This window comes from Dysosmobacter sp. Marseille-Q4140, from assembly GCA_018228705.1.
Lineage (GTDB): Bacteria > Bacillota > Clostridia > Oscillospirales > Oscillospiraceae > Oscillibacter.
The window spans coordinates 1,415,325-1,529,001 of sequence record CP073694.1 but is presented as its reverse complement, the minus strand read 5'-3'; the positions used below and the strand labels follow the sequence as shown (position 1 = coordinate 1,529,001).

The following is a 113,677-nucleotide window of genomic DNA, read 5'->3' as shown; positions in this document are numbered from 1 at the left end:
TTGCTCCTACCATACTCCAACCCGGCGCCGCCGTCAAGGAAAACGCTTGCGCCATTGCGGCGGCGGACAAAATGTGGTATGCTGGCGGCAGAAATCAGACTGGAGGCGATGGGACATGAAATTGGGCATGGTGACGGACTCCCTGGCGGAGCTGACGCTGGCGGAGGCGGCAAAGGTGTGCCGCGATCTGGGGCTGGAGCAGGTGGAGCTGGGCTGCGGCAACTGGTCTCCGGCGCCCCATGTAAAGCTGGACACCCTGACTGCGGACGCCGGGGAGCGGCGGCGATTGACGGACACCCTGGCGGAAAACGGCCTGGAGATCTCCGCCCTCAACTGTTCCGGCAACCCCCTCTTTCCCGGGGAGAAGGGAGCGCGGGACCGGGCTGTGGCGGAAAAGACCTTTACCCTGGCGGAGCAGCTGGGATTGAAGACCGTGGTGATGATGAGCGGCCTGCCCGGGGGCTGTCCCGAGGACCGGACCCCCACCTGGATCGTCACCTCCTGGCCGCCGGAGACGGAGGAGATCCTGCGCTATCAGTGGCAGGTGGCCGTCCCCGCCTGGCGGGAGCTGGCCCGGCGGGCGGCGGACCACGGCGTGGAGCGGATCGCCCTGGAATTCCACGGCTGGCAGCTGGTGTACAGTGCCGAGACCTTGCGGCGCCTGCGGGGCGAAGTGGGGGACATCCTGGGTGTGAACCTGGACCCCAGCCACCTGTTCTGGATGGGCGCGGACCCTCTGGCGGTGGCAGAGGCCCTGAGCGGGTGCATCTACCACGTCCATATCAAGGACGTGCGGCTGGAGCGCGCCGCCGGGCCCAACACCCTGCTGGACACCAAGGGCGTGCTGGAATTCGCCACTCGCTCCTGGAACTTCGTCACCCCGGGCAGCGGACACGGGGAGGACTGGTGGCGGGGGTTCCTCGCAAAGCTGAAATCGTGCGGCTACGACGGCCCCCTGAGCATCGAGCAGGAGGACTACACCATTCCCACCCGGCAGGCTTTGGAGCAGGCGGCAGCACTGCTGCAGCGGGTGCTGCCGGCATAAGACATCAAAAGCAGCAAAAGCGGCGCTTGGGACCGATCGTCCCAGGCGCCGCCTTGTGTCTCAATGGGCCAGTACCCGCCAGGCAATCCAGGTGGCAAGCGCCAGCTGGAGCACCAAAATGGCTGGCAGGCCGTACCGGAACCGCCTGTGGAGGGTCTTGTGGTGAAAGACCCGCATCCCCAGGATGGCCCCCACGCTGCCGCCCAGAATGGCCAGCAGAAACAGCGTTTTTTCCGGCACCCGGCGGACGGCCTCGTTTTTTGCCTTGCGCTTGGCCTTCCACTTGTCCAGGCCGAACACCAGGAAGGCCGCGGCGTTCACGGCGATCAGCCAGATCCACAGCAGGGGCCAGAAATCGCCCAGTACCACAAAGCCGGTGACCGTGGTGCCCTCCGGCAGAAACAGACTCTTTTCCATGGGAGTTCTCCTTCAAAAAAACGGACTGGCCGGGTTTCCGGCCAGTCCAGTGTAGCAGAGGATTCAGTTTTTGGCAAGTTTGCTGAGCTCCCCGGCGGTCTTGGCCGCCAGGGCGGCGTTGTTGTACACCAGCTGGATGTTGCTGGCCAGGGAGTCGCCGCCGGTCAGGTCCTTGATCTTGGCCAGCAGGAAGGGCGTGGTCTCCTTGCCGTGGATGCCCAGGGCCCGGGACTCCGCGATGGCCTCGTCGATGGCCTTGTTGATGACCTCGTGGTCCATGGAGTATTCCTCCGGGATGGGGTTGGTCACCAGCATGCCGCCGCCCAGACCCATGTCCTGCTTGACGAAGAAGGTCCGGGCCAGCTCCTCCGGGGTGTCCAGCCGGTAGTCCACCTTGAAGCCGGACTTGCGGGTGTAGAAAGCGGGCAGCTCCTCCGTTCCGTAGCCGATGACGGGCACGCCGTGGGTCTCCAGATACTCCAGAGTCAGCCCCAGGTCCAGGATGGACTTGGCACCGGCGCAGATCACCATGACGGGGGTGTGGGCCAGCTCCTCCAGGTCGGCGGAGATGTCCATGGTGGTCTCTGCGCCCCGGTGGACGCCGCCGATGCCGCCGGTGGCGAACACGCTGATGCCCGCCAGGTGGGCGATGATCATGGTGGTGGTGACGGTGGTGGCGCCGTCCATCCCCTTGGCCACCAGCACCGGCAGATCCCGGCGGCTGGCCTTGGTGACAGCGGTGCCGGTCTTGCCCAGGTAGTCGATCTCCTCAGGGCTGAGACCAGCCTTTAGGCGGCCGCCCAGCACGGCGATGGTGGCGGGCACGGCGCCGTTTTCCCGGATGATCTTCTCCACGTTCAGCGCCGTCTCCACGTTCTGGGGATAGGGCATGCCGTGGGAGATGATGGTGGACTCCAGCGCCACCACGGGACGGCCCTCCGCCAGGGCCTGCTGCACTTCGGGGGCGATGTCCAGATACTTGTTGAGATCCATGGTAGATTCCTCCAAATTCAAATGGTTGTATCAGATCGTGTTTCGAAGGCCGGCCCGCTGTTCCAGGGCGCCGGCGCTGAGGGCGGGGTTGATGGTCTCCCGGCTCTCCATGGCGATGGCGGAGGCGGCAAGGCCCGCCCGGGCGGCGTGCTCCAGGTCCGCCTGGCGCAGGTGGGACCACACCAGGGCCGCCATGAAGGCGTCGCCGCAGCCGGTGGTGTTGACCATATCGGCGGCGGGAGCGGGCAGCAGGACCCGTCTCTCATGGTCGGCGGCGTAGACGCCCTCTGCCCCCAGGGAGATGAACACCTGCTTTAGGCCCGTATCCAGCAGGGCCCCGGCGGCCTGTTCCAGGCTGGCCCGGTCCGTGATGGTCACGCCAGAGAGAAGCTCTGCCTCGATCCGGTTGGGCTTGAGGGTGTGGAGCTTTCCCAGCACCGGCCGGAGCTTGACCGCCTTGGCGGTGGACACCGGATCGGCGAAGATGGGCGCCGTGCAGGTCTCTGCCAGGAAGCGGATGCTCTCCTCCGGAAGATTGGTGTCGATGACCACCGCCTCGCTGCCGGAGAGCAGCTTCATCCGGCCGGAGAGGACCTGAGGCGTCAGGTAGCGGTAGATGTCCATGTCGCTGACCGCCAGGGCCATGTCCCCCTCGGGGCCGTTGATGAAGAGGTAGGTGGAGGTCCGCCCGCCGGGGATCACCGGGGACTGGGAGATGTCGATGCCCAGCTCCGCGCAGCTGCCGGCGATCTTCTGGGCGTTGGCGTCGTCGCCGAAGGCGGTCACCAGCCGCACGTCCAGGCCCAGCAGGCTCATGTTGTGGGCGATGTTGCGGCCCACGCCGCCCAGGCTCATCCGCACCTCGCCGGGGTTGGAGTCCCGGGGCACCAGTTCCCGGAAGGGTCTGCCGCCGATATCCACGTTGACCCCGCCCACCACGGTGACATAGGAGGGAGTGCGCAGGATGTAGCCCTTGCCGGTGATGTAGCCCTTTTTCATCAGGTTGGAGATGTGGACTGCCGCGGAGGACCGGGTGATGCCGGCCTTGTCCGCCAGCTCCTGCTGGGAGATCATGGGGTTTTCCGCGATCCAGTTCAGGATCTGCCGTTCCCGCTGGGTCATGGCACCACCTCCGTAAACAAAAATTTATAAAAATAATCTTATGCTTATTTTACCTGACTTTTTGGGTTTGTCAATCCCTGTTTTTCCGCCGCCGGTCCCGCCGGCCGAGCCGATGGTCCGCCGACACTGGACGGCGGCTGGAAAATCCCCTATACTGAGAGCGAGAAAGGGGGGAGGACTGTGGAGATCAAGGTGGTGGTGGATCCGGCGGAGACCGGCATCCGGGTGGAGGTCCGCGCCCCCGCCATGACACCGGAGGTGGAGGCCCTGCTGGAGCGGCTGTCCCGGGAGGGACCGGAGACCCTGCCGGGATTCCGGGACGGGACGGCGGTGCTCCTGGCGCCGCCGGACATCCTCCGGTTTTACGGGGAGGACAAGGCGGTGCTGGCCCAGACGGCGGACGGCGTCTACACGGTCCGCCAGCGGCTCTACGAGCTGGAGCAGCGGTTCGCCCCCCTCCGGTTCGCCCGGATCTCCCACTCGGAGATCGTGAATCTGAACAAGGTGACGGCGCTGGACCTGACCCTCACCGGCACCATCCGGGTGACGCTCTCGGACGGGACCGTGTGCTGGGCCTCCCGCCGGTATGTGCGCAGGATCAAGGAGGTGCTGGGCCTGTGAGAGAGTGGTTGAAGATGCCCCTGAACCGTCAGCGGGCGGCCTGGGGTGTGGGCATGGGCCTGGGAGCCATGGCCCTGGTGCCCCTGGCGGTGGTCTGGCTCAACAGCCTCAGCGTGCTGCCGGGGGATCCGCTGCTGGTGCGCCCGGCAGTGCTGGCGGCCCTGGGCTGGCCCTGGGGCGCTCTGCTGGCGCTGGAGCTGGCTCTGGGCTTTGGCTTCGGCGCGTCCGTGGGTCTGGCGGTGCCGCCTATGGAGGGCTCTGGCCGCGCCGTGGCGGGGCGGACGGCGGTCCATCTGCTGGCCTCCTCGGCGCTGTTTGCCGGGATCTGCTGGGTGTGCGGCCTGCCGCCCCGGAACTGGCAGGGATTGACGCTGCTGCTGGGCCTCTACTGGCTGATGTATCTCACCGTGTGGCTGCTGCGCTGGCTGCGCTGGCGGACGGAGTTGGAGGGCATCCGCCGGGAGCTGGGCCTTGCGGCCCCGGAACCGGCGGGCGGGCCTCTCCAGGTGCGGCCCCTGGCGCCCTACCTGCTGCTGGCGGGGGCCCTGGAGCTGGCGGTGCCGCCGCTTTTCCGGCTGGTGGAGGGGGGCAGCGATGTTCCGGTGCTGACGGGACTGTTCTACCCCTACCTGCTGCTGCCCTTCGCGTGCCTGGCCGTGGGCTGGGCGGCGGGACGGCGGCGGGGCCTGGGCCTGGTACTGCCGGTGATCTGCGCGGCGCTGACGGTGCCCCACGTGTTCCTGCTGTACAATGAGAGCGCGCTGTTCCAGGCGGGCGTGGCCGCGGGGTTTGCCCTGGCGGGCAATCTGGCCGGTGCGCTCCGGCGGCGGGTAAAAAGAGGCCGTGCCCACGAGGCGCCGTGAGGCGGCGCTGTACGGCGGCACGGGAAAGACGCTGACTGCCGCCCTGGGTGCCGGCACCGAGCCCCGGACTTTTTGCTCCGAAATGAATATTCCCGGAACCAAATCGCCGCCCTCTGCGTCTGAATAGACAAAGAGGGCGGCGGCCGCGCTGTCCGGAACGGGGCCGGGCCTGAGAGAATCGGCCGGTCCCGTGGAGCAAAGGAGGATCTTGCCATGAAAAAATGGTGCTTGTTTTTATGCGTATACGCCTGCCCGTGCCTGCTGGCGGCCTGCGCCGCCGACGGCGCTCCCACTTTGGAGGAAACACCTGCGGAGGAGACAGCGGAGAGCACCGTGGTGTGCCGCGTGATTTCAGAGCTGGAGGGCGGCTCCCTGATCTTGGCAGAGCAGGGCCGGGACGCCGGGCTCTACACCCTCTCCTTGGCGGACAAGGCCGTCACGCTGGACGGGGCGGATTTTGACCCGGCGGCGCCGGGGGCGTATCAGGCCCTGCCCGGGGAGTCCCTGGCGGGGACCACGGTGACCGTGACCTTTTCCAGCGGCATCCAGGAGTCCTGGCCCATGGGCTTTTCCGGTGTCACCGCCCTGGACTTCTCCACGGAGGACTTCGACGACACCTGCCGGCTGTACCTGGACGTGCTGGAGGATCTGTGGAACGCGGACGGCGCCCTCAATGAGAACCTCACGGAGCTGGCACTGGACCTGACCACCACCGGCCTTACCGGCAGCGAGCGGGAGGCGGTGGCCTACGCCTTCGGCGCAGCCCACGGGCTCATGGCCATGGAGGCGACGTTTGAAGAGCTGGTGGACCAGGGCTATGTCGGTGCCACGCCGCTTCCTGCCTCCGGGTCGGGGGAGGAGGCCGAAGCCCCGGAGCACTTTTTCTATGAATGGGAGGACGGGTGCCTGTTCTCCATCACGGAGGGGGATGAGCCGGTGATCTTCAACGAGGCGGCCATGGGTCCCCAGACCGGCGACGAAGTCCACTATGAGGGCATCCGCTTCAACGCCGGAAAGTGGCGGACCTCCCTGGCGGCCTATATCTTCTCCAACTGCACCGCCGTCCGGACGGCGGGCGGCGCCTGGGGCGATTACACGGTAGAGGCGGAAATGGTGGCCTGAAATGACGGAAAAATCCGCTTTCCTCTTGTAAAAGATTCCCGGATGGAGTATAATACTCTATTATTGTCCAGCAAAAACGAGAAAACGGGTGAATTTCAAATGAGCTACACGAAAATCGCGGCGATTTACGCCGACAGCCAGGCCCTTTCCGGAAAGACCCTCACCGTGGGCGGCTGGGTCCGTACCATCCGGGACATGAAGACGTTCGGCTTCATCGAGCTCAACGACGGCTCCTGCTTCCGCAATCTCCAGGTGGTCATGGACGCCAACTCCCTGGAAAATTATAAAGATATCGCCGCCCAGAACGTGGGCGCGGCGCTGATCATCACCGGCACCGTGGTGCTGACCCCGGAGGCCAAGCAGCCCCTGGAGCTCAAAGCCAGCGCCATCGAAGTGGAGGGCACCTCCACCCCGGACTATCCCCTCCAGAAGAAGCGCCACAGCGTGGAGTTCCTGCGGACCATCCAGCACCTGCGGCCCCGGACGAACCTGTTCTCCGCCGCCTTCCGGGTGCGCTCCGCCACGGCCCACGCCATCCACTGCTTCTTCCAGGACCAGGGCTTCGTCTACGTCCACACGCCCATCATCACCGCCAGCGACTGCGAGGGCGCCGGTGAGATGTTCCAGGTGACCACCCTGGACCTGGAGAATGTGCCCAAGAACGCCGACGGCACCGTGGACTACACCCAGGACTTCTTCGGCAAGAAGGCCAACCTGACCGTCTCCGGCCAGCTCAACTGCGAGAACTTCGCCATGGCCTTCGGCAATGTCTATACCTTCGGCCCCACCTTCCGGGCGGAGAACTCCAACACCCAGCGCCACGCCGCCGAGTTCTGGATGATCGAGCCGGAGATGGCCTTCTGCGACCTCAAGGGCGACATGGACGTGGCCGAGGCCATGATCAAGTACGTCATCCGCTACGTGCTGGAAAAGTGCCCCGATGAGATCAACTTCTTCAACTCCTTCGTGGACAAGGGCCTGAAGGAGCGGCTGGAGCACGTGGCCTCCTCTGATTTCGCCCGGGTCAGCTACACTGAGGCGGTGGAGATCCTGGAGAAGAACAACGACAAGTTCGACTTCAAGGTCTACTGGGGCTGCGACCTGCAGACCGAGCACGAGCGGTATCTCACCGAGCAGGTGTACAAGCGCCCGGTGTTCGTCACCGACTATCCCAAGGAGATCAAGGCCTTCTATATGCGCCTTAACGACGACGGCAAGACCGTGGCCGCGGCGGACTGCCTGGTGCCCGGCATCGGCGAGCTGATCGGCGGCAGCCAGCGCGAGGAGCGGCTGGATCTGCTGGAGGCCCGTATCCAGGAACTGGGCATGGATCCCAAGGACTACTGGTGGTACTGCGACCTGCGCCGCTACGGCTCCTGCCGCCACGCGGGCTTCGGCCTGGGCTTCGAGCGGATGGTCATGTACCTCACGGGCATCAACAACATCCGGGACGTGGAACTGCATCCCCGGACCGTGGGCAACGCGGATTTCTGAGAAAAGCGAACAGACAGGGGGAGCGGCCGCCGGGCCGCTCTCCTTTTTTGCGCGTTGGCCTGCTAACATCGGCGCTCTTGCTGAAAGCCCTCCCCCTTGGGGAAGGCGGCTGGCCGCGGGCCGGACAGGGGAGGGGGCAGGGTTGCTTGAGTTTTTCACAGAATGCGTTTTCCCGGCAGGCCGGGTGGGGAGTGCAGGCTCCCTGCGAGGGATCCGCCCCCATTTTCTTTTGTCTTGACAAAAGAAAACGGCCGCGGCCGGTCAAAAGAAAACCGCCGGGACGAAAGGGCGGCCCTTATGGGCTGCCCTTTCGTAAGCGCGAAGGTCGTGCGGATCGGCCCGGTGGCGATCGTCGGCCCCGTCGACCCTGCGCCGGACCTGTCCCGCGAAGGACTGCGCCTCCGCATCCGATGGTGCGGCAGAAGATCGTGGGTGCAAGACCGGATGGGCGTATTTCTGCTCCCGCGCGTTACGCGCTGCTCCGGCGGTCGTTGAAGGGCATTCCGCAGGAACGGGTCCTGCGTCCGGCTGAGGGCGGCGGGCGGATATGGAATCCACCCCTACATCCCGCCGGGGCCGGGACCCCTCGACGGCCGCCCCGGCAGCGCGCAGCGAAGCGGACCGGGCGGAAAGAGGAGCAGACCAAATCCGACCGCGGCCCCGTCCATCTGCCCGGGGCGTTATGCGGAGAGCAGCCCCTTCACCCGCCGGGGCCGGGCACCCTCAACGGCCGCCCCGGCAGCGCGTAGCGAAGCGGAACGCGCGGGAGCAGAAATACGCCGATTCAGGTTTCCACCCCGTCCGCGCTCCGCCCCATCGAATGCGGAGGTGCAGTTCTTCGCGGGACAGGTCCGGCGCAGGGTCGACGGGGCCATCGATCTCCGCCGGACCGATTCGCGCGACCCCCGCATACACAAACAGGAGGACCGTCCGGTCCTCCTGTTTGTCAAAACGCTTTTCTCTTCCACCGGGCGCGGCGCATTCTCTTTTGCCAAGACAAAGGAGAATGGGGGGCGCATCCCCGCAGGGACCCTGTGCCTTCCGGAGGCTCCGGCCCATAACCCCGCCCCGCTCAGCGGTCCCTCTTTCCGTACTTTTTCAAAAGGTCCTCCACCGCCTCATCCAGCAGGCGGCTCTTGGGGATGCGGGTCTGATCCGCCAGGGTATTGAACCCCTCCATCAGTTCGTTTTTCAGCGATGAGGTGAACCGCGTCCGGTTGACCAGCACAGGCTCAGCCATTTTGAACGCCTCCTTTACCACAACATGGGTACTATATAGTCACCATGTTACACTATGGTAATTCTCTGAACAAGTGGTTGCACATAGTGCTATATAGTGCTATAATGCGGACGAGGTGATGAATATGAACGACGCGCTGGAACTGCTCTGCACCTGGCTGGAGACCAACCGGCGGCAGATCCAAAAAGACGACCCCCAGTGGCGGGAGTTCTCCGCCGAGGCCAACGAGCGGATGGAAGCCTTTTACCGCACCCACCGCCGCAACAAGCCCCTGGTCCACGCCGTCAACGACCTGCTGGACGCCCTCTGGTTTCAGGCGGAGCGGGAGGCCCGGCTGTCGCTGCTGCTGGGACTCCAGATGGGGGCGGCCCTGGACGGTGCGGGCCCGCTGCGGCGGGAGCCGTGAGAGAAGAGCGGGCCGCGATTGACAGGATCCCCCCAAAAAGGGTATGATACAATTAAGAACCAGTTAAAAAGGAGGCTTTCATGCTGCAGCGGGAACTGCTCTACGCCGCCATCGGCACCGGATGCACCTGCCTTGCCACGGTGCTGGGCGCCGCCATGGTGTTTTTCTTCAAAAAAGAGATGTCCGCCCTCACCCAGAGGGTCTTTCTGGGGTTCGCGGCGGGCGTGATGATCGCGGCCTCCGTGTGGTCGCTGTTGATCCCCGCCATGGAGATGGCGGAGAAGGCCGGAGGCAGCGTGTTTCTGCCGGCGGGCGGCGGATTTGTGCTGGGCGGCGTGTTTTTGATGCTGCTGGACCGCCTGCTGCCCCACCTGCACCTGGACAGTGACCGGCCGGAGGGTCTGCCTGCCCGGTGGAAGCGCACCACCATGATCGTCCTGGCGGTGACCCTCCACAACATCCCCGAGGGCATGGCCGTGGCATTGAACTTTACCGTGGCCGCGCAGGACGGCGGCGCCCTGGCGGGGGCCGTGGCCCTGGCCATCGGCATGGGGCTCCAGAACTTCCCGGAGGGCGCGGCGGTGTCCCTGCCCATGCGGTCCCAGGGCGTCCCCGTGTGGAAGGCCTTCTGGTGCGGCGCGGCCTCCGGCGTGGTGGAGCCGGTGTTTGGCTTGCTGACCGTTTTGGCGGCGGGCAGCGTCACGGGGCTCATGCCCTGGATACTGTCCTTTGCCGCCGGCGCCATGATCTACGTGGTGGTGGAGGAGCTGATCCCGGAGGCCCACCTGGGCGAGCACTCCCATGCGGGCACCGCCAGCGTCATGGCGGGCTTCCTGGTAATGATGCTGCTGGACGTGGCCCTGGGCTGAGCCCAAGGCGGAAATAGATGCTGGAACGAGCCCTCCGGGGCCCGAAAGACGGAGGAAAAGGAGGAGACAGCCATGGAACGCACACCCCATTACGACAGTTATGTGAAGATCCTGAAAGAGGAGCTGATCCCCGCCATGGGCTGCACGGAGCCCATCGCCATCGCCCTGGCGGCGGCCAGGGCCCGTCAGGCCCTGGGCGTGGAGCCGGAGGCCTGCCGGGCGGAGGTCAGCGGCAATATCGTGAAAAACGTCAAGGCTGTCACCGTGCCCAACACCGGCGGGCTCAAGGGCATCGAGGCCTCCGTGGCCGCCGGCGTGGTGGGCGGACGGCCGGAACTGGAGCTGGAGGTCCTCTCCCGGGTGACGCCGGAGGAGATCGCCGCCATGCGGGACTTTCTGGACCGGTGCCCCATTAAGGTGGCTCTGGGCGGCGAGGGCCGGATTTTCTACATCAACGTGACCGTCATCGGCGGCGGACACTCCGCCTGCTGCGAGATCATGGACTTTCACACCAACGTCACCCGGATCATGCGGGATGAGAACGTGCTGTTCCAGGGCGGCGCCGCCGGCGGAGAGGCGGAGGAGACGGACCGGTCCGTCCTCAGCGTGGAGGAGATCATCCGGTTTGCCGACTGCCTGGATGTGGAGGACGTGGCGGAGGTGCTGGAGCGGCAGATCGCCTACAACAGCGCCATCTCCGCCGAGGGCCTCAAGGGCGGCTGGGGCGCCGAGGTGGGCAAAACGCTGCGGACCGTGTACGGGGACAGCCTGCCGGTCCGGGCCCGGGCAGCGGCTGCCGCCGGGTCCGACGCCCGGATGAGCGGCTGTGAGCTGCCGGTGGTCATCACCTCCGGCAGCGGCAACCAGGGCATGACCGCCTCTCTGCCGGTGATCGAGTACGCCCGGGACAAAGGCGCCAGCCGGGAGGAGACCCTGCGGGCCCTGGCCGTGGCAGACCTCATCACCATCCACCAGAAGACCAGCATCGGGCGGCTGTCCGCCTTCTGCGGGGCGGTCAGCGCCGGCAGCGGCGCCGCCGCGGGCATCGCCTATCTGGAGGGCGGCCGGTACGAGGTCGTTGCCCACACCATTGCCAACGCCCTGGCCATCTGCTCCGGCATGGTCTGCGACGGGGCCAAGCCCTCCTGCGCCGCCAAGATCGCCTCCGCCGTGGACGCGGGGCTGACGGGATACTATATGTATCTCCACGGCGGCCACCAGTTCGTGGGCGGCGAGGGCATCATCCGCAAGGGCGTGGAGAACACCATCGGCAGCGTGGGCCGCCTGGCCCGGCAGGGGATGCGCCAGACCGACGAGGAGATCCTGGACATCATGGTGGGCCAGCAGTGAGAATCATGAATCAGAAAAAGGGTACGGCCGGAGGGCCGTACCCTTTTTATATGAAAAACACTTCAGCTCTGGTTGGGGGCATGGCGCCGCAGAACCGGCTCCATCACCAGCAGCTTCAGCAGCGCCAGCAGCGCAAAACCCAGCAGGATCCAGAAGCCGGACAGCAGCATGAAGGTCTTGGCGTACAGGAAAAACAGCGCCAGAGGTACCAGCTCGATGACCAGCATCACCATGGACCGCCACAGCTCCCCCAGTCCCAGCAAAAAGGCCTTGCGCAGCAGCGCGCCGGGCCGGCCGCCGCCAATGGCCAGCAGCGGGAACAGCCACAGCACCACAAAGGCCCACACTGCTCCGGATACCAGCAGCGGCAGAAGGGCGAAGGCGTTGTTCAGAAGGTTCTGAACGGCTGTCAGCCACGCAGCCCACAGCCACACCACGCCCAGGACCAGCGCGGGCAGCCACAGCGCCGTAGCTGTGCGCCAGCAGCGGCGGAAGGCGCGGAAAAAAGCAGTGAATGCTGTGTCAAAGCTCAGCTCCCGGCGCTCCAGCAGCACTGCGTACAGAGCGGTGGTGGCGGCGCCCGTGGTCACCACCGGCAGGCTGCACACCAGCCAGCACAAATTGCACACTGCCAGCAGGGCTACCTGGCCCACCCGGGTCATCAGGGGAGAGCTGTCGGAGACCAGGTTGGAAAACCTCTGCCACAGTCCCGGCTTTTTCATAACGACCTCCCTCTCCGGCAGACGGCCGGTTTTGCAGTTTTCCAGGATTTTCTGGAGCCAGTATAGGGGAAAACAGACAGCTTGTCAACGAAAAGGGAGGATTTGAAGGAATCAGGCAAAAGTGTAAGCGGTTACAAATAATCGGCAAAATCAATAAAGCGGATAAAAATAATTTATTCAATTTGGATAAATTTCCAATTACGCCTTGCTTTTCAATAGAAACAATGTTAAATTGGCACTAGAAGGGCAGGGGCAAGAGCCGCCGCCCGTATGTTTGCAAAGATAATTGTAACCGCTTACATTACTGGGACGGAGGACACCGTGAATCCAACCATCTATGATGTTTCCAAACTCTCCGGCGTCTCCACCGCCACCATTTCCAGGGCCTTCTCCAATCCGGAACAGGTGCGGGAATCCACCCGGCGGAAGGTGTTCGAGGCGGCCAAGGTGCTGCATTATTCCCCCAATGCCATCGCCCGGGCCATGGCCCGGCAGCGGACCGACAAGCTGGCCTTTCTGATCTGTAAGAAGGATGCCACCATTCTCGACGAGTTCTACGCCGCCATCTGCGAGGGCATCATGCGGGAGACCAACAAGTCCGACCACCAGCTGCTGATCTCCACGGCGGCCGACTGGCGCCAGACGCCCAGTACCGCCCAGCGCAAGCAGGTGGAGGGGGTTATACTGGGCGGAAATGCCCAGCCGGATCTGGTTTCAGAGTTCCAGAGCCAGCACATTGCCGTGGTTCTGGTCAACAACCGCATGACCGGCTTCGATCTGCCCTGCGTCCTCTCCGACGAGTACGGCGGAGTCCGTCAGGCCATTGAGCATCTGGTGGACCGGGGCCACCGGCACATCGGCATGATCGCCGGCCGGTTTTCTCCCTTCATCGTGGGGGCCCGGTACAACGCCTTTTTGAGCGTCACTCAGGCCCACGGCATCCGTACCGGCACCCAGGACATCCAGATGTGCGACGCCAATGTGGACGATGCCGCCCGGGCGGCGCAGGAGCTGCTGGACCGGCCGGACCGGCCCACCGCCGTGTTCGGCGTCAACGATGTGGTGGCGGCCGGGATTCTGAAGGCCGCCAGCCGTTTGAAGCTCCGGGTACCGGAGGATGTGGCCGTGGTGGGATTCGACGACTCCGCCATCTGCGGGATGCTGGAGCCGGAACTGACCTCCGTGCGGATCAACTGCCGCCGGATGGGCGAGCTGTGTGTGGAGCGGCTGCGGGCGCTGCTGGCCGGGGAGGAGTGTCCCCCCGTCACCACGGTTCCTGCGGAGCTGCATGTCCGGGGTTCTAGCTGAGAGGCAAATTTACCTGGATTTGACATAGGCTTCACAAAGCCGGGATAGCAACAGCCGGGGCGGCCCGGTATACTTGGGAGCCGGGGTTTGACGGCTCCCCGGTAAACGCAAGGAGGAAGATAGCATGAAAGCGAAGAGAAGAGCGGGATCGGTCGGGAAATTCCTGGGGTGTGCGGCACTGCTGCTGGTTGCGCTGTTCCCCATCTACTGGCTCCTGGCCATGGCCATCCGGCCCACGGATGAGATGCGGGGGCATATCTCCCTGATCCCCCAGACTCTGACGGGAGAGCACTTTGCCCAGCTGTTTTCCAGCGAAGGCTTCGGCCAGGCCATCGTCAACAGCCTGCAGACTACCTTCGGCTCCCTGGTGATCTCTCTGCTGGTGGGTATCTGCGCGGCGTACATCATTGCCCGCCGCCGGTTCCGGTTCGGCCTGAAGAAGCCGCTGACCTACTGGGTGCTGCTGGTCCGTGTGCTGCCGCCCGTGGCGTTTACCATTCCTCTGTACATCATGTTCAACAAGTTCGGCATCCTCAACACCAAGCTGCCGGTGATGCTGGCCTGCGTGCTGATCAATGTGCCGCTGATCATCTGGTTTCTCATCAGCTTCTTCCAGGACCTGCCGGAGGAGGTGGAGGAGAGCGCCAAGGTGGACGGCGCCACGGAGTGGCAGCTGTTCTGCCGGATCGTGCTGCCTCTGGTGGCTCCCGGTATCGCGGCGGTGGCCATGCTGTCGTTTATGTACGCCTGGAACGAGTACACCTATACCGTCATCTTCACCCGCAGCCCCGCAAACAACACCGTCCCCCTGGCGCTGTCCCTGCTGAATACCGAGGATAACCTCACCAACTTCGGCCTGGTGGCCGCCGGCGGCGTGGTGTCCGTGATTCCCATTACCCTGTTTGTGATCTTTGCGCAGAACTACTTGATCTCGGGTCTGTCGAGCGGTGCTGTCAAAGAGTAACAAAAATACATGCAATCTGCTTCAAAACAAAGGAACAACTGAGATTAGGAGGAAAAGAAATGAAGAAATTGTTTGCCTTGCTCCTGGCCCTGGTCATGTCCCTGTCCCTGGTCGCCTGCGGCGGCGGTGGCGACACGTCCACGGATGCCAGTGAGGACAGCGGCGACGCTGCTTCCGGCTCTCCCACCAAGATGACCCTGGTCCTGCGGTCCGGCGTTTATGCCGACGTCATCAAGGAGTGCCTGCCTGCCTTTGAGGCTGAGAACAACGTCACCTGCGAGGTGCAGGAGCTGTCTGAGGCCGACCTGTACTCCAACATCGCGCTGGATGCCATCAACGCCCAGGGCACCTATGACCTGTGCATGGTGGACGGCTCCTGGATGGCCGAGTACACCGCCAACGGTGTTCTGGCCAACCTCAGCGAGCTGGGCTATGAGCTGGACGATGACATCATTGAGGCCACCACTTCCATCTGCTATGTGGACGGCGACGTGTATCTGGCTCCCTACTACGGCAACGTGACCGTTCTGATGTTCAACAAGGCCAACGTGGAGGCCGCCGGTTACAGCGCCGATACCATTGCCTCTCTGGACGATGTGCTGAAGATCTGCCAGCAGGCCAAGGCCGACGGCAAGAAGGGCTTCATCTATCGCGGCGACGGCCAGAACAACCTGGTGGTCGACTTCCTGCCTATCCTGCTGTCCTTCGGCGGCTGGGTCATCGATGAGAACAACCAGCCCACCGTCAACACCGACGAGTTCAAGGCTGCCATGAACTACTATCTGGAGCTGATCGCCACCGGCGACGCCGAGGTGAAGGATGACCTGATCGCCTCCATCGACACCGGCGCCGGCACCATGGGCATCGGCTGGCCCGGCTGGTACACCCCCACTGCTGACTCCACCGGCGACTATATCGCTCTGTCCGGCGCCGCTTCTGAGGGCGCTGAGGCCTATAACTCCAACGTCTACGGCATCTGGACCATCGGCGTGCCTGCCAACAGCCAGAACAAGGAGCTGGCTGTGAAGCTGCTGAGCTACCTGATGGATCCCGAGGTTCAGAAGTCCACCGTGCCCTCCGGCGGCGTGCCCTGCCGGTATTCCAGCCTGCAGGACGAGGAAGTCCTGGCCACCTATCCTCAGTATGAGGTTGTCTGCCAGGCTCTGGAGAGCGGCGTGTACCGCCCCGTCATCGCTGAGTGGACCCAGTTCTATACCATCCTGGGCACCGAGATGGACAACATCATCAACGGCATGAAGACCGTGGACCAGGGCCTGGCCGACGCGCAGGCCAACCTGGAGGAGCTGATGGCCGGCTGAGCGCCGCATCTTTGCTCCTGACCTGATCGAAACAGCGGCCGGGGCGCTCTGCGCCCCGGCCGGACCCCAGCCGGTGCCGTCCCGGTACCGCAACCTCCCGGAATGTGAGGTCATCGCAGTATGAAAAAACAACAGATCGAAAAAATCCATAGCGCACAGTCCCTGACCAAGCGGTTCGGCATCGGGATGCTGACGCCCACGCTGGTGGTGCTGCTGATCATGACGGCCTACCCCCTGGTGTTCACGCTGGTATATAGCTTTACTGACTATAACCTGCTGCGGGCGCTGAAGAATCCGGCGACGTTCATTGCCTTGAAGAACTACACGGACCTGCTCAAGGACGAGTACTTCCAGCAGGCTATCTGGAACACCGTGAAGTTCACCATTCTGGCGGTGATCTTCGAGATGCTCATCGGCTTTCTCATGGCGCTGCTGGTCAACAGCCTGCGCCGGGGCCAGAAGGCCATGCGGACGCTGCTGCTGCTGCCCTACCTGCTGCCCACCGTCACCGTGGCCATGAGCTGGCGGATGATGCTCTCTCCCAACTACGGCATCGTCAATCAGGTGCTCACGGCTCTGAACCTGCCGGTGTACAACTGGTTCTCCGACGTCAAGACCGCTTTCGGCATGCTGGTGGTGATCGACGTGTGGCAGAGCGCCCCCTTCGTCTTTTTGCTGCTGTACGCCGCTTTGCAGTCCGTGCCCGCCAGCCAGTATGAGGCGGCCCGGATCGACGGCGCCAGCTCCATCAAGACGCTGTTCTACGTCACCATCCCCAATATCAAGAACTCCCTGGCCCTGTGCGCCCTGCTGCGCACCATCGACAGCTTCCGTCTGTTTGACAAGGTGAACCTGCTGACCGGCGGCGGCCCCGCCAACAGCACGGCCACCATCACCCAGTACCTGTACAACTACGGGATCAAGTCGCTGGACTTCGGCTTCGGCAGCGCCGGCGCCATCGTCATGACGGTCCTGGTGCTGATCCTGTCCAGTTTCTACATCAAGCGGGCCCTTGGGTGAGCCTATGGAACAGATGAGACTGACGTTCGTCAACGTGGGCTACGGCGAGGCTATGGTGCTGGAGTGCCCGGACCCTTCCCGGCAGAACGGCGTGTTTGTCATGGTGATCGACGGAGGCGGCAACGACCCCGCGGAATTTGCGGACTGCGCCTCCGGCCGCGTGCCCATGGCGGAGTATCTCAGCGGCCGGGGCCTGGACCACATTGATGTAATGGTCTGCACCCACATCCACGAGGATCATCTCAGCGGCCTTTTGCCCCTGCTGGAGCATTGGACGCCCGGTGAACTGTGGCAGACGCTGCCGGCGGACTTTTTCCGGCGGATGCGCCCCCTGGAGATCCCGGACGACGCCAATCTCTCCCGGCGGAAGTTCCTCCAGGCCCTGAACGATTACCAGACCCTGTGCGCCCTGGTGGAAACGCGGGGCGGCGTGATCCGCGCGGTGACCGCGCCCCTTGACGGGGTCCTGTGCAGCGGTTTGTCGGGCCAGGTGCTGGCGCCTTCCGCCTCTCAGGCAGAGGAGCTGGCGGTGCTGCTGGACGGAGTCTATGCTGCGGAGGATGCGGAGTTCTGGTCCCGTCTGGACCGCCTGGACGCCCGCATGAACAACTTCAGCCTGGTGCTGCGGCTGGACTTTCGCGGCACCTGTGTGCTGCTGCCGGGCGACACCAACTGCCTGGGTTACGGCGATATCCCGGCAGAGGCCCTGCAGGCGGACCTTTTCAAGGTGGGGCATCACGGCCAGCGGGACGGTGTCAGCGCCCAGCAGCTGCGCGCCATCGCCCCCAGGGCGGTGGTGTGCTGCGCCTCCAGCGACCGGCGGTACAACAGCGCCGATCCCGGCGTGCTGACCATGGCGGCGGAGGGCGGCGCCCGGCTGTACTTCTCCGACTGCCCCCCGGTCCCCGGCGCGGCGGAGCCTCTGCCTCCCCATCATGCTCTGGAGTTTACCATCGGCCCCGGCGGCGTGGTGGAAGGACGGTATCTTCCCCTTTGACCGATCCTGCAAGCCCCGGCCCCTTCTGGGGCCGGAGCTTGTTGCTTTCCCCTGGGGGATACAGAGGTTTGGTAAACGTTTTCAAAAAATGGAAAAAGATGGATTATACTTCAAAAACCGCTTGAAAAAAGCGGATTTTTTGGAAAACTTGCCTGTTAAAGACCGGAAAGCCATTGACTTCTCTCCCCTGGCATGATACAAAATAGGAAACGATCAGGAGACGGCAAAGAAAGTTTTTTTGCGAAATCAAGTGGAAATTTTCCGAAAGGAACCATCTTTTTTGCTTCGCAAGCGTTTTCAAAGACCGCCTCCAAAAATTCTCGGAAAAGGGAAGGAGGGGGCGGGATGATCGCCCAACTGGATTGGCTGCGGGAAATGAGTACCGTTTCCGTCCTGCTGCGGCTGCTGCTGGCGATGCTGTTCGGCGGACTGATTGGCTTGGAGCGGGTGCGCAAGCGCCGGCCTGCCGGCTTCCGCACCTATATGCTGGTATGCATGGGCGCGGCGCTGACGGTGATCCTCAGTCAGTATGAATTTTATATGGTGACTCACGAGTGGACGGAGCTGGCGGCAGAGATCGGCCTGCGGACCGACGTCAGCCGTTTCGGCGCCCAGGTCATCAACGGCATCGGCTTCCTGGGCGCGGGCACGATTATTGTCACCGGCAAGCAGGAGGTCAAGGGCCTGACCACGGCGGCGGGCCTGTGGGCGTCGGCCTGCATGGGCCTTGCCATCGGCGCGGGCTTCTACGAGTGCGTGGCGCTGTGCTTCGCTCTGATCTTCCTGGTCATTCGCCTGCTGCCCTTCATTGAGACCGCCATCATCGAAAATGCCCGGAACATGAACATCTACGTGGAGTTTCAATCCCTGGACGATGTGGGCGAGATCATCAACCGCATCAAGTCCCAGGACGTCCAGATCTACGAGGTGGAGATCGAGCGGGGCCGCGAGGAGCGGTCCCGGAACCCCAGCGCCATCTTCTTCATCCGAATGAACCAGAAACAGGCCCATACGCGCGTGCTGGCGGCCATTTCGGAGCTGGAGAGCGTCTACGCCATCGACGAGATCTGAGAGGGGAGGAAACGAGATGTTATCCATTTTTGACGGCTTGCGGGATGTGACGATGGCCTCCATCTGCCTGCGGATGGTCCTGGCGGTCGTCTGCGGCGGCATCATCGGCCTGGAGCGGGAGTACAAGCGCCGGCCCGCCGGTTTCCGCACCCACATTCTGATCTGTCTGGGTGCGGCCATGACCACGCTGACCAGCCAGTACCTGTATCTGTACATGCACTACTACACCGATATGGCCCGGCTGGGCGCCCAGGTGGTGGCCGGCATCGGCTTCATCGGCGCAGGCTGCATCATCGTCACCCGGCGCCGCCGGGTGAAGGGCCTGACCACGGCGGCGGGCCTCTGGGCCGCGGCGGTGATCGGTCTGTGCCTGGGCGGCGGCTTTTTCGAGGGCGGCATCTTCGCCACGCTGCTGATCCTGGCCGCGGAGATGTTTTTCTCCAAGCTGGAATACCGGGTGCTGGACAACGCCCCGGAGGTCAATCTGTACATGGAGTACACCAATAAGGACTGTCTGGAAAACGTGCTGAAGCTGTTCCGGGAGCTGAATCTGAAGGTTTTGAACATGGAGATCACCCGCTCCACCGAGACGGAAAAGCACAACGCCTGTGCCCTGTTCACGCTGCAGCTGAACAAGAAGTGCGGTGTGGAGCGGGTGCTGGCGGGGGTACACGCCACCCAGGGCGTGATCTCCGTGGAAGAGCTTTGATACAACGAAAGGAGAATACATATGGCAAAGGCCTATGACGTGCTGGTCATCGGACCGGTATCCCTGGACCACAACATCGACTATCAGGGCAACGAGCGCAAGGAGGTGGGCGGCGCCGTGGTGGCCTCCGGCTTCGCGGCGGCCAAGTCCGGCAACCGTACCGCCGTGTTCACCAAGCTGAACCCCGCCGACGCCAATGTGGAGGAGCGCTTTGCCGGCTCCGGCGCCGACGTGTACTGGAAGCCCTCTGCCGCCACCTGCTCCATCCGCAACCAGTACTTCACCGCCGACAAGGAGAAGCGGGCGTGCACCTCCATGGGCGTGTGCGATCCCTTCCGGTTCGACGAGCTGCCGGAGGTGGAGACCAAGATCTACCACTTCGCTGGTCTGGTCTACGGAGACTTTGACGGCGCCCTCTTCGCCGAGGCTGCCAAGCACGGCAAGGTGGCCGTGGACGTCCAGTGCCTGCTGCGCCATGTGGAGGCCGACAAGACCATGGCCTTCCACGACTGGGCGGAGAAGAAGGAGTACCTCCCCTGCATCGACTATCTCAAGACCGACGCCGCCGAGGCGGAGATCCTGACGGGCCTGACCGACCGGGCCGAGGCCGCGAAGCTGCTGTACAGCTGGGGCGCCAAGGAGGTCCTCATCACCCACAACACCGAGGTCCTGGCCTACGACGGCAAGGAGATCTACACCTGCCCCATCAAGGCCCGGAACCTCTCCGGCCGCACCGGCCGGGGTGACACCACCTTCGCCGGCTACATCACCGAGCGCCAGCGCGCGGACATCAAGGACGCCCTTCAGTACTGCACCGCCCTGGTTTCTTTGAAGATGGAGACCCCGGGCCCCTTCCAGGGCACCCGGGAGGATGTGCTGGCCTACATCAAGGAGTTCTATTGACCGGACATAGTCCCCGCCCGGCGGATGCCGGACGGGGACTGCGCAAAAGCCCTGTTGACTTCTGCGTTGTAAAGTGCTATATATTACTACATAATTTCATAACGGCAAGGGAAGTTTTTAGGAAAACGGCGCACAGCCTGCCGAAGGAGTAACACTCTCAGGCGCCCGGGACCGGGCGGGGACTAAAAACGGATGTCGCTCTGGAGAAGCTCAGCAACGAGTACCGAAGGTGCAAGGCGGAGAAATCCGCTGAATCTCTCAGGTAAAAGGACAGAGTGGGAACGCACGGCACCGTCCGCGGTGCCGCGGCTGTTCGTCGCTGTTGGGCTGGATACCGCCGCTGGCGGTCTCCGGCTCTTTTTTGCGTCGTCTTGCCGGGAAAAGAGAGGGAGAAACATGCTGCTCAACATCGTAAACACCGTCAATACGTACCTGTCGGACTACATCTTGGTGATTTTGCTGATCGCCGTGGGACTGTGGTTCTCCGTCAAGACCCGCTTCGTCCAGGTCCGCTGCTTCGGCGAGGGCATGCGGAAGGTCTTTGGAAACCTGTCCCTGCGGGGCGGCCGGCAGGAGAGCGGTATGAGCTCCTTCCAGGCTCTGGCCACCGCTATCGCCGCTCAGGTGGGCACCGGCAATATCGTGGGCGCCTCCGGCGCCATTCTGGCCGGCGGCCCCGGCGCCATCTTCTGGATGTGGATCATCGCCTTCTTCGGCATGGCCACCATCTACTCTGAGGCCGTGCTGGCCCAGCAGACCCGGAAGAAGGACGCCGACGGCAACATCCAGGGCGGTCCCGTTTACTACATCACCACCGCCTTCACCGGCGGCTTCGGCAAGTTCCTGGCGGGCTTCTTCGCCATCGCCATCATCCTGGCCCTGGGCTTCTTCGGCTGCATGGTCCAGTCCAACTCCATCGGCTCCACCTTCAACACCGCCTTTGGTGTCCCCACCTGGCTGGTGGGCGTGATCCTGGTGATCATCTGCGCCGTGATCTTCCTGGGCGGCGTGCAGCGCCTGGCCTCCGTCACGGAGAAGCTGGTGCCCATCATGGCGGCCATCTTCCTGCTGGGCGGCCTGGTGGTGCTGGTCATGCGGATCACCTATATCCCCGCCACCTTCGCCATGATCTTTAAATACGCTTTCGCCCCCAACGCCATCATCGGCGGCGGTATCGGATCCGCGTTGAAAATCGCCATCAGCCAGGGTGCCAAGCGCGGCCTGTTCTCCAATGAGGCCGGCATGGGCTCCACGCCTCACGCCCATGCCCAGGCCAACGTGGCCAAGCCCCACGATCAGGGCGTGGTGGCCATGGTGGGCGTGTTCATCGACACCTTCGTGGTGCTGACCCTCAACGCCCTGGTCATCATCTCCACCATGTACACCGCCGACGGTCCCCTCAGCGCCGGGTATACCGACGCCGTGGCCGCCACCATCAACAACACCAACCTGGCCCAGAATGCCTTCGGCTCCGTATTCGGCTCCAACGCCGGCGCCATGTTCGTGGCCGTGTGCCTGTTCTTCTTCGCCTTCTCCACCATCCTGGGCTGGAACCTCTTCGGCAAGATCAACATGATCTACCTCTTCGGCCGCAAGTCCGTGGTGGTCTATATGCTGGTGGCCCTGGTGTTCATCTTCCTGGGCACCGTCACCTCCAGCGACCTGGTGTGGGGCCTGACCGATATGTTCAACCAGCTGATGGTCATTCCCAACGCCATCGCCCTGTTTGCCCTGACCTCCATGGTGGTCAAGGCCGTGAAGCAGGGAGACGAGGCAAAGAAATAACTGCCGCTTCGCAGGCGCCGCCGGCCTATCTGACCGGCGGCGCTGCTGTTTCCTCCGGTGTCTCCCGGACCGGGAGCGCAGGCCCTCCGGCCCCGTAGGGCAGCGTGAACACCGGGATGCCGGAGGCGGCAGGAGCCAGGGCGTACATGGGGTAGAAAAAGGCCAGACCGTCGCCGGTCAGATAGAAGTTCTCCGGGTTGAACCGCCGCCGCAGAGACCGCCGCCAGTCCTCGTTCCACCGGGCGGCTCCGGCGGCTTCCCGGCGGCGGATCTCCGCCTCCGCGGCGGCCAGCAGCGCCTTTTTCCAGCCGCAGCGCCTGGGGAAAAAGGCCGCCAGCGGCACCGGATAGCCGCTGGCCAGATCCCAGGTGTCGCCCCGGCGGGTCAGCAGGGTCCGGCCGTCGGCCCCCCGCTCCCGGGACTGGGTGTAAAGGCTCCAGAGCCCGCCTTCGTTGTAGGTGACCTGGTACGACAGCTCCGCCCGAAGCTGCGGCAGAGGCGCGCTGGCGGTCAGGGCGGCGCGGTATTCCGCCTCCGCCTCCGGCAGAAGCCACCGTTGGCAATACCGCAGGAAAGCACGGCTCTGCAGCTGGTAGTACCGTCGGATGCGGCGGGCGGCGGCGCCGGACGCGCCCTCCGCCGGAGTGGGCAGGGAGACGGAGGCGGTCAGGACCGGGATCTCCTCCACGGTCCAGGTCCGCTCCGCCGCCAGTGGCTCCGTGGACAGTTGGGTCAAAATTGTGGGCATGGGCCGCCGCTCCTTCCTGACGTGAAACTTTGCTCCAGCCTATGCCGGCGGTGCCAAAGGGGTGACGGCCCGCGCTTTAAAGTGTGAAAAATTTCCCTGTCAGCCCCCTTTACTTTCACGCAGTAGAATGTTAAAATACTTGAAGGCGGACAGCCGCCCAGATTGCTGGAACGATCCCAGAAAGGGTGTGCCATATGGTTAAGATCGGCAAAAAGGAAAAAAGCGATCAGCTGTACAAAGCCATCCTGCAGCTGAAGGACGAACAGGAGTGCTACGAGTTCTTCCAGGATTTGTGTACAGTGTCGGAACTGCGGGCCATGGAGCAGCGGTTCGAGGTGGCTTCACTGCTGTACGACGGCATGATCTATAACGATATCCTGGAGCGCACCGGCGCCTCCAGCGCCACCATCAGCCGGGTGAACCGGTCCCTCAGTTACGGCACCGGCGCCTATGCCAAGCTGTTTGAGCGATGCAAGAAGAAGTGAGCCGGTATCAGGCCCTGGCCGCCAGCTACGATGAGCTGACAGTGGATGTGGGGTATCTGCGCCGGGCAGACTATCTGGAGCGGCAGTTCCGAAAGAGCCCCATTCCGGTGCGGACGGTGCTGGATCTGGCCTGCGGCACCGGCACCATGGCCTGCCTTCTGGCCCAGAGGGGCTATGAGGTGACAGCCACCGACGCCTCGGAGGAGATGCTGACCCAGGCTATGACTAAGGCGGCGGCTCTGACGGAGCGGCCGCCGTTGTTCCTGCACCAGACCATGCCCCGTCTGCGGCTTCTGGAGCCGGTGGACGCGGCAATCTGCACCCTGGATGCGGTCAACTACCTGACCCGGCCCGCGGATCTCCAGGAGACCTTCCGGCGGGTGTTCCGGTGGCTCAGGCCCGGCGGATGGTTTCTCTTCGACGTGAACACCCCCTGGAAGCTCCGGCGGATGGACCGGCAGATCTACATGGACGAGACGGAGGAGAGCTTGTGCGTCTGGCGCACCTTCTTCTCCGAGAAGCGGCAGACCTGCACCTATCAGGTGGACTTGTTCCGCCAGCGGGCCGACGGCGCCTGGGACCGCTCCTTTGAGGAGCACCGGGAGCGGGCCTGGACGGAGGAGGAGCTGCGGCAGGCCCTGGCGGAGGCAGGCTTCACGAACGTGAAGCTGACGGGCGACCTGACCAGCCGCCCGCCCAAGCCCACGGAGGACCGCTGGATCATCACGGCCCAGCGGCCGGCAGAATGAAATTGAGAAAGGCGAGAATATGAGCGATCAACTGGTACGCGCCATCTCCAGAGACGGCGCGGTAAAAGCGGTGGCGGTGTCCACCCGGGGATTGACGGAGCGGGCCCGGCAGATCCACAAGACGCTGCCGGTGGCCACGGCGGCCCTGGGACGGACCCTGGCGGCGGCGTCCATGATGGGCAACGCCCTGAAGGGGGACGGCGCCAGCGTCACCCTTCAGATCAAGGGCGGCGGCCCCCTGGGCACGCTGCTGGCGGTGTCCGACAACGAGGGCAACGTCCGGGGCACTGTGGACAACCCGGCGGTGGACCTGCCCCTGCGGCCCGACGGAAAGCTGGACGTGGGCGCCGCCGTGGGCTGCGACGGCACTCTGACGGTGATCCGGGACCTGAACATGAAGGAGCCCTATGTGGGCAGCGTGGGCCTGCTGGGCGGCGAGATCGCCGAGGATCTGGCGGCCTACTTCGTGGAGTCCGAGCAGATTCCCACGGCCTGCGGCCTGGGGGTCCTGGTGGACCGGGACCAGAGCGTGCTGGCGGCGGGCGGCTATCTCATCCAGCTGCTGCCCGGGGCCAGCGAGGACACCATCTCCAAGGTGGAGGGCGGCATCCTGGCGGCCGGGTCCGTGACGGGCCTCCTGCAGGAGAATGACGACCCCGAGGCCCTTTTGTACCGGGTGCTGTCGGACTTCGACCTGGAGATTCTGGAGCGCAGCGACGTCGAGTACCGCTGCTACTGCAGCCGGGAGCGGATGGAGCGGGCCCTGCTCAGCATCGGCCGGGAGGAGCTGCGGGCCCTGATCGACGAGAAGGGCGAGGCGGAGCTGACCTGCCGCTTCTGCGACAACGTCCAGCACTTCAATCGGCAGGACCTGGAGGCCATGCTGGCGTCTCTGGAGAAAAAAGAAGAAAAAATTTGATTTTATAGTTGACAGACGCGGGTCCTTTGAGTATAATAACTTTTGCCGTCTGACGAGTGCGGCGATCTGGGAGCATAGCTCAGCTGGTTAGAGCATCTGCCTTACAAGCAGGGGGTCACTGGTTCGAGTCCAGTTGTTCCCACCATTTTGAAGAAATTCAAAATGGAAGAGTTGTTATATATGGCCCGGTAGTTCAGTTGGTTAGAACGCTAGCCTGTCACGCTAGAGGTCGACGGTTCGAGCCCGTTCCGGGTCGCCATCTCCCACGGGATGGTCACCATCCCGTGGGTCCCCTTGGGGTTGAAATTCCCCGGACCGCGCCTTCGGGCGCGGGAAAGACTTGCCCAGATAGCTCAGTTGGTAGAGCAGTGGACTGAAAATCCACGTGTCGCTGGTTCGATTCCGGCTCTGGGCACCACCTGCGGGCATAGCTCATCTGGTAGAGCGCCACCTTGCCAAGGTGGAGGTAGCGAGTTCGAGCCTCGTTGCCCGCTCCAGTTCAATGCCCACACTGAAAAACGGTGTGGGCATTGAAATCTCAAAAATAAGTGTGGACTTTTTCGGAAAGACCGCATATAATAATAGCAGTGATGGTGACATAGCCAAGTGGTAAGGCAAGGGTCTGCAAAACCCTGATTCCCCGGTTCAAATCCGGGTGTCACCTCCAAAAAGAAACACCAGCCAACAGGCTGGTGTTTCTTTTTGGATACCTGGAGATTTTAAAATGCTCGGCGGAAATGAATTCCGCCTGCGCCGAGGTTTTTGCCTGCGGCAAAACGCTCGGACGGCGCAAACGCGCCGTCCCACTGTGTGGGGCCCCGGTTTGGGCGGGCATCTATACTTTACGGACTACCCAAAAAGAAAGACACGCTTTTGGCGTTTCTTTCTTTTTGGATTCCGGTCGCCAAGGCCGCCTCCACCCTTCGGAGATTCAGATGCTCGGGGTCGGCAAAGCCCCCCTTGCGCAATTCTCCGCTGTGCTCCGAATTTACGCCGCATTTGCGGCGCGGCCCAGAAGGGCCGTTTGATGATTTGGCAGCGGCATCTGAAGCGTTCGGACAAGGCAAAAAAGGAACACCAGCCGGCAGGCTGGTGTTCCTTTTTTGCTTCCCGGAGATATTCGCATACTCGGCACAGATGGATGCCCTGCCGGGCAGGAAAACTGCCTCTGCCCGGCGCGTTCGCTTTGTTTAAAGGCACCTGCACTCAGCTCAGCTCGAACATCCCGTGGTAGAGCCGGTAATACAGGCCCTCCTGGGACAGCAGCTCCTCGTGGCTGCCCCGCTCCACGATCCTGCCCTGTTCCAGGACCATGATGGCGTCGGCGTTGCGGACGGTGGAGAGCCGGTGGGCTATGACGAACACCGTCCGGCCCGCCATCAGCTGGTCCATGCCCTTTTCGATCAGAGCCTCGGTGCGGGTGTCGATGGAACTGGTGGCCTCATCCAGGATCAGCACCGGCGGGTCCGCCACAGCGGCCCGGGCGATGGCCAGCAGCTGCCGCTGGCCATGGGAGAGGTTGGCGCCGTCGGCGGTGACCATCGTGTCGTAGCCCTGGGGCAGGCGGCGGATAAAGGAGTCGGCGTTGGCGATCTGCGCCGCCCGGCGGATCTCTTCCTCCGTGGCGTCCAGCTTGCCGAACCGGATGTTGTCGGCAATGGTGCCGGTGAAGAGGTGGGTATCCTGGAGGACGATGCCCAGGGACCGCCGCAGCGCCGCCTTTTTGATGTCCCGGACGTCGATGCCGTCATAGATCACCCGGCCGCCCTGGACGTCGTAAAAGCGGTTGATGAGATTGGTGATGGTGGTTTTGCCGGCGCCGGTGGAGCCCACGAAAGCGATCTTCTGGCCCGGCTTTGCGTAGAGGCTGACGCCGTGGAGGACGGTGTGCTGCGGATCGTAGCCGAACTCCACATCCTCGAAGCGCACGTCGCCCCGCAGAGGCCGCAGAGCGCCGTCGGCCCGCCGCCAGGCCCACCGGCCCGTCTGTTCCCGGCAGGAGGTCAAAACGCCGTGTTCCTCCCGGACATTGACCAGGTCCGCGGTGCCCGCGTCCTCCTCGGCCGGCTCGTCCATGGCCTCAAAGACCCGCTCGGCGCCGGCAAGGGCGGCCAGCAGGAAGTTGCCCTGCTGAGTGAACTGGTTGATGGGAGCCGCCGCCTGGCGGACAAAGACCAGATAGCTGGCCAGGCTCCCCGGGTCTGTCATGCCCTTGAGGGCCATGATGCCGCCCAAGACGGCTACCACCGCGTAGTTGATGTAGGAAATGCTGACCACCGCCGGGATCATGGTGGCGGCGTAAGACTGGGCGCCGGTGCCGGAGCGGCGGAGGGCCTCGTTTTTCCGGCGGAATTCCTCCAGGCTGGCCGCCTCGTGGCCAAAGACCTTCACCACCTTCTGTCCGCCCATCATCTCCTCAATGTAGCCGTTCAGGTCACCCAGGCATGACTGCTGGCTGTTGTAATAGACCTTGCTGCGGCGGCTGCTGAAGCGGATGTAGAAGAACATGGCAAGATAGCACACAGCCACGATCAGGGATAACCGCCAGTTCAGAATGAACAGAAGGATCAGCGTGCCGGTCATCTGGATGAAGCTCTGGATGGCCATGGCGAAGCTGTTGTTCATGGCGTCGGCGATGGTGTCCACGTCGTTGGTGAAGTAGCTCATGACATCGCCGTGGCGGCGGGTGTCGAAAAACCGCAGGGGCAGGGTCTGGAGATGGTCGTACAGGTCCCGGCGGATGTCATAGACCACCCGCTGGGCCGCCCGGACCATGGTCTGGGTGTAGCCGAAGGAGCAGAGGACGCCCACAGCGTAGATCCCCGCGGTCACGGCCACGCCCCGCTTCAGCGTGCCGGCGTCGCCGTCCACCAGGCTGTTGACCACCGGTCGGATCATATAGGTGCCCAGCAGGTTGGCGGCGGCGCTGACCGTCACCAGCACCGCCACCGCCAGTAGCAGGTAGCGGTGGCGGCCCAGATAGCGCAGGAGCCGCCCCACGGTATAGCCCAGCCGCTTGGGCTTTTTGGCGCTAAGCTGTCTGGCCGCCATGGATGTCCCCTCCCTTCATCTGCGAGGCGTAGATCTCCTGATAGATGGGGTCCGACTCCAGCAGCGTCTCGTGGGTGCCCACGGCGTGGACGCGGCCGTCCTCCAGAATGAGGATCTGGTCCGTGTGCATGACCGAGGTGATCCGCTGGGCAATGATGATCTTGGTCACGTCCGGCAGGCGCTCCAGGGCGGCCCGGATCTTTCCCTCCGTGGCGGTGTCCACGGCGGAGGTGGAGTCGTCGAAAATCAGGATCTTGGGCCGCTTCAGCAGGGCCCTGGCGATGCACAGCCGCTGCTTCTGGCCGCCGGAGACGTTGACGCCCCCCTGGCCCAGGTCCGTGTCCAGGCCCTTGGCCGTCCGCTCCAGAAACTCGTCGGCGCAGGCCGTCCGGCAGGCCTCCCACAGCGCGCCGTCCCCGGCCTGGGCGTCGCCCCAGCGCAGGTTTTCCCGGACAGTGCCGGAGAACAGCACGTTCTTTTGCAGCACGATGCCAACGGCGGCGCGCAGGGCGTCCAGATCGTAGCTGCGCACATCCTTTCCGCCCACGGAGACGGTGCCCTCCGTGGCGTCGTAGAGCCGGGGGATCAGCTGGACCAGGGTGGTCTTGGAGCTGCCGGTGCCCCCCAGGATGCCCACAGTCTGACCCGCTGGAATGTGGAGGGTCACGTCCTCCAGGGCATACTCCTCCGCGCCGGCGCTGTACTTGAAGGAGACGTGGTCGAAGTCCACGCTGCCGTCGGCCACCTCCGTCTCCGCCTGGGGCGGGGAGGTCAGCTCCACGGTCTCATTCAGCACCTTTGCAATGCGGTCGGCGCTGGCCAGGGACCGGGTCAGCAGCAGAAAGACATTGGAGATCATCATCATGGAGTTCATCACCTGGAACACGTAGCTGAGAAAGCCCGTCAGCTCTCCCACCAGAAGGTTGCCCGCCAGGATCATATTGCCGCCGAACCACATGATGAGCACCACGGAGATGTACATGACCAGCTGGAGAGAGGGCAGGTTCAGCACGGCCCAACGGAAGGTGTTCTGGCTGGTGTCCCGGAGGGCGCGGTTCACCTGGTCGAATTTCTCCGCCTGATATTCCTCCCGGACGAAGGCCTTCACCGCCCGGATGGCGGCCAGTCCCTCCTGGACCACGTTGTTCACATGGTCCACCGCCTGCTGGAGGCGGCTGTATAGGGGGGAGACCTTCCCCACGATGGCAAACAGGATGCACCCCAGCACCGGCGCGCCCACCAGAAAGACTAGGGCCAGCCGGGCGTTCATCCAGAAGGACAGCCCCACGCCCATCAAAAGCATCACCGGACTGCGGATCAGGGGGCGGAAGCCGCCGTTGACGGCGTTTTGCAGCACCGTCACGTCGGTGGTCATCCGGGTCACCAGAGAGGACGTCTCAAAGTGGTCCAGATTGGAAAAGGCGTAGCGCTGGATCTTCTCGAACTGGGCCTCCCGGATCCGGGCACCCCAGCCGTAGGCTGCCCGGGCGGCAAAGCGGGCATAGAGCAGGCCCGTGGACAGCGACAGCAGGGCGCACACGCCCATCTGCACGCCCTTGCTTAAAATGTAGTCCATATCCCGGTTGGCAACGCCCACGTCGATCAGATCTGCCATCAGTACCGGGATCAGCAGCTCAAAGCAGGTCTCCGCCAGTACCAGAGCCGCGCCGATCACCATGTCCCGGCGGTAGGGGCCCAGATAGCCCAAAAGACGCCGCAGCTGACTCATTTGCGCCCCTCCTCAAAATCCCGCAGATTGCGGCGGGCCCGGGTCAGATAGTCAAAAAACTGGGACCGCTCCTGCGCTGTAAAGTCTGAGAGCATCACTTGTTCCAGCTCGCCGCAGCGCGCCTCCCACTGCTCATGGGCCCGGCGGCCCTTGTCGGTGATCTCCACCAGATCCCGCCGGCGGCTGGCTTGATCCGGCTGCCGTGTGACGAAGCCGTTTCGCTCCAGGGCCTCCAGCATCCGGGATACCGCCGCCGGGTCCACCTCGTAATACGCGGCCAGCTCCCGCTGGTGGCAGGGTCCTTTGGCGGCCAGATAGGCCAGCAGCTTAGGCTGGCCGGAGCCCAGGCCCAGCGGAGCCAGGTTCTGGCGCAGGTGGTTGCGCTGGGCGTGAAAGGCCCGGTAGAGCAGCAGATGGAAGGTCTGCTCCAGATCCATCCCGATCCCTCCTTTCTTAAATATTGACTAGTCAACAGTTGATATATCAATTATATGCGAGCGGCTGGCCGCTGTCAATTCCCGGGGACGAAAACCCCCTCCGGCACAGCCGGAGGGGGTTGCAAGCGCCGTTCAGCGCCGCAGAAGGACCACCGCCACGTCGTTGACGTTGGTGCCGGTGGGGCCGGTGCGCAGCAGGCCGCCCACCGCCTCCAGAGCGTGGTAGGCGTCGTTGCGGCGCAGCACGTCGTGGACGGTGAGGCCCGCGGCAGTGAGACGGTCCAGGGTGCCGCCGTCCACCAGGCCGCCGGCGGCGTCAGTGGGGCCGTCGGTGCCGTCGGAGCCCAGGGAGAAGAGCACCGTGTCCGCCATTCCCGCGATGCCCGGGGCCGCCGCCAGGGCCAGCTCCTGATTGCGGCCGCCCAGGCCGTCCCCAGTCAGGTGGACCACCGTCTCACCCCCGGCCAGGAAGGCCAGGGACCGCTCCGTACCGTCGTGACTCCGGGCGATGGAGGCCAGGAAGGACCCGGCCTCCCGGGCCTCGCAGCAAAGCCGGTCTGTCAGAACCAGCGGCTCATAGCCCAGCTCCCGGCAGACCTTTGCCACCGCGGCGCACAGCTCCCGGACGCTGCCGGTGATGGCGGTTTCCACATTGGAGAGGGATTTGGGCGTCTCCCGGGCCAGCAGCTCCGCCGCATGGGGAGACAGGGGCAGGCGGTACTTCTCCGCCACCGCCAGGGCCTGGGCGCAGGTGGAGCTGTCCGGGCAGGCGGGACCGGAGGCGATCATATCCAGGGGATCCCCCAGAATGTCCGACAGTACCACGGCGAACACCTTCGCCGGGGCGCACAGCTGGGCGAACCGGCCGCCCTTGACGGCGGAGAGCCGCTTGCGGACGGTGTTCATCTCCACGATGTCCGCGCCGCCGGCCAGCAGGGCCCGGGTGATCTCCGCCAGCTCTGCCTCCGGCACCAGGGGGCTCTCGAACAGGGCGGAGCCGCCGCCGGAGACCAGAAACACCACCTGGTCCTCCGGTCCCAGGTCCCGCACCAGATCCATGGCCGCCTGCGTGCCCCGGAAGGAGTTGGCGTCGGGCACCGGATGGCCGCCCTCCCAGACGGCGCAGCGGGGAATGGGGCCCATGCTGTGGCCGTACTTGGTGACCACCACGCCGGCGCGCAGCTTCGGACCCAGCACCTCGGCGGCGCAGGCGGCCATCTGCCAGGCGGCCTTGCCGATGGCCACCAAGTACACGCCCCCGGCGGGGAATTCCCGGCCCTCCAGGGCGCGGCGCACCGCCGCGTCAGGCCGGCAGGCGGCAAGAGCGGCGCGGATGACGGTCTGGGCGTCAGAGTGAACAGACATGGGATTGCCTCCTCTCAGGATTCCTCCAGCCCGGCAAACAGGCTGCAAAGACACAGCAGCACGCTCTCACGAGGATTGTGCACGCTGTATCCGGTTTTTTCCTTCAGTTTTTGCAGGCGGTAGTGGCAGGTGTTTTTGTGGACGTACAGGGCCTGGGCCATCCGGTCTACCTGGCCGTCGTATTGGAAATACAGCCGGACGGTCTCCAGCAGCTCCTGCCGCTCCCGCTCCGGACAGCTGCCGAACACCTGCCGGAACAGGTCCCTGCGGATGGCGGCGGGAATACTGCGGGCCAGAAATTCCAGAGACACCTGGTTATAGAACAGGATACCGCCGCCGGACCGGGCGGCCAGGCAAGCGGTCCTGGCCTCCTGATAGCCCCGGCGGACCTCCAGGCCCCGGCGGCCCTGGGCGCTGACGCCCCCGCAGATCCGTGCGGAAAAGGCGGATTCCAGCTCGCTGCGCAGCCGGTCCAGGGCTGCCAGCAGGGCGTGACGGCCCCGGCTGTGGTACATCAGCAGGATCCGCTGGTTCACCACGGCGCACAAAGCGCCGTCCTCTCCCCGGAGGTAAGGCTGGATATGCTTGAGATAACGGGCGTTGCGCATCTCCCGCAGATCCTCCGGCGTGCCTGCCGACTCCTCTGGAGCGTCCACCTCCAGGATCACCACGGTCCAGGCCTGGGTGGTGTCGATCCCCAGCAGCCGGCCCCGCAGTTCCAGGTCGCCCTGGTCTGCATGATCGGAGAACAGCCAGGTCTCGATGAAGCACTGGCGGGCGCCCTCCAGCAGCGTCTCCTGCTCCTGCCGGCGGGCCTCCCGCAGCAGGATCTCCGTCATCCGCTTGATGACGCTGCCCAGGGGCTCCACCTGCTCCGGCGGACCGGTGATGCCGATGACCCCCACGGTCTGCCCGTCCATGTGAATGGGCAGGTTGACGCCCCGGCGGGTGCCGGCGGAGGAATCGTCCTGGCGGACCACCAGCTTGTCCTGCCCCGTGCGAAGCAGCTGCTCTGCTCCGGCATGGCGCTGCCCCACCCGATGGGAGTCCGTGCTGGCCAGAATGGTGCCGCTGCCGTTCATGAGGTTGATGTCCCGGCCGGTGACGGACTTCATCTCGCTGACGATGGCGCGGGCGGTCTCCTCTGCGATAAACATACCAGCCCCTCCTTTGTGCGGAATACAAGAAACAAGATAAAATTTTATACAATATACAATTTTACCTTTATTATACTGAAAACAATGAAAAAGGCAAGCACGCAGACGGCATTGAATAAGGAGGAACGCTATGAAGATCGTGATTCTGGATGGATATACGGAAAATCCCGGCGACCTGAGCTGGGGCGAACTGGAGAAGCTGGGGGAGCTGACGGTCTATGACCGCACCAGCCTCACCGATGAGGCGGAGATCATCTCCCGGATCGGTGACGCCGAGGTGGTCCTCACCAACAAGACGCCCATCAGCCGCCGGACCTTTGACGCCTGCCCGGGCATCAAGTTCGTGGCCATGCTGGCCACCGGCTACAATGTGGTGGACGTGGCCTATGCCCGGGAGAAGGGCATCAGCGTGTCCAACGTGCCGGTGTATGGCACCCGCTCCGTCAGCCAGTTCGCCATCGCCCTGCTGCTGGAGGTCTGCCACCACATCGGCCACCACGACCGGACGGTCCATGAGGGAAAATGGGAGAACTGCGCCGACTGGTGCTACTGGGACTATCCGCTGATCGAGCTGGCGGACAAGACCTACGGCCTGCTGGGCTGCGGCAACATCGGCATCCACACTGCGGAGGTCGCCAAGGCCCTGGGCATGCACGTGATCGCCTATGACGCCAGGGAGACCGAGGCAGGCCATGCCCTGGGTGTGGAGTATGTGACGCTGGACGAGCTGTTCGCCCGGTCCGACGTGCTGGGCCTCCAGATGCCGCTGTTCCCCTTCAACACCGGCATCATCAACAAGGAGAACATCGCCAAGATGAAGGATGGCGTCATCATCATCAACAACAGCCGCGGACAGATGGTGGTGGAGCAGGACCTGGCAGACGCCCTGAACAGCGGCAAGGTGGCCGCCGCCGGTCTGGACGTGGTGTCCACGGAGCCCATCCGGGGCGACAACCCCCTGCTGAAAGCCAAAAACTGCATCCTCACGCCCCATATGTCCTGGGGGGCCAAGGAGAGCCGCCAGCGGATCATGGACTGTACGGTGGACAATGTGAAGGCCTACCTGGCCGGCGCGCCTATCAATAATGTGGTAAACTGAAGAGAAACGATCCCCGGCCCGGAGGCTTTGCCTCCGGGCCGGGGATCTTGCTGTATGGAATCAGGTGGGGAAGAGGCGGCTCACTGGGCCACGTCGGTCAGCTCGGAGACCACGCGGGCCAGCAGGGTCCGGGGCAGGACCACCAGCTTGCCGCTCTCCCGGGCGAAGAGCTCCTTCATCTCCTGGGTGAAGCCGATGCAGTCCAGCACCACCAGGTCGCCGTCCAGGTCTTTGACCTGCCGGGCGGCGGATTCCAGGTCGGCCATGGGGCCGTAGGGGGAGGCGGGGATGGTGGTGACCTTCTCCACGTACTGGCCCCACTTCTCCTGGCACTGCTCCACCTGGAGGGGAGAGGGGGTGACGGTGATGATGTGGGAGGTCTTGGTCAGCAGGGGCACCACCCGGTCCAGAATGTCGCAGGGGTAGATCAGGGGCACCTTGGCGGTCAGAGAGGCGGGGAACTTGCCGGTGCAGAAAAAGACGATCAGCCGGGCGCCCGCCTCCTCCAGCTCGTGGATGGCCTCCTGGAGCCGGGGCAGGATGTACCGCTCGGCGAAGGTGACGGAGGAGCCGTCCAGCAGGCGGGAGACCAGCACGTAGTCCCCCTCCTGGGGCTGGAAGGCGGAGATCTGCTCCACAGTCAGGCCGTCCAGGCCGCCCCGCTGCATGAGCTCCACCTTTCCGTTGAAGATGTCCATGATGTCGCTGGTCACGTCGGTCCGGGGGGCCTGGCCGATGGTGATGGCGCCGATTTTCATTGCGTGTCCGCTCCTTTCTTTGTGAAAGGCCCCCGGCGGGTGCGCCGGGGGCCGTGATCTCATTCCTTGCCCAGGGTCTGCAGGTGCTTCATGGAGCCATAGAGCTTCTGAATGCGGGCGTACTCCGCCTCGTCGTAGAAGGCGAACTCGCCGCGGCCGTAGGCCTTGGCGGCCTCCAGCATGAAGCGGGCGGCCTCCTCCACATCGGTGTAGTGGCTGCAGCCGGTGCCGCAGCCGGGGACCATGGTCTCGGCGGTAATGGCCACGCCGATCACCGGGGCGGAGGTGCAGGTGCAGGGCTGCATGATGCTGTTGATGTGGTGGATGTCGTTGCCGTAGGGGGTGATGTCCTGCATGTTCACGGGGAACACATAGGGCAGGCGGCCGGTGGTGCGCTGCATGATGTCCAGCAGAGCCTCCGGCAGGCGCAGGATCCAGCCCTCCTTCACCGGCTGGGACAGGGCGAAGCCCCGGGTGTTGATGACCCGGTTGCCCTTGGTGGTGTCCACGGAGAAGATGGCGTCCAGCTCCGGGGAGACCTCCTCCTGGTTGATCTGGTAGGTGTCCACGGGAGAGTTCATGAAGGGCACGGGATCATGGGGCTGGGTGGGGGAGAAGGGGCTGATGTGCGTGGAGATGAACACGTCGCCGGGCAGGAAATCGCCCTTCATCTGCATGTCCAGCAGCTTGGCCGCCACGGTCAGGGCCGCCAGGGCGCCGTCGCCGTCGGAGACGTAGCCGATCATCTCAGGCCGGGCGCCGATGGCGCCCAGACGGCCCAGGATGCCGATGGTGGGCACCTTGCCGCCCTTGGTCTTGCCGTCGGTGCCGGGGATGCGGACCTTCACCATGTCGGTCTTGCCCCGGGGCCCTACCAGCGGGTAGGTCTCGATGTTGGCGTCGGGATTGATGCCCTTGAGATAGGCCACCACGTCGGCGCCGGTGACCACGCTGCTGTCCAGCAGGTCGTAGACCTCGATGAGTTGTTTGATCAGCATAGAAACTTCCTCCTTAGAAATATATGTAATGTCAAATGTCAGTTCTGCGCCGGGGCGGGCTGCTGGGCCCGCCGCAGAAGTTCAAACAGAGTCACGGCGCCCTCGCACAGCACCGGGTCCAGCACGGGGATGCCCAGCTCGTCCCGGATGAAGGGAGCGATGCCGATGGTGGCCATGCCGGTGCAGCTCAGGGCCAGCACCTGGGCTCCCAGTTCCTGCTGGTGCCGGGCGGCGGCCATGGTGGCCTCCCGGCCGGCGGGGGTCATGAGATCCAGGGTGGAGCGGACCCCCTCGCCGATGCCCGCCTCGGGGATCAGGGCGTCGCCTAGGATCCGGGGATAGGCCTCGGGGATGTCGGCGGTGATGCCCAGGGTGCCCACCTTTCCGCCGTAGAACCGGGCCAGGGTGGCGGTGCTCTCCCCGCCGCCGATGACGGGGATGGGGACCTCCGCACGGGCCTGGGCCACGCCGGGATCCCCGGCGCAGCTGACGATGATGGCGTCGAAGCCCTCCTCGTACATCTGCCGGGCCATGGCAACCACCTTGGGCACACCGGCGGCCATGGTGGCGTCGTCGTGGATGCCCTCCCACTGGTCAGGGATGCAGCGGGACACGGTCTGGAACATGGGGTAGTACTGCTCCAGCAGACGGCCGTGGAGGTTCAGCAGCTCCGGGTCCTCGGTGGTCAGCACGCGGATCACGCCGATTTTGTATGTATTCATGCGCTCGCCTCCCAATTTTTTGATGTGGTTGACGCTCAGATGACGAACTCGCCGTCCTTCAGGATCAGCTGGTCGTCGAGGTACAGCGTGGGGTTGAGGATCACGCCGTCTATGTGGCAGTCGGCCTTGTTGGTGCCCTGGAAGCCGATGTTGGTGCCGAAGGCGATGTGGACGGTGTGGTAGGCCTTCTCGTCCTCCAGGATGATGCCGGTGACCCGGGCGGCGTGGTTGGTGCCGATGCCCAGCTCGCACAGCGTGGCGTTGCGGTCGTTGGCCAGCAGGACGCCCAGCTTCTCGGCGCCGGGGCCGGTGATCTCCTTCAGCTTGCCGCCCTCCACCCGCACGCGCAGGGGCTCGTCCAGCTTGCCCAGGCCCACCATGGACCCGTCAATGACCATCTCGCCGTTGGAGCCGTCCTCCAGGGGGGCGATGTAGGCTTCGCCGGAGGGCAGGTTGCCGGACTGGCCCTTCTCCCGGTACACACCGGGGCTGGGGATGCCGGGGCGGCCGGTCAGGTCCAGGGTCAGCACGCAGCCGTCCTTCTCGATCCGGGCGGTGGCGGCCTTGGTCAGCAGCTCCGTCACCCGCAGCGTCAGGTCCATGACCTGGTCGTAGTCGGCGGTCATGGCGCCCTGGCTGAACATATCCTCAGTGATGTTGGGCATGGTGGCCACCCGGGCGCCGGCCTTGGCGGCCTCGATCTTGGCCCGGGTGTGGGTGATGGAGGTAGCCATGGGGGCGATGACCACGTCGGCGGCCTTCATGGCGGCGGCCACGGCGGCGGGGGGCTCCTCGCCGCTGACCTGCCGGGGGGTCATGGTCATCAGCAGGGCCTCGGCGCCCAGATCCTGGGCGGCGTTGTAGAGGGCGGTGCCGATGGGGAGCTTTTTGTCGTCAGTGATGATCAGCACCTGCTCGCCCGCCCGGACGTTCAGGCAGGAGACCATCATGCGCTTGGCGATCTCTCGGAGTTCCATGTTGTGTCAGCTTCCTTTCTCGTTCACAGTCCCAGGGGCTCCAGCATGGGCCGGCGGATGATCTCCTCGGCCTGGGCCAGCAGCTCCCGGTCGTGCATGGTGGGGGACAGGTTCAGGTTGCGGTTGTGGGTGGTCAGCACAAAGACTTCCTGGCCCTCCCGGATGTCGGAGGAGGGCAGGGGCCGGCCGGTGGCGGCGTCCACGGTCATGATGAGGTCCGGGAAGGTGGCCACGCGGCTGCCGTCGGGGGCGTCCAGGGTCATGTACTCGTTCCAGAAGGTCAGCTCGTGGCCGTCCACGGTGACGGTGCCCACGTCGAAGCCGCCCTCGCCCCGGAGGGTGTAGTGCTCCACGGCGCCCCTGCACAGCACCCGGCCGTGCAGGAACTCCGCCGCGGCCTCCACGGCCTTCTGGGGAGAGACTTCCAGGCCCTGCTCGTACACCTGGCCCAGCTGGATGGCCTGGGAGATGCCGCCCACGGCGCCGTTTTCCCGGACGTAGGCGGCGGTAACCGGGTTGCGGGCCACGCCCACCACGCCGCCGGCCTCCACGGAGGCGGCACGGACCAGCCGGGCAGTGGCGTCGATGGTGCCCCGGAACACGCCCTCCACATACCGGCCCGTGGCCGGATTGCCGCCGGCGCAGGTCATGGTGGTGACGTAGCCGGGCAGCCGGTGGAGGTTCATGCTGCCCATGACGCCGGTGGGATGGGCCCGGCCGTTGCACTGGGCGTCCACCAGGGGCAGTCCCAGAGCCGCCGCCTGCACCCAGCCGTTGACCGTGGCACACCAGCCGTTCTCATTGGTCATGACGGCGGCCAGGGGCGCGCTGCCGGCGTTGCGCTGGAACAGCTCCACCGTGCGGATCATATCCTCGGGGGTCAGGAACTGCTCCTTGGCGGCGGGAGCGCCCACCAGGGACACGGAGAGCACGGTGGCCTCCGGGTCGATCTCCTCCAAAGGCGTGAGGTACAGCGGCGGCATGGACTCCAGCTTTTCCAGCAGCATTTGGCCCATGGCAAAGGAGCCGCCTCCGCCGCCGCCCAGCAGACAGCCGCCCAGCATGGCCCAGCGGCCCGTCTGGCGGTCCAGCAGACGTTTTTCCTGTTTCATCGTGATCCTCTTCTTTCTTTTCGGGAACCGCTGTATCCGCCCGCACCGGACCCTCCGGCACCGACATTCCGACTGTCAGCGGCAATTTTCCGATAATCGGAATAATTAACGAGAAAATCCGGCGGAAATCGTACATAATATACAAATACACTGCGGTTCTTCTGTATATTTATATAGATATCACAAGCGGGTAGCGGTGTCAAGCCGCGGTTTGTGCGCAAAGGTATCTTCCTTTTTCCGACGGGACACGATATAATATCAGCAATCATAAAAAAACCGCCTTCAGGCGGGGAAAGGAGGCGGAACGTCATGGACAAAGCGGGCGGAGCCAAGTATCAGGATGACCCCAACTATTTGCAGACAGCCGGCCGTACCCTGGAGGTATTGCAGCTGTTTTTGGAGGGAGAGAGCCTCTCTCTCACCGCCGTGGCCCGGCGGATGGAGCTCAGCAGCACCGTGGTTTACCGGCTGCTGTATACCCTGACGGCCCACGGCTTTCTGATCCAGGATGAGGACAAGAGCTACCGGGTGGGTCCGGCCCTGGTGTCGGCGGGCCTCCGGGGCCTCCAGGCCCACAAGGCCCGGGCGGTGGCCAGCCGCTATATGTGGGAGTTCTTCCGCCAGAGCGGCTGCACCGTCACCATGACCGCCTGCCTGGATATGCGCAGCGTGGTGGTGGAGCGGTTCCGCTCCATCCAGGACCAGAACGACACCCCCTTCGTGGGCCACAGCTATCCCCTTCACGCCGGTGCCTCTCACCGGATCCTGCTGGCCTTTCTGGACAGGGAGCGGCAGGAGGCGTACTTACAGGACCTGTTCATGGACGAGCGGACCCGGGAGGACCTGCGCCGGGAGCTGGCGCGGATCCGGGAGCGGGGCTACGACTACACGGAGCAGGCCATCACCAAGGACGTGTGGGGCATGTCGGTGCCCCTGTTCGACAGCCGGGGTATCTGTGTGGCGGGGCTGAGCATCGGCGGGTACCTCTCGGAGATGACGCCGGAGGTGTTCCGGGACCGGCTGCGGATGCTGCGCCAGCTGGCCCGTCAGATCAACCGGGCCCTGGGTGCGCCGGAGCGATGTATGGAGTTCCCCATGGCAGAGGAGCTGCCGCCCCGATGAGGAGGGGCCGGATGACAGAAGAGCGGACGGAGGCTGCTGCCTCCGTCCGCTTTTTGGGCTCCGCAGGTCATGCCTCCAGAAGAATGTCCCGGATGTAGGGCACCAGCGGTCGGTCCACGATCCGCTCCAGCTGGCCGTACAGGGCGCCATCCCGAACTCCGTCCGCCAGCAGCAGGCGGTGCCGGTCCGCCGCAGTCACCGCGATCTCCATACCCTCCCGCAGGGCGGCGGTAGTCACCACGGCGCCGGTGACGGCGTCAAAGGTGGCGATCAGGTCCGGGAAGGTGGCCAGCCGCTCCCCCTCTGTCTCCAGGGTCATGTACTCATTGTAAAAGGTCAGATGACAGGTGCCCTGTCTGCTGCTCACCAGGGCCTCGCCATGGTCCAGACCGCCCTCTGAGATCAGGCGGTACCCCGTCACCCGGCCCCGCAGCACCACCCGGCCTCCCAGCGTCTCCATGGCGGCCTCCGGGCGGTCCGCCGGAGCGGCCCCCTCCATGGCCCGGCCCAGGGCCAGGGCCTGGGTGTAGGTGCCCAGGGCGCCGGTCCGGAGCAGATACCCGGCGGTCACGGGGTTGCGGACCACAGCCACCCGGCCGCCCGCCAGATCTGCCGCTTGACGGCACAGGCCGGCGGCGGTGGCCACGGAGCCGGTACAGGCCAGTTCCGTGTAGGTGCCGTCGGCCCGGCTGCCGCCGCAGGCGGCCTGTATGGATAGGTACGCCGGCTCTCGGGTCAGACCCAGGGAGCCCATGGTTCCCAGGGGGTGGGCCCGGCCGTCGCAGGCCGCGTCCACCAGAGGCAGGCCCCGGGCCGCCGCCGTCAGAAAGGGGCCGAAGGCCGCGTTGCCGCCCATCTCGGAGGGGATGAAGGCCGCCACGGCCTGCCCCAGACGCTGCTCCAGCAGTTCCAGGGCCCGGAGGTAGTGGGCGCTGGTGTACATGGTGCCGCCCCGGGAGGGAGCCCCCACGCCGGAGACCGTGGCCACCAGGGCCTCCTCCGGCAGGGCCTCCGCCGGGATCAGCTCCACGGGGCCCATCTCCAGAGCCGCGGCGGCAGACCGGAGTCCCTGCTCGGCGGAGCCGCCGCCTCCGCCGCCCAGCACCTGCGCCCCCAGGGACAGGGGGGCGATATCGGACCGTTCCAGAATCATACTCAAATTCCCCTCTCCGCCGCCGGAGCAGAGCACCCGGCGGACATTTTCTCGAAATCTGCATTTTGCATGGAAGAATATGCGCCCTTGCATGCTGTCCAACTATCCGGAGGAGCGAAACCGCTGAGCGGAAATGCTTGTTCCGATAATCGGAAAACAGGAAAATATATAAAAAGTTTTTTCATTTCAGGAAAAAAACAGGGATTACATAGGATATTGTTAGGATTTTAACTGAAAACTCCGGCAACGTCAATCGGGAAAACCAGGGATTGACAAAATATTTATGATGATGTAATCTGCATACATGAATCGATCGGCTTTCATTTTTTACCCGGTTTGCCAATGGGAGCTGAAGGAAAGAGGAGGAAGAAAATGGAAGATAAAAACCTGAGCGGTCTCAACATTACCGCGAAAGAGCATCCCAAGTGGTACGAGCCGGCTTCCCTGATCTTCGCTACCCTGATGTGCATTCTGGGTGCGATCATCGGCATGGAGCTGATCGTGGCCACCGGCACCACTCCCAACACCTCCCTGGTGGGCGCCCTGTTTGCCATCGTGTTTTCCCGGATCCCCCTGAGCGTGTGCAAAAAGTTCCGCAGCATCCACCGGCAGAACCTGATCCAGACCTCCATCTCCGGTGCCACCTTCTCCGTGGCCAACTGCATGCTGCTGACCATCGGCATCCCCGTGGTCATGGGCTATCCGGAGCTGATGGTTCCCATGCTGATCGGCTGCACCCTGGCCACGATCATCGACGCCTCTATCCTCTACAAGTGCTTCGACACGCCCATGTTCCCGGCTGAGGGCGCCTGGCCTCCGGGCGTGGCCTGCGCGGAAACCCTGCTGGCCGTCATTGAAAAGGGCAAGAAGGCCTTCGGCATCATCATCGGTATGCTGATGGGCGCCGTGGGCAAGGCCGCCGGCATCCCCATGGACCTGCTGGGCGTTTCCTGGTTCGGTAACTTCTGGGCCATGATGGCGCTGGGCATCGGCAGCATCATCATCGGTGTCATCAAGACCAACGCTTTCTCCTTCGCCCTGTTCGGCTTCAACTTTAACTTCGTGGACGGCATCTTCGGCGAGAATTTCGTGTACAGCGATTACATCTCCCTGAATTACCTGCCCCACGGCATCATGGTGGGCGCCGGCATCGTCTCCTTGATCCAGTGCGGCATCATGCTGATGAAGAAGAGCGACGGCAACACCTCCGCCGCCGGTCAGTTCACCTCCAGCATGAAGAACATGAAGGGCGCCCTGGGCATCGGCTTCGGCGCCTACGCCGTGGTGGCCATGGTCCTGGCCGTGGTCTGCGGACTGCTGACCGACATGTCCATCCCCATGTTCATCCTGTGGGTCCTGTTCGCCGCCTTCGCGGCCCTGGCTTCCGAGCTGATCGTGGGCATCTCCGCCATGCACTCCGGCTGGTTCCCCGGCTTTGCCACCGCTCTGATCTTCCTGATCGTTGGCATGCTGATCGGCTTCCCGCCCCTGGCCCTGGGCATCCTGGCCGGCTACACCGCCGCCACCGGCCCCTGCTTCTCCGACATGGCCTATGACCTCAAGTGCGGCTACATGCTCCGCGGCGAGGGCAAGGACCCCGAGCTGGAGAAGGTCGGCCGCCAGCAGCAGTTCTATGCCGAGCTGTTCGGCTTCGCCGTGGCCTTCGTCATGGCCCTGCTGTTCGCCAACAAGTATTTCGATCAGGGCATGTTCGTGGCCGTCAGCAACACCTACAAGTCCACTATCGAGGCCGGTACCAGCATGGAAGTGGCCAAGTGGCTGCTGATCTGGGCCGTGCCCGGCGCCGTGATCCAGTGGCTGGGCGGCCATAAGCAGATCGGCATTCTGTTTGCCACCGGTTTGCTGGTGGGCAGCACCATCAACGGCATCACCATTCTGGTGGCTCTGCTGATCCGCTACATCGCCGTCAAGCGCAACCCCGAGAACGAGGCCACCCTGACCATCCTGGGCGCCGGTGCTCTGGCGGGTTCCGCGCTGTACAGCTTCTTCACTGCCACTTTGGGTCTGGTCAAGCGCAACTGATCTGCGCAGGCTGCGTCAAAAACTGCAAAAAAGCGCCTGCCTCCGGAAGGAGGCAGGCGCTTTTTTGCACCCGTTCGGGAGAAGCATAATTCCGGCCTTTTTACTCAGACTTTACATAGGATTGGTGTCGGATTTTACTTGCGGCCGCCTATACTATGGCCGTGGCACCAAGCAACAGACATATGTAAAGGAGTAATGATTGATGAAAAGAGCGATTTCCATTCTGCTGTCTCTGACCCTGACTGCCGCGCTGCTGGCCGGCTGCGGCTCTGACAAGACCACGGAGGATACCACCGATACCACCGGCGACACCACCACGGAGGAGGCCGCTCCCCAGCTCAGCGGCTCTGTTTCCACCGACGGTTCCACCTCCATGGAGGAGGTCATCGGCGTCCTGGGCGAGCAGTTCCAGGCCGACACCGGCGTGTCCGTCACCTACAACCCCACCGGCTCCGGCTCCGGCATTGAGGCCGTGAAAAACGGCAGCTGCGACATCGGCCTCAGCTCCCGCGCCCTGAAGGACGAGGAGAAGGCTGCGGGCCTCACCGAGACCATTGTGGCCCTGGACGGCATCGCCGTCATCGTCAACGCTGAGAACACCGTCACCGACCTGAGCCTGGAGCAGATTGCTGAAATTTATACCGGCGCCGTCACCGACTGGTCCGACCTGGACGGCACTGCCGGCACCATCGCCGTCATCGGCCGTGAGTCCGGTTCCGGCACCCGCGACGGCTTCGAGTCCATCACCGGCACCGAGGACAAGTGTGTCCTGGCTCAGGAGCTCAGCTCCACCGGCGCCGTCATCGAGGCGGTCCGCACCACTCCCGGCGCCATCGGCTACGCCTCCCTCTCCGCCGTGGAGGGCCAGGAGGGCATCACCGTTCTGACCGTGAGCGGCGTGGCTCCCTCCGAGGCCACTGTTCTGGACGGCAGCTACGCCATCCAGCGGCCCTTCGTGTTTGCCACCCGTGCCGACGAGCCTCTGTCCGAGGCTGCCCAGGCCTTCTATGACTTCGCCACCTCTACTGCCGCCAACGACCTGATCGCCGCTGCCGGTGCCGTGCCTGTGGCGCAGTAAAAGGGACCTGACGGACCAACATTCCAACAAACGCGGGTCAGCCGCCGCACCGCGCAGGGTGCGGCGGCCGTTCCGCTGGGGTGCGTCTGAAAGCAGCCGGAGGGTCTCCGGCGGTTTTGAGATGCACCCCCACACCGGGGCCAGCGCCCCTGACAGCAAAGGAGAATCTGCATGGAACATGAGATCGCGGGGATGGCCTTTCGGCCCGTGCCGGGCGGTGTGCTGACCGCTGATGGGCGAAAGAAGGGACCGGGCCCCCGGGGCAAGGGAAGCCGCAAGGCCCTGGAAAAGGGCATGGGGCTGCTGTTTTTTGTCTGCGGCATCGTTGCCGTGGCCTTTGTGCTGGCTATCAGCGTCTATCTGGTGGTCTCCGGCCTGCCGGCTATTGCGGAGATCGGACCGGTCAAGTTTCTTTTCGGAAAGCGCTGGTACGCCTCCACCAATGACTTCGGCATTCTGGCCATCATCCTCACCTCGTTTGCCGGCACCGCCGGCGCCATTCTCGTGGGCGTGCCGGTGGGGCTGATGACAGCAGTGTTTTTGTCCAAGGTGGCGCCGCCCAGGGTGGCCGCCGTGATCCATACCGCCGTGGAGCTGCTGGCGGGCATCCCTTCGGTGGTCTACGGCCTGGTGGGCATGATCCTGCTGGTGCCCGCCATCCGTGTGGCCTTCGATCTGCCCTCCGGGGCAACGCTCCTGGCGGCCATCATTGTGCTGGCGGTCATGATCCTGCCCTCTATCATCTCCGTGTCGGAGACGGCTCTGCGGGCCGTGCCCCGGGAGTATGAGGAGGCGTCGCTGGCACTGGGGGCCACTCACATCGAGACGGTGTTCCGCGTCAGCGTGCCCGCTGCCCGCAGCGGGATCGCCACAGCCATCGTCCTGGGCATCGGCCGGGCCATCGGCGAGGCCATGGCCATCATCATGGTGGCGGGCAACGTGGCCAATATGCCGGGGCTGCTGACGCCGGTGCGGTTTTTGACCACCGCCATCGTCTCGGAGATGTCCTACGCCTCCGTGGGCTCCCTGCACCGCAACGCCCTGTTCTCCATTGGGCTGGTGCTGTTTTTATTCATCATGATGATCAACGTCTTTTTGAACGTGTTCATCAAGCAGAAGAAGGAGGACTGAACCATGGGCAACCGGTCCCTCTCCACCCGCCGACGCCTCTACGACCGGACGCTGCGGGCGCTGCTGTACCTCAGCGGCTTCATCACCTGCGCGCTGCTGGTGCTGATCATCGGCTATATCTTTTACCGCGGGATCCCCAACGTCACCTGGCAGCTGCTCTCCACCCAAACCAGCTACCTCAACGACACCATCGGCATCCTGCCCAACATCCTCAACACCCTCTATCTGGTGTTGCTGGCCATGGTGATCGTGCTGCCCCTGGGCGTGGGCGCCGCCATCTACCTGACGGAGTATGCCACCAATCGCAGATTGGTGGCGGTCATCGAGTTCGCCACCGAGACCCTGACGGGCATCCCCTCCATCATTTTCGGCCTGGTGGGCATGCTGTTTTTCATCCAGCTTTTCGGCCTCAAGACCGGCGTGCTGGCGGGCAGCCTCACCCTGGTGGTGATGATCCTGCCCACCATCGTCCGCACCACCCAGGAAAGCCTCAAGACCGTGCCCCAGTCCTACCGGGAGGGAGCTCTGGCTCTGGGGGCCGGTAAGTGGCACATGGTCCGCACCGTGGTGCTGCCCAACTCTGTGGACGGCATCGTCACCGGCTGCATCCTGGCGGTGGGCCGTATTGTGGGCGAATCCGCCGCTTTGCTGTACACCGCCGGCTTCGGTGTGGTGCTCAATGATTTCCTCACCTCTCTCCAGGCGGCCTCCGGGTCGCTGACGGTGGCGCTGTATATGTACAGCGAGCGGGGTGAGACGGCCGTGGGCTTTGCCATCGCCACCATTTTGATGCTGCTGACCCTGCTGATCAACCTGGCCGCCACCCTCGCGGGGCGGAGACTGAAGAAATGAACGGGAGAGAATCCGATATGTCTGCCATCATTGAAGTAAAGGACCTGAACCTGTGGTATGGCGCGCACCACGCCCTCCACAGCGTCAGCGTGGACATTCCGGCCCATGAGATCACCGCCCTGATCGGGCCCTCCGGCTGCGGAAAATCCACCTTTTTGAAAACCCTCAACCGCATGAACGATCTGATCCCCGGCATCCGCATCGAGGGCTCGGTCAACTACGGCGGTCAGGACATCTACGACCCCACGGTGGACACCACCTGGCTGCGCAAGCAGATCGGCATGGTGTTCCAGAAGGCCAATCCCTTCCCCATGAGCATCTATGACAACGTGGCCTACGGACCCCGGACCCACGGCATCCGGTCCCGGGCCAAGCTGGACGAGATCGTGGAGAACTCCCTGCGCGCCGCCGCCATCTGGGACGAGGTCAAGGACCGGCTGAAAAAAAGCGCCCTGGGCCTCTCCGGCGGCCAGCAGCAGCGCCTTTGTATCGCCCGGGCCCTGGCAGTGGAGCCGGAGGTGCTGCTGATGGACGAGTCCACCAGCGCGCTGGACCCCATCTCCACCTCCAAGATCGAGGACCTTGCGGTGGAGCTGAAAAGCAAGTATACTGTCATCATGGTGACGCACAATATGCAGCAGGCCGCCCGGGTGTCTGACAACACCGCGTTTTTCCTGCTGGGTGATCTGGTGGAATTCGGAAAGACGGAGCAGATCTTCTCAACCCCCTCCGACAAGCGCACCGAGGACTACATCACCGGACGGTTCGGATAAGGGAGGAATGGAGAGATATGCGCAATCGTTTTGACCAGCAGCTGGAGCGGCTGCATGTAGAGATGATTCAGATGGGCGCACTGTGCGAGGATGCCATCGCCGCCGCGGCGGAGGCCCTGATCCGGGGGGACGAGGCCCTGGCCCGGTCCGCGCAGGAGGCCGAGCGGGAGATCGACCAGAAGGAGCGGGAGGTCGAGAGCCTGTGCCTGAAGCTGCTGCTGCAGCAGCAGCCGGTGGCAAAGGACCTGCGGGAGATCTCCTCGGCACTGAAGATGATCTCCGACCTGGAGCGCATCGGCGACCAGGCGGCGGACATCGCGGAGCTGACCCGTTTTGCCCGAGTGCCCGAGGGTTCCGGAAGGGTCCACATCGGGGAGATGGCCAGAGCCGTCATCCGCATGGTCACTGACAGCGTGGACTCCTTTGTCAAGGGGGATCTGGACCTGGCCCGGGCGGTCCGCGCTCAGGACGACCAGGTGGACGCGCTGTTTGATCAGATCAAGAAGGAACTCATCGCCCTGATTGCGGTGGACGCAGCCTCCGGAGAGCTGTGGCTGGACCTTATTATGGTGGCCAAGTATCTGGAGCGCATCGGCGACCATGCCACCAACGTGGCCGAGTGGGTGGAATACGGCATTACCGGTATCCATCCCGCCGGGGACTGAGTACCGCCGCCCACCGGCGGAGAGCGGGCGGCCATAAGCCGGGGGAGCCCCCGGCCTATGGGCCGAATTTCACATAGGAGGCAAGCCATGATCTACTTACTGGAAGACGACGACAGCATCCGGGACTTTGTCATCTACTCCCTCAACAGCCAGGGAATGGAGGCCCGGGGCTTCGGTCTGCCCTCGGAGTTTTGGCGGGCAGTGGAGGAGACGGCGCCCACCCTGGTGCTGCTGGACATCATGCTGCCGGAGGAGGACGGCCTCAGCGTACTGAAAAAGCTCCGTTCCGCCCCCAGGACTGCATCAGTGCCCGTTATTATGCTGACAGCCAAGAGCACGGAATATGACAAGGTTCTGGGGTTGGACGGCGGGGCGGACGACTATGTGGCAAAGCCCTTCGGCATGATGGAGCTGCTCTCCCGGATCCGCGCGCTGCTGCGGCGCACAGAGCGCAGCAGCGGGCCTTTGCACATGGGCTGCCTGGAGGTGGATCCGGACCGCCATACCGTTCATGTGGAGGGCCGGGAGGTGGCGCTCACCCAGAAGGAATTTGAGGTGCTGTGCCTGCTGCTGCGCAGCCGGGGGCGGGTGCTGTCCCGGGAGACCCTGATCCAACAGGTCTGGGGCTACGCCTTCACCGGTGAGAGCCGCACCGTGGATGTGCATATGCGCACGCTGCGGCAGAAGCTGGGGCCCGCGGGCGCGTATATCGAAACCGTTCGGGGCTACGGCTACAAAATCAGCGAGATGTGAGGAGGCGGAGATCATGACAAAGCGGATCTTCCGCTCCATCCTGGGTGTGACGCTGGTGGTGCTGGCGGCCAGCCTGGTGCTGGTGACCGGCGTACTCCACGGTTATTTTGAGGACCAGGTGGGCCGGGAGCTGGCCGCCAGGGCGGCCTATATCGCGCGGGGAGTGGAGCAGAGCGGGACAGAGTATCTGAAGGACCTGCCGGGTGAGAGCCGGATCACCTGGGTGGACTCGGACGGCACAGTCCTCTGGGACAACCAGGAGAATCCCGCCGCCATGGACAACCACGCTCAGCGCCAGGAGATCCGCCAGGCTCTGCTGGCCGGAACCGGCACCGCTGCCCGTTACTCGGATACCCTGGCGCAAAAGACGCTGTATTACGCTCTGCGGCTGTCCGATGGCTCCGTGGTACGGGTAGCGGATACCCAGTACACCGTCTGGGCCATGGTACTGCAGGCCGCCCAGCCCGTGGCGCTGATGATGCTGCTGGCGGCGGTGCTGGCTCTGGCGCTGGCGTCCCGGGTTTCAAAGCAGCTGGTGGCGCCCATCAATCAGCTGGATCTGGACGCACCGGAGACCGCGGAGTGCTACGAGGAGCTCTCCCCGCTGCTGGGGAAGATCCGCAGCCAGCAGCGGCAGATCCGCCGGCAGATGGAGGATCTGCGTCAGCGGCAGGAGGAGTTTGCCGCGTTGACGGAGACCATGAGCGAGGGCTTCGTGGCGGTGGATCAGGAGACGAGGGTGCTGGCCTGCAATCCGGCGGCGCTGCGGCTGCTGGGCGCCCAGGCGGCGCCGGAGGGCGAGAGCGTCTACGCTCTGAATCGGGAGGCGCCCTTCCGCCGCTGTGTGGAGCAGGCCCTGGCGGGCCGGCGGTGCGAGGTCCTTCTGGAGAGTGAGGACAGCTGCCGCCAGGTGATCGCCAGTCCCGCCCGGCGGGAGGGGCAGACTGCCGGCGCGGTGCTGATGGTGCTGGACGTGACGGAGAAGGAGCGCCGGGACGCTCTGCGCCGGGAGTTCACCGCTAATGTCTCCCACGAGCTGAAAACGCCCCTGACCTCTATTTTGGGTACCGCAGAGATTTTGAAAACCGGTATGGTGGCTCCGGCAGATGTGGAGCACTTCGCCGGCAACATCCACCGTCAGACACAGCGGCTGATCAGCCTGGTCAACGACATCATCCGATTGTCCCGGCTGGATGAGGGCGGGGACCTGGGCCCCTGGGAGAGCGTGGACCTGCACGCCGCTGCCCGGCGGGTGCTGGATCGCCTGACTGACGCGGCCCAGGGCAAGGGGGTCACCCTCACTCTGACCGGCGGCGGGGCGGTGGTCCGGAGCGTGCCCCGGATCGTGGAGGAGATCCTCTACAACCTCTGCGACAATGCCGTGGTCTACAACCACCCCGGCGGCAGTGTCACCGTCACCGTGGAAAACGGGTCTGATGGGGCGCGGGTCAGTGTAACCGATACCGGTGTGGGAATCCCCCGGGAAGCTCAGAGCCGGGTGTTTGAGCGATTCTACCGGGTGGACAAGAGCCACTCCGGCGGCGGCACAGGGCTGGGATTGTCCATTGTCAAGCACGGAGCGGCCTACCTGGGCGCCCGGGTGGATCTGGAGAGCCGGGAGGGCAGGGGCAGTACCTTCACGGTGACCTTCCCGCCGGAGAGAGACGGGACTTGCGTCCCGGACGACAGCGTGGTATCATAAGAACAGAATTTGACGAAGGGGTGGGAAGATGCGCAGCTGACTTGCGAGTTTCACGCGGAAAACGGACGGCTCACGGCCGTCCCGGTGCCGCGCGCCCGCAGGAACGCTGACGCTCTCTTCCCGGACCCCTTGTGAACGGACCTCCGCTGCGGCGGAGGCTTCGCGGCTGTGTGTCCGGCCGCGGGAGAGGTGCGCCTTTCCCGCGGCCGATTTTATTTGATTGGAAGGAGCACAGCCATGTCACTGATCGAACTTACGGATCTGACCTTTGCCTATGAGGGCAGCCCGGAGCCGGTATTTGAGGGGCTGACCCTCCAGCTGGACACCGACTGGAAGCTGGGCTTCACCGGCCGCAACGGGCGGGGCAAGACCACGCTGCTGCGGCTGCTGGCGGGACAGCTGCCCTCCGGCGGCAGCATTGCCGCCTTCGTAAACTGCGTGTATTTTCCGTACCCGGTGGACCGGCCGGAGCAGACGGCCCGGGCCGTGGCGGCCGCCGCCGCGCCGGAGGCGGAGGAGTGGCAGCTCCGGCGGGAGCTGGGACTGCTGGACCTGCCGGAGGAGATCCTGGACCGGCCCTTTGCGACCCTCTCCTTCGGGGAGCGGACGAAGGTGCTGCTGGCGGCGCTGTTCCTCCGGGACGACGCCTATCCGCTCATCGACGAGCCCACCAACCACCTGGATCTGGAGGGGCGGCGAAAGCTGGCATCGTATCTGAGCCGCAAGCGGGGGTTCCTCCTGGTGTCCCACGACCGGGACTTCCTGGACCGGTGCACAGACCACACCCTGGCCCTGACGCCCACCGGGGCTCAGGTGCGGCGGGGGGGCTTTTCCGTCTGGTGGGAGAACAAGCAGCGGCAGGACGATTTCGAGCGGGCCCGGCAGGAGAAGCTGCAAAAGGACATCGGCCGCCTGAATGAGGCGGCCCGCCGGGCCTCCGCCTGGTCTGACCGGACCGAGCAGGGGAAGTTCGGCGTGGACAAGACCGGCGCCAAGGCGGCGGACCGGGGCTACGTGGGCCACCAGGCGGCCAAACTGATGAAGCGGTCCAAGGCCATCCAGCGGCGGCGGGAGGAGGCCGTGGAGGAGAAGTCCCGGCTGCTGCGGGACGTGGAGAAGCAGGAGACGCTGCTGCTGCGGCCCCGGCCCAATCCGCCGGGCCGGCGGCTCCTGGAGCTGCGGGACGTGTCCGTGGCCTACGGCGGCCGCACCGTCTGCGCCGGCGTCGGCTTTGAGGTGTGTTCCGGGGAGCGGATCGCCCTCCGGGGTCCCAACGGCTGCGGTAAGACCAGCCTGCTCCGTCTGGCCCTGGGGGAACTGGACCCCACTGCCGGGCGGGTGGAGCGGCGCAGTGGTCTGGCGGTCTCCTATGTGTCACAGAGTACCGAGGGTCTCTCCGGCAGCCTGACGGATTTCCTCCGGGCCCGGGGGCTGGACGCCACCCGGTTCTACACGGTGCTGCGGAAGCTGGATTTCCCCCGGTCCCAGTTTGAGGTGGACCTGTCCCGGTACAGCGCCGGGCAGAAAAAGAAGGTACTGCTGGCTGCCAGCCTCTGTGAAGAGGCGGACCTTTACATCTGGGACGAGCCGCTGAACTACGTGGACGTGCTGAGCCGGATGCAGGTGGAGGAGCTGATCCTCTCCTGCCGGCCCACGCTGCTGTTCGTGGAGCACGATGGGCGCTTCTGCGGCACCGTGGCCACCCGGACGGTGGACCTGGGATAACAAAAAGGGAGCGTATGCCGAAAGCATACGCTCCCTTGATCTTCGTTACCACCGGTCCGGCCAGTATACGCCGTCGGGGCCCTCTGCAAAGGGCTCGGGGATGATGTCCTCGCCCTCCATGGCCGCCCGGATAGCGGCGGAGGTGTCCGGCACCGTGTCGGGTGCAAAGTCCCGGAAGGCGGCGCTGTCCATCAGGATGGCGCCGGCCCGGCCCATGTCCTCCAGGTTCACCCGCTGGATCTCCTCGGTCTGGGAGGAGCAGCAGTCCGTCAGTACCACGGTGTTGTACTCCAGGGCGATGGCGTCGTAGCAGGTGGTGCGGACGCAGTTGGGGGTGGTAGTGCCCGCCAGGATCACGGTCCGGATGTCCAGCCGCCGCAAGATCAGGTCCAGCTCTGTGTGGAAAAAGGCGCTCCACCGGGGCTTCCAGATGGTGTAGTCTCCGGGCCGGGGCCGCAGGCCCTCCGGCGCTTGGGCGCTGTTGGGACCGGTGGAGGCGGGACCGCAGGCCCGTCCGCCTGCCACCCACCCGGCATACCGGGTCAGCTCCACATCGCTGCCGTCGGCGCGGTAGATGCGCTTGACGAAGAACACCGGGATGCCCTTTTCACGGGCGGTCTCCACCGCCCGCACGCAGGCGGGCACCGTGGACTTGGCAAAGCGGATGCAGTGGCCGCCCTCCGGCTCCACGAAGCCGTTTTCCATGTCAATGAGGATCAGGGCCGAACGGGTGGGATTGGCGTTCATAGGGAGTCCTCCTTTTTTTGGAAGATATGGATGCGGAAGGCGATGCGGCAGTCCAGCTTCTCCAGCTGCGCAAGCCGCTCCGCTCCCTCCTTCGGGGTTTTCCAGCAGTAGGGGGTCATGTGGTACAGGGCCTGGATGTCCGCCGGGCAGGGCAGGTGGATGGTATCCTCCGCCGGCACGATGGCGCGGTAGGTGAAACCCTCATAGGGCGTCTCCTTCTCCTCGTTGGGGTAGGGACGGTCGTAGAGGACCTCCTTGAGCTGCCACAGGTGGTCCGCCGCAGGCACCACATAGAGAAAGCAGCCGCCGGGCCGCAATACCCGCCGGAACTCCTCCAGGGCCAGAGGGGAGAAGCAGTTCAGCAGCAGGTCCACACTCTCGTCCGCCAGGGGCAGGCGGTAGGACGAGGCCACGGCGAACTCGATCTCCCGGCACCGGCGGGCGGCGTAGCGGAGGATGAACTTGGAGATGTCGGTGCCCGCCATGACCGGTTGCCTTCCGGCGGCGGTCAGGGCCGCATAGATGCCGGCGGTGTAATACCCTTCGCCGCAGCCGGCGTCCAAAATCCGGGGTGCTTCGCCGGAAAGGGACAAAATCTGACTACAAAGCGTATTAAGCAGCGGCCTGTAATACTCTTTGGAGAGGAATTCCCGCCGGGCAGCGGCCATGGCCTTGTCGTCTCCGGGAGCGGCCGAGTGCTTTTGGTTGGGGGGCAGCAGGTGGACGTAGCCCTCCCTGGAGATGTCGAAGCTGTGGCCTGCCGGGCAGCGGTAGGTGTGTTCCGTCCGCTCCAGAGGCGCGGCGCAGAGGGGACAGCAGAACAGGCTCATGCCGCAGCGCCTCCCCGGGTGATGTCGTTGATCCATTTCCGGCTGCGCAGCCGCAGTACGCCCAGAGGCATTTTACACACGTTTTCCGTCTGGATGCACAGGCACACAATGGTGACCGGCGCGTCCAGCACCAGGGCGGCCAGGGCGGTCAGGGGCACCGCCACCACCCACAGGGGGGCCAGGTCGATGACGGAGGCCATGCGGGCGTCGCCGCCGGCCCGGAGGAGGCCGGTGATGTTGGTGATGTCAAAGGCCTTCATAGGCATCATGCAGATGTATACCACACACATGGTGACGGCGATCTGGAGGGCCAGCCCGTCCAGGTGGAACAGGGGGTAGAGGTAGGGAATGAAAATAGTGGGCAGCAGCACCGCCAGGGCCGCGGCCACGGCCACGCCCACCCCCAGGGACACCGTCAGCAGGCAGCAGCCCAGGGAGTAGACCTCGTCCTTCCCGGCGCCCTCGCCGATCCGCTTGCCCACGATCACGGCGGTGGCCCCCGCCACGCCGAAGCAGGTGACGGTGGAGAACTTGTCGATGTTGCCCATGATGGCGTAGGCCGCCAGCATGTCGGCAGAGATGGCCATGTGGCCCATGATGGCGGTCATGACCGTGGTGCCCAGGCCCCAGAAGCTCTCGTTGACAATGACCGGGGAGGCGTACTTGAGGAAGCTGGCGGTCATGGCCCGTCCGGGGCGCAGCAGTGCCTTCGGCCGCAGAGGCACCCGGTGGGTGACTGCGGCGGCCACTGCCACGATGGCGAACTCCACGATCCGGGAGGTGAGCGTGGCGATGGCGGCGCCGGTGACCCCCAGGGCCGGGGCACCCAGCTTGCCGAAGATCAGGACATAGTTGAGGAAGGTATTGAGCAGCATGGACGCGGCAAACACCGCCAGGCCGAACACCGGCCGCTCGGTACTGCGCTGCATGGACACATACACGCTGGAGACGGCGTTGAACACATAGCTGACGCCCACGATCCGAAGGTACGGCATCCCCAGCTCGATCAGCAGGGCGTTGTTGGTGACAAGGCCCATGACCTGCCGGGGCAGGAAGAACATGGCGGAGGCCATGGCCAGGGCGATGCCGAGGCCCGCGTACATGGCCACGCCCATGGAGCGGTTGATGGCGTCGATGTCGCCCCGTCCCCAGTACTGGCTCACCAGTACGGTCAGGCCGCTCATCAGGCCGAAGATGATGACCTGGAGCAGGAAAATGGGGGAGTTGGCAGCGGTGACGGCGGAGAGCTCATTCTGGCCCAGCAGACCCACCATGAAGGTGTCCACAAAGCCCAGCGAGGTGGTGATGAGGTTTTGCAGGATCAGGGGCAGGGCCAGCAGCCACATCCGCTTGTAAAAGCCCCGCTCCCGGCGGAGGAAGGACGGCATGGGGTACACTCCTTTGTCAATATCATGAAGATGGATGCCGGTACAGAGCGCTGACAGACCAAAGCGCTTGAAAAAGTGCGCTGACGGCAGTTACAGCATAGGCATCCGGGTGTCGTGATGGCGGCGCAGTGCCTCGGCACACCGGTCGATGTCGTCAAAGGTGGTCTCCGGGCCGAAGCTCAGGCGGATCACGCCGCCGGAGACCTTTTTGGGCAGCTTCAGCGCCGCCACCACATGGCTGGGCTTGCCCCGGTGGCAGGCGGAGCCGGCGGAGATGCAGATGCCCTGGCTGCCCAGGTCCGTGACGATATTCTGGCTGGGCCAGCCCTCCAGGGACACGGAGAGAATGTGGGGCGCGGCGGGGCCGCCGCCCAGGATCTTCAGGTCGGGGATGGCGCCGAGGACTTCCGCGGCGTGGGCCCGGAGGGCCGCCATGTGGTCCAGGATCTCGGTCAGGCGCTCCGTCCGCAGCTCCACGGCCTTGGCGAAGCCCGCCATTTGGGCGGTGGCCTCGGTGCCGGAGCGCAGGCCTCCCTCCTGGCCGCCGCCGGGCAGCAGGGGGCGGGGGTTCTTCACCCGGGGGCCGATGTACAGCGCGCCGATGCCCTTGGGGCCGCCGATCTTGTGGCCGGAGATGGAGATGAAGTCCGCGCCCAGGGTGTTTGCGGCAAAGGGCACCTTCAAAAAGCCCTGGACCGCGTCGGTGTGCAGCAGGGTCTTGGGGTTTCTGGCCGCCAGCCCCCGGGCGATCTCTTCAATGGGGTAGAGGCAGCCCAGCTCGTTGTTGACCAGCATGCAGGAGACCAGGGCCGTGTCGGGGCGGACGGCGGATAAGATGTCCTCCGCCGTGATGACACCGTCGCTGCCGGGGGCCACATAGGTGACCTCATAGCCCTGCTTCTCCATCCAGCGGCAGGACTCCAGGACGGCGCTGTGCTCCACGGCGGTGGTGACGATGTGCTTTCCCAGGTGCCGGTTCTGCCAGCAGGCGGCGGTGACGGCCCAGGCGTCGGCCTCGGTGCCGCAGGAGGTGAAATACAGCCGCCCGGCATCGCAGCCCAGAGCCTGGGCGACCGTGCGGCGCCACTGCTCCACCGCCCGCTTCATGTCCGCCCCCAGGGGATACTGGGAGCTGGGGTTGCCGAAGCGCTCCGCCAGCACTTCATACATGGCGTCTGCCACGGCCCGGGGGATCGGGGTGGTGGCGGCGTGGTCCAGATAGATCATGGTGAAAAAAGACCTCCTTTGTTGGGACTTGCCCATTGGAGAAAAAATCGGTATAATATGAGCGCGTCAGACCATTATATAGAGGATTTTCGGAAAGTGCAAGGAGATTCCATGAAAATTGCCATTTACACCTTGGGCTGCAAGGTGAACCAATACGAGACCCAGGCCATGGAGCAGGAGCTGCGCCGCCGGGGCCACCAGGTGGTGCCCTTTGAGGAGGCGGCGGACGCCTATGTGGTCAATTCCTGCTCCGTCACGGCGGTCAGCGACCGCAAGTCCCGGCAGATGCTCTACCGGGTCCGGCGGGAACATCCCCAGGCGGTGCTGGCCCTGTGCGGCTGCTACTCCCAGACCCACCCGGAGGACGTGGAGCAGCTGGACGTGGACCTGATCGCCGGCACCGGGGACCGGACCGGCTTTCTGGACCTGCTGGAGCGGGAGACGGAGGAGCGGCGGCGCCTGGTGGCCCTGGACAACTCCTTCGACCGCCGGGAGTTTGAGGTGCTGCCCGCGGGGGGCCTGGAGGACCGGACGAGGTGCCTTTTGAAGGTGGAGGACGGCTGCGTCAACTTCTGCTCCTACTGCATCATCCCCTACGCCCGGGGGCGGGTCCGCTCATTGCCGCTGGACCGGGCGGCGGAGCAGGCGGCGGGATTGAAGGCCGCCGGATACCGGGAGATCGTCGTCACCGGCATCGAGATCTCCTCCTGGGGCCAGGACTTCAAGGATGGCAAGAGCCTGATCGATTTGCTGGAGACCATCGCCGCGGCGGCGCCGGGGGTGCGGCTGCGGCTGGGGAGCCTGGAGCCCCGCACCGTCACGGAGGCGTTCTGCCGCCGGGCGGCGCAGCTGCCGGACCTGTGCCCGCAGTTCCACCTGTCCATGCAGAGCGGTTGTGACGAGACGCTGCGCCGCATGAACCGCAAGTACGACACCGCCCGGTATCTCCAGTCCGTGGAGCTGCTGAAGGCCCACTTCGACCGTCCCGCCGTCACCACGGACCTGATCGTGGGCTTCCCGGAGGAGACGGAGGCGGAGTTTGAAAAGACCCTGGACTTCATCCGCGCCTGCGGCTTTGCCCGGATGCACATTTTCCCCTACTCCATCCGCCCCGGCACCCCGGCGGCCAAGATGCGCCAGGTGCCCAAATCCGTCAAGGAGGACCGGGCCCACCGGGCGGCGGCGGTGGCGGCGGAGCTGCAAAGGGCCTATCTGGCCGGCTGCGTGGGACAGACCTACCCCGTTCTCTTCGAGCAGCCCAAGGACGGGTGGTTCTTCGGCCACGCCCCCAACTACGCCGAGGTGCTGGTGAAGGGGGAGGACCTGCACAACCAGATCCGCTCCGTGACCATCACCTCCGCCGACGGGGAATTCCTCTACGGGACCATCAAGGAGTGAGACCATGAACAGCCACTTTTTCGCCTATATCTCCCGGATGCGGTTCATCCAGCGCTGGGCCCTCATGCGCAACACCGCCCCGGAAAACGTCCAGGAGCACAGCCACCAGGTGGCGGTGCTGGCCCACGCCCTGGCCCTGATCCGCAATGAGAAATTCGGCGGTCATGTGGACCCGGGACTTGTCGCATCGGCGGCATTGTATCACGACGCCAGCGAGATCCTCACCGGCGACATGCCCACCCCCATCAAGTACGACAACCCCGCCATCCGCACCGCCTATAAGGATGTGGAGGCGGTGGCGGAGGGGAAGCTGCTGCGGATGCTGCCGCCGGAGCTCCAGTCTGCCTACGCCCCGGTGCTGACCGCCATGGACCCGGAGGTGGAGCGGCTGGTGAAAGCGGCGGACAAGCTCTCCGCCCACATCAAGTGCCTGGAGGAGCTCAAGGCCGGCAACGCCGAGTTCCGGGAGGCCGCCGCCCAGACCCGCAGGGCCCTGGAGGCCTTTGACCTGCCGGAGGTGGCCTACTTCATGGACACCTTCCTGCCCAGCTTCTCCCTGACATTGGACGAGCTGAAATGACATACGAGGAAGCGCCGCCCCGGACGGGATCGTCCGGGGCGGCGCTTTACTCAGGCCTGTTCCAGTTTGGAGCGGATCAGTCCGCCCAGACGGCGGACGCCCTCTTCGATCAGGTCCTCCGGCGTGCTGCCGAAGCTCATGCGCATGCAGTTTTTCCCCTGACCATTCCGGTCGGAGAAGAAGCCCTCGCCGGCCAGGAAGGCCACGTTCACCGCCGGATCGGCGGCGGACTCCGCCAGCAGGGCGGTGGTGTCGATGCCGCCGGGCAGCTCCACCCAGGTGAAGAGGCCGCCGTCGGGGTTGCTGTGCTTGGCCCCGGCGGGGAAGTAGGCGTCCAGGCTGCGAAGCATGGCGTCCCGCCGGGTGCGGTACAGGTCGCAGATCCGCTTGTGGTGGGCGGGATAGTAGCCCCGCTTGAAGAACTCCGCGCACAGGATCTGGGGCAGCATGGAGGTGTGGGAGTTGGTGGCGGACTTGACATCCACCAGGCGCTGGATGGTCTCCGCCTCCGCCGCCACGTAGCCCAGCCGGGAGCCGGGGGAGAAGATCTTGGAGAAGCTGCCAGCCATGATGACATGGTCCGTGGTGTCAAAGTGCTTGATGGGGGGCAGGTCCTCACCGCTGTACCGGATGTCCCGGTAGGGGTCGTCCTCCAGCACCAACATGTCGTACCGCTGGGCCAGTTCCGCCACGGCCTTCCGCCGCGCCAGGCTCAGGGTGCGGCCGCTGGGGTTCTGAAAGGTGGGGTTGGTGTAGAGCATCTTGGGATGGTGGAGCCGGATCTTCTCCTCCAGATCCTCCGGGATCAGACCGTCGTCGTCCATGGCCACGCTGACGCAGCGGGCCTCCAGCATATCGAAGATCTCCACGCACTGGACGAAGGTGGGCGCCTCCACCAAAATCACGTCGCCGGGATCGATGTACGCCTGGCAGGCAAGGTAGATGCCCTCCAGGCCGCCGGTGGTGATCATCACGTTCTCCACGCCGCAGTCGATGCCCTTGGGCCGCAGCAGCTCCCGGACCACCACCTCCCGCAGGTCGGTCACGCCGATCAGCGGGCCGTATTGCAGGGCCTCCACGCCCCGGCCGTCGGTCCGCAGGACCTCATCGGCCAGCTGGCGGACGATGTCCACCGGCAGGGCCTCCTTGGCGGGAGAGCCGCCCCCGAAGGAGATGATGTCCGGATTGGTCATGGAGCCGAACAGCCCCTTGACCACGTTGGCCGTGAAGGCCATGTGTTCCATGCGTTTCGCATAAGGTATCATTTTCTCTGCCCCCGTTCCGCGGCGCGCGTTCAGTGGGCGCCGCCGATTGTTTTTCGCTTCTCACCATACCATAACCTGGGGAAAAACTCAATGAAAAAGGCCGGACGGTCAGTTCAGCGTGTCCGCCGCCTGGTCGAACAGGTCCTGGACCCGCTCCGCCGTGGCGGGGTGGGCCGTCAGCTCCGGGTCCGCCTCCAGCAGTGTGAGGGCCGCCTGCTGGGCCTCCTGTAAAAGCTGCGTGTCGCAGCCCAGGTCCGCCACCTTCAGCCCCGGCAGGCCGTGCTGCCGGACGCCGAAAAAGTCGCCGGGCCCCCGGAGCCGCAGGTCCTCCTCGGCGATTTTGAAGCCGTCGGCGGTCCTGGTCATGACCTTCAGCCGCTCCCGCGTCTCCTCGTTGCGGTTGTCGGAGATCAAAATGCAGTAGGACTGCCACTGGCCCCGGCCCACCCGGCCCCGCAGCTGGTGCAGCTGGCTGAGGCCGAAGCGCTCCGCGTTTTCCACCACCATGACGGCGGCGTTGGGCACGTCCACCCCCACCTCGATGACGGTGGTGGAGACCAGGATGTGGCTCTCCCCCGCGGCGAAGGCGGCCATGACCGCCTCCTTCTCCTTGGGCTTCATCTTCCCGTGGACGTAGGCCACCTTCAGGTCGGGAAAGACCTCCTCCTGGAGCATTTTGGCGTATGCCGTCACCGCCTTGCGGTCGTCGCTGGCGGCGTCGTCGCTCTGCTCCACCATCGGGCAGACGATATAGGCCTGTCGGCCCTCGGCAATCAGCTTGCGGAGGAAGGCGTAGATCCGGGGATGGTAGCTGCCGGGGACGGCATAGGTCTCCACCGCTTTGCGCCCGGGGGGCAGTTGGTCGATGACGGACACGTCCAGGTCTCCGTACAAAATCAGGGCCAGCGTCCGGGGAATGGGGGTGGCGGACATGACCAGGGTGTGGGGGTGCTCTCCCTTCTCCGCCAGGGCCGCCCGCTGGCCCACGCCGAAGCGGTGCTGCTCGTCGGTGACCACCAGGCCCAGGTCCTTGTAGTCCAGGTCTCCGGTAATGAGGGCGTGGGTACCGATGGCAAAGTCGATCTCCCCGGTGGCCAGCTGCTCCGCGATGGAGCGTTTGGCGGCGGCCTTGGTAGACCCGGTCAGCAGGGCGCAGCGGATGCCGAGCCGCTCCATCAGGGGGGCCAGACCCTCGTAGTGCTGCCGGGCCAGGATCTCCGTGGGGGCCATCAGCGCCGCCTGGCGGCCGTTCTTCACGGCAAAGTACACGCAGGCGGCGGCCACCATGGTCTTGCCGGAGCCCACGTCCCCCTGGCACAGGCGGTTCATGGGCACGCCGGAGGTCATGTCGGAGAGGGCCTCCTCCACGCACCGCCGCTGGGCGTCCGTCAACGTGAAGGGCAGGGCGCCGTAGAAGGGCTCCATGTCCACGGCGGCGCAGGGGGCCACGTGGACCACCTCCCGCCGCCGGCGCAGGCGCTGGAGGCCGATGGTGAAGAGAAACAGCTCCTCAAAGGCAAGACGCCGCCGGCTGAGGTCCAGGGCCTCCATGCTCTCGGGGAAGTGGATATTCTCGTAGGCGAAGTTGATGCGGCACAGGTGGTGGGCCCGCCGGATCTCGTCCGGCAGCACGTCCGGCAGGATATCGGCGCAGGCGTCCAGCCCCTGGCGGATGGAGCGGGACAGCACCAGCTGGCTCACCCCAGCGGTCAGGGGATAGATGGGCACGATGCGGCCGGTGATCTCCCTCCGCTCCAGGGGCTCCACCACCGGAGAGGCCATCTGTTTGCGCAGGAGGCTGCCCTCCGCCCGGCCGTAAAAGGCGTAGGTCTCCCCCTGGCGGAGGTTGTTTTTCAGCCAGGTCTGGTTGAAGAAGGTCACGTCCAGGGTGCCGGTCTCGTCCACGGTCCGGACCTTGACAAGGTCCATGCCCTTACGGATATGGGACAGCGTAGGCGGCGCGGCCACCATGGCAGCCACGCAGGCGGCTTCTCCCGGCGTCAGATCCGCGATCCGCCGGAATCCCGTCCGGTCCTCATACCGGCGGGGCAGCCAGGCGATCAGGTCCCGCAGCGTCTCGATGCCCAGCTTGGAAAGGGCCTTGGCCTTCTGGGGACCGATCCCCCGGATGAATTGTACGTTGGTGGTGAGGTCCGCCATGGGCCGCCTCCTCTCTTGCACAGTACGTTTGTTCCATTATATAATACCCGCCGGAAAAACACAACGCGGCTTTTTTTGCCGAAAGTCTGTAACGAACGGGCGGCATCGCCGTCCTATGGAAGAAGGAGGTGAGAGCGTGCCGGATTTTGAGGAGATCTACCGGCTGTACTTCGCGGACGTGTATCGCTACGCCCTGGCATTGAGCCGGGACGAGCAGACGGCGGAGGAGGTGACCCAGGCCGCCTTTGTCAAGGCCCTTACCGCCATCGACAGCTTCCGGGGGGAGTGCCGGCTGCGGGTGTGGCTGTGTCAGATCGCCCGGAACCAGTACCTGTCCCTGTGCCGGGAGCAAAAGCGCTTCGTGGGACTGGCGGGTGAGGCCGGGGACGGCGGCATCGAGGAGGCCTTTGCCGACCGGGAGGCCGCGGCGCGCCTCCACCGGCTGCTCCACGACCTGCCGGAGCCCTACAAGGAGGTGTTCTCCCTGCGGACCTTCGGGGAGCTGCCCTTCGGCCAGATCGGAGAGCTGTTCGGAAAGACGGAGAGCTGGGCCCGGGTGACCTATTTCCGGGCCCGGCAGAAACTGAAGGAGGAATTGGATGGAACATGAGATTATCCTGGACCTGCTGCCCCTGTACCACGACGGCGTCTGTTCGGATGCCAGCCGCCGGGCGGTGGAGGCGCATTTGAAGGATTGTCCGGACTGCCGGGCAGCCCTGGCGGCCATGGACGCGCCGCTGCCGGATGCACAGCCCCCCGTCCCTGACGAGGAGGCTGCGGTGAAGGGGCTGTCCCAAACCTGGGAGAAGAGCAAGCGTCGGGCCTGGTGGAAAGGGGCTCTGATCGCGGCGGCGGTGTGCGGGTTGCTGGCTGTCGGGGGTTGGGCACTGAACAACTGGACGATACTACCTGTTGACGGCAGCGAGTACACAGTGCGGGCCAGCCGGTTGGAAAACGGTATGATCAGTGTCCATTGGCAGACAAATCGGGCGGGATGGTATGCCGTGACCTGGCGGGAAGATGAGGACGGCGTTCACTGGTATTTGGAGCGTCCCCTCCTGCGAACCACGGTTTTCAACTTTAATAACAAGCAATATCGGAGCAGCGGAGACATTCTTTTTTCCGGGGGGGATGCCCTGGACACCAGCGCCCTGTATTTCGGGCTGGGAGAGGATGCCTTGCTGTTGTGGCAGGAGGGAGAGACGGTTGATCTTCCAGCGGCCACATCCGCTGAGGAGGAACAGTGGGCACCAGCGATGGAGGAGCCGCAGGAACTTTCCTAAATGTAACAGACAAACGAACAGATTGCCCGCCGGGGAATTTCCCCGGCGGGCGGTTTTCTGCATCATTCAGATGTTTTTGTTGATATACTCGATGAACCGGAAAGTCAAGCCGTTCTCCTCCACGGGCTCGCTGACAGTTTCCACCTCCCAGCCGGGCAGCTTGTCCAGGTTGGGGAAGAAGGTGTCGGCGCCCTCTGCGGCGGCGTCCACCTTCGTCAGGTATACCCGCTTGCAGCGGCTGAGCAGAGCGGTATAGACGCTGCCGCCGCCGATGACCCACAGGTGCTCCGGGTCCGCTCCCGCGGCCAGGGCGTCGGCCAGGGAGGTGAAGGCCTCCACACCCTCCCGCTGAAAGGCGGGGTCCCGGGTGAGGACGATGTTTCGCCGGCCCGGCAGAGGCCGGCCGCCTGGGAAGGTGTCCAGGGTCTTGCGGCCCAGCAGCACCGTGCCGCCCAAGGTCAGGGAGCGGAAGCGCTTCATATCCGTGGGCAGGGAGAACAGCAGGGCGTTGTCCTTTCCGATGGCCCAGTTCCGGTCCACCACCACGATGGCGTTCATATCGGTCCCTCCTTAAATGGCAATGGGGATCTTGTCCTCAAAGGGGGCGGGTGTGTAGCCCTCCAGAGAGAAGCTGTCCCGGGTAAAGGCGTAGAAATCCGTCACGGTGGGGTCCATGTGGAACACCGGCGCCGGGGCGGGGACCTGGGTGAGCATCTTCTCTATGATGGGCACGTGGCGGTCGTAGATGTGGGCGTCGGCGATCACGTGGACCAGCTCGCCGGGCACCAGGCCGCTGACCTGAGCCAGCATATGGACCAGAACGGCGTACTGCACCACGTTCCAGTTGTTGGCGGCCAGCATGTCCTGGCTGCGCTGGTTCAAAATGGCGTTGAGGACGTTTCCAGAGACGTTGAAGGTCATGGAGTAGGCGCAGGGGTAGAGGTGCATCTCGTGGAGGTCCTGAAAGTTGTAGATGTTGGTCATGATCCGGCGGGAGGCGGGATTGTGCTTCAGGTCGTACAGCACCCGGTCCACCTGGTCCATCTCGCCCTCGGGGTAGATGTGCTTCACGGCCAGCTGGTAGCCATAGGCCTTGCCGATGGAGCCGGTCTCGTCGGCCCACTGGTCCCAGATCTTGGCGTTCAGGTCGCGGATGTTGTTGGACTTCTTCTGCCAGATCCACAGCAGCTCATCCACCGCCGTCTTCCAATAGGTCCGGCGCAGGGTCAGGATGGGGAACTCCGAGCGGAGGTCATAGCGGTTGACGATGCCGAATTTCTTGATGGTGTGGGCGGGGGTGCCGTCTTCCCACCGGGGACGGACAGGCAGATCGGTGTCCCAGACACCGGTGGAGAGGATCTCCCGGCAGTTTTGCAAAAACAGTTCATCGGCGCGGCTCATGGAGCCACCTCCTTGATCTCGACATTTCTCACAGTATACCAGACCCGGCGGTGATTGGCAATCAGAAAGCCGGGTCCGGTACAAAACTTTCCGGAACAGCAGGCCAAAAAATGCGCACTTTTGTGAAAAACTCCATTGAGGAACGGCAAAAAGTGCGGTATGATAAAATGACATTGCAAAGGGGAAGGGGGGCGGCGCCATGCTGGACCGCAGCGAGATCGGAAAGCGGGGATATCTCCATGAGGATTTCCGCCTGTTTCATCTCAAGGACAGCCGGGCCCAGAAGCTGGACTATCATTACCATGAGTTTGACAAGCTGATTTTGCTGCTGGGCGGCAAGGTCACCTATGTGGTGGAGGGCGTCACCTATTTCCTCCAGCCCTGGGATATGCTGCTGGTAGGGCGGGACCTGATCCACCGGCCCATGATCGACCCGACGGAGCCCTATGAGCGGGTGGTGGTGTGGCTGGGCCGGGAGTGGCTGGAGAGCCGGTCCGACCCCGGCGAGGCGCTGGATACCTGCTTTTCCACCGCCCGGGAGCGGGGGTTCCACCTGCTGCGCTTTGGAGCGGAGCGGCGGCTTTGGTACATGGATCACATCCAGCGGATGGAGCAGGCCCTGCGGGAGCGGGAGTTTGGCGCCGGCCGCATGGCGGACACCCTCTGCCAGCAGCTGCTGATCGCCGTGAACCGGGACATCCTCCGGGACCGGACCGCCCAGGACCAGCGGGACAGCTACCGCCTGGACGCCAAGATGGAGGAGGTCCTGCGCTATATCGCCAGGCACCTGGAGGAGGAGCTGACGGTGGACGCCCTGGCGGGGAAGTTCTACATTAGCCGGTACTATCTCATGCACCGGTTCAAGGCCGTCACCGGCTACACCCTCCACCAGTACATCAGTCAGAAGCGGCTGCTGCGGGCGGGGGAACTGATCCGCGCCGGGGTGCCGGTGATGAAGGCGGCGGAGCAGGCGGGCTTTGGCGATTACTCCACCTTCCTGCGGGCCTTCCAGAATACCTTCCACATGAGCCCCCGGGAATTCCGGTAAGAGAAAAGAGGAACAAAGGACTTTGGAAAACAAGCAATTCAGTGTGGACTTTACTGCGAAAGATCTGCGGAGGCTGGTGCTCCCCCTGGTGATCGAGCAGCTGCTGGCTATTACCGTGGGACTTTCGGATTCGCTGATGGTGGCCCAGGTGGGCGAGGCGGCCATGTCCGCCGTATCTCTGGTGGACACGGTGAACGTGCTGCTGGTCAACGCCTTCGCGGCCTTGGCAACCGGCGGCGCGGTCATCGCGGGGCAGTACCTGGGACGGCGGGAGCCGGACAAGGCAGGTCACTCGGGCCAGCAGCTGCTGCTGTTCATGGGGGAGATCTCCCTGGTGGTGACCCTTTGCTTCTATCTGGGAAAGGGCTTCATCCTGGGCGTGGTGTTCGGCCAGGTGGAGCCGGATGTGGCGGCCTACGCCAACACCTACTTCCTGATCGTGGAGGCGTCCACCCCATTCCTGGCCATTTACAGCGCCGGGGCGGCGCTGTTCCGGGTCATGGGCAACTCCGGCATCTCCATGTGGGTGTCTCTGATCATGAATGCCATCAATGTGGCGGGCAACGCCATCTTGATCTTCGCCGTGGGCATGGAGGTGGAGGGCGTGGCCTGGCCCACCCTGGTATCCCGGATCTTTGCCGCGGCAGCCATGGTGGTGCTGCTGCGCCGGCCGGACCTGCCGCTGAAGATCTCCCGCTTCACCCTCCGCCACGACCGCTATGTGGTCCGGAACATCCTGCGCTTCGGCGTGCCCAACGGCCTGGAGAACAGCATGTTCCAGCTGGGCAAGATCCTGCTGCTGTCCACGGTGTCGGTGCTGGGCACCGCCTCGGTGGCGGCCAACGCCATCGGCAATACCATCGCCGGATTTCAGTGCGTGGCGGGTACGGCGCTGGGCCTTGGCATCGTGACGGTGGTGTCCCGCTGCATCGGCGCGGGCAGCTACAAAAAGGCCCGGTATTACACCAAAAAGCTCATGAAAAGCGCTTACATCTATATGACGGCCACCATCGTGCTGCTGTGGCTGCTGATGCCGGTGATCCTGCGGATCTACAACGTCTCGCCGGAGGCGGCGGACTACGCCCGCAAGATCATCTGGATGCACGGCGGTTTCGGCATCCTCATCTGGCCCGCCGCCTTCACCCTGCCCCAGGCCCTGCGGGCTGCGGGGGACACCCGCTTCACCCTGGCGGTGTCCACCGTGTCCATGTGGACGCTGCGGGTGGGCCTGGGCGTGCTGATGGCCCGGGCCTGGGGCTTCGGCGTGCTGGGCATCTGGATGGCCATGTTCTTCGACTGGATCTTCCGGGCGGTGCTTTTTGTCATCCGCTTCCGGGGACACCGGTGGGAGACCATGGGCCTGACGGAATAAACGGACCGCTGAAAAAAACCGAACAGCGCCCCGGGAGCAATTTGCTCCCGGGGCGCTTTTATTTTGGGATTTACAGGCCCGCGGCCAGACGGAGAATGGCCTCCATGTCGGCGGGCTGGATCTTCACGAAGCCGCCGAAGGGGAAGCCGCCCGGCTTCTCCGCCCGGTGGGCCACCATGGCGGGGATGTCCTTGGCGTCGGCGCCCAGTTCCTCAAAGGTGATGGGCATACCCAGGGAGTGGAAGAACAGGCACAGCCGCTCAATGCCCTCCCGGGCGGTGCGCTCGGGGGCGGCGAAATCCATCTCACAGCCGAACACCCGGACCGCGAACTGGGCCAGACGCATGGGATCGTGGGGCAGGACGTACTCCATCCAGGCGGGCAGCACCACCGCCAGGCCCGCGCCGTGGGCGCAGTCGTAGAAGGCGGAGAGCTCGTGCTCGATCTGGTGGCTGGCCCAGTCCTGGTCCCGGCCCACGCCGCAGGAGTTGTTGTGGGCCAGCATGCCTGCCCACATCAGGTCCGCCCGGGCGGCGTAGTCGTTGGGGTCCGCCAGGGCCTTGGGAGCGGCGTCCAGAATGGTTTTCATCAGCGCCTCGCACAGCCGGTCCGTCAGGCCCACGTCCGGCGTGTTGGAGAAGTAGCGCTCCATAATGTGGGCCATCATGTCCACGGCGCCGCTGGCGGTCTGGTAGGCCGGCAGGGAGCAGGTGAACCGGGGATTGAGGATGGAGAACTTGGGACGGATTACGTCGGTCTTGGGGCAGCCCCACTTCAGGTTGCCCGCCTCCTGGGTGATGACGCAGCTGTCGGAGCCCTCGCTGCCGGCGGCGGAGATGGTCAGCACCACGCCCACCGGCAGCGTGGACTCGATCTTGGCCTTGCCGGTGAAGAAGTCCCAGAAATCCCCGTCGTACCCAGCGCCGAAGCCGATGGCCTTGGCGGTGTCGATGACGCTGCCGCCGCCCAGGGCCAGCAGGAAGTCCGCGCCGGTGCGCCGGACCAGGTCGATGCCCTCGTAGACCTTGCCGCTGCGGGGGTTGGCCTGGACGCCGGAGAGCTCCTCAAAGGGGATGCCGGCCTCGGTCAGGGAGGCGGTGACGGCGTCGTAGGCGCCGTTGCGCCGGACGGAGCCGCCGCCGGTGACCAGCAGCACCTTCGTGCCGCCGAAGCGGCGCACCAGGGCGCCGGTGTTCTTCTCCTCGCCGTCGCCGAAGGCGAAGAGGGTGGGAGCGTAGAAGGTAAAATTGTTCATGGGTCGTGTTCCTTTCTATGAGAGTTTATGGATGGATGCGGTCCGGAGATGTGCCAGAGGACGCGAAGGCTTAATAGCCCCGCTTTCGGTCCACGAGGCCTGCCAGAGGACGGCCCGCGGCGTAGCTGCGCAGGTCGGCGCAGAACAGCTCCACGTTGCGGTCGCAGGTGTAGCCCAGGGTCATGTTGCCGGAGACGTGGGGGGTCAGGATGATGTTCCGGGCGTCCCACAGGGGATCGTCCTTGGGCAGCGGCTCCGGGTCCATGACGTCCAGGGCGGCGCCGGCCAGCCTGCCGCTGTTCAGGGCCTCGATCAAGGGGGCCTGCTCCACGGCGGTGCCCCGGCCCACGTTGATGACGATGGCGTCGGCGCTCAGCAGGGCGATCCGCTCCCGATTCAGGATGTGGTAGGTCTCCGGCGTGCTGGGCAGGCCCATAATGAGGATCTTCGTCTGAGGCAGCACCGCGTCCAGGTCCGCGATGGGCCGCACCTCGTCAAAGGCCGGGTGAGGCCGGCCGCTGCGGCTGAGGCCCAGGATGTGGGCGGCGCCCATGCCCCGCAGCCGCTCCGCTGTGTTGACGCCGATGTCGCCGGTGCCCAGAATGGTGAAGGTGTTGTCCCGGATGGACCGGACCGCCAGCTGGTTGGACCAGCCATGGCCGCGGACCACGGCCTCGTACTCCGGCATCCGCCGCAGCAGCATCAGCGTGACCATGACCACGTGCTCGGCGATGGTGACGCCGTAGACGTTGGAGTTGGTCATGAGACAGTTGGGGTTGGCGAAGAGAGTGGGGTCCTTGCAGTAGGGGTCGATCCCGGCGAAGGAGCAGCAGTACCACTTCAAAGAGGCGGGGGCGGTCCGCAGCAGCTCCGGGGAGTGGGCGTAGAGGACTTCGCAGTGCTGGACGCAGGCTTTGGCCTCCTCGAACTGGTCCAGATCGAAGAAGTGGGGGACGAAGCCCGCCTCCTTCGCGGCTTGGCGGATCTGGTCCTTGTGAGCCTCGGTGAGGAATTCCAGATAGATGCAGAGATCACGGCTCATGGTTGGTTCAGCTCCTTTTTGTAAATAGCATAGACTTGCTCCGCGCAGCGCATGCCGTCCGCCGCGGCGGAGAGGATGCCGCCGGCATAGCCGGCGCCCTCCCCGCATGGGTACAGCCCCCGGAGAGAGGATTGATATGTCTCATCCCGGACGATGCGCACCGGAGAGGAGGACCGGCTCTCCACCGCCGTCAGCACGGCGTCGGGATTGTCGTAGCCCCGGAGCTTCTGCCCCAGCAGCGGCAGCGCCTGGGCCAGGGCCTCCGCCACGAAGGGAGGAAGGCAGTCCCACAGGCTGCACCAGGTGACGCCGGGGCGGTAGCTGGGCCTGACCCGGCCGGGGCCTGTGGAGGGGCGATGGGCCAGGAAGTCCTCCACCCGCTGGGCCGGGGCCCGGAAGCCCCCGCCGCCCAAGGTGAAGGCGGCCTCCTCCAGCCGGCGCTGGAAGGCGATGCCCGCCAGGGGGCCCTCGCCGCCGAAATCCGCCGGCGTGACGCCCACCAGCATGGCACCGTTGATGTTCTCCCTGTCCCGGGCGTATTCGCTCATGCCGTTGGTGACCACCCGGTCCTGCTCCGAGGCGGCGGCCACCACCTCGCCGCCGGGGCAGACGCAGAAGGAGAATACGCCCCGGCCGTCCGGCAGGTGGCAGGAGAGCTTGTAGGTGGAGGCCGGGAGCCCCGGGTGCCCGGCGAAGCGCCGGTACTGAGCGGCGTCGCAGTCCGCCTGGCGGTGCTCGATCCGCACGCCCACGGCGAAGGGCTTGGCCTCCATGGCCGCGCCCCGGCCGAGGAGCATCTGGAAGGTGTCCCGGGCGGAGTGGCCGGGGCAGAGGATCAGGCGGCGGCAGGGCAGGGAATAGGCCCCCTCCGGGCCTTCCGCCGTTACCGCCGTCAACGCGCCGTCCTCCGTGGTCAGGTCCGAGAGGCGGCTCTCAAAGCGGATGTCCGCCCCCAGCTCCAGCAGCTCCCGCCGGAGATTTTTCAGGGCGATGTGGAGGTAGTCGGTGCCCACGTGGGGCTTGGCGTCGATGAGGATGTCCTCCGGCGCGCCGCAGCGGACCAATGTCTCCAAAATGAAGCGGTGGCGCAGGTCCTTTGTGCCGGTGTTCAGCTTCCCGTCGGAGAAGGCCCCGGCGCCGCCCTCGCCGAACTGGACGTTGCTGGTGACATCCAGCTCCCCGGTGGACCAGAAACGCTCCACATCGGCCTTCCGGTCCTCCACGGCCTTTCCGCGCTCCAGCAGGATGGGCCGCAGTCCGGCCCGGGCCAGGACCCACGCGGCGAAAAGACCCGCGGGTCCCGCACCCACCACCACCGGCGGCACCGCCGGGGGGGGGGGGGGCGGCGCGTATGCCGGGGCGGGGATCAGCCGGGTGATCTTTTTGCTGCGGCAGCGGCGCAGCACGGCGGCCTCGTCCTTCACGGCGGCGGCCACGGTGTACACCACGGACACGTCCTCCCGGGCGTCCACGCTGCGGCGCAGGACCGTCAGGCGCTCCAGGTCTTTTTCCCGCACCCGCAGCAGCCGGGCCGCGGCGGCGCTCAGCTCCGCCATGCCGGCGCCGGGGGGCAGTTTGAGGGATTCGATCTTCAGCAAGGCAAGCGCTCCTTTTTACGGGGTGTTTTGATCAGGTCTATCATACCACAGCTTTCCGCCGGGGAAAACCGCCTTTCGCTTTTTTCTGTTTTCCCGATGTTCAAAGTTTCTTTAAAAACCTTTCAGACTTTTTTAAGTTGCCGCTTTTATACTGTGACCAAAGGTTAAGAGAGGGACACCGAGAACCGGATCCGCTCTCACGGACCATTTAAAATCCAGACAAACTTTTGTCACACATTGGACACAGGGTCCTGCTATGATCGGTTCTAATGAGCAGACCGGCGGGATACAATAGGAGGAATCGAGTATGTATAACGACGAGAAGAATCTGTATCACTACACATATCGCAAGGACGGCAGCGAGAGCGGCCATGAGCCCCAGGCGGAGGCGCAGCCCTCCGTGGACGACCAGCTCCGCGCCTTCCAGGATCAGAACGGGCCTCAGCGGCCCATCCAGGAGATGAAGCCAGTGAAGAAAAACCGCATGGGCCTGAAGATCACCGCGCTGGCCCTGTGCTGCGCCCTGCTGGGCGGCGCCGTGGGCGGCGGCGTGGCCTGGGGCATCTCCCGGTCCGGCAGCGGCACCTCCATCAATGTCAGCAGCCGGCCTGCCACCACCGTTTCCATCAACAAGGTGGACGGCAAAACCGAGATGAGCGACGCGGAGGTCTACGCCGCCACCGTCAACAGCGTGGTGTCCATCCGGACCAGCGCCACCAGCGGCACCAACTTCTTCGGTCAGGCGGTGGAGACCGCTTCTGCCGGCTCCGGCTTCGTGCTGACGGCGGACGGCTATATCGTCACCAACTACCATGTGGTCAAGGACGCCGACACCGTCACCGTCACCATGTACAACGGTGATGAGTACAACGCGCTGTATGTGGGCGGCGACGAGGACTATGACATCGCCGTCATCAAGGTGGAGGCCACGGGCCTGCCGGCGGTGACGCTGGGCGACAGCAGCACGCTGAACGTGGGTGACCACGTGCTGGCCATCGGCAACCCCCTGGGCGAGCTGACCTTCTCCATGTCCGGCGGCATGGTCTCCAGTGTGAACCGCACCATCAACGTGGACGGCACGCCCTTCAACATGATCCAGACCGACGCCTCCATCAACCCCGGCAACTCCGGCGGCCCCCTGATGAACAGCTACGGCGAGGTGGTAGGCATCGTCTCCGCCAAGTACTCCAGCTACTCCGATGAGTCCGTAGAGGGCCTGGGCTTCGCCATCCCCATCAACGACGTGTACGCCATGATCGAGGACATCATGACCAACGGCTACGTGACCAACAAGCCGTACCTGGGCATCTTCGGCGGCTCCATGACCGAGCAGATGGCGGCTCAGTACCGCTATGATATCTCCGAGGGCGTGTTCGTCTACTCCGTGGAGGAGGGCAGCGCCGCAGAGAAGGCGGGACTCCAGATGGGCGATGTGATCACCAAGGTGGACGACACCACTATCTCCACCATGGAGGATCTGACCGCCGTCAAGAAGCAGTATTCCGCCGGCGACACTGTGACCTTCACCGTGTACCGCCAGGGCGAGACCATCACGTTGTCCCTGACCTGGGACGCCACCCCGGCCGATACCGCCGCCAATGAGAACCAGGACCAGACCGTCCAGGACAACAGTCAGTACGGCGGCTACGATCCCTACGATCTGTTCGACTACTTTTTCGGCGGCGGCCGGTAAACCAGCATCGCATCGCGCCTGAGGAGGCCTGCGGCAGCAGCTGCGGAAAGGCACAGCCTCCATGCGGCAGGAGCGGCGTGTGAACATAGAATCGCAACCGTTGAATTTGGAAAAGCGCGCCGGGACTCCCCGGCGCGCTTTTGGGCGATACGGAGACTTTTTGTGGGAAAATGCCCCCCTTTCGTCTGCTGCTCTTGCGCTTTCGGCGGGAGAATGGTACAATACTAAGTCGAAAATACGGCAAAGGAGATTTGCTTTTATGAAGCTCGGTATTGTGGGACTTCCAAATGTAGGAAAATCGACCCTGTTCAACGCCATCACCAACGCCGGCGCCGAGAGCGCCAACTACCCCTTCTGCACCATCGACCCCAACGTGGGCATGGTGGCCGTGCCGGACGAGCGGCTGGACCATCTGGCGGAGATGTACGAGCCGGATAAAAAGACCCCGGCGGTGGTGGAGTTCGTGGACATCGCGGGTCTGGTCAAGGGCGCCAGCCAGGGCGCGGGCCTGGGCAACAAGTTCCTGGCCAACATCCGGGAGACCGACGCCATCGTCCATGTGGTGCGCTGCTTTGACGACGAGAACATCATGCACGTGGTGGCCGACGCCGGCACCAACGTGCCCGTGGACCCCAAGGGGGACATCGAGACCATCGACCTGGAGCTGATCATGGCGGACCTGGAGATGGTGAACCGCCGGATCGAGCGGGCCGCCAAGGCCGCCAAGGGCGACAAGAAGTTCCTCCACGAGGTGGACGTGTTCAAGGGCCTGGCGGAGCACCTGAACAACGGCAAGTCCGCCCGGACCTATGACTGCTCCGACGAGGACATGGCCCTGATCGCCACCAGTGACCTGCTGAGCCTCAAGCCCGTCATCTACGCCGCCAACACCGACGAGGAGGGCTTCACCCATCTGGACGCCAACCCCTACTACCAGCAGGTCAAGGCCATCGCCGATGCCGAGGGCGCCCAGGTGCTGCCCATCTGCGCCAAGCTGGAGCAGGACATCGCCGAGCTGGAGGGCGAGGAGAAGCAGATGTTCCTGGAGGAGCTGGGCGTGGAGGAGTCCGGCCTGGACCGGCTCATCAAGTGCTCCTACGCCCTGCTGGGCCTGATCTCCTTCCTGACCTACGGCAAGGACGAGTGCCGGGCCTGGACCATCAAGAAGGGCACCAAGGCCCCCCAGGCCGCCGGTAAGATCCACACCGACATCGAGCGGGGCTTCATCCGGGCGGAGGTCATCGCCTACGAGGACATGGTCAAGTGCGGCAGCGTGGCCGCGGCCCGGGAGAAGGGCCAGCTGCGCAGCGAGGGCAAGGAGTACGTGGTCCAGGACGGTGACATGATCTACTTCCGCTTCAACGTGTGAGGGGAACGCCATGACCGACCAGGAGCGCCTTGCGGCGTATGACCGCCTGTACGCGGACCTTTTGAAGGAGCGGGACCAGGTGCTCTCCCGCCTGGAGGAGCAGCGCGCCGCCGGAAAGGTCCGGGGTGTCACCCACCAGCAGCTGCTGGCCCAGAAGCTGACGCTGCAAAATCTCATTGCCCGCTTTGCCGCCTACGGTATCCGGGAGGATGGACAGTCATAAAGAGCGATGAAAAAAGACACGACATTCGTCGTGTCTTTTTTCGCTCCTCCGCCCTCAGAGCGGAGAGAACCGGGAATAAGCCGGCTGGCGGTCCTCCTCCGGACGCTCCCCGGAGGCGGGTCAATAATTTTCGCAGTGGACTTCGAAGAAGCTCTTGGAGTAGAGGCAGGTGGGGCAGACCTCCGGGGCGGCGGTGCCCACCACGATGTGACCGCAGTTGCGGCACTCCCACACCTTGACCTCGCTCTTTTCAAAGACCTGGGCGGTCTCCACGTTCCGCAGAAGGGTCCGGTAGCGCTCCTCATGGTGCTTTTCGATGGCGGCCACCAGACGGAATTTGGCGGCCAGCTCCGGGAAGCCCTCCTCCTCGGCGGTCTTGGCAAAGCCGTCGTACATATCCGTCCACTCGTAGTTCTCGCCCTCGGCGGCGTGGAGCAGGTTTTCCTCCGTGCCGCCCAGACCATGAAGCTCCTCGAACCACATTTTCGCATGGGCCTTCTCGTTTTCCGCGGTCTTGAGGAACAGGGCCGCGATCTGCTCGTATCCTTCCTTCTGGGCCACGGCGGAGAAATAGGTGTATTTGTTCCGGGCCTGGGACTCGCCGGCAAAGGCGGCCTCCAGGTTCTTTTCGGTCTGGGTGCCGGCGTATTTGCTGCCGCTCTTGGCGGGCGCTTCCTCCAGCTTTTCAAAAGCGGAGGCGGGCTGCTTGCAGAGGGGGCAGGTGAAATCCTCCGGCAGGCTCTCGCCTTCATAGATATAGCCGCAGATCTTGCACTTCCATTTGCTCATGTTGCTGTCCTTCCTTCGATGTAAAATGTCGCTTCGGTCCTGATAGGTGGTGTGGAGCATCTGCTCGGCCATCTGGCTGAGCGGCTGGCCGTAAAAGGCCTCATAGACCTGCTTGATCTCCGGATTTTCGTGGCTGGCCCGCAGTGTCATGGATTCGTCCCGCCGGTACAAGGCGGCGATGCGGCTCTTCCGGGTGTCGTCCGCGTTTTTTGACAGGTCCTTGGGCTGTCCGCCGCCGCCGATACAGCCGCCCGGGCAGGCCATGACCTCCACAAAGTGGTACTGTGTCCCGTGCTCCTTCATTTGCGCCAGGAACTTCCGGGCGTTGGCGGTGCCGTAAACAACGGCCACCCGCAGCGTCTGGCCGCCGATCTCCACCTGCGCCTCCCGCACACCCTCGTAGCCTCTGACCGGATTCAGCTCAAGCAGGGCTGTCGGTGCCTCCTGACCGGTGAGGTAGGTATAGGCGGTGCGGAGGGCGGCCTCCATCACGCCGCCGGTATTGCCGAAGATGACCCCGGCACCGGACGCCTTGCCCATCAGGGAGTCATAGGCGGAGTCCTCCAGAGCGTTCCAGTCGATGCCCTCGGCCTTGGCCCACCGGGCCAGCTCCCGGGTGGTGATCACCTGGTCCGTATCCCGCATCCCCTCGATGCCGTGATAGTCGGCGGCGCTGTGCAGCTCCTCCCGGCGGATCTCGAATTTCTTGGCGGTGCAGGGCGTGAGGGCCACATGGACGATCTGACGGGGATCCAATCCCATCTTTTGGGCAAAATAGGTCTTGACCGTGGGACCCTGCATCCCGATGGGGCTTTTGGCCGTGGAGAGGTGGGGCAGCAGCTCCGGAGCGTAGATCTCCGCGAAATGCACCCAGCCGGGACAGCAGCTGGTGAATTGGGGGAGGGGACGGTCCTTCCGGCTGATCCGGCGGATCAGCTCGCTGGCTTCCTCCACGATGGTGAGGTCCGCGGCGAAGTTGGTGTCCAGCACGTAGTCGGCGCCCAGAGCCCGCAGCAGCGCCACCATTTTCCCCTCCACGAAAGCGCCGGGGTCCATGCCGAAGGCCTCGCCCAGGGAGGCGCGGACTGCGGGGGAAGTGCTGACCACCACGATTTTCCCGGGATCGGAGACCGCCTGCCGGACCTGAGGGACCTCGTCCCGCTCGGTGATGCTGTCCACCGGGCAGACGTTGGCGCACTGGCCGCAGTAGATGCAGACCGCATGTCCGCCGGTCTGCTCCAGGGTGTAGGTGCTGTGTACGCCCATCAGATTGGCGCAGGCGTCCTTGCACATGCCGCATCGGATGCACGCTTCTTCCCGGCGCACGATGCTGGGATTGTCCTCCTCAATGGGGACGCGGACGGATAGGGGCAGATGTTTCAGAATCCTCACATTCCTTTCTGCTGAGAGTTCCTCTTGCAGTCCTCGCATACATACAGCAGCTTCAGATCGTAGGACAAAAACGGTATCCCTGCCTTCTGCTCCAGCTGCGCGGTCAGGTCTCCCAGATCCACGTCCAGCAGCCTGCCGCATTTTTCACATACGAAATGATCGTGCCGCTGGATCCGGTCATACCGGTCAGGCAGCCCCTCTACGGATACCCTGCGGATCCTGTGCGTCTCCCACAAGCGGTTGAGGTTGTTATACACGGTGGCCAGCACCACGGTGGGATACGTTTTCCGCAGTTCCTCAAAGACCTGTTCTGCCGTCATATGGCTGTAAGAGGATTCCACGATCTCTAAAATTTTTTTTGCGTATTTCGTCATGACGATCAGCTCGCTTTTTTAGAATCGTTCTAAATTATTATATCGGCCTTTCAACAGATGTCAAGAAAAAACTCAAAAAAAGAAAGACACCTGCTTCCAGCAGATGTCTTTCTTTTTTGGTGCGCGAGGCGGGACTTGAACCCGCACGTCCGTAATGGACACTAGAACCTGAATCTAGCGAGTCTGCCAATTCCACCACTCGCGCGTATGATATGCAGTTGTACCGGCGCCCGCCGGAGGGGAAACATCCAGTGAAAGGGACTCCGCTCAAAGCGGAGTCCGCTTTCCGGATTTGGTGCGCGAGGCGGGACTTGAACCCGCACGTCCGTAATGGACACTAGAACCTGAATCTAGCGAGTCTGCCAATTCCACCACTCGCGCATATGATCGGATTGACCGTTTGGGAAACGGACTGGTGCGGCTGACGGGACTTGAACCCACACGTCGAATCGACACCAGCACCTCAAGCTGGCCTGTCTACCAGTTCCAGCACAGCCGCAAATATCGCATCCCTTAGAAAAGACTGCTTGATTATTATAGCCAGAAGCCAACCGGATGTCAACCTTAAATTTCCGTTTTTCCCGAAAAAATTTCCCCGCCGGTTTTCCGGCGGGGAAATGATGGGTCAGCGGTTTTCCACGGGGGTGTAGGTGCGGTGCTCCTCCACGCACTCGTACCGGGGACGGATCAGCTTGCCGCCCACGGACAGCTCCTCCATCCGGTGGGCGCTCCAGCCCGCGATGCGGGCCACGGCGAACAGCGGCGTGTACAGCTCCATGGGAAGCCCCAGCATCTCGTAGACGAAGCCGCTGTAAAAGTCGATGTTGGTGGAGAGCACCGACTTGTGCTGCCGCTCCATCAGCAGCTGCTTGCCGATCCGCTCCACGTTGGCGTACAGCGCCAGCTCCGCCTGGCGGCCCTTTTCCTCCGCCAGATGGGTCACATAGTCCCGGAACACCTCGCACCGGGGATCGGTCTTGGTGTAGACGGCGTGGCCTAGGCCGTAGATCAGGCCGCTGCGGTCGAAGGCCTCCTTGTTCAGCATCTTCGTCAGGTAGTCGGCCACGCAGCCGTCGTCGTTCCAGTCGGAGATGTTCTCCTTGATGTCGGCCATCATGGCCATGACCTTGTTGTTGGCGCCGCCGTGGCGGGGGCCCTTCAAAGAGGCCATAGCGGCGGCGATGGCGGAGTAGGTGTCCGTGCCGGAGGAGGTGACCACGTGGTTGGTGAAGGTGGAGTTGTTGCCGCCGCCGTTGTCCGCGTGGAGCACCAGGGCCACGTCCAGCGTCCGGGCCTCCAGCTCCGTGTAGCTGCAGTCCTCCCGCAGCATCCGCAGGAAGTTCTCCGCCGTGCTCAGGTCCTCCTTGGGCACGTGGATGAACAGGCTCTCGCCGTTGCTGTACCGCCAGGCCTGATAGGCGTAGATGGCCAGCACCGGCATGTTGCTCATCAGCTGGAGGCACTGGCGCAGCACATTCTCCAGGGAGATGTCGTTGGGCTTGTCGTCATAGCAGAACAGCGTCAGGATGCCCCGCTGCATGGTGTTCATCATGTCCCGGGGCGGCGCCTTCATGATGACGTCCCGGAAGAAGTTGGTGGGCAGCGTCCGGTAGGAGGCCAGCTGGTCGCAGAAGGCCTGGAGCTGGTCCGGCGTGGGCAGCTCGCCAAACAGCAGCAGATATGCCGCCTCCTCAAAGGCGAAGCGCCGGCCGGCGGAGCCGGTGACCAGATCCCGGGTGTCGATGCCCCGGTAGTAGAGCACGCCGTCCTGAGGAATGATGTGTTCGCCTTGGGTGACGCTGTAAGACTGGATCTCGCCCACGCGGGTCAGACCTGTCAGCACGCCGCGGCCGTCCTCGTCCCGGAGGCCCCGCTTGACGTTGTATTCCTTGTACAGTCTGGGATCGATGTAGTTCTTCTTCTCCCACTGTTCCTTCAGCGCCATGATGGCGGGTGTGATCTCGCAATAGGCGTTTTCGCGGTTCTCTTTCCAGATCATGGACAGGACGCTCCTTTCAGCGGCAGCCATCGCCGTTCTCGTTATTTGCAATACTAACATGAATGACTTTCATTTTCAATAGATAAATCCCGAAAAATTAAAAAATATTTTGCGAAATTTGCATGAATACAAAAATGACTTGCATTTATGGGGCGGCTTTGGCAAAAACGGCGCCACTCCCTGCGGAATGGCGCCGTTTTTTTTCGCTCTTTTGGCGGATCTGACAAAGGCGGACCTTTACAGCTGGTCCAGAGTGGCTCCAATGGGATTGGTGATCACCAGATCCGCCGCCAGATCCCGGGCCACGGCGGACTTGTTGATGAGCACCAGCTTGTGGCCCCGGTAGTAGTTGATGAGCCCGGCGGCGGGGTAGACGTTGAGCGACGTGCCGCCGATGATGAGCATATCCGCCTCGGAGATAAAGCGGACAGCGTCATTGAGGGTCTTTTGGTCCAGTCCCTCCTCATAGAGCACCACATCGGGCTTGACGGGGCCGCCGCAGGTGCAGCGGGGCACGCCCTGGCTGTGGAGCATGAAGTCGAAGTCATAGAACTTCCCGCAGCGCTCACAGTAGTTGCGGTGGACGCTGCCGTGGAGCTCCAGCACGGTTTTGCTGCCGGCGGCCTGGTGGAGTCCGTCGATGTTCTGGGTCACGATGGCTCTGAGCTTTCCGGCGGCCTCCCACTGGGCCAGCTTGCGGTGGGCGGCATTGGGCTTTGCTCCGGGTGAGAGGAGCTTGGCCCGGTAGAAGCGGAAAAATTCTTCGGGGTTGCTTTCATAAAAGGTATGGCTTAAAATCACCTCAGGCGGATACCGCCACTGCTGGTGGTACAGCCCGTCGGTGCTGCGGAAGTCCGGGATGCCGGATTCGGTGCTGACCCCGGCGCCGCCGAAAAAGACGATGTTGTCGGAGCCGTCCACCAGTTCCTTCAGCCGTTTTACGCTCTCCGCCATCATGATTCCCTCCATTTCCCCCTATAAGGAGTGTTACAATGAATATCCAGATCTTCGGCGCCTCCAAGTCCTTCGATACCCGGAAGGCCGAGCGGTGGTTCAAGGAGCGCCGCATCAAGTACCAGTATATCGACGTCCCCTCAAAGGGATTATCCCCCCGGGAGTACCAGTCCGTCAAGCAGAAAGTGGGCTTTGAGGCCTTGGTGGATACCAGGAGCCGGGCCTACGAGGCCCATTACATGGCCTACCTTACGCCGGAGGCCCGGGAGGAGAAGCTCCTGGAGCACCCGGAGCTGTTTCGCACCCCCATCGTCCGCAACGGCCGGGAGGCCACCGTGGGATACTGTCCGGAGGTCTGGGCGACGTGGGAGTGAGGCCGGGGCGTTGAAACGGCCCCAAACCGCGCATACTAAGTCGAACGTCTGAGGAAAATCGGAGAGGAGGGTGGCCCATGGTCCTGCCGAAAAACCGCTGGCTGCGGGGCGCGTATCTCATGACCCAGCGGTATCTGCGCCACAATGTGGGCAGCCAGAGCGCCGCCCTGGCCTTCTACCTGCTGTTCATGATCTTTCCGCTGCTGATCTTCATCAGCGCCCTGCTGGGATTGCTGCAGCTGGATGTGGCGGCCATTTTGGACGCTCTGGTGGAGTTTTTGCCCACGGAGGTGGTCAGCATCGTGGGAATGTATCTGAACTATGTAGGGGAGGACCCCAGTCCCCAGCTGCTGCTGTTCGGACTGTTCTTCTCCATTTACTTTCCCATGCGGGCCACCAACACGTTGATGCGGGCGGTGCGTACCGCCTACCACCTGGGGCCGCCCCGGGCGGCGGTACGCCATGTGATCAAGACGTTTCTCTACACGGTGGTGCTGATCGTCACCATCACCGTGACCCTGGCACTGATGACCGTGGGCGACCGGCTGCTGCTGTACGCGGTGGAGAACTTCCATCTGCCGTCGTTTCTGGCGGAGCTGTGGGCCCGGCTGCGGTTCCCGGTGTCGGCGGTGGCGGGGTATTTCGCCCTGTTCTTCCTGTATGCCCTGGCCCAGGATGTCCGCCAGCCCTGGCGGAACATCTGGCCCGGGACCCTGGCGGCGTTGGGGGCCTGGCTGGCGCTGAGCTGGCTGTACGCCTTCTATGTGGACAATGTGGCCCACTACTCGCTGCTCTACGGTTCCATCGGCGCGGTGATCGTGCTGCTGATCTGGCTGTATATGAGCGCCGCCACCCTCATTCTGGGGGCGGAACTCAACGGCACCATCATGAGTCTGCGCAAGGACGGGCAGGGGGACGTGTAGCCTTTACTTCCGACCGGAAATCCGGTACAATGGGAAAAATGATCCAGAAAAACGGAAAGGATGAACGTGCCTTGATGGATGAAAAACTGCGGGAATACGCCAGCTTGCTGGTGCGGGTAGGTTTGAACGTGCAGAAGGGCCAGACTCTGGTGATCTCCTCCCCGGTGGAGTGCGCCTTCTTCGCCCGGCTCTGCGCGGCGGAGGCCTATGACGCCGGCTGCCGGGAGGTGGTCATGAACTGGAGTGATGACGCCCTGGCCCGGATGAAATACCTCCGCGCGGAGGACGCCGTGTTCGATACGGTGCCCCTGTGGCGGCGTCACTTCTACAACGACTACGCCCTGGAGGGGGCGGCATACCTGGCCATCTCCGCCTCGGACCCGGAGAACCTCAAGGGCGTGGACCCCGGCCGTCTGGTCCGTAGCCAGCAGGCCAGCGGCAAGGCACTCAAGGACTTCGACCGTCTGCAGATGTCCAGCGGCTTCCCCTGGTGCATCGCCTCCATCCCCATTCCCTCCTGGGCCCGGAAGGTGTTCCCGGACCTGCCGGAGGCGGAGGCTATGGAGCGGCTGTGGGAGGCCATCTTCCGCGCCGTCCGGGTAGGGGGGGACGGCGGCGCCGTGGCGCGGTGGCAGGCCCATCTGGAGACCCTGGCCCACCGGCTGGAACGGCTCAACGCCCTGGACCTGCGGACTCTTCACTACACCAACAGCCTGGGCACCGATCTGACCGTGGAGCTGCCGGAGGGCTGTGTCTGGGAGGCCGGCAACGACCGCACCCTCTCCGGCGTGCCCTTCATCGCCAACATCCCCACGGAGGAGATTTATACCGCCCCGCTGAAAACCGGGGTCAACGGCGTGGTGTATTCCTCCATGCCCCTGGCTCACGACGGCCACATCATCGACAAGTTCCGTTTTGTGGTGAAGGAGGGCCGGATCGTGGAGGCCCGCGCGGAGCAGGGAGAGGCGGCGCTGAAAGCCGCCATCAGCGTGGACGAGGGCGCCGCCTGCTTCGGCGAGGTGGCCCTGGTGCCCTACGACAGCCCCATCTCCAATCAGAAGATCCTGTTCTACAACACCCTCTTTGACGAGAACGCCGCCTGCCACATCGCCTTCGGCGAGGCATACCCCTGCATCCGGGGCGGCCGGGAGATGACCAAGGACGAGCTCAAGGCGCGGGGGCTCAACGACTCCATCACCCACGTGGACTTCATGGTGGGCACGGCGGACCTGAATATCACCGGCACCACCCGGGACGGGCGGGAGGTACCCGTGTTCGTAAACGGCAACTTCGCCCCGGAGATCTGAACAGAGAAACGATACAAGGCCGCACTGCCCGCCCCGAGAGGCGGGCTCCCCGGCCTTGGCGGGAAACATCACATAGGAGGAACCAACATGGCTTACAAACAGAGAGAGAGCGACGAACACGTACTGATCTGCCCCGGCGCCTCCGTCACCGGCGAGGTGACCCTGGGCAAGGGTGTCAACATCTGGTACAACGCGGTCCTGCGGGGCGATGAGGGGGCCATCACCGTGGGTGAGAACACCAACATCCAGGATTGCGCCGTGCTCCACGAGGAGACGGTGGTGGGCGCCGGCTGCACCATCGGCCACGGCGCCATCGTCCACGGCTGCACCATCGGCGACAATGTGCTCATCGGCATGGGAGCCACCGTGCTCAACGGCGCCCGGATCGGCGACGACTGCATCGTGGGCGCCGGGGCCCTGGTCACCGGCAAAATGGACGCCCCCGCCGGGTCCATGATCCTGGGCAGCCCCGCCAAGGTGGTCCGGCCCCTGACGGCGGAGGAGATCGAGGGCAACCGGATCTCCGCCCGGGGCTATCTCCACACGGCGGAGAAATACCGCCGGAGCTGAGCCGTGCCGTCCTTATCGGCGGAAGGCACACAAAGGGAAACGCTATGGAGTTGAACAAAGGTAATATCAAGGGCCTGCTGCTGGTGATCTGCGGCGGCGTGGCCTTTTACTGCGCGCTGCAGAATCTGGGGACCGTGATCGCCGCGGCAGCCTGGCTGCTGGGGATCCTCAGTCCCTTCCTGCTGGGCTGCGCCATCGCCTTCATCCTCAATGTCCCCGTGCGGGCCATCGAGCGGCACCTGTTCCCGGGAGCAGCCCGGGGCGCCGGGGCACGGCGGCCGCTGGCGCTGCTGCTGACGCTGGTGGCAGTACTGGGCGTGCTGGCTCTGGCCTCCTCGGTCATCGGGCCCGGCATCACCGACGCCGTGCGGTCCATCGCCAGCCAGGTGCCCGGCGCCATTGAGCGCCTGCAGGAGTGGCTCAATGGGCTCTCCGCCTACCTGCCCATGATCCAGGATTTCATCGCGGAGCTGGATATGGACTGGCAGAGCCTCTCCCGGAAGGCGCTGGACTTTGCCCAGAGCCTGGGCAGCGGACTGCTGTCCTCCGGCGGCGGGCTGATCGGCGGCGTGGTCAGCGGTGTGAGCACCTTCGTCATCGGTCTGATCTTTTCATTCTACATCCTTCTGCAAAAGGAAAAGCTGGCCCGGCAGGGCCGGCAGGTGATTTACGCCCTGCTGCCGACCCGGTGGGCCGACCGGGCGCTGGAGGTTTTGCGTCTGGCCGGGCGGACCTTCTCCAGCTTCCTCTCCGGCCAGTGCCTGGAGGCCTGCATCCTGGGCACGCTGTTTGTGGCGGCCATGACCATTTTCCGGATGCCCTACGCGCTGCTGGTGGGTGTGCTGATCGCCCTGACCGCCCTGATCCCCATTGTGGGGGCCTTTATCGGCTGCGGTGTGGGAGCGCTGCTCATTGCCATCGGGGACCCCTGGAAGGCCCTGTGGTTCATCGTGCTGTTTTTGGTTTTGCAGCAGGTGGAGGGGAACCTCATCTACCCCCATGTGGTGGGGTCCTCCGTGGGTCTGCCCTCCATCTGGGTGCTCTCCGCCGTGACCTTGGGCGGCAGCCTTATGGGCATTCTGGGTATGCTGGTATTCATCCCTCTGTGCTCCGTGCTCTACGCCCTGTTCCGGGACTACGTGAAGCAGCGTCTGCGCCAGCGCGCGGTGCCGGAGGAGAAATGGCGGGAGGCGCCGCCTCCTCCGAGGCCCGCTTCGGCGAGGGAGGCGAAACCGCCCCGGGAGAAAAAACCCAAACGCTGAGGACTGCGGAGCCCCGCAGGGGATCCGCCTCCATTCTCTTTTTGACGGCATCAAAAAGAGGACTCTCCAGAGGGGCATCTCTTGCCCCTTTGGGGCAATTCACCTTCCGGGCCGCGGCCGGTCCAAAAGAAAAAACGCTTTGATGAACAGGCGGACCCACTTTGTGGGTCCGCCTGTTCGTGCGTACGGGGGGGCGGGCGAATCGGTGCGGCAGAGGCCGGTGGTCCCGCTGTCCCTGCGCCGTTCCCCGGCAAACGAAAGACCACGGAGCCGCACAGACCATAGGGCGGATAACTGGGGGGTCATCGGACTTGCCGCTGCTTCTCTCTTGCTGTCTCGCGCTGCGGCGCTCCTGGTATTTCCGCCACCAGTGTTCCACCGGTTCCTCCTCCCCCGCGTTATGCGCTGCCCCGGTGGTCGCTGAGGGCTTCTCCATTTTACCGTAGGGGCGGAGTCAATATCCGTCCTCTTCCTGCCCTTCGCCTGCCCCAAGCCTTCCCCCGGGGGGGGAGATGCTGCCTGCGCAGCAGGCGCCGGATGAGGGCCCGGCATCGGACCAACTCCGATCAACGTACCCGCCAAAAAAAATTCACGTTTTCTATTGACAACGATCCTTGTCAATGCTATCCTGTGAATGACAAGGATAGTTGTCATGTTGACGGAAAAAGTTGTCAGAGAGGAGGCGCGCCATGCCGCTTTACAACCGGCTCAAGGAACACCGGGCCCGGCTGGGGGTCAACCAGCAGGAGATGGGGCGATTGGCGGGAGTGTCCCGCCAGACCATCAGCCAGATCGAGCGGGGAGACTACTCGCCGTCGGTGACGCTGGCGCTGAAGCTGGCCAAGATCTGCGGCACTGCCGTGGAGGACATTTTTTCCTATGAGGAGGACGGAGACGATGAAAACCAGGAGTGACAACCGCAGGGCTCTGCCGAAATTTTTCCTGACCATTCTGGGCGCCGGGCTCTTTGGCGGCGTGCTGGGCTTTGCGGCGGGCTTTCTGAACGTGGGCAATCTCGCCGACAGCGTGCGGCAGGCGCTCAGTGTGGCCCTGACCGCCTCCGCCCCCTGGGGCATCCCGGTGACGAACCTGATTGCCCTGGGCATCGGCTGGGGGCTGTACGCCAAGGCCAAAGGCCTTTACAGGACCTGGGACGGTGAGGATGAGGACACCATCGATGCCGCCGAGGAGCAGCTCAGCTGGGCGCTGCTGATGTCCGCTGTGGCGTTGCTGTGCGACCTGTTCTTCTTCTCCGTGGCAGTGGTCTACGCCGGCAGCCCCGCGGCCATGGGAGCCTTCATCGTGGAATTTTTCGTGGGTGTGGGCGTGGCCACGGTGCTGCAGCAGAAGGTCGTGGACCTGACGAAGAAGATCAACCCGGAGAAGCGGGGCAGCGTCTACGACATGCAGTTCCAGAAGAAGTGGATGGACAGCTGCGACGAGTCGGAGCAGCGGCAGACCGGTCAGGCCTGCTACAAGGCCTATCTGGCGGCCACCAAGGTGTGCCTTTGGATCTGGGTGGCGCTGATGGTGTTCCACTTCGCCTTTGGTACGGGGCTGCTGCCCGCGGCGGCGGTGCTGGCCGTGTTCGGCGTTTTGCAGATCACCTATACTCTGGAGAGCATCCGGCTGGGCCGGAAGGGAGGAGCGCTGTAATGGATATCACCTTGCTGATCGCAGTACTGGTTGCCTGCTGCATGCTGCTGTTACCGGGACAGCGGAAGCGGAGCTGACCAGCCGGTCCATACAAAAAGCGGAGGCGGAGCGCAAGAGCGCTCCGCCTCTTCCGGCCTCCCTTGCAAGCGGCGGCGCTTTGTGGTATGCTGGCTCCATTGCGAGAGGAGGCGCGGACGTGGATCTGAGCAAAAAGCGACTGTTCCTGCTGGACCTGGACGGCACCATTTATCTGGAGGACTCCCTGCTGCCTGGGGCGGCGGAATTTTTGAAGGATGTCCGCGCCCACGGCGGCGCCGTGCGGTATCTGACCAACAACTCCTCCCGGGGCGTGGACGCGGGACTGGAGAAAATGACCCGCCTGGGCGTGACGGCGCGGCGGGAGGAGTTCCTCACCGCCGTGGAGGCCACGGTCCACTACCTGCGCACCAGCCGCCCGGCGGGGGAGGCGTACTTCGCCGTGGGGACGGCGTCCTTCTGCCGCCAGCTGCGTCAGGCGGGCTTTGATATCCGGGAGACCCCGGACGATGACGTTGGGGCAGTGCTGGTGGGCTTCGACACGGAGCTTACCTACCGGAAGGTGGAGGACGCCTGCCGCCTGCTGTGCCGGGGGGTGGATTTCCTCGCCACCAATCCGGATCTGGCCTGCCCCACCCTGTACGGCTTCATGCCGGACTGCGGCTCCATCTGCGCCATGCTGCGGGGCGCCGCGGGCCGGGAGCCCCACTACATCGGAAAGCCAGACCCCACCATGATCCGCCTGGCCCTGGAACAGACCGGGTGCGCACAGTCGGAGGCGCTGATGGTGGGGGACCGGCTGTATACGGACATTGCCTGCGGCGTCAACGCCGGGGTGGACACGGCCCTGGTGCTGACCGGGGAGGCCACAGCGGCCGACGCCGCTGTCAGCCCAACGCCGCCCACGGCCATTTATCAGGACATGGCGGCTTTGCTGGCCGCCATTCGGGAGGCACGGAGATGACGACAGTTCTTGTGACCGCGGTAGTGGTATTGGTGCTGGTCGCCCTGGTGGTGGCCGGGCTTGCCGGGGCGCTGTTTTTCGGAGGCTTTTTACTGACGCGGGTGCTGGAGATCCTGGCGCCGGTGCTGCTTTTGATTTGGTTCGTGCTCCACGGCCGCCGCGGCGGCCCGGGGTGGGAGAGGCTGGCGGGGAAACGGTATGCCCACCGCGGGCTCCACGGCTCCGGCGTGCCGGAAAACTCCCTGTGGGCCTTCCGCCGGGCGGCGGAGGCCGGTTACGGCGCGGAGCTGGACGTCCACCTGACGGCGGACGGGCATCTGGCAGTGGTCCACGACAGCAACCTCTCCCGGATGTGCGGCGTGGAAGCGAAGGTGGAGGACCTGACGGCGGCGCAGCTGGGGAAGCTGCGGCTGGCCGGGACCGGGGAGTCCGTTCCCTTTCTGGAGCAGGTGCTGCCCCTCTTCGAGGGGCGAGCGCCGCTGGTGGTGGAGCTGAAAACCGCCGGGGGCAACCACGCGGCCCTGTGTGAAAAAACCATGGAATGTCTGGACCGCTTCGGCGCAGACTACTGTATCGAGAGCTTTGACCCCCGGTGCCTGGCATGGCTGCGGAAACACCGGCCGGAGGTGCTGCGGGGCCAGCTGACCCAGGACTTTCTGCGGCGGGGGGAGGACCAGCCCCTGAAAAACCGGCTGGCCCTGACGGCGCTGCTGTGCAACTGCCTGACCCGGCCGGATTTCGTGGCCTGCCGGTATCAGGACCGGCGGATGGCACCCATGGCGCTGTGGCGGCTGTGGGGCGGACGGACGGCCCTGTGGACCATCCGGGCGCCGGAGGAATTGGAGGAGACGGAGCGCCTGGGGGCGCTGCCGATCTTTGAGGGATTTGACCCGGAGGAGGGGTCGGCGAAATGACCAGAGAAGAAAAACAAGAAAAAAAGCGGCTGAAGAAGCGGGAAAAGCGCAGCTTCCGCCAAGCCATGGCCATGGAGCTGCGGGAGCACAAGAGTTCCTTCATCGTCTTTGCCGTGCTGCGGACCCTGGTCATCGTGACCCTGGTCCGCCAGATCATGCTGGGCAGCTATGAGAGTGCCTTCTTCTGCGGCCTGGCGCTGCTGCTCCTCTATGTGCCCAGCTGGATTCAGGTGAAGCTGCGGATCGAGCTGCCGCCGGCCCTGGAGATCACCATTCTCTGCTTCATCTTCGCCGCCGAGATCCTGGGCGAGGTCAACGCCTTCTACGTGGTGGTGCCCAACTGGGACACTATGCTCCACACTCTCAACGGTTTTCTGGCCGCAGCGGTGGGCTTTTCCATGGTCATGCTGCTCAACGACGACGAGCGGCTGACCTTTGACCTGTCGCCGCTGTTTCTGGCCCTGGTGGCCTTCTGCTTTTCCATGACCATCGGCGTGCTGTGGGAGTTCTTCGAGTTCTCCATGGACTACTTCTTCGGCACCGACATGCAGAAGGACACCATCGTCCACGCGCTCCACACTGTCGCTCTGGACACCACCCGGTCCAACAAGGTGGTCACCATCCCCAACATCCAGGAGGTCTATATCAACGGCGAGGCCCTGGGGCTTGGCGGATATCTGGATATCGGCATCATCGACACCATGAAGGACCTGTTCGTGAACTTCATCGGCGCGGTGGTCTTCTCCGTCACCGGCTTCTTCTATGCCAAGAGCAAGGGCAGGAAGCGGACCCCGGCCCAGAACTTCGTCCCCAGCCGCAAGACTGAGGACCACGACTACCTGCGCCAGGCCATGGAGGAGGCTGGTATCCTGCCGGAGGACTCTGCGGAAAAGGCGGAGGAGGCGGCCGCCCCCGACGCCGGGCAGACGCCCCCTGCGAAGCCGGACGCTCTGCCGGAACCCTGAATACACCGCGATCAAAACAGCGCCCCGGACCTTTCGGTCCGGGGCGCTTATGGCTGCGATCAATCAGTCGTGATCCTGCTGGGCTTTCAACACGGCGCCGGTGCGGGCGTCAATCTCGTACTCGTACTCCGTCTGAGCAGATTTGAATTCGATCTCGTAGCGGTAGGAGCCGTCGTCCTCGTCCAGCTCGCACTCCATCTCCCGGACCGCCGATGCGCTGACGCCGGCGTGGGCCAGGGCGGCGGCCTTGGCGGCCTCCGCGCCGATGAAGGAGGAGCCGGAGGAACTGCTGCCGCCGGAGGCGGCGGAAGAGGTGGCTCCGCCGGTGGTGCCGGAGGTGGATACAGCGGCGTGGCTCTCCCGTTCCGCCTTCCACACGGCACCGTCATAGGGGCCGATCTCGTACTCGTACGCGGTGTTTCCCGCCCGGAATTCCACCTCGTAGCACTCCAGCCGGCCGTCGTCGTATTCCAGGCGGCAGGACAGATAGGAGGTGTCCGCTTCTTTGACCCCGGCGTGGGTCAGGGCGGCGGACTGGGCCGCGGCTTCGCCGATCAGGGCGCCGGAGGAAGAGGCGGCGAAGTGGGTGTAGTTGTTGTCCTCGTCCCGCTCGGACTTGAGGATAGCGCCGTCGGAGAGACGGATGTCGTATTCATACTCGGCACCGCCGGAGCGGAACTCCACCTCATAGAGGGCGATCCCATCGTCCCAGTCCTGCTTGACCTGCAGGCCCAGGGCTGCGCTCTCGCTGACACCGGCGTCAGCCAGGGCGATGGATTTGGCCTTGTCGGCGGTAATGCCGCCGGAGGCGGCAGTGGTCGGAGCGGAGGTGCCGAGATTGGAGACATTGGCGGGGCCCTTGAGGACCTCCCCGGTCCAGGCGTCTACGTCGTAGCTGAATTCACCGCCTGCGGTGTACAGCTCCACCTCATAGTGGGCCGGGTACTCGTCCAGTTCGGGATCCACGTCATAGTAGGTGACGGCGGAGGCGGCCAGCCCGGCGTAGGCGATGGCGGCCTGGGCCGCGGCGTCCTTGCCGACGGGCATGGCCGGGGCGCCGGTTTCCCGCAGCTGCTTGAGCTCCTCCACGGACAATGCGGACAGAGCGTTAAAGTCCAGCTGGCCGTTGAGGGCCTGGACATCCCGGACCATGGCGGCCTTGCCGACGGAAATGCTGCTGCCCTGAGCCAGGGAGATCAGCTCGGCGTCATAGCCCACCACCTGGCTGAGGACGGCGGCACCGGCGGAGGCGTTTTGCAAAGCAGTGCCCACCTCGGAAGTCAGGTCGCTCTCCAGCCGGGCGGCCCGGAGGGCGTCGTCGTCCTCCACGGAGATCAAAATGGCGGAGGACAGCCGGTCCAGATACCCGTTTTGCAGCAGGGAGCCCACGATGGCGTTGACCGCCACCTTCAGCTGAGTGCCCTTGAGATCCATACCGTCCAGGATCACCTCCGCGTCCTCATTCAGGGCGTCGGCGGAGAGGACCTTCTCGTTTTTGTTGACCTGCAGCTGGATGCTGGGGTTCACGTCCAGGGAGACCACGGAGGCCACGGCGCTGGCGCTGCGCCAGCTGGTCAGGCCGAAGGCGCAGCACACCACGGCCAGGGCGGCGGCCACGGCCAGGGGTGCCCAGCGCCTGCGGGGCTTTTTGAATTCGGTCATGGGGATCACGGTTCCTTTCTGCTCCGTACAGGAGGCCAGGATGCGATCCAGAGGGTCCGGCGCGGCGTGGTCCATGGCGGTGCGCAGCCGCTGCTCGATCTCCTGTTCCCGGATATCCATATCAGTTGGCCTCCTTCCATGCGAGCTGGAGCTTTTTTAAAGCTCTGCTGTATTTGGACAGAACAGTGGGAAGCGGAAGCGCCAGCATGGCCGCGATCTCCCGGTGCTTCAGTCCGGCCAGGGCGTGGAGCGTGACAATCTGCCGCTCCTGGTCCCCCAGGGCCTCAAGCAACGCCAGCAGGGTCATCCGGTCCTCCTGGGAAACAGCGGGATTGTCGGCCAGACGGTCCTGCCAGTCCTCCTGAACCAGAGGCTCTGTCCGGCCCTGCTGGCGCAGGCGGCTGAGAGACAGATTCCGCACGATGGTCATGATCCAGGCCCGGGGTTTGCCCTGGGTCCGGTACTGGCCGGCGGACTGCCATACCTGAAGGTAGGCGTCGTGGAGCACATCCTCGGCGTCGTGGGGATTTTTCAGGATCGACAGCGCGAAGCCGTATACGGCGGGGCGGGTGCGGCTGTACAGGTCCGCAAGAGCCTCCTGGTCCCCACCCGCGATCCGGGCGATGCACTGGTCCAAAACGGCGTCGTCTCCCGGGGACGGCGCCGCCACGGTCATGCAGAACATGGTGGCTTCCTCCTGTTCACTCTATCAACGGGCGAAGAGGGCCCTTTATTGCACGATAGAGGAAAAAGTTTTTCAATTCAGTATACCACCGCCCTGCAGGGGAGGGAAGTATGGAAAGCGACAAAAAATCTGCTGCTGCAAAAAAGCGGCCCCCGGAAGGGGACCGCCTGAAAGGAATTCAGTTCTTGACGCCGCAGACGCACAGCCCCAGGAAGGTCCTGCGGACCTGGGCGTCGGACAGACGGGTCTGATGCAGGATGGCAGTTAACTCCGGGGCTGTATAGGCTGCCGCCATGGAGGATTCCAGTCCCATCCGCAGAGGGCGGTAACGCACCAGCAGCCGCAGCAGCCACTGCTTCCACACCGCTGTGTCCCGCCGCAGATCCGTGACGCAGAACCGGCCGCCGGGCCGCAGCACCCGCCAGATCTCGTCAAAGACCAGCCGGGGCGTCTCCCACTCGTGGAGGGAGCCGTTGGACACTACGCAGTCGAAGCTGCCGTCGGGAAAGGGCAGATTCATGGCGCTGCCCACTACATAATCGGCGGGCATCCCATACTCCTGGGCGTTTTTCCGGGCGATCCGGACCATCAGGGGACTGCTTTCACAGCCGGTGAGGCTCCGGGAACCCAGCTGCCGGGCCAGCTCCAGCCCCACATAGCCCGGGCCGGGACCCAGCTCCAGCAGCGCACCGCTGCCCAGGTCGGCGGAGAGCATCTCCCGCACGCCGTTCCAGCCCCAGTCCCGCAGCTGGCGGGCCAGGCGGTCGTACATCCCGGCGGTGACCGGGTCCTGGATCCCGATTTCCGATTCACTAATCCGTGGCTTTTTGATCATGGGGCCTCCTTTCAGCCGGCAGGCGGAGATGTGTCTGCTCTAGTGTGCCTCCCTGTGATGAAAAACAACGCCGTTTCCAGCGCTTTTTTGCCCGGGAGCGGAAAAAGCAGCCTGTTTAGAAAAATCGTGGAAATTAAATACAATTATAGTTAGTTTTGTGCAACTCTGTCAAGCCCCTGCCTCATGCTGGCATGTGGGACGGAAAGCAGAGAGCGCCGGAACAGCTCTTGGGCTGCTCCGGCGCTGGCACCCCGAACTGGATTCGAACCAGCGGCCTATCGCTTAGGAGTACGGCGTACCATTTCGTAAATTGTTCATATCATATCTTCCCGTGTTGTTTCTTCGCAAATTGTGCTGCCTGGAGGCAGGTCAATTTGCACAAATTCCCCTGAAATATGCTGCCTTACAACGGCTTTTCAAATGTCGTATTAGCAAGGTATTAGCAGGAACCCCTTGTGACAGAGGGCTTCCAGGGGCCATTTCAAAATGCTATTAGCACAGATGGAGGATAATCTTATGAGCACCAACACACCCAACGAAAAAGGAACGCCCCAAAGCAGAACATACACCGTGAATGACATCGCAGCCATTCTCGGTATCGGCCGCGCTTCGGCCTATAAACTCGCCAACTCCGGATTGTTCAAGACGATCCGCATCGGCAACATGATTCGCATCTCCAGAAAGTCCTTTGAGGATTGGCTAAAGGCAGAGGGGCTGGACGACGAAATGGAATAAGTGCTTAAACTGCCGCAGGCTGTTAGCCTGCGGCAGTTTAATATAGTCGCCCTTTGTAAAGGTCTGGCTTTTAACTTTGCAATATAGAAATATCGGCAGAAAATCTATCAAGTTTGGTGCTTTCCTGATGTAACTCTTTGCGAGCCTCTCTTAAATTTGCATCTATAAGTGCAAGTTTTTCTTCAGCCCTCTCCTTTTGGTGTACAGCCTGTTCCACTTTTTCGGCTGAATAGCGCCGCAAATTTGCTTGGCGGTTAAATAGTGCTTTTCTCGCTCTTGATATTAGAGAAAGAATCTTGATTTCATCTTTATTCCAAATCGTCACAACAATTAGGAGTATCGGAAGTACAGCCGTAATAACGCCTAATACTTCAGAATAATTTGTGCCAATGTAAATCGCAATTCCTATTACTATCAAAGATGCTATTGATATAACTATTTTTAATCCCAAAATCTGCTTGTTGACAAACATGTCAATTGCATCTTTTACCTGCTTTTGTTCGCCCAGAAATTCAGAAAGATCTTCTATCTCTTTCTTTGTGTCCGTTCTCTCTTTCTCTAATACCTCAACTTTCCGCTGACACTCAAAAATAATCCTTTGCTGTTTAGCTTTTGCAAGTTCAAACTCCGCCATCTCGTTTTTTCTTGTTAAATCATCAATTTCTTCTTGGCGAGATATACTTCCTTCTGCATATGCGCTCTGACGAATTTCTTTTAGAATTTCTAGCGGTGTAGAATCAATGAGCTTATCAGAATCGTTTGCCGTCAGTTTCCCAAGAATTCTTTGAGCAACAGGGCTAACTTTCAAGAAATAGCACTGTTCCGGAGTAATATCACCTTTTTTCTCCAACTTTATTAGAGCATCATTTAATTTTTTTGTCACATCATTAGAAGGTCGAAATGCAGCATATGCAGCAGAAACCAGCCTGGGCCTATTAACCGAAAATAGCGTAGACGGGCTATTAAACCAGATTAAAGTGCCCCATTTAATATCTGTCATAACAGTTGGTATAAAAAAGTCCTTGGTGAGCGCATAATCATGAGAAATCTTATAGCCAACCCGTGCTAATGATCTATTTGCTGTAATAAAAATATTTTTAACATCATTTAGGTGATATGGAACAACCGTATTATTTTTATGCTGAGTAAAGAAGATAGATTTTGCATCTTGGTTAATACTATAATCTATATCATCAATCTGAACATCAGGGTTTGAATCCTTATATTCCGTGATGATCATTTCTTTAATGGTTGCCTCTGTTAAAGTCTGAATATCTTCTACTTTGGGGTACGCCATATTGTCTATAGTAATGTTGAAATCTTCCTTTAATCTAGTACGTACATTGCAAGAGAACTCATCAATTTCATCTATGCTCCACTGATTGCGTACAAAGAAATAGGTTGCTTCAGAAGAAAGCGTTGCATCATAATTGGGATTGTTAATCCACGGCTTTGAACCTTCGATGATACCGATCATTTCGCTAACGGTATGATCATATACCTTGACATGCATGCCTAGTTTTTGAATATTTCTGACAAATAGTTCGTAGCTATCAGCACGGTCAGAGCTATCAATGCCAAATAGCTTAAACAGCAAGCCAGTATCCAAATACACACATGCGTCCGTAGCTGTATAAGATTGCGGAGATTCACAATATGCAAAGACTTCCGACAATGCTAGGCCAATGGTATAATCGTTCAAATAGTCCAAAATGTCGGCCTGACCTGTTTCTTCACAATGGACCAAAAAAGCTGCAAACAAATAATCGTCTTTGACTTCTCTTAACACCCTTCTATCTACTTTAGTTTTAATGCCATATCGCTCAATAAATGCAAGTATTTTGTCACCCATATCTTCATCAGAAGAATAGATGTTATACTCTTGTTGCAAAAAAACTTTGAATCGAGCAAGGATTTCTCGATATTTTTGGTCTGTTTTTTCAACAATATCCATAAAGTCCTCTTCATCAATATGGGCATAGTCAGGGACAAACTGATGTATAGAGGAATTATATGTTAGAAACCCAAAGTTAATACATGTAGAAAGAATTGTTTGCATTGGATGATAGGGAACTGAAAAGCCATAATAGGCTTTGAAATCTTTACATAGAGTGTCTATATCGCATGTTTTGTATCTATTTCTCTGTATGAGAGCCGCAATCATTCTGGCATAAGCGTGGAGTATATCTTCTCTAGAACAGGAACTTAGAGCAGCATAGCAGGCTATTGTCGAAAATGAGCTCATGGCTGTTACCTCTCTGTATCTATTTTGGGGTAAATTTCATTTTAAAGTATAAATCCAATTCAGGTAAATTTCAATTCTATGAGTATTGATTTCTGACATAAATCGACTTTCCTTGTAAATCTCAAGAACAGAGCAGTTTAAAGGTCATAGGTTTAGTCCTATGGCCTTTTTTCATATCCATTTGTATCTTTGTATCATTTATTCTGGCTCTGAGATTACCACAACGATATTTTGATTACCAAGTCAAAACTGACACGAAAGGAGTCGAAAATCCCATGTTTTTTCTCCCACAGTCAGCCGGAACCCCCCCGCCCATAGATTTTCCCCTCCGGGGTGTCCGAGCGGAATAGAGACCGTCTTTTCCCTGAAAACGAACACTTTTTTAGACCGCCGAAAGGAGGTGATACCATGGCGGTATTTCGCATTGAGAAAACCCGCGACTACACGGTGATGTCCAACCACCACCTGCGCAACGCGGGATTGTCGCTGAAATCCAAAGGCCTGCTCTCCATGATGCTGTCCTTGCCGGAGGACTGGAACTACACCACCAGGGGCCTGGCGAAAATCTGCAAGGAGGGTACGGACAGCATTGGCTCCGCCCTAAAGGAGCTGGAGCGCGCCGGGTACATAGTCCGCAATCGCCTGCGTGACAGCAAGGGCAAAATCGTGGATGTGGAGTATGTCATCTACGAGACGCCCCATCCCCCGAACACGGGCCAGCCGTGTGAGGACGAGCCGGATGCGGCTTGTCCAGATACGGAAAACCCGGATATGGATAACCCATGTCTGGAAAACCGGCCGAAATTAAATAAAGAGAAAAGAAATCCTGAAAAACAAAATACTGATTCATCAAGTACGGAAGGATCAAATCCTATCCAATCAAGCCCCCAAACCCCCGCAGGGGCCAAACGGACCGGACGGGACTGGATGCGGGAGCGAGAGAGCTATCGGGAATTGATTTTGGAGAATATCGAGTATGACTATCTATGCCGGGATGACCGGCTGGATCGGGATATGCTGAATGAGCTGGTGGAACTCATGGTGGATACCGTCTGTTCCCGCAGGGAGACGATCCGCATTGCCGGGGACGACTATCCGGCGGAGGTGGTCAAATCCCGGTTCCTGAAGCTGAACAGCTCCCACATCGAGTATGTGCTGGACCGTATGCGGGAGAACACCACCTATGTCCGCAACATCAAGAAATATCTGCTGGCTGCCCTGTATAACGCCCCGGCCACCATCGACAGCTACTATGCGTCCCTGGTGAACCACGACCTGTACGGCAGCGGAGAAAGGAGGTAATCACTCATGCAGGAAGAAGTGACCCAGCGCACCGTTGCTCTCTGTGTGGAGGCCACCAAGCTCTCCGCCGGGATGCTACAACAGGCCATGAAAAAAGTGCTGGACGAGATGCAGAAAGGAGTGACCGGCCACAAAACCAAGCTGCACTACGGCAAGCAGACCCTCCGGCAGCTGATGAAGCATAACACTGGCGTTTCCAACATTGAGATCACCGACCAGAACATCCGGGCCTTTTCCGCCACCGCCAAGAAGTACGGCATTGACTTCGCGCTGAAAAAGGACACCAGCGGAGAGATACCCCGCTATCTGGTGTTCTTCAAGGGGCGAGATGCCGACGTTATCACGGCGGCCTTCCGGGAGTTCTCCGCAAAGAACCTGGAGAAAGAGAAAAAGCCCTCCATCCGCAAGGAGCTGGAGCAGGCAAAGCAGCAGGCCAAAGCCCAGCACCGCCAGCGGGAGAAGGTCAAGACCAAAGACCGGGGTGTGGAATTATGACGGTTGATTTGAAAAAGATTCTCATCCTCAACCTCCCGTATCTGCTGTTCGTATATCTCTTTGATAAGCTCTGCCAGGCGGTGCGCCTTGCGCCCGGCCTTGACGCCTCTGAAAAGTTCCTGCATTTGAGCCAGGGCTTTGCGGAGGCGTTTTCTTCTGGGCTGCCCAGCCTGCATCCGCTGGACCTGCTGGCAGGTATCACTGGGGCGGTCATTGTCCGGCTGGCGGTATACGCCAAAGGGAAAAATGCCCGCAAATACCGCCGGGGCATCGAGTACGGCAGCGCCCGATGGAGTGCATAATTTTAAGTGTAAAGGAAGCCTATATGGACGCACAGGAGGTTATGCACATGACTGATTATAGTAAAATTACAGCCCTTTACTCCCGCCTTTCCGTGGGCGACGAGGACAGGGACGGCGGTGAGAGTAACTCGATACAGAACCAAAAAATCTTTTTGGAGAACTACGCCAGAGGGCAGCACTTAACCAATATCCGGCACTACATTGACGATGACGAAAGCGGCAGATTTTTTGACCGTTCTGCCTACTCCCGCATGATGGACGATGTAGAGAACGGGAAAATCGGTGTCTGCATTATGAAAGACCTGACACGCTGGGGGCGTGACTATCTCCAAGTCGGCAATGCGATGGAGATATTCAGACGGAACAATGTGCGCTTTATCGCAGTCAACAACGGGATAGACAGCGAAAAGCCCGATACATTGGAGTTTGCGCCCTTTATCAACATCATGTCGGAGTGGTACGCAAAGGACATCAGCAAGAAAGTAAAGACCGGCATTAAGACGAAGGGCATGAGTGGAAAGCCGATTGCCACCGAAGCCCCCTATGGCTATGTCAAATCCCCGGACAACAAGGATTTTTGGATTATCGACGAGGAAGCCGCCGGAGTTGTTCGTTTGATTTTTCGCCTGTTTCTGGACGGAAAAAACCGAAACCAAATTGCCGTATATCTCACGCAGGCGCAAATCCCAACGCCCACATTCTACATGAAAGAGCGCGGGCGGGGAACCTGTAAAAACAGGGCGCTCAATGAGGCCAACCGCTATAAGTGGAACAAAGCCACCCTGACCCATATCCTCACACGGCAGGAGTATTGCGGTGATGTTGTCAACTTCAAGACCACAAAGCACTTCCGCGACAAGCGGAACCACTATGTAGACCGGAGCCAATGGCAGATAACCGAAAATGTGCATGAGCCGATTATTGACCGCACCGACTTTGAAACCGTACAGCGGATTTTGGAAAATGCGCCCGTCAAACGCCCCAACGGGGACGGGGAAATCCACCCTTTGTCGGGCTTGCTTTTCTGTAAGGATTGCGGTGCGAAAATGCACATTCGCATAGATTATCGGAATGGCGGCAAGCGTCATGTTGCCTATTGCAGCGAGTACCACAAGGGAAAAGCCAAAAACCCCAAATGCAATTCCCCGCACATCATTGACGCGGATTTGCTCATGCAGACCATCGCGGAAGTGCTGAAGAAAATCGAGGACTATTCTATCAGCAACTGGGCGGAATTTGAAGCCTTAGTGAAAAAGAACCTTGCCATGCAGCAGACCGACAAGACCAAGAAACAGCAGAAGCGTATCCCGCAAATCACGACGCGCCTTGAACAGATTGACAAGGTGCTGAACAAGCTCTATGAGGACAACGCCCTCGGCACGATCCCGCAAGACCGCTATGAGCAAATGTCGCAGAAGTATTCAGAAGAATACTATGCGCTGAAAGCGGAGCTTGCCGAGCTGCAAGAGCAGCTATCCGCTTTTGAGAACGCGGGCGGACGGGCGCAGAAGTTTTTGAAGCTGACGGAACGCTACGCTGCCTTTACCGACCTGACCCCCGCCATTCTCAACGAGTTTATCAGCCGGATTGAAGTGCATGAGCGCGACAAGAAAAGGGCAAAACAAGCCATTCAGCACATCGGGATATATTTCAACTATATCGGCAAATTTGAGAACGAAGTGACACAGCTTACAGAGCCAACGGAGCAGGAAATCCGGCAAATGCGGGAGAAAATCGAGGAAGCCCAAAAGGAAAAGAGCCGCGCCTACCACCGGCAGTATTCAAGGGAGTACCGGGCGCGTAACCTTGAAAAGCGACGGGAGTATGACCGCATGAAAGCACGGGAATACCGGGCAAAGAAAAAGGCACAGGAAGCCGCCGCAGCACCCGCACAGTAAAACCGAATACTGACAACCAAGAGGGATTTTCCGGGCTACGGGAAATCCCTCTTTTGCACCCAGAGAAAGGAGCCGCCTATGGCAGAACAGAACGGGACACCTCAATCCCCCGACAGTGTTATCACGACACAGAGGGACGGACAGACCATCGTTGCGGAGTTGTTTTTCAACCACAGCGGCACAGAAACATTCCGCGACAAGCTGCTCAAAGTGATACTTGCCGACAGCTTGCAGGACGGTCAAGAGCCGGAAAAAACGAAAATCACGCGATAGGAACCGCCCGGACGAAGAATGGTTCGCCGGGGCGGTTTCTATTTGAAAATCCCCATTTTCCCCAAGTCAAGAGCCGGAGAAAACACCCGAAAAATGCCCCTATTGCGTAACAGGGGCGCAGAAAGGAGAGTTTATGCGAACAGGGCTTCCCAAGCAAAAAAAGACCACAGACATCTGGTTTGATGAGAAAGACCCGTTGATCCATATCCGTACCCACAATACCGACTTGAAGAAGCGGCTTGCCGCCTATGCCGAGCAGCACCCCGATGTGTGCCGCCAGACCGACGCAGACCCGGAAACGGGCTGCATGGAGTTTGACATTGAGAAAGGCCGCTTCTCTTTCCGTCTGACCGCCCCATACAGCGAGGAACGGCGGGAAGCGGCGCGGCGGTACGCCAGAGAGAGCAACGCCGCCGACAGGCTGAAATAGAGTGGAAATGTTCATAGTTTTGTGCTATACTTTTTCTAAAAGCAGAGTAATACTGCGGAATTGATTGGAGGACAACACAATGGTTACATTCATGAGATTAAGATAAAACCGCGAGTTATGTTGCGGTTATCCGTACTGCATAACTCGCTTATTGAAGCAGAGATGTAATTACGGAGGAAAAACAAATGAATAATAATTTATCACGCTTTGCAGACAGCAAGGTTTATTTTCAATGCCCAATTTGCACAAAATCAATGGATATACAAGGCAATAGCCTAATTTGTAGACATGGACATTGCTTTGATATTTCAAGATATGGGTATGTAAATTTGTTGTTAAAATCATCGCCCAAAACCAACTACAGCAAGCGGTCTTTTGACAACCGGCACCAAATTTTGGAGTATGGCATGTATGATGTTGTGTTGGAGAAAATCATACAGTTTATTTCTGATACGCCATCTATAAGAAACATTTTAGATGTTGGTTGCGGCGAGGGTTTCTATGCAAGGCAGATACAGCAAAGAACAGAACGAAACATCTTTGCTTTTGACTTGTCAAGGGAGGCAATACAGATTGCATCAAAAAAAGACAAGCGCAAAGCAGTGAAGTGGTTTGTTACTGACTTATCAAAAATCCCTTTGAAAGACGGAAGTATGGATTGTATTTTAGACATATTTTCGCCTGCACACTACAAAGAATTTCAGCGATTGCTATCTCCTAACGGATATGTTGTGAAAGTAATTCCTACGAAAAATCATTTGAGGGAAATTAGGACTAAAGTGCAAGCACACTTGAAAAATCCAGATTATTCAAATGAGTCTGTCGTTGAATATTTTGAGAAATATCTTAAAACCATTTCAAGAGAAACGGTTTCAGCCACCGTACAGTTGTCATCAGAACAAAGAATGTCGTTTATTGAAATGACGCCGCTTCTCTTTTGCGTTGAAAAAGATTGCGTTGATTGGTGTACTCTCACACATTTGACAATCGAAGCTGATGTTTTAATAGGAATGTATTAAAGGGCGTATTGATATTTAATATTCCCATTTATTGAGCAGAACGGAGTAAACCAAACACCCTAATCAAAAGGACAGCCGAGGAAATCGACTGTCCTTTTTCTATGCCGACAGGTAGAAAGGAGTGACCACCCATGACGAAACCGAGAGAAAAAAACCGCGAGGAATTGCAAGCCGAGATTGAGGACGGGAAGAAGAAAATCCGGCAGCTTGAAAACCGGGAAAAGGTGTTGCGGCAAAAGTTATCCCAAGAGGAACGCAGGACGCGCAGCCATCGGCTGATCGTCCGGGGTGCGGTCTTTGAGAGCATTGTGCCGGAAGCCAAGACCATGACCGACGAGGAAGCCGCCGCCTTTCTCCGGCTTGCCTTGACGAGCGAGGAAGCGCGGGCTTATCTGAAAAAACGCACCAAGGGCGGGAAAAGCGAATAATCCCTTTGGCACAAAGGGCGCACTTATACACCCTTACGGGTGCGTGCGCTCTGCCGAGGGCTTGTCGGCACAGAGAGAAAGCCGCTTGCTTCCCTCTCTGACCGACATTGGCGGCTTTGCCGCAACAAGGGGCTGCACCCCTTGCGCCGCTTACGCGGCTATCCCTGCACACCCACAAAAACAGTACACCCGCCGTTGGCGTCTGTACCATTTTTGCGGGTTTTATTATCCTATCCGGGAGGTGATACCCATAGCCATCTACCATTGTAATATCAGCATTGTCAGCCGGGGCAAGGGCAAATCAGCCGTTGCCGCAGCCGCCTACCGAAGCGGCGAAAAGTTGACAAATGAGTGGGACGGAATGACCCACGACTACACCCGCAAAGGCGGTGTTGTCCATACGGAAATCCTATTGCCGCCCCATGCCCCGCCCTCTTTCTCTGACCGCGCTACCCTATGGAACAGTGTGGAGCTTTACGAGAAAACCGGGAACGCCCAGCTTGCCAGAGAGATTGACGCAGCACTCCCCATAGAATTATCCAGAGAGGAACAGATCCGGCTTGTCCGGGAATACTGTTCCTCTCAATTTGTTTCCAGAGGAATGTGCGTTGATTTTGCCATTCACGACACCGACAGCGGCAACCCCCATTGTCATATCATGCTTACTATGCGCCCCCTTGACGAGCGCGGCGCATGGGCGGCGAAGTCCAAAAAGGAATATGACATTGACGAGAACGGCGAGCGCATACGCTTACCAAGCGGCAGATACAAGACACACAAAGTTGACCTCACAGGCTGGAACGACAAGGGCAACGCGCTTTTATGGCGCAAGGCATGGGCGGATATTTCAAATGCCTACCTTGAACGCGCCGGACGCCCGGAGCGTATCGACCACCGCAGTAACGCCGAGCGCGGCATTGACGAGCTGCCTACCGTCCACATGGGCGTAGCGGCTTGTCAAATGGAGAAGAAAGGCATAGCCACCGAGAAAGGCGAGCTGAACCGGAATATCCAAAAGGCAAACCGCCTTATCCGGGAAATCCGGGCGCAGATTGGAAAGCTCAAAGAATGGATTGGCGAACTGTTCAAGGCGCGGGAAAACGCCCCGGAGCAGCCCCCGCAATCCCCCGGCCTTGCAAATCTGCTGATGAAGTATTTAAGCGTTCAGAGAGAAAAGAGCCGGAAGTATTCGCAAAGTTGGCAAAGGCAGCACGCCGCCGATGAACTGAAAACCGTTGCAAAGGCAGTAGGCTATCTTTCCGAGCATGGCATTTCCACCCTTGCGGAGCTGGACGCTACCCTTTCCTCTGTCAGCGACCAAGCCGACGCTATCCGGGCGGGCATGAAAACCGCCGAGAAGCGCATGAAAGAATTACAAAAGCTGATTGAATACGGGAAGAACTACACCGAGTACAAGCCCATTCACGACGAGCTGAAAAAGCTGAAAAATGGCTGGACGAGCAAGCGCGACAAGTACGAGGAAGCCCACCGCGCCGAGTTGACCCTATGGAACGCAGCGAGCCGCTATCTCCATGCAAATCTGCCGAAAGGGACAAAGACCTTGCCTATCTCTGAATGGGAAAAAGAGTACGCCACTCTCAGCGGGCAGAGAACAGCGGAATATACCAAGCTGAAAGAAACCCGCGCCGAGGTTGCCGAACTGCACAATATCCGCAAGTGCGTTGATATTGCGCTGAAAGCCGACCAGCCGGAGCAGACCCGCGCCAAGCGGCATGAACAGGAGCGATAAGGAAAAGGACGGGCAAGCTGTCCAGCTTGTCCGTCCTAAATGCTTTCCGATAAACCGGGATTTGCTTTTACCATTGTAGCTTACATTTACCAGAGGCACTCCTAAATTCCCAACGCAGATAATATCTGCTCTTTCCATCTAAGGCTATTGTACCGGATGGAGAGTGTTCATTGAGTTTTAATATGGGGTGCTTCTTCTTATCCAGCAAAAGGACCTCTATATTCCCTTTCGACAATTGTGTATCTAACAAAAATGAATATGTCCTGCTCTCGTAAAATCTTCCCATGTGCCTAACCCATCCAGTACAAGAATCCAGGGTAACCCTATCTCCGTTTTTGCCAGGCACAAACACAAATAAAATCGCTCTTATACATTTTGTTGTCGCAATTGCCCCCAAATAGTATGGAAATCCCTTAAAAATCATATATCGCACCATCTTTATGATAACTTCCAATTTGTTGTTTTTATTATACTTAGAAACTATGAACAATTCAACCGAAGAAAGCGAGGTATCAACCATGTATTACACCCAAGAACAGATAAACCGGGCGAACCAAGCCGACCTTGTTTCTTTCCTGCAATCACAGGGCGAGCAGCTTACCCGCGCCGGGAATGAATACCGCTGGAAACGGCACGACAGCTTGACCGTCCGGGGAAACAAATGGTACAGGCACAGCCAGAGCAAGGGCGGCGGCCCCGTTGATTTTGTCATGGAGTTTTTCGGCAAGAGCTTCACCGAAGCCGTGGAACTTCTCACAGGAGAAAAGGGAGCCGCACCGCCGCCGGACAGACCTTGCCACGCGTCCCTTTCCGACTTCCGGCTACCGCCCCCAAACAACGACAACAGAATAGCGAGGAACTACCTCACAGCAGCCCGCCGCATTGATGATGATGTGACGGGCTTTTTCTTTGCCCGCGGCGATATTTACGAGGACGCAGCCCACCACAACGCCGTATTTGTGGGGCGGGACGAGGACGGAATACCGCGCTACGCCCACAGCAAGGGAACGGCGGGAAACTTCCGGTTTGATGTGAAAGGCAGCGACAAAGCCTTTAATTTCTGCTACCGAGGCGAGGGTGACAGGCTTTTTGTCTTTGAAGCCCCCGTTGACCTGCTCTCTTTCCTCTGCCTGTTCAAAAAGGCGTGGCAGAAGCAGAGCTATTTGTCATTGGGCGGCGTGGGAGAAAAAGCCCTGTTGCGTTTCCTCTCTGACCGCCCGAACATCAAGACCGTTTACCTCTGCCTTGACAGCGACCAAGCCGGAAACGACGCTTGCAGCCGCCTTGCGGAGCTTGTGCCGGAGGGCTTGACCGTCCACCGCCTTGTGCCGCTTTACAAGGACTGGAACGAGGTATTGCAGCACCGGGCAGAAATCACAGACGGGAAGTATATCCGGGAAGCGGTTTACGGATTGAAAGAACCGCCGCAGGAAGAAACCGTCGAGATTATCCGCATGAGCGAGGTTGACACACAGACCGTTGAATGGCTATGGGAGCCGTATATCCCTTTTGGGAAAGTAACCATTGTGCAAGGCAACCCCGGCGAGGGCAAGACCACCTTTGCCCTACGCCTTGCCGCCGCCTGCACCACCGGGGGAACGCTGCCGGGAATGAAGCCCTTGCCGCCATTCCAAGTGATTTACCAGACCGCCGAGGACGGGCTGGGCGATACCGTCAAGCCCCGCTTGATAGAAGCCGAAGCCGACCTTGACCGCGTGCTTGTGATTGATGAAGCCAAACGGGAGCTTACCCTCTCCGACGAGCGCATAGAAAAGGCAATCACGCAGAACGGGGCGCGGTTGATTATCCTTGACCCCATACAGGCGTACATGGGCGAAAAGACCGACATGAACAGGGCAAACGAAGTGCGCCCCATGTTCCGCCGCCTTGCCGATGTTGCCGAGCGTACCGGGTGCGCCGTTATCCTTATCGGACACTTGAACAAAGCCGCCGGAGGACAGAGCGCATACCGGGGCTTAGGTTCTATTGACTTCCGCGCCGCAGCAAGGAGCGTCCTGCTGATCGGGCGCGTGAAGCGGGAGCCGAATGTGCGCGTTATCGTCCATGACAAATCTTCCCTTGCGCCGGAGGGCAAGCCCGTTGCCTTTTGCCTTGACCCGGAAACAGGCTTTTCATGGATAGGCGAATATGACATAACCGCCGACGAGCTGCTATCCGGCGCGGGCGGGAACACCGCCACCAAGACCGAGCAAGCCGAGAAGCTGATACTTGACCTGCTTGCAGACGGGAAAGAACTTGCCAGCGAGGACATTGTAAAGGCCGCAGCCGAAGCCGGAATATCCGAGAGGACGGTACAGAACGCCAAGCGCAACATGGGCGGTATTTTAGGCGCAAGGCGTGTCGGCGGTCAATGGTATAACTTCATCAAGAAGAAGCAGCCACCCGAACCCGCAAGCTGAAAGTGCAAAACGCAGACCCTTTGCACTTTGCACTTTCGCACTTTCACAAGAATTTGCGTCAATAACTCAAAAAAGCACTTGACAAAACGCTTCATGGGGCACCCAGGCCGACATCGCCCCTTACATGGACAAGGATTTTTTCAACAACATCCCCATGACCCAGACGGAGCGGATCACCATGTCGAGCCGCCCCAAGGAGCCCAAGTACGCCAGGAACAAGAATATTTTGGTCATCGGCGGCAGCGGCAGCGGCAAAACCCGGTTCTTCGTCAAGCCCTCCCTCATGCAGATGCACAGTTCCTATGTGGTCACTGATCCCAAAGGACAGCTTTTGTCCGAGGTGGGAACCATGCTGCGGAGGGGCGCCCCCAAGCTGGACGAGAACGGAAAGCCTATGCGGGACGCCCGCGGGAAGGTCATTTATGAACCGTACCGCATTAAAGTCCTCAATACCATCAACTTCAAAAAGAGCATGAAATACAACCCCTTCGCCTATATCCGGTCGGAGAAAGACATCCTCAAATTGGTCAATGTCATCATTGCCAACACCAAAGGCGACGGAGAAAAATCCTCCGAAGATTTTTGGGTCAAGGCCGAACGGCTTTTGTACTGCGCACTGATCGGGTACATCTGGTACGAGGCGGAGCCGGAGGAGCGAAACTTCCTCACGCTGCTGGAACTCATCAACGCATCGGAGGCCAGAGAGGACGACGAGGAATTTCAAAGCCCTGTTGACCTGCTCTTTGCAAAGTTGGAGAAAGAACACCCGGATCACTTCGCCGTGAAGCAGTATCGCAAATTCAAATTAGCCGCCGGCAAAACTCTGAAATCCATACTGATTAGCTGCGGCGCCCGCCTTTCTCCCTTTGACATCCAGGAGCTGCGGGACCTCATGGCGGAGGACGAGCTGGAGCTGGATACCCTGGGCGACCGCAAATCGGCGCTGTTTGTCATCCTCTCGGATACAGACAGCACCTTCAATTTTGTGGCGGCGCTCATGTACTCCCAGCTTTTCAACCTCCTGTGCGACAAGGCGGACGACTTCTACGGGGGCCGCCTGCCGGTCCATGTGCGGTGCCTGCTGGACGAGTTCGCGAACATCGGGCAAATCCCGAACTTCGACAAGCTGATCGCCACCATCCGGAGCCGGGAGATCTCGGCTTCTATTATTTTGCAGTCGCAAAGCCAGTTAAAGACCATCTACAAGGACGCGGCGGATACCATCGTGGGTAACTGCGACAGCACCTTGTTTTTGGGAGGCAAGGAGAAATCCACCCTGAAAGAAATTTCGGAGCTGCTGGGGAAAGAAACGATTGACAGTTTCAATCAATCGGAGAACCGCGGCAGCCAGGTTTCCCACGGCCTCACCTATCAAAAATTGGGAAAGGAGCTGATGACACAAGACGAATTGGCAGTGATGGACGGAGGCAAGTGTATCTTCATGCTGCGGGGCGTGCGCCCGTTCCTCTCGGACAAGTACGACCTGACGAAGCATCCGAACTACAAATACACCGCCGACGCCGACAAGAAGTACCTCTTTGATATGGAACGGTACATGAAACGCAAACCGGCCATCGTAAAGCCGGATGAGCCTTTCGAGATGTACGAATTGACAGCAACGGACCTTCAATAACAATTCTACAACGAAGAAAGGAAATATGATTTATGGATTTTTTCACTAACGCTATCGACGTATTGCAGACTCTGGTGATTGCGCTGGGCGGCGGCCTGTGCGTGTGGGGCGGCATCAACCTCCTGGAAGGTTACGGCCAGGACAACCCTGCCTCCAATGCTCATGTACGGTAAGGAAGCAAGCAACCGAAAACAAGAGATAGACCGCCAGCACTACACTATTCCGAACCAAAGACCAAAAGATAAGCATTGTGGGAAAATCTAAACTTTTGGATTTTCCTACAATGCCAACTACGGCGGAATCCCTCCCACTCCTTATATCTTTCTGTATACATTGAATTTGTATTTAGTAAAATGCAGACAACACCACGGATCGGCTTTTGGTTGGACAATTCCAACCAAACACCACAGCAGACAGCAGAAAACATTCTGAACGCTAGGAAGCCGGTATGATTGTTACATATAAGGGGAAGAAAAATTTCTTTTAGGTACTTGCTTTCCTAAAACTGATGTGATACAATGATTTAATCCAGAAAAGGAGTAAAAAATATGCGGCAAGGTATTCTTAAATAAAACTATAATCAAATAGTGGGAACAAAGGATTATGATAGCTCCTTTTGTAGGGGCTTAGTTTTTTGTACCCAATTTAAGAATACTTTTGCCTTATCAATTTTGACATATCCCCAAAAACAGCAATCACAAACAGGTGTATGCTGTATATGTGTATGTCCGCAACTTATAATCCCCAGTGGTAAAAGTATTTTACTGCTGGGGATTTTTATGCCCTTTGGGGCTGTAAAGGGAGGACAATCACATGAAAATAATCAATATTGGAATTCTTGCCCATGTAGACGCTGGAAAGACGACCTTGACGGAGAGCCTGCTATATGCCAGCGGAGCCATTTCAGAACCGGGGAGCGTCGAAAAAGGGACAACGAGGACGGACACCATGTTTTTGGAGCGGCAGCGTGGGATTACCATTCAAGCGGCAGTCACTTCCTTCCAGTGGCACAGATGTAAAGTTAACATTGTGGATACGCCCGGCCACATGGATTTTTTGGCGGAGGTGTACCGCTCTTTGGCTGTTTTAGATGGGGCCATCTTGGTGATCTCCGCTAAAGATGGCGTGCAGGCCCAGACCCGTATTCTGTTCCATGCCCTGCGGAAAATGAACATTCCCACCGTTATCTTTATCAACAAGATCGACCAGGCTGGCGTTGATTTGCAGAGCGTGGTTCAGTCTGTTCGGGATAAGCTCTCCGCCGATATTATCATCAAGCAGACGGTGTCGCTGTCCCCGGAAATAGTCCTGGAGGAAAATACCGACATAGAAGCATGGGATGCGGTCATCGAAAATAACGATGAATTATTGGAAAAGTATATCGCAGGAGAACCAATCAGCCGGGAAAAACTTGCGCGGGAGGAACAGCAGCGGGTTCAAGACGCCTCCCTGTTCCCAGTCTATCATGGCAGCGCCAAAAATGGCCTTGGCATTCAACCGTTGATGGATGCGGTGACAGGGCTGTTCCAACCGATTGGGGAACAGGGGGGCGCCGCCCTATGCGGCAGCGTTTTCAAGGTTGAGTACACCGATTGCGGCCAGCGGCGTGTCTATCTACGGTTATACAGCGGAACGCTGCGCCTGCGGGATACGGTGGCCCTGGCCGGGAGAGAAAAGCTGAAAATCACAGAGATGCGTATTCCATCCAAAGGGGAAATTGTTCGGACAGACACCGCTTATCAGGGTGAAATTGTTATCCTTCCCAGCGACAGCGTGAGGTTAAACGATGTATTAGGGGACCAAACCCGGCTCCCTCGTAAAAGGTGGCGCGAGGACCCCCTCCCCATGCTGCGGACGACGATTGCGCCGAAAACGGCAGCGCAAAGAGAACGGCTGCTGGACGCTCTTACGCAACTTGCGGATACTGACCCGCTTTTGCGTTGCGAAGTGGATTCCATCACCCATGAGATCATTCTTTCTTTTTTGGGCCGGGTGCAGTTGGAGGTTGTTTCCGCTTTGCTGTCGGAAAAATACAAGCTTGAAACAGTGGTAAAGGAACCCTCCGTCATTTATATGGAGCGGCCGCTCAAAGCAGCCAGCCACACCATCCATATCGAGGTGCCGCCCAACCCGTTTTGGGCATCCATAGGACTGTCTGTTACACCACTCTCGCTTGGCTCCGGTGTACAATACGAGAGCCGGGTTTCGCTGGGATACTTGAACCAGAGTTTTCAAAACGCTGTCAGGGATGGTATCCGTTACGGGCTGGAGCAGGGCTTGTTCGGCTGGAACGTAACGGACTGTAAGATTTGCTTTGAATACGGGCTTTATTACAGTCCGGTCAGCACGCCGGCGGACTTCCGCTCATTGGCCCCGATTGTATTGGAACAGGCATTGAAGGAATCGGGGACGCAGCTGCTGGAACCTTATCTCTCCTTCATCCTCTATGCGCCCCAGGAATACCTTTCCAGGGCTTATCATGATGCACCGAAATACTGTGCCACCATCGAAACGGCCCAGGTAAAAAAGGATGAAGTTGTCTTTACTGGCGAGATTCCCGCCCGCTGTATACAGGCATACCGTACTGATCTGGCCTTTTACACCAACGGGCGGAGCGTATGCCTTACAGAGCTGAAAGGATATCAGGCCGCTGTCGGTCAGCCGGTCATCCAGCCCCGCCGTCCAAACAGCCGCCTGGACAAGGTGCGCCATATGTTTCAGAAGGTAATGTAAAGATACATAATCGTCAAGACGGCAACAATCAGAAGTTATGGAGGGTAACAATGGAATATAGTAAGGAAGATTTAATGGAAGCAAAAAAGCAAATTTGGGGAGTGGGAGAGAACATGGGAACAGAGGAAAGTAAAAAAATCTGGGAGGAGAACGCACAATTTTGGGATAATGCAATGGGTGACGAATCTAATGAATTTCACAGAGAGGTAGTGCGTCCCAAAGTAACGGAACTTCTATCTCCTAATCCTGCGGATTACATTTTGGATATTGCGTGTGGCAATGGAAATTATTCTTCGTATCTTGCACAAAGAGGCGCTTCGGTTGTCGCTTTTGATTACAGCAAAAAAATGATAGAATTGGCTAAAAGACGGCAATCACAATATGCAAAACAAATTGAATTTTGTGTGGCGGATGCGACCGATAGAAAAAGTATATTAGGGCAGCACCGCACAATTGCTGAGGCAAGCGCTGTCGAATCACCTATCAGGCAGGAAACCATAGGCTTCCCGGCGCATTTCTTCGCGAGAGCGCACAACTTCAAGCCGCCAGGCAGGGCCTGTCAGCCAGAAGCAGATTCGCCAATGCGAACATGATATTGAATTTGGCTCGCTGTTTTTCGAGCCCTCGGTATCGCGTTTTTCGAAATTGCAGCTGTTTCTTGACGACACCGAATACGTGCTCTACTTTTGCCCGAACAGAAGACTTTGCGTGTTCTACTTTCTTTGCGGCATACTGGCCGCTCTTGCTCAGCTTTTTTAATTGAGATGGACGTCGGTTAATTTTGTATTTGATCTTGCGTCCGGATTTGTTCCGAACGATCGCGTCCTCACGGTTCCCGGCTCCAAGATAGCCACTGTCGCCGTAAACGACATCTTCCTCACCGGTCAGCAGGGATGAAGTCTGCGTCACATCATGGACATTGGCTGGTGTCGCCTCCACTGTGTGTACCAGTCCGCTGTCCTTATCCACCCCAACATGGGCTTTATAGCCAAAGTGCCATGTGTTGCCCTTCTTGACCTGATGTGCATCCGGATCCCGCTTTTTCTCCTTGTTCTTGGTGGAAGACGGCGCGGAAATAATGGTGGAATCTACGATCGTTCCCTTTTTCAGGATAAGGCCCTGTTCAGTGAGCGCGGTAACAACTTGTGCAAACAGTTTCTCCTGCAGTCCATTCTTCACCAGCAGGTTCCGAAAGCGGCCAATGGTATCTCCGTTCGGCACCTGATTGCTGGAATCAACGCCGCAGAAATCTGAAAATGCCCGGCTGTCGATTGCCTCCGCCGCTGTTGCTTCATCACTCAGGTCATACAGATTTTGCAGCAGATACAACCGCAGCATGGTCTCCAGTGGATAGGGTTTATTGCCGCGCTCTCCTTTGTAATAGCACGGCTGGATCAGCGTAAGCCATTCCTTCCACGGGACGATCCGCTCGATCTGGGCTAGAAATTCTTTCTTCTTTGTCCGTACCTGCGCCAACTCATCACTAAGCGCAGACATTGTCATCTGTTTATCCATGGTCTTATTATATCACTCCTGGCAGTATCGCGCCTACTTTTCTGTGCGGTATTGCCTTAGAATTAAAAAGAAATCGAGCCTTTACGAAAGCAGTTTCTAATATGGCAATTATGGATATTACGGATATTGAACCACTTCTTATGGCTGTTTATGAACTGTTGCAGGAAAGCGGAATTTTTGTCTTTGCAACGCAACACCCTTGTTTTGTCACGTTGACTGAAAAATATATGACACCGCACAGTTACTATGATATAGCGATTGAAGGGCAACCGAAAGAGCAGATTTATTATCATCGTTCCATACAAGATATTTTTAACCTTTGTTTTAGAGCTGGATTTGTCATTGATGGATTTTATGAAGAATGTTTTAAAACCAACAAAGAAATTCCTATGGTAATGATAGTAAGGCTTAAGAAGGTAAAACGTGATAGCTTAAAATAAATTCAAGTTTGTCGGGTAAATAGCAAACCCAGCCGAGCCAGTCAACGGTCAAGATGAACGGCGCATATGCGCAGCCGTTGACAGCCCCGCCCGCCTTTGCTGGTAGGCAATCAAGGGGCGACAGCAAGAAGTGCCACCGCCCCGCACTATTATTCAGAAAGGGGAATTTCCATGACCGACCAGATAGCCTATCAAGAATATATCCAGCGCAGGTACAACGCCTTTTGCAAGACTGTTATCCGCTGTGCCGCCTTGGACAAGATTTTGAAGCTTAAACGGCAATGGGAACGGCAAGTTTCCCTTGACTATCTGATGAACGAGAAGTTTGTCCAGTTTGCCGCGTCGGAGCCGGACGAGGAATACCCATTTACCGTCTGCGGTCAGACCGTCCTGCTCTGCAACGCCGCCCTTGCCGACGCGATCTCTGTTTTGCCGGAGCAGACGCGGGAAGAAATCCTGCGCTATTACTTTCTGCGCCAGCCGCAGCGCGTGATCGGCGCGTGTATTGGCCGGTCACGCAGCACAGCGGGGCGGCATATCCAGCTTGCCTTGCAGCGGCTACGCGAAGAAATGGGGGTGAGCCGGTATGAGTAGACTTCTCCCCTATGAAACAATCCTCAAAGCCCGTGAGGGCGACCCAGAAGCCGTGAACGCTGTCCTGCTCCACTACGCCGGATATATCCGCTATTTCTCAAAAGTGAACGGGCAGGTCAACGCCGAGGTGGAGGACTATGTAAAGCAGCGGTTAATTGACTGTCAATTCAAGTTCCGGCTTGACGAACCACCGGACAAGTCATAAAAACTGAATACCAGCCGCCACCGACGCGGCCAGCGAAAGCAGTAAGTCTTGAAAAAGATTTACTGCTTTTTTTGTTGTCCGGCTCCGCTCCCGGCCATTTTGCCCCCTGCCGGTTGTAGTAGTAAGCGAGGAGGGAATTTTTCTGCCCTGGTGTTTGGCATTTGGAGCATTTACCCGTAGTAGAGGGCAAAGAGAAAGGATTTCTCCAACACCGGGTAGAAACCACTGCGTCCGGTGTCATTTTAGCGAAAGCGGGCAGGAATGCCCTTTACAGGATTAGTAGTAGCAGAAAAAGAGAAACAAACTTTTGTGGTTGCAGTTTTCCAAAAAAGTGGCGGACGGAAGTGAGAGAAAGTTTGCAGTCACGGAGAGCAAGTTTCTACCACGGTGCCAAAATCCGCAATTCTGCAGTTTTGCCCCTCGCGGGAAACTTGTTGGGGAGTGCCTTCCCCAAACCCTGCTCATGCGCCCTTACGGGCGAGAAAGGAGGTCACACCATGCGAAAGAAATACAACACGCCCCACCGCAGCCGCGTTGTGAAAACCCGGCTGTCCGAAGATGAGTATGCCGACTTCACAGCGCGGCTTGCGCCCTATGGTATCAGCCAGTCCGAATTTCTCCGGCAGGCGATACGGCGGGCGACCATACGCCCGGTTGTCCATGTGTCGTCGGTCAATGACGAGTTGCTTTCCGCTGTCGGGAAGCTGACAGCCGAGTACGGCAGGATCGGCGGCAACCTCAATCAGATTGCCCGGTATCTGAACGAATACGGCGTACCCTACAACACCCTTTCCGGCGAGGTACGCGCCGCCATATCCGACCTTGCCGTCCTCAAGTATGAAGTCCTCAAGAAAGTAGGTGACGCGGTTGGCAACACTCAAGCATATCAACTCTAAAAACGCCGACTACGGAGCCGCCGAGCAATATCTTCTCTTTGAGCATGACGAGTTTACCATGAAGCCCGTCCTTGATGAAACCGGCAGGCTTATCCCCCGCGAGGACTACCGGCTGTCCACGCTGAACTGCGACGGGGAGGATTTTGCCGTTGCGTGTATGCGGGCCAATCTCCGCTATCAGAAAAACCAGCGGCGGGAAGATGTGAAAAGCCACCACTACATCATCAGCTTTGACCCGCGGGACGGGCCGGACAACGGCCTGACCGTAGACCGGGCGCAGGCGTTGGGGGAACAATTCTGTAAAGAGCATTTTCCCGGCCACCAGGCCCTTGTCTGCACCCACCCGGACGGGCATAACCACAGCGGCAACATTCATGTGCATATCGTCATAAACAGCCTGCGGATTGAGGAAGTGCCGTTCCTGCCCTACATGGACAGGCCGGCCGATACGAAAGTCGGCTGCAAGCACCGATGTACCGACGCTGCCCTGCGCTACTTCAAATCCGAAGTCATGGAGATGTGCCACCGGGAGGGGCTTTATCAAATCGACCTCTTGAACGGCAGCAAGAACCGCGTCACCGACCGGGAGTATTGGGCGCAGAAAAAGGGACAGGCCGCGCTGGACAAGCAGAACGCCCCCATGATTGCCGATAGTATCACGCCCCGGCAGACCAAGTTTGAAACGAACAAGGAGAAGCTGCGGCAGACCCTACGGAAAGCCCTTGCCACCGCCGCCAGCTTTGACGAGTTTTCCTCTCTGTTGCTGCAGGAGGGTGTGACCGTCAAGGAGAGCCGGGGGCGGCTTTCCTACCTCACGCCGGACAGGACAAAGCCAATTACCGCCCGGAAGCTGGGCGACGATTTTGACCGCGCCGCTGTCTTTGCCGTTTTAGAGCAAAACGCCGCCAGAGCAGCCGAAGCGCCAGCCAGATCCCCCGATCCCCCACGCACCATAAAAGACCGCTTGCAGGTTGCCAGAGCCGAGATAGCCGCCCCGAAACAGGACGGAGTGCAGCGGCTTGTGGACATTGAGCAGAAAATGGCCGAGGGCAAAGGCCGGGGCTATGAACGCTGGGCGAAGATACACAATCTGAAGCAGGCCGCCAAAACGCTGTCCGTCTACCAGCAATACGGCTTTACTTCCCCGGAGCAGTTAGAAGCCGCCGTTGACACCGCCTATC

The 113,677-nt window shown here is 61.5% G+C and carries 105 protein-coding genes, 8 tRNA genes, 2 pseudogenes and 1 riboswitch (1 of these 116 running past the window's edge); of the genes and pseudogenes, 75 read left to right on the top strand and 40 right to left on the bottom strand.

Annotated elements, in window-relative coordinates; all coding sequences use genetic code 11:
- Window positions 1–115: 115 nt before the first annotated feature.
- Window positions 116–1,045, top strand: a complete 930-nt coding sequence (locus KFE19_07790) for a sugar phosphate isomerase/epimerase (protein ID QUO39367.1) — start codon at window positions 116–118, stop codon at window positions 1,043–1,045.
- A gap of 60 nt (window positions 1,046–1,105) precedes the next feature.
- Here KFE19_07790 and KFE19_07785 read toward each other — a convergent pair whose 3' ends face one another.
- The 3 genes from KFE19_07785 to KFE19_07775 all read right to left on the bottom strand — a co-directional run bounded on the left by KFE19_07785 (window position 1,106) and on the right by KFE19_07775 (window position 3,577).
- Complete coding sequence (locus tag KFE19_07785) at window positions 1,106–1,462, bottom strand: DUF1294 domain-containing protein (GenBank protein ID QUO39366.1); 357 nt, start codon at window positions 1,460–1,462, stop codon at window positions 1,106–1,108.
- A gap of 63 nt (window positions 1,463–1,525) precedes the next feature.
- Entirely contained in the window at window positions 1,526–2,455 is a 930-nt protein-coding gene (locus KFE19_07780) for a pseudouridine-5'-phosphate glycosidase (GenBank protein ID QUO39365.1), read from the bottom strand.
- 30 nt (window positions 2,456–2,485) lie between these two features.
- A complete protein-coding gene (locus tag KFE19_07775) occupies window positions 2,486–3,577 on the bottom strand; it encodes a winged helix-turn-helix transcriptional regulator (protein ID QUO39364.1) in 1,092 nt (363 codons plus the stop codon).
- A gap of 180 nt (window positions 3,578–3,757) precedes the next feature.
- On the opposite strand from KFE19_07775, the gene KFE19_07770 reads away from it, so the two are divergent.
- From KFE19_07770 to asnS, 4 genes are all read left to right on the top strand, one after another.
- Window positions 3,758–4,198 carry a LytTR family transcriptional regulator DNA-binding domain-containing protein gene (locus KFE19_07770; protein ID QUO39363.1) on the top strand — a complete coding sequence of 147 codons (441 nt, stop codon included), beginning with the start codon at window positions 3,758–3,760 and terminating at the stop codon, window positions 4,196–4,198.
- Complete coding sequence (locus KFE19_07765) at window positions 4,195–5,061, top strand: hypothetical protein (protein QUO39362.1); 867 nt, start codon at window positions 4,195–4,197, stop codon at window positions 5,059–5,061. Before KFE19_07770 ends, KFE19_07765 begins: the two co-directional genes overlap by 4 nt.
- A 213-nt stretch (window positions 5,062–5,274) precedes the next feature.
- The gene (locus KFE19_07760; GenBank protein ID QUO39361.1) at window positions 5,275–6,183 is read left to right on the top strand and encodes a hypothetical protein; all 909 of its coding nucleotides are present in this window, start codon (window positions 5,275–5,277) and stop codon (window positions 6,181–6,183) included.
- 99 nt (window positions 6,184–6,282) lie between these two features.
- The gene (gene asnS, locus KFE19_07755) at window positions 6,283–7,677 is read left to right on the top strand and encodes an asparagine--tRNA ligase (protein QUO39360.1); all 1,395 of its coding nucleotides are present in this window, start codon (window positions 6,283–6,285) and stop codon (window positions 7,675–7,677) included.
- 1,072 nt (window positions 7,678–8,749) lie between these two features.
- On the opposite strand, the gene KFE19_07750 is transcribed toward asnS, so the two are convergent.
- On the bottom strand, window positions 8,750–8,917 hold the full coding sequence (locus KFE19_07750) for a ribbon-helix-helix domain-containing protein (protein QUO39359.1): 168 nt from the start codon (window positions 8,915–8,917) through the stop codon (window positions 8,750–8,752).
- Between the two features lie 124 nt (window positions 8,918–9,041).
- Between KFE19_07750 and KFE19_07745 the strand changes: the two genes are divergently transcribed.
- The 3 genes from KFE19_07745 (at window position 9,042) to KFE19_07735 (ending at window position 11,542) form a co-directional block, all read left to right on the top strand.
- Window positions 9,042–9,323 (top strand): hypothetical protein, encoded by a 282-nt coding sequence (locus tag KFE19_07745; GenBank protein ID QUO39358.1) that lies wholly within the window; start codon window positions 9,042–9,044, stop codon window positions 9,321–9,323.
- An 80-nt stretch (window positions 9,324–9,403) separates the two neighbouring features.
- On the top strand, window positions 9,404–10,192 hold the full coding sequence (locus tag KFE19_07740) for a ZIP family metal transporter (protein QUO39357.1): 789 nt from the start codon (window positions 9,404–9,406) through the stop codon (window positions 10,190–10,192).
- Window positions 10,193–10,264: 72 nt separating this feature from the next.
- Window positions 10,265–11,542 (top strand): serine dehydratase subunit alpha family protein, encoded by a 1,278-nt coding sequence (locus KFE19_07735; protein QUO39356.1) that lies wholly within the window; start codon window positions 10,265–10,267, stop codon window positions 11,540–11,542.
- A gap of 62 nt (window positions 11,543–11,604) precedes the next feature.
- Here KFE19_07735 and KFE19_07730 read toward each other — a convergent pair whose 3' ends face one another.
- On the bottom strand, window positions 11,605–12,264 hold the full coding sequence (locus KFE19_07730) for a YesL family protein (protein QUO39355.1): 660 nt from the start codon (window positions 12,262–12,264) through the stop codon (window positions 11,605–11,607).
- Window positions 12,265–12,585: 321 nt separating this feature from the next.
- On the opposite strand from KFE19_07730, the gene KFE19_07725 reads away from it, so the two are divergent.
- From KFE19_07725 to KFE19_07685, 9 genes are all read left to right on the top strand, one after another.
- Window positions 12,586–13,572 (top strand): LacI family DNA-binding transcriptional regulator, encoded by a 987-nt coding sequence (locus tag KFE19_07725; protein QUO39354.1) that lies wholly within the window; start codon window positions 12,586–12,588, stop codon window positions 13,570–13,572.
- A 124-nt stretch (window positions 13,573–13,696) separates the two neighbouring features.
- Window positions 13,697–14,536 (top strand): carbohydrate ABC transporter permease, encoded by an 840-nt coding sequence (locus tag KFE19_07720; protein ID QUO39353.1) that lies wholly within the window; start codon window positions 13,697–13,699, stop codon window positions 14,534–14,536.
- Window positions 14,537–14,595: 59 nt separating this feature from the next.
- On the top strand, window positions 14,596–15,855 hold the full coding sequence (locus tag KFE19_07715) for an extracellular solute-binding protein (protein QUO39352.1): 1,260 nt from the start codon (window positions 14,596–14,598) through the stop codon (window positions 15,853–15,855).
- Between the two features lie 120 nt (window positions 15,856–15,975).
- Window positions 15,976–16,875: a sugar ABC transporter permease gene (locus KFE19_07710; protein ID QUO39351.1), complete on the top strand. Its 900-nt coding sequence runs from the start codon at window positions 15,976–15,978 to the stop codon at window positions 16,873–16,875.
- Between the two features lie 4 nt (window positions 16,876–16,879).
- Entirely contained in the window at window positions 16,880–17,872 is a 993-nt protein-coding gene (locus KFE19_07705; protein QUO39350.1) for an MBL fold metallo-hydrolase, read from the top strand.
- Window positions 17,873–18,217: 345 nt separating this feature from the next.
- Window positions 18,218–18,943: an MgtC/SapB family protein gene (locus tag KFE19_07700; protein QUO39349.1), complete on the top strand. Its 726-nt coding sequence runs from the start codon at window positions 18,218–18,220 to the stop codon at window positions 18,941–18,943.
- Window positions 18,944–18,959: 16 nt separating this feature from the next.
- On the top strand, window positions 18,960–19,652 hold the full coding sequence (locus KFE19_07695; GenBank protein ID QUO39348.1) for an MgtC/SapB family protein: 693 nt from the start codon (window positions 18,960–18,962) through the stop codon (window positions 19,650–19,652).
- 21 nt (window positions 19,653–19,673) lie between these two features.
- Window positions 19,674–20,555: a ribokinase gene (locus KFE19_07690; GenBank protein QUO39347.1), complete on the top strand. Its 882-nt coding sequence runs from the start codon at window positions 19,674–19,676 to the stop codon at window positions 20,553–20,555.
- 190 nt (window positions 20,556–20,745) lie between these two features.
- Window positions 20,746–20,839: riboswitch (glycine riboswitch) on the top strand.
- A gap of 115 nt (window positions 20,840–20,954) precedes the next feature.
- Window positions 20,955–22,340 (top strand): sodium:alanine symporter family protein, encoded by a 1,386-nt coding sequence (locus KFE19_07685; protein QUO39564.1) that lies wholly within the window; start codon window positions 20,955–20,957, stop codon window positions 22,338–22,340.
- A gap of 25 nt (window positions 22,341–22,365) precedes the next feature.
- Here KFE19_07685 and KFE19_07680 read toward each other — a convergent pair whose 3' ends face one another.
- Complete coding sequence (locus tag KFE19_07680) at window positions 22,366–23,088, bottom strand: DUF3298 domain-containing protein (protein QUO39346.1); 723 nt, start codon at window positions 23,086–23,088, stop codon at window positions 22,366–22,368.
- Between the two features lie 194 nt (window positions 23,089–23,282).
- On the opposite strand from KFE19_07680, the gene KFE19_07675 reads away from it, so the two are divergent.
- The 8 genes from KFE19_07675 to KFE19_07640 all read left to right on the top strand — a co-directional run bounded on the left by KFE19_07675 (window position 23,283) and on the right by KFE19_07640 (window position 25,908).
- Window positions 23,283–23,573, top strand: a complete 291-nt coding sequence (locus KFE19_07675) for a TrpR-like protein (GenBank protein QUO39345.1) — start codon at window positions 23,283–23,285, stop codon at window positions 23,571–23,573.
- Window positions 23,570–24,322, top strand: a complete 753-nt coding sequence (locus KFE19_07670) for a class I SAM-dependent methyltransferase (GenBank protein QUO39563.1) — start codon at window positions 23,570–23,572, stop codon at window positions 24,320–24,322. The genes KFE19_07675 and KFE19_07670 overlap by 4 nt, the downstream gene beginning before the upstream one ends.
- Window positions 24,323–24,341: 19 nt before the next feature.
- On the top strand, window positions 24,342–25,241 hold the full coding sequence (gene hslO, locus KFE19_07665; GenBank protein ID QUO39344.1) for an Hsp33 family molecular chaperone HslO: 900 nt from the start codon (window positions 24,342–24,344) through the stop codon (window positions 25,239–25,241).
- A 68-nt stretch (window positions 25,242–25,309) separates the two neighbouring features.
- Window positions 25,310–25,386, top strand: a tRNA-Val gene (locus KFE19_07660).
- Between the two features lie 37 nt (window positions 25,387–25,423).
- Window positions 25,424–25,500 (top strand) — tRNA-Asp (locus tag KFE19_07655).
- 83 nt (window positions 25,501–25,583) lie between these two features.
- Window positions 25,584–25,659: transfer RNA gene (locus tag KFE19_07650), tRNA-Phe, on the top strand.
- A 3-nt stretch (window positions 25,660–25,662) separates the two neighbouring features.
- A tRNA-Gly gene (locus KFE19_07645) sits at window positions 25,663–25,738 on the top strand.
- A gap of 95 nt (window positions 25,739–25,833) precedes the next feature.
- Window positions 25,834–25,908 (top strand) — tRNA-Cys (locus KFE19_07640).
- A 539-nt stretch (window positions 25,909–26,447) separates the two neighbouring features.
- Here KFE19_07640 and KFE19_07635 read toward each other — a convergent pair.
- The 5 genes from KFE19_07635 to KFE19_07615 all read right to left on the bottom strand — a co-directional run bounded on the left by KFE19_07635 (window position 26,448) and on the right by KFE19_07615 (window position 32,980).
- Window positions 26,448–28,292, bottom strand: a complete 1,845-nt coding sequence (locus tag KFE19_07635) for an ABC transporter ATP-binding protein (protein ID QUO39343.1) — start codon at window positions 28,290–28,292, stop codon at window positions 26,448–26,450.
- A complete protein-coding gene (locus KFE19_07630; GenBank protein ID QUO39342.1) occupies window positions 28,273–30,021 on the bottom strand; it encodes an ABC transporter ATP-binding protein in 1,749 nt (582 codons plus the stop codon). Before KFE19_07630 ends, KFE19_07635 begins: the two co-directional genes overlap by 20 nt.
- Window positions 30,018–30,452 (bottom strand): MarR family transcriptional regulator, encoded by a 435-nt coding sequence (locus KFE19_07625; GenBank protein QUO39562.1) that lies wholly within the window; start codon window positions 30,450–30,452, stop codon window positions 30,018–30,020. The genes KFE19_07630 and KFE19_07625 overlap by 4 nt, the downstream gene beginning before the upstream one ends.
- A gap of 138 nt (window positions 30,453–30,590) precedes the next feature.
- Window positions 30,591–31,823 (bottom strand): glycerate kinase, encoded by a 1,233-nt coding sequence (locus tag KFE19_07620; GenBank protein QUO39341.1) that lies wholly within the window; start codon window positions 31,821–31,823, stop codon window positions 30,591–30,593.
- 14 nt (window positions 31,824–31,837) lie between these two features.
- On the bottom strand, window positions 31,838–32,980 hold the full coding sequence (locus tag KFE19_07615; GenBank protein QUO39340.1) for a helix-turn-helix domain-containing protein: 1,143 nt from the start codon (window positions 32,978–32,980) through the stop codon (window positions 31,838–31,840).
- A 130-nt stretch (window positions 32,981–33,110) separates the two neighbouring features.
- On the opposite strand from KFE19_07615, the gene KFE19_07610 reads away from it, so the two are divergent.
- The gene (locus KFE19_07610) at window positions 33,111–34,079 is read left to right on the top strand and encodes a D-2-hydroxyacid dehydrogenase (protein QUO39339.1); all 969 of its coding nucleotides are present in this window, start codon (window positions 33,111–33,113) and stop codon (window positions 34,077–34,079) included.
- 80 nt (window positions 34,080–34,159) lie between these two features.
- On the opposite strand, the gene KFE19_07605 is transcribed toward KFE19_07610, so the two are convergent.
- From KFE19_07605 to KFE19_07585, 5 genes are read right to left on the bottom strand one after another with little or no spacing between them, the layout of a single operon-like run.
- A complete protein-coding gene (locus KFE19_07605) occupies window positions 34,160–34,837 on the bottom strand; it encodes an AroM family protein (GenBank protein QUO39338.1) in 678 nt (225 codons plus the stop codon).
- A gap of 59 nt (window positions 34,838–34,896) precedes the next feature.
- Window positions 34,897–35,835 (bottom strand): DUF1177 domain-containing protein, encoded by a 939-nt coding sequence (locus KFE19_07600; protein QUO39337.1) that lies wholly within the window; start codon window positions 35,833–35,835, stop codon window positions 34,897–34,899.
- Window positions 35,836–35,873: 38 nt separating this feature from the next.
- Window positions 35,874–36,557 carry an aspartate/glutamate racemase family protein gene (locus tag KFE19_07595; GenBank protein QUO39336.1) on the bottom strand — a complete coding sequence of 228 codons (684 nt, stop codon included), beginning with the start codon at window positions 36,555–36,557 and terminating at the stop codon, window positions 35,874–35,876.
- Between the two features lie 35 nt (window positions 36,558–36,592).
- Window positions 36,593–37,534, bottom strand: a complete 942-nt coding sequence (locus KFE19_07590) for an aminopeptidase (protein ID QUO39335.1) — start codon at window positions 37,532–37,534, stop codon at window positions 36,593–36,595.
- A 23-nt stretch (window positions 37,535–37,557) separates the two neighbouring features.
- Window positions 37,558–38,646: a DUF917 family protein gene (locus tag KFE19_07585; protein QUO39334.1), complete on the bottom strand. Its 1,089-nt coding sequence runs from the start codon at window positions 38,644–38,646 to the stop codon at window positions 37,558–37,560.
- A gap of 309 nt (window positions 38,647–38,955) precedes the next feature.
- Here KFE19_07585 and KFE19_07580 point away from each other — a divergent pair, with 309 nt between their 5' ends.
- Window positions 38,956–39,768 carry an IclR family transcriptional regulator gene (locus KFE19_07580; protein ID QUO39333.1) on the top strand — a complete coding sequence of 271 codons (813 nt, stop codon included), beginning with the start codon at window positions 38,956–38,958 and terminating at the stop codon, window positions 39,766–39,768.
- Between the two features lie 67 nt (window positions 39,769–39,835).
- Here the strand turns inward: KFE19_07580 and KFE19_07575 are convergent, their stop codons facing one another.
- Window positions 39,836–40,921 (bottom strand): DUF917 family protein, encoded by a 1,086-nt coding sequence (locus KFE19_07575; protein QUO39332.1) that lies wholly within the window; start codon window positions 40,919–40,921, stop codon window positions 39,836–39,838.
- 372 nt (window positions 40,922–41,293) lie between these two features.
- On the opposite strand from KFE19_07575, the gene KFE19_07570 reads away from it, so the two are divergent.
- The 9 genes from KFE19_07570 (at window position 41,294) to KFE19_07530 (ending at window position 51,643) form a co-directional block, all read left to right on the top strand.
- Window positions 41,294–42,964 carry an OPT/YSL family transporter gene (locus KFE19_07570; protein QUO39331.1) on the top strand — a complete coding sequence of 557 codons (1,671 nt, stop codon included), beginning with the start codon at window positions 41,294–41,296 and terminating at the stop codon, window positions 42,962–42,964.
- A 202-nt stretch (window positions 42,965–43,166) separates the two neighbouring features.
- Complete coding sequence (locus KFE19_07565) at window positions 43,167–44,042, top strand: phosphate ABC transporter substrate-binding protein (GenBank protein QUO39330.1); 876 nt, start codon at window positions 43,167–43,169, stop codon at window positions 44,040–44,042.
- Between the two features lie 192 nt (window positions 44,043–44,234).
- Window positions 44,235–45,173 (top strand): phosphate ABC transporter permease subunit PstC, encoded by a 939-nt coding sequence (pstC, locus tag KFE19_07560; protein QUO39561.1) that lies wholly within the window; start codon window positions 44,235–44,237, stop codon window positions 45,171–45,173.
- A 3-nt stretch (window positions 45,174–45,176) separates the two neighbouring features.
- Entirely contained in the window at window positions 45,177–46,025 is an 849-nt protein-coding gene (gene pstA, locus KFE19_07555) for a phosphate ABC transporter permease PstA (protein ID QUO39329.1), read from the top strand.
- The gene (pstB, locus tag KFE19_07550) at window positions 46,022–46,798 is read left to right on the top strand and encodes a phosphate ABC transporter ATP-binding protein (protein QUO39328.1); all 777 of its coding nucleotides are present in this window, start codon (window positions 46,022–46,024) and stop codon (window positions 46,796–46,798) included. The genes pstA and pstB overlap by 4 nt, the downstream gene beginning before the upstream one ends.
- Window positions 46,799–46,815: 17 nt before the next feature.
- The gene (phoU, locus tag KFE19_07545) at window positions 46,816–47,463 is read left to right on the top strand and encodes a phosphate signaling complex protein PhoU (protein QUO39327.1); all 648 of its coding nucleotides are present in this window, start codon (window positions 46,816–46,818) and stop codon (window positions 47,461–47,463) included.
- Between the two features lie 87 nt (window positions 47,464–47,550).
- Window positions 47,551–48,216: a response regulator transcription factor gene (locus KFE19_07540; protein QUO39326.1), complete on the top strand. Its 666-nt coding sequence runs from the start codon at window positions 47,551–47,553 to the stop codon at window positions 48,214–48,216.
- Between the two features lie 13 nt (window positions 48,217–48,229).
- Entirely contained in the window at window positions 48,230–49,918 is a 1,689-nt protein-coding gene (locus KFE19_07535) for a PAS domain-containing protein (GenBank protein QUO39325.1), read from the top strand.
- A 237-nt stretch (window positions 49,919–50,155) separates the two neighbouring features.
- On the top strand, window positions 50,156–51,643 hold the full coding sequence (locus tag KFE19_07530; GenBank protein QUO39324.1) for an ABC-F family ATP-binding cassette domain-containing protein: 1,488 nt from the start codon (window positions 50,156–50,158) through the stop codon (window positions 51,641–51,643).
- 45 nt (window positions 51,644–51,688) lie between these two features.
- Here the strand turns inward: KFE19_07530 and KFE19_07525 are convergent, their stop codons facing one another.
- From KFE19_07525 to KFE19_07510, 4 genes are all read right to left on the bottom strand, one after another.
- Window positions 51,689–52,390, bottom strand: coding sequence for a cysteine hydrolase (locus KFE19_07525; GenBank protein QUO39323.1), 702 nt, complete (start codon window positions 52,388–52,390; stop codon window positions 51,689–51,691).
- Window positions 52,387–53,220, bottom strand: coding sequence for a methyltransferase domain-containing protein (locus KFE19_07520; GenBank protein QUO39560.1), 834 nt, complete (start codon window positions 53,218–53,220; stop codon window positions 52,387–52,389). Before KFE19_07520 ends, KFE19_07525 begins: the two co-directional genes overlap by 4 nt.
- Window positions 53,217–54,608 carry an MATE family efflux transporter gene (locus KFE19_07515; GenBank protein QUO39322.1) on the bottom strand — a complete coding sequence of 464 codons (1,392 nt, stop codon included), beginning with the start codon at window positions 54,606–54,608 and terminating at the stop codon, window positions 53,217–53,219. The genes KFE19_07520 and KFE19_07515 overlap by 4 nt, the downstream gene beginning before the upstream one ends.
- Before the next feature lie 90 nt (window positions 54,609–54,698).
- Entirely contained in the window at window positions 54,699–55,835 is a 1,137-nt protein-coding gene (locus tag KFE19_07510; protein ID QUO39321.1) for a cysteine desulfurase, read from the bottom strand.
- A gap of 111 nt (window positions 55,836–55,946) precedes the next feature.
- Between KFE19_07510 and mtaB the strand changes: the two genes are divergently transcribed.
- The gene (gene mtaB, locus KFE19_07505) at window positions 55,947–57,233 is read left to right on the top strand and encodes a tRNA (N(6)-L-threonylcarbamoyladenosine(37)-C(2))-methylthiotransferase MtaB (GenBank protein ID QUO39320.1); all 1,287 of its coding nucleotides are present in this window, start codon (window positions 55,947–55,949) and stop codon (window positions 57,231–57,233) included.
- Between the two features lie 4 nt (window positions 57,234–57,237).
- Complete coding sequence (yfbR, locus tag KFE19_07500; GenBank protein ID QUO39319.1) at window positions 57,238–57,813, top strand: 5'-deoxynucleotidase; 576 nt, start codon at window positions 57,238–57,240, stop codon at window positions 57,811–57,813.
- A gap of 50 nt (window positions 57,814–57,863) precedes the next feature.
- On the opposite strand, the gene KFE19_07495 is transcribed toward yfbR, so the two are convergent.
- Together KFE19_07495 and recG are read right to left on the bottom strand one after the other, a co-directional pair.
- Complete coding sequence (locus KFE19_07495; protein ID QUO39318.1) at window positions 57,864–59,078, bottom strand: PLP-dependent aminotransferase family protein; 1,215 nt, start codon at window positions 59,076–59,078, stop codon at window positions 57,864–57,866.
- Between the two features lie 108 nt (window positions 59,079–59,186).
- Entirely contained in the window at window positions 59,187–61,238 is a 2,052-nt protein-coding gene (gene recG / locus KFE19_07490; protein QUO39317.1) for an ATP-dependent DNA helicase RecG, read from the bottom strand.
- 136 nt (window positions 61,239–61,374) lie between these two features.
- Here recG and KFE19_07485 point away from each other — a divergent pair, with 136 nt between their 5' ends.
- A complete protein-coding gene (locus tag KFE19_07485) occupies window positions 61,375–61,848 on the top strand; it encodes a sigma-70 family RNA polymerase sigma factor (protein QUO39559.1) in 474 nt (157 codons plus the stop codon).
- Window positions 61,838–62,521: a zf-HC2 domain-containing protein gene (locus tag KFE19_07480; GenBank protein ID QUO39316.1), complete on the top strand. Its 684-nt coding sequence runs from the start codon at window positions 61,838–61,840 to the stop codon at window positions 62,519–62,521. The genes KFE19_07485 and KFE19_07480 overlap by 11 nt, the downstream gene beginning before the upstream one ends.
- 66 nt (window positions 62,522–62,587) lie before the next feature.
- On the opposite strand, the gene KFE19_07475 is transcribed toward KFE19_07480, so the two are convergent.
- Window positions 62,588–63,079, bottom strand: a complete 492-nt coding sequence (locus KFE19_07475; protein QUO39315.1) for a dihydrofolate reductase — start codon at window positions 63,077–63,079, stop codon at window positions 62,588–62,590.
- Between the two features lie 12 nt (window positions 63,080–63,091).
- Window positions 63,092–63,922: a thymidylate synthase gene (thyA, locus tag KFE19_07470; GenBank protein QUO39314.1), complete on the bottom strand. Its 831-nt coding sequence runs from the start codon at window positions 63,920–63,922 to the stop codon at window positions 63,092–63,094.
- Window positions 63,923–64,121: 199 nt separating this feature from the next.
- Here thyA and KFE19_07465 point away from each other — a divergent pair, with 199 nt between their 5' ends.
- Window positions 64,122–64,970, top strand: a complete 849-nt coding sequence (locus KFE19_07465; GenBank protein ID QUO39313.1) for a helix-turn-helix domain-containing protein — start codon at window positions 64,122–64,124, stop codon at window positions 64,968–64,970.
- 22 nt (window positions 64,971–64,992) lie between these two features.
- On the top strand, window positions 64,993–66,342 hold the full coding sequence (locus tag KFE19_07460; GenBank protein QUO39312.1) for an MATE family efflux transporter: 1,350 nt from the start codon (window positions 64,993–64,995) through the stop codon (window positions 66,340–66,342).
- A gap of 70 nt (window positions 66,343–66,412) precedes the next feature.
- On the opposite strand, the gene KFE19_07455 is transcribed toward KFE19_07460, so the two are convergent.
- The 3 genes from KFE19_07455 to KFE19_07445 form a co-directional block, all read right to left on the bottom strand.
- Complete coding sequence (locus KFE19_07455; protein QUO39311.1) at window positions 66,413–67,597, bottom strand: iron-containing alcohol dehydrogenase; 1,185 nt, start codon at window positions 67,595–67,597, stop codon at window positions 66,413–66,415.
- Between the two features lie 70 nt (window positions 67,598–67,667).
- The gene (locus tag KFE19_07450) at window positions 67,668–68,639 is read right to left on the bottom strand and encodes a D-2-hydroxyacid dehydrogenase (GenBank protein ID QUO39310.1); all 972 of its coding nucleotides are present in this window, start codon (window positions 68,637–68,639) and stop codon (window positions 67,668–67,670) included.
- Window positions 68,636–70,237, bottom strand: coding sequence for an FAD-dependent monooxygenase (locus KFE19_07445; protein ID QUO39309.1), 1,602 nt, complete (start codon window positions 70,235–70,237; stop codon window positions 68,636–68,638). The genes KFE19_07450 and KFE19_07445 overlap by 4 nt, the downstream gene beginning before the upstream one ends.
- Before the next feature lie 307 nt (window positions 70,238–70,544).
- Here KFE19_07445 and KFE19_07440 point away from each other — a divergent pair, with 307 nt between their 5' ends.
- The 3 genes from KFE19_07440 (at window position 70,545) to KFE19_07430 (ending at window position 73,522) form a co-directional block, all read left to right on the top strand.
- Window positions 70,545–71,930 (top strand): trypsin-like peptidase domain-containing protein, encoded by a 1,386-nt coding sequence (locus tag KFE19_07440; protein ID QUO39308.1) that lies wholly within the window; start codon window positions 70,545–70,547, stop codon window positions 71,928–71,930.
- Between the two features lie 259 nt (window positions 71,931–72,189).
- Entirely contained in the window at window positions 72,190–73,299 is a 1,110-nt protein-coding gene (gene ychF / locus KFE19_07435) for a redox-regulated ATPase YchF (protein ID QUO39307.1), read from the top strand.
- Window positions 73,300–73,309: 10 nt separating this feature from the next.
- The gene (locus KFE19_07430; GenBank protein ID QUO39306.1) at window positions 73,310–73,522 is read left to right on the top strand and encodes a hypothetical protein; all 213 of its coding nucleotides are present in this window, start codon (window positions 73,310–73,312) and stop codon (window positions 73,520–73,522) included.
- A gap of 120 nt (window positions 73,523–73,642) precedes the next feature.
- Here the strand turns inward: KFE19_07430 and KFE19_07425 are convergent, their stop codons facing one another.
- From KFE19_07425 to KFE19_07395, 7 genes are all read right to left on the bottom strand, one after another.
- Window positions 73,643–75,697, bottom strand: a complete 2,055-nt coding sequence (locus tag KFE19_07425) for a [FeFe] hydrogenase, group A (protein ID QUO39558.1) — start codon at window positions 75,695–75,697, stop codon at window positions 73,643–73,645.
- A gap of 2 nt (window positions 75,698–75,699) precedes the next feature.
- A complete protein-coding gene (locus tag KFE19_07420) occupies window positions 75,700–76,077 on the bottom strand; it encodes a transcriptional repressor (GenBank protein QUO39305.1) in 378 nt (125 codons plus the stop codon).
- A gap of 117 nt (window positions 76,078–76,194) precedes the next feature.
- Window positions 76,195–76,282: transfer RNA gene (locus tag KFE19_07415), tRNA-Leu, on the bottom strand.
- Window positions 76,283–76,370: 88 nt separating this feature from the next.
- Window positions 76,371–76,458, bottom strand: a tRNA-Leu gene (locus KFE19_07410).
- Window positions 76,459–76,490: 32 nt separating this feature from the next.
- A tRNA-Leu gene (locus tag KFE19_07405) sits at window positions 76,491–76,576 on the bottom strand.
- A 126-nt stretch (window positions 76,577–76,702) separates the two neighbouring features.
- A complete protein-coding gene (locus KFE19_07400; protein QUO39304.1) occupies window positions 76,703–78,076 on the bottom strand; it encodes a citrate/2-methylcitrate synthase in 1,374 nt (457 codons plus the stop codon).
- A 237-nt stretch (window positions 78,077–78,313) separates the two neighbouring features.
- Window positions 78,314–79,030 (bottom strand): NAD-dependent protein deacylase, encoded by a 717-nt coding sequence (locus tag KFE19_07395; protein ID QUO39557.1) that lies wholly within the window; start codon window positions 79,028–79,030, stop codon window positions 78,314–78,316.
- Between the two features lie 38 nt (window positions 79,031–79,068).
- On the opposite strand from KFE19_07395, the gene KFE19_07390 reads away from it, so the two are divergent.
- From KFE19_07390 to KFE19_07345, 10 genes are all read left to right on the top strand, one after another.
- Entirely contained in the window at window positions 79,069–79,404 is a 336-nt protein-coding gene (locus KFE19_07390) for an ArsC family transcriptional regulator (protein ID QUO39303.1), read from the top strand.
- A gap of 77 nt (window positions 79,405–79,481) precedes the next feature.
- Window positions 79,482–80,327, top strand: coding sequence for a YihY/virulence factor BrkB family protein (locus tag KFE19_07385; GenBank protein ID QUO39302.1), 846 nt, complete (start codon window positions 79,482–79,484; stop codon window positions 80,325–80,327).
- A 74-nt stretch (window positions 80,328–80,401) separates the two neighbouring features.
- Window positions 80,402–81,634, top strand: a complete 1,233-nt coding sequence (locus tag KFE19_07380; protein QUO39556.1) for an aminopeptidase — start codon at window positions 80,402–80,404, stop codon at window positions 81,632–81,634.
- 87 nt (window positions 81,635–81,721) lie between these two features.
- Window positions 81,722–82,204: a gamma carbonic anhydrase family protein gene (locus tag KFE19_07375; GenBank protein QUO39301.1), complete on the top strand. Its 483-nt coding sequence runs from the start codon at window positions 81,722–81,724 to the stop codon at window positions 82,202–82,204.
- A 44-nt stretch (window positions 82,205–82,248) separates the two neighbouring features.
- On the top strand, window positions 82,249–83,466 hold the full coding sequence (locus KFE19_07370; GenBank protein QUO39300.1) for an AI-2E family transporter: 1,218 nt from the start codon (window positions 82,249–82,251) through the stop codon (window positions 83,464–83,466).
- 689 nt (window positions 83,467–84,155) lie between these two features.
- Window positions 84,156–84,380: a helix-turn-helix transcriptional regulator gene (locus tag KFE19_07365; GenBank protein ID QUO39299.1), complete on the top strand. Its 225-nt coding sequence runs from the start codon at window positions 84,156–84,158 to the stop codon at window positions 84,378–84,380.
- Window positions 84,364–85,122 carry a DUF3169 family protein gene (locus KFE19_07360; GenBank protein ID QUO39298.1) on the top strand — a complete coding sequence of 253 codons (759 nt, stop codon included), beginning with the start codon at window positions 84,364–84,366 and terminating at the stop codon, window positions 85,120–85,122. Before KFE19_07365 ends, KFE19_07360 begins: the two co-directional genes overlap by 17 nt.
- A 196-nt stretch (window positions 85,123–85,318) precedes the next feature.
- Window positions 85,319–86,122, top strand: a complete 804-nt coding sequence (locus tag KFE19_07355; GenBank protein QUO39297.1) for an HAD-IIA family hydrolase — start codon at window positions 85,319–85,321, stop codon at window positions 86,120–86,122.
- Complete coding sequence (locus KFE19_07350; GenBank protein ID QUO39296.1) at window positions 86,119–87,036, top strand: glycerophosphodiester phosphodiesterase; 918 nt, start codon at window positions 86,119–86,121, stop codon at window positions 87,034–87,036. Before KFE19_07355 ends, KFE19_07350 begins: the two co-directional genes overlap by 4 nt.
- A complete protein-coding gene (locus tag KFE19_07345) occupies window positions 87,033–88,001 on the top strand; it encodes a hypothetical protein (protein ID QUO39295.1) in 969 nt (322 codons plus the stop codon). Before KFE19_07350 ends, KFE19_07345 begins: the two co-directional genes overlap by 4 nt.
- Before the next feature lie 63 nt (window positions 88,002–88,064).
- Here the strand turns inward: KFE19_07345 and KFE19_07340 are convergent, their stop codons facing one another.
- The 3 genes from KFE19_07340 to KFE19_07330 form a co-directional block, all read right to left on the bottom strand.
- On the bottom strand, window positions 88,065–89,783 hold the full coding sequence (locus KFE19_07340) for a PepSY domain-containing protein (GenBank protein QUO39294.1): 1,719 nt from the start codon (window positions 89,781–89,783) through the stop codon (window positions 88,065–88,067).
- Window position 89,784: 1 nt separating this feature from the next.
- The gene (locus KFE19_07335) at window positions 89,785–90,348 is read right to left on the bottom strand and encodes an RNA polymerase sigma factor (GenBank protein ID QUO39293.1); all 564 of its coding nucleotides are present in this window, start codon (window positions 90,346–90,348) and stop codon (window positions 89,785–89,787) included.
- A 178-nt stretch (window positions 90,349–90,526) separates the two neighbouring features.
- Entirely contained in the window at window positions 90,527–91,183 is a 657-nt protein-coding gene (locus KFE19_07330) for a class I SAM-dependent methyltransferase (protein ID QUO39292.1), read from the bottom strand.
- Between the two features lie 516 nt (window positions 91,184–91,699).
- On the opposite strand from KFE19_07330, the gene KFE19_07325 reads away from it, so the two are divergent.
- Window positions 91,700–91,918 (top strand): helix-turn-helix domain-containing protein, encoded by a 219-nt coding sequence (locus tag KFE19_07325; protein QUO39291.1) that lies wholly within the window; start codon window positions 91,700–91,702, stop codon window positions 91,916–91,918.
- A gap of 70 nt (window positions 91,919–91,988) precedes the next feature.
- Here KFE19_07325 and KFE19_07320 read toward each other — a convergent pair whose 3' ends face one another.
- Window positions 91,989–93,872: a hypothetical protein gene (locus KFE19_07320; protein ID QUO39290.1), complete on the bottom strand. Its 1,884-nt coding sequence runs from the start codon at window positions 93,870–93,872 to the stop codon at window positions 91,989–91,991.
- Window positions 93,873–94,571: 699 nt separating this feature from the next.
- Here KFE19_07320 and KFE19_07315 point away from each other — a divergent pair.
- The 14 genes and pseudogenes from KFE19_07315 (at window position 94,572) to KFE19_07250 (ending at window position 109,283) form a co-directional block, all read left to right on the top strand.
- A complete protein-coding gene (locus KFE19_07315) occupies window positions 94,572–95,465 on the top strand; it encodes a helix-turn-helix domain-containing protein (GenBank protein QUO39289.1) in 894 nt (297 codons plus the stop codon).
- 6 nt (window positions 95,466–95,471) lie between these two features.
- Window positions 95,472–95,960, top strand: a complete 489-nt coding sequence (locus KFE19_07310) for a PcfB family protein (GenBank protein QUO39288.1) — start codon at window positions 95,472–95,474, stop codon at window positions 95,958–95,960.
- On the top strand, window positions 95,957–96,262 hold the full coding sequence (locus KFE19_07305; protein ID QUO39287.1) for a conjugal transfer protein TraG: 306 nt from the start codon (window positions 95,957–95,959) through the stop codon (window positions 96,260–96,262). The genes KFE19_07310 and KFE19_07305 overlap by 4 nt, the downstream gene beginning before the upstream one ends.
- A 23-nt stretch (window positions 96,263–96,285) precedes the next feature.
- Window positions 96,286–98,160 (top strand): recombinase family protein, encoded by a 1,875-nt coding sequence (locus KFE19_07300; protein ID QUO39286.1) that lies wholly within the window; start codon window positions 96,286–96,288, stop codon window positions 98,158–98,160.
- Between the two features lie 78 nt (window positions 98,161–98,238).
- Complete coding sequence (locus tag KFE19_07295) at window positions 98,239–98,433, top strand: transposon-encoded TnpW family protein (GenBank protein ID QUO39285.1); 195 nt, start codon at window positions 98,239–98,241, stop codon at window positions 98,431–98,433.
- A 133-nt stretch (window positions 98,434–98,566) separates the two neighbouring features.
- Window positions 98,567–98,863: a hypothetical protein gene (locus KFE19_07290; GenBank protein ID QUO39284.1), complete on the top strand. Its 297-nt coding sequence runs from the start codon at window positions 98,567–98,569 to the stop codon at window positions 98,861–98,863.
- 185 nt (window positions 98,864–99,048) lie between these two features.
- A complete protein-coding gene (locus KFE19_07285; GenBank protein ID QUO39283.1) occupies window positions 99,049–99,882 on the top strand; it encodes a methyltransferase domain-containing protein in 834 nt (277 codons plus the stop codon).
- Window positions 99,883–100,013: 131 nt separating this feature from the next.
- Window positions 100,014–100,310 (top strand): DUF3847 domain-containing protein, encoded by a 297-nt coding sequence (locus KFE19_07280; GenBank protein QUO39282.1) that lies wholly within the window; start codon window positions 100,014–100,016, stop codon window positions 100,308–100,310.
- 241 nt (window positions 100,311–100,551) lie between these two features.
- On the top strand, window positions 100,552–102,060 hold the full coding sequence (locus tag KFE19_07275) for a MobA/MobL family protein (GenBank protein ID QUO39555.1): 1,509 nt from the start codon (window positions 100,552–100,554) through the stop codon (window positions 102,058–102,060).
- A 518-nt stretch (window positions 102,061–102,578) separates the two neighbouring features.
- A complete protein-coding gene (locus KFE19_07270; GenBank protein QUO39554.1) occupies window positions 102,579–104,480 on the top strand; it encodes an AAA family ATPase in 1,902 nt (633 codons plus the stop codon).
- Between the two features lie 178 nt (window positions 104,481–104,658).
- On the top strand, window positions 104,659–106,113 hold the full coding sequence (locus tag KFE19_07265; protein QUO39553.1) for a type IV secretory system conjugative DNA transfer family protein: 1,455 nt from the start codon (window positions 104,659–104,661) through the stop codon (window positions 106,111–106,113).
- A gap of 32 nt (window positions 106,114–106,145) precedes the next feature.
- The gene (locus KFE19_07260) at window positions 106,146–106,286 is read left to right on the top strand and encodes a hypothetical protein (protein QUO39281.1); all 141 of its coding nucleotides are present in this window, start codon (window positions 106,146–106,148) and stop codon (window positions 106,284–106,286) included.
- Window positions 106,287–106,926: 640 nt separating this feature from the next.
- Window positions 106,927–108,846, top strand: coding sequence for a tetracycline resistance ribosomal protection protein Tet(W) (gene tet(W) / locus KFE19_07255; GenBank protein QUO39280.1), 1,920 nt, complete (start codon window positions 106,927–106,929; stop codon window positions 108,844–108,846).
- Window positions 108,847–108,896: 50 nt separating this feature from the next.
- Window positions 108,897–109,283: pseudogene (locus tag KFE19_07250) on the top strand (class I SAM-dependent methyltransferase).
- Between the two features lie 100 nt (window positions 109,284–109,383).
- On the opposite strand, the gene KFE19_07245 reads toward KFE19_07250, so the two are convergent.
- Window positions 109,384–110,349: an IS5 family transposase gene (locus KFE19_07245; protein ID QUO39552.1), complete on the bottom strand. Its 966-nt coding sequence runs from the start codon at window positions 110,347–110,349 to the stop codon at window positions 109,384–109,386.
- Window positions 110,350–110,417: 68 nt separating this feature from the next.
- Between KFE19_07245 and KFE19_07240 the strand changes: the two are divergent.
- From KFE19_07240 to KFE19_07220, 5 genes and pseudogenes are all read left to right on the top strand, one after another.
- Window positions 110,418–110,801, top strand: a pseudogene (locus tag KFE19_07240) (class I SAM-dependent methyltransferase).
- Between the two features lie 171 nt (window positions 110,802–110,972).
- The gene (locus KFE19_07235) at window positions 110,973–111,395 is read left to right on the top strand and encodes a sigma-70 family RNA polymerase sigma factor (GenBank protein ID QUO39279.1); all 423 of its coding nucleotides are present in this window, start codon (window positions 110,973–110,975) and stop codon (window positions 111,393–111,395) included.
- A complete protein-coding gene (locus KFE19_07230; protein ID QUO39278.1) occupies window positions 111,388–111,600 on the top strand; it encodes a helix-turn-helix domain-containing protein in 213 nt (70 codons plus the stop codon). Before KFE19_07235 ends, KFE19_07230 begins: the two co-directional genes overlap by 8 nt.
- Window positions 111,601–112,097: 497 nt before the next feature.
- Window positions 112,098–112,496: a plasmid mobilization relaxosome protein MobC gene (mobC, locus tag KFE19_07225; GenBank protein QUO39277.1), complete on the top strand. Its 399-nt coding sequence runs from the start codon at window positions 112,098–112,100 to the stop codon at window positions 112,494–112,496.
- Window positions 112,468–113,677: the 5' portion of a relaxase/mobilization nuclease domain-containing protein gene (locus KFE19_07220; GenBank protein QUO39276.1), read on the top strand. The gene runs 416 nt beyond the window's last position; the window shows 1,210 of its 1,626 coding nt (coding positions 1–1,210); its start codon is at window positions 112,468–112,470; its stop codon lies off the right edge, out of view. Before mobC ends, KFE19_07220 begins: the two co-directional genes overlap by 29 nt.

Bases quoted from the DNA above. Each gene is read 5' to 3' on its own strand.
- pstC (QUO39561.1), top strand. From the start codon at position 44,235: ATGGCCTTTCGGCCCGTGCCGGGCGGTGTGCTGACCGCTGATGGGCGA.
- KFE19_07570 (QUO39331.1), top strand. From the start codon at position 41,294: ATGGAAGATAAAAACCTGAGCGGTCTCAACATTACCGCGAAAGAGCAT.
- KFE19_07270 (QUO39554.1), top strand. From the start codon at position 102,579: ATGTATTACACCCAAGAACAGATAAACCGGGCGAACCAAGCCGACCTT.
- KFE19_07675 (QUO39345.1), top strand. From the start codon at position 23,283: ATGGTTAAGATCGGCAAAAAGGAAAAAAGCGATCAGCTGTACAAAGCC.
- KFE19_07600 (QUO39337.1), bottom strand. From the start codon at position 35,835: ATGCTGATCAAACAACTCATCGAGGTCTACGACCTGCTGGACAGCAGC.
- KFE19_07475 (QUO39315.1), bottom strand. From the start codon at position 63,079: ATGAACGCCATCGTGGTGGTGGACCGGAACTGGGCCATCGGAAAGGAC.
- KFE19_07440 (QUO39308.1), top strand. From the start codon at position 70,545: ATGTATAACGACGAGAAGAATCTGTATCACTACACATATCGCAAGGAC.
- KFE19_07360 (QUO39298.1), top strand. From the start codon at position 84,364: ATGAAAACCAGGAGTGACAACCGCAGGGCTCTGCCGAAATTTTTCCTG.
- KFE19_07525 (QUO39323.1), bottom strand. From the start codon at position 52,390: ATGAACGCCAATCCCACCCGTTCGGCCCTGATCCTCATTGACATGGAA.
- KFE19_07775 (QUO39364.1), bottom strand. From the start codon at position 3,577: ATGACCCAGCGGGAACGGCAGATCCTGAACTGGATCGCGGAAAACCCC.
- KFE19_07455 (QUO39311.1), bottom strand. From the start codon at position 67,597: ATGAACAATTTTACCTTCTACGCTCCCACCCTCTTCGCCTTCGGCGAC.
- KFE19_07495 (QUO39318.1), bottom strand. From the start codon at position 59,078: ATGATACCTTATGCGAAACGCATGGAACACATGGCCTTCACGGCCAAC.
- KFE19_07740 (QUO39357.1), top strand. From the start codon at position 9,404: ATGCTGCAGCGGGAACTGCTCTACGCCGCCATCGGCACCGGATGCACC.
- KFE19_07300 (QUO39286.1), top strand. From the start codon at position 96,286: ATGGACGCACAGGAGGTTATGCACATGACTGATTATAGTAAAATTACA.
- KFE19_07385 (QUO39302.1), top strand. From the start codon at position 79,482: ATGGTCCTGCCGAAAAACCGCTGGCTGCGGGGCGCGTATCTCATGACC.
- KFE19_07695 (QUO39348.1), top strand. From the start codon at position 18,960: ATGTTATCCATTTTTGACGGCTTGCGGGATGTGACGATGGCCTCCATC.
- KFE19_07370 (QUO39300.1), top strand. From the start codon at position 82,249: ATGGAGTTGAACAAAGGTAATATCAAGGGCCTGCTGCTGGTGATCTGC.
- KFE19_07450 (QUO39310.1), bottom strand. From the start codon at position 68,639: ATGAGCCGTGATCTCTGCATCTATCTGGAATTCCTCACCGAGGCTCAC.
- KFE19_07760 (QUO39361.1), top strand. From the start codon at position 5,275: ATGAAAAAATGGTGCTTGTTTTTATGCGTATACGCCTGCCCGTGCCTG.
- KFE19_07595 (QUO39336.1), bottom strand. From the start codon at position 36,557: ATGAATACATACAAAATCGGCGTGATCCGCGTGCTGACCACCGAGGAC.
- KFE19_07700 (QUO39349.1), top strand. From the start codon at position 18,218: ATGATCGCCCAACTGGATTGGCTGCGGGAAATGAGTACCGTTTCCGTC.
- KFE19_07285 (QUO39283.1), top strand. From the start codon at position 99,049: ATGAATAATAATTTATCACGCTTTGCAGACAGCAAGGTTTATTTTCAA.
- KFE19_07365 (QUO39299.1), top strand. From the start codon at position 84,156: ATGCCGCTTTACAACCGGCTCAAGGAACACCGGGCCCGGCTGGGGGTC.
- KFE19_07480 (QUO39316.1), top strand. From the start codon at position 61,838: ATGGAACATGAGATTATCCTGGACCTGCTGCCCCTGTACCACGACGGC.
- KFE19_07705 (QUO39350.1), top strand. From the start codon at position 16,880: ATGGAACAGATGAGACTGACGTTCGTCAACGTGGGCTACGGCGAGGCT.
- KFE19_07305 (QUO39287.1), top strand. From the start codon at position 95,957: ATGACGGTTGATTTGAAAAAGATTCTCATCCTCAACCTCCCGTATCTG.
- KFE19_07720 (QUO39353.1), top strand. From the start codon at position 13,697: ATGAAAGCGAAGAGAAGAGCGGGATCGGTCGGGAAATTCCTGGGGTGT.
- KFE19_07780 (QUO39365.1), bottom strand. From the start codon at position 2,455: ATGGATCTCAACAAGTATCTGGACATCGCCCCCGAAGTGCAGCAGGCC.
- KFE19_07320 (QUO39290.1), bottom strand. From the start codon at position 93,872: ATGGATATTGTTGAAAAAACAGACCAAAAATATCGAGAAATCCTTGCT.
- KFE19_07735 (QUO39356.1), top strand. From the start codon at position 10,265: ATGGAACGCACACCCCATTACGACAGTTATGTGAAGATCCTGAAAGAG.
- KFE19_07580 (QUO39333.1), top strand. From the start codon at position 38,956: ATGGACAAAGCGGGCGGAGCCAAGTATCAGGATGACCCCAACTATTTG.
- KFE19_07630 (QUO39342.1), bottom strand. From the start codon at position 30,021: ATGAGTCAGCTGCGGCGTCTTTTGGGCTATCTGGGCCCCTACCGCCGG.
- KFE19_07790 (QUO39367.1), top strand. From the start codon at position 116: ATGAAATTGGGCATGGTGACGGACTCCCTGGCGGAGCTGACGCTGGCG.
- KFE19_07310 (QUO39288.1), top strand. From the start codon at position 95,472: ATGCAGGAAGAAGTGACCCAGCGCACCGTTGCTCTCTGTGTGGAGGCC.
- KFE19_07530 (QUO39324.1), top strand. From the start codon at position 50,156: ATGTCACTGATCGAACTTACGGATCTGACCTTTGCCTATGAGGGCAGC.
- KFE19_07420 (QUO39305.1), bottom strand. From the start codon at position 76,077: ATGACGAAATACGCAAAAAAAATTTTAGAGATCGTGGAATCCTCTTAC.
- KFE19_07335 (QUO39293.1), bottom strand. From the start codon at position 90,348: ATGTTCTGCATGACCGTGGCGGCGCCGTCCCCGGGAGACGACGCCGTT.
- mtaB (QUO39320.1), top strand. From the start codon at position 55,947: ATGAAAATTGCCATTTACACCTTGGGCTGCAAGGTGAACCAATACGAG.
- mobC (QUO39277.1), top strand. From the start codon at position 112,098: ATGCGAAAGAAATACAACACGCCCCACCGCAGCCGCGTTGTGAAAACC.
- KFE19_07330 (QUO39292.1), bottom strand. From the start codon at position 91,183: ATGATCAAAAAGCCACGGATTAGTGAATCGGAAATCGGGATCCAGGAC.
- KFE19_07680 (QUO39346.1), bottom strand. From the start codon at position 23,088: ATGCCCACAATTTTGACCCAACTGTCCACGGAGCCACTGGCGGCGGAG.
- KFE19_07520 (QUO39560.1), bottom strand. From the start codon at position 53,220: ATGAGCCTGTTCTGCTGTCCCCTCTGCGCCGCGCCTCTGGAGCGGACG.
- KFE19_07750 (QUO39359.1), bottom strand. From the start codon at position 8,917: ATGGCTGAGCCTGTGCTGGTCAACCGGACGCGGTTCACCTCATCGCTG.
- KFE19_07690 (QUO39347.1), top strand. From the start codon at position 19,674: ATGGCAAAGGCCTATGACGTGCTGGTCATCGGACCGGTATCCCTGGAC.
- KFE19_07585 (QUO39334.1), bottom strand. From the start codon at position 38,646: ATGAAACAGGAAAAACGTCTGCTGGACCGCCAGACGGGCCGCTGGGCC.
- KFE19_07710 (QUO39351.1), top strand. From the start codon at position 15,976: ATGAAAAAACAACAGATCGAAAAAATCCATAGCGCACAGTCCCTGACC.
- pstA (QUO39329.1), top strand. From the start codon at position 45,177: ATGGGCAACCGGTCCCTCTCCACCCGCCGACGCCTCTACGACCGGACG.
- KFE19_07635 (QUO39343.1), bottom strand. From the start codon at position 28,292: ATGGCGGCCAGACAGCTTAGCGCCAAAAAGCCCAAGCGGCTGGGCTAT.
- KFE19_07535 (QUO39325.1), top strand. From the start codon at position 48,230: ATGACAAAGCGGATCTTCCGCTCCATCCTGGGTGTGACGCTGGTGGTG.
- phoU (QUO39327.1), top strand. From the start codon at position 46,816: ATGCGCAATCGTTTTGACCAGCAGCTGGAGCGGCTGCATGTAGAGATG.
- KFE19_07265 (QUO39553.1), top strand. From the start codon at position 104,659: ATGTCGAGCCGCCCCAAGGAGCCCAAGTACGCCAGGAACAAGAATATT.
- KFE19_07315 (QUO39289.1), top strand. From the start codon at position 94,572: ATGGCGGTATTTCGCATTGAGAAAACCCGCGACTACACGGTGATGTCC.
- pstB (QUO39328.1), top strand. From the start codon at position 46,022: ATGAACGGGAGAGAATCCGATATGTCTGCCATCATTGAAGTAAAGGAC.
- KFE19_07785 (QUO39366.1), bottom strand. From the start codon at position 1,462: ATGGAAAAGAGTCTGTTTCTGCCGGAGGGCACCACGGTCACCGGCTTT.
- KFE19_07575 (QUO39332.1), bottom strand. From the start codon at position 40,921: ATGATTCTGGAACGGTCCGATATCGCCCCCCTGTCCCTGGGGGCGCAG.
- KFE19_07465 (QUO39313.1), top strand. From the start codon at position 64,122: ATGCTGGACCGCAGCGAGATCGGAAAGCGGGGATATCTCCATGAGGAT.
- KFE19_07400 (QUO39304.1), bottom strand. From the start codon at position 78,076: ATGATCTGGAAAGAGAACCGCGAAAACGCCTATTGCGAGATCACACCC.
- KFE19_07380 (QUO39556.1), top strand. From the start codon at position 80,402: ATGGATGAAAAACTGCGGGAATACGCCAGCTTGCTGGTGCGGGTAGGT.
- KFE19_07620 (QUO39341.1), bottom strand. From the start codon at position 31,823: ATGTCTGTTCACTCTGACGCCCAGACCGTCATCCGCGCCGCTCTTGCC.
- KFE19_07260 (QUO39281.1), top strand. From the start codon at position 106,146: ATGGATTTTTTCACTAACGCTATCGACGTATTGCAGACTCTGGTGATT.
- KFE19_07730 (QUO39355.1), bottom strand. From the start codon at position 12,264: ATGAAAAAGCCGGGACTGTGGCAGAGGTTTTCCAACCTGGTCTCCGAC.
- KFE19_07610 (QUO39339.1), top strand. From the start codon at position 33,111: ATGAAGATCGTGATTCTGGATGGATATACGGAAAATCCCGGCGACCTG.
- KFE19_07375 (QUO39301.1), top strand. From the start codon at position 81,722: ATGGCTTACAAACAGAGAGAGAGCGACGAACACGTACTGATCTGCCCC.
- KFE19_07245 (QUO39552.1), bottom strand. From the start codon at position 110,349: ATGACAATGTCTGCGCTTAGTGATGAGTTGGCGCAGGTACGGACAAAG.
- KFE19_07340 (QUO39294.1), bottom strand. From the start codon at position 89,783: ATGGATATCCGGGAACAGGAGATCGAGCAGCGGCTGCGCACCGCCATG.
- asnS (QUO39360.1), top strand. From the start codon at position 6,283: ATGAGCTACACGAAAATCGCGGCGATTTACGCCGACAGCCAGGCCCTT.
- KFE19_07230 (QUO39278.1), top strand. From the start codon at position 111,388: ATGAGTAGACTTCTCCCCTATGAAACAATCCTCAAAGCCCGTGAGGGC.
- KFE19_07615 (QUO39340.1), bottom strand. From the start codon at position 32,980: ATGTTTATCGCAGAGGAGACCGCCCGCGCCATCGTCAGCGAGATGAAG.
- hslO (QUO39344.1), top strand. From the start codon at position 24,342: ATGAGCGATCAACTGGTACGCGCCATCTCCAGAGACGGCGCGGTAAAA.
- KFE19_07565 (QUO39330.1), top strand. From the start codon at position 43,167: ATGAAAAGAGCGATTTCCATTCTGCTGTCTCTGACCCTGACTGCCGCG.
- KFE19_07715 (QUO39352.1), top strand. From the start codon at position 14,596: ATGAAGAAATTGTTTGCCTTGCTCCTGGCCCTGGTCATGTCCCTGTCC.
- KFE19_07510 (QUO39321.1), bottom strand. From the start codon at position 55,835: ATGATCTATCTGGACCACGCCGCCACCACCCCGATCCCCCGGGCCGTG.
- KFE19_07515 (QUO39322.1), bottom strand. From the start codon at position 54,608: ATGCCGTCCTTCCTCCGCCGGGAGCGGGGCTTTTACAAGCGGATGTGG.
- KFE19_07390 (QUO39303.1), top strand. From the start codon at position 79,069: ATGAATATCCAGATCTTCGGCGCCTCCAAGTCCTTCGATACCCGGAAG.
- recG (QUO39317.1), bottom strand. From the start codon at position 61,238: ATGGCGGACCTCACCACCAACGTACAATTCATCCGGGGGATCGGTCCC.
- ychF (QUO39307.1), top strand. From the start codon at position 72,190: ATGAAGCTCGGTATTGTGGGACTTCCAAATGTAGGAAAATCGACCCTG.
- KFE19_07325 (QUO39291.1), top strand. From the start codon at position 91,700: ATGAGCACCAACACACCCAACGAAAAAGGAACGCCCCAAAGCAGAACA.
- KFE19_07605 (QUO39338.1), bottom strand. From the start codon at position 34,837: ATGAAAATCGGCGCCATCACCATCGGCCAGGCCCCCCGGACCGACGTG.
- KFE19_07350 (QUO39296.1), top strand. From the start codon at position 86,119: ATGACGACAGTTCTTGTGACCGCGGTAGTGGTATTGGTGCTGGTCGCC.
- KFE19_07395 (QUO39557.1), bottom strand. From the start codon at position 79,030: ATGGCGGAGAGCGTAAAACGGCTGAAGGAACTGGTGGACGGCTCCGAC.
- KFE19_07280 (QUO39282.1), top strand. From the start codon at position 100,014: ATGACGAAACCGAGAGAAAAAAACCGCGAGGAATTGCAAGCCGAGATT.
- KFE19_07745 (QUO39358.1), top strand. From the start codon at position 9,042: ATGAACGACGCGCTGGAACTGCTCTGCACCTGGCTGGAGACCAACCGG.
- KFE19_07345 (QUO39295.1), top strand. From the start codon at position 87,033: ATGACCAGAGAAGAAAAACAAGAAAAAAAGCGGCTGAAGAAGCGGGAA.
- KFE19_07290 (QUO39284.1), top strand. From the start codon at position 98,567: ATGCGAACAGGGCTTCCCAAGCAAAAAAAGACCACAGACATCTGGTTT.
- thyA (QUO39314.1), bottom strand. From the start codon at position 63,922: ATGAGCCGCGCCGATGAACTGTTTTTGCAAAACTGCCGGGAGATCCTC.
- yfbR (QUO39319.1), top strand. From the start codon at position 57,238: ATGAACAGCCACTTTTTCGCCTATATCTCCCGGATGCGGTTCATCCAG.
- KFE19_07590 (QUO39335.1), bottom strand. From the start codon at position 37,534: ATGGAACTCCGAGAGATCGCCAAGCGCATGATGGTCTCCTGCCTGAAC.
- KFE19_07235 (QUO39279.1), top strand. From the start codon at position 110,973: ATGACCGACCAGATAGCCTATCAAGAATATATCCAGCGCAGGTACAAC.
- KFE19_07295 (QUO39285.1), top strand. From the start codon at position 98,239: ATGGCAGAACAGAACGGGACACCTCAATCCCCCGACAGTGTTATCACG.
- KFE19_07540 (QUO39326.1), top strand. From the start codon at position 47,551: ATGATCTACTTACTGGAAGACGACGACAGCATCCGGGACTTTGTCATC.
- KFE19_07430 (QUO39306.1), top strand. From the start codon at position 73,310: ATGACCGACCAGGAGCGCCTTGCGGCGTATGACCGCCTGTACGCGGAC.